Below are 115,343 nucleotides of genomic sequence, written 5' to 3'. Positions count from 1 at the left end.
GGGCCGCCGACCATCGCGGTGGCGAAGGTGGCGCCGAGGTAGCCGTTGTACCGGCCGCGCTCACGCGGCGAGATCATCGCGGCCAGGATGATCTGCGCCAGCGACGACAGACCGCCCATGCCGATGCCCTGCACCGCACGGAACGCGATGAGCATGCCGGAGTTCTGCGACAGACCGGCCAGCGCGGAGCCGGCCACGAAGATGACCAGGGCCAGCTGTATCAGCAGCTTCTTGGAGAAGAGGTCGGCCAGCTTGCCCCACAGCGGGGTGGACGCGGTCATCGCCAGCAGCGACGCGGTGACCACCCAGGTGTAGGCGCTCTGGCCGCCGCCGAGGTCCTTGATGATGTCGGGCAGGGCGTTGGAGACGATCGTCGACGACAGGATCGCGACGAACATGCCGAGCAGCAGCCCGGTCAGCGCTTCCATGATCTGCCGGTGCGACATGGGAGTGCCGTCCCCGGCTCCGCTCCCGTGCTTGGCGTGGGCCCGCACACCGGCTGGTGTGGTCGTTGCCATGAAGTTCCTTTTCCTACTGGGTGATCGCGGGTGTACGGCAGTCGTCGAAGCTGGCCCTCAGCCGGGCCATGAGCCGGGTGAGCGCCTCGACCTCGTCGTCGGTCCAGTCGCTCAGCCGCTCGGCGAGCAGTTGTGTGGTCCGCCGGGACATCTCCCGGACGCGGTCCTCGCCGGCCGGAGTGAGGCGGAGGATGCGGCTTCGCTTGTCCGCCGGATCGGGGGAGCGCTCGATCCAGCCGCGCTCGGCGACGTGGGTGACATGGCGGCTGGTGACCGACATGTCCACGGCGAGCAGCTCCGCGAGCTTGCTCATGCGCATCTCTCCGTGGCGGGCCAGCAACGTCAGTACGGCGGCGGAACCGGCTGGGCAGTCGGACGGCAACGTCCGTCCCATCTCCCGTTTCACGGCGCCGAAGGCGCTGAACTGGCGGACCAGCTCCTCGTACTGCGCCTGCTCGGCCATCACACCCCCCCCGCTCTTTGTTGCTTAGGGCAACCATAGAAGCATTTGGTTGCTACAGGCAAACAAAGGGATCGAGGGCGGCGCAAAAACTTGGCAAAGGCAAGTATTGCGACCGTAAATGTGCAGGTGGGGTGGGTCCTGTGCCCCCCTGTGCAGGCCCGGAGCCCCCACTTGGGCCGAACGGACGGATTCGCTAGGGTCTCTGGCCATGGCTAACACCCAGGGCCCCCAGGGCAACCACGACCCCGCAGGCAGCACCCAGATGTTCCGTGCGTTCGTCGACGAGGGCCCGCAGGGCGGTCGTCAGCAGGCGGCCGCATCCTCCGGTCCGCGCATCGGCCTGATCGTCGGCGTGATCGTCGCCGTGGCGATCGTGGCGGCGGTGGCCTGGCTGGCGCTCAAGTAGTCGTCGCCGGGTTCACTTCCACCGGACGGAGACGTCCCGCGTCTCGATGTGCATGCCGAGCGGCACCCGCCAGGCGTCCACGCACACCGTCCAGGTCTTCTCCTTGCGTGCCCCGGCTCCGATCGGCGCCGGGAGCTTCCGCGTCGACTCGATCGTCGCCCAGTCGATGCCGAGCGCGCCGATGATGTGGGTGCCGAAGGTCACGGTGCCCGAACGCACGGCCGTACCACCCGAGTTGTGGAGGCCGAGGGTCACCTTCTCGCACCAGCGCTCGTCCGTGGGCTCCCGTTCGGGGTCGCTCACGGTGAGCTTCGCGGGCGCGTGGGCGGGTGCGGAGGTCGAGGCCCCGGCTGAACTGGTGGGCGGGGTGGCCGAGTCGGAGGGTGTGGCCGCGGGGCTGTGGGTGTCGCTCGGGGAGCGGGCAGGACTCTCCGTCCCTTCGCGCCCCGTTCCCTGAGAGGACGCCGGCGCCCGACTCCCGCCCTGCCCGGGGGAATTGCCGGAGCCGCCGGCTTCACCGCCGCGACTTTCACCGCCGGCGCTGACGCCGCCGCTCTCCGGTCCGTCGAGCGGCACCAGCGTCACCTCGTCCGTCGGCGCGACAGCCGTCCCCGAGACGCGGGGCGGTCCGCCCGCCGCCCCCGTGGCGACGTAGCCGTCACGGTCCCCGCCGCCTCCGCACGCGGCGAGCATCCCGCCCAGGCAGACGACGGCCGCCGACGCGCCGATCAGGGCGCACCGACGGCCAGGTGTCGAGGTCGTCCATGTCCGGCGAAGCATCCGGCCATGGTGGCTGACGCTCCGTCAAATATGAAGGGGTCAGTCGGAGATGAGACCCTCGCGCAGCTGCGCCAGCGTCCGGGTCAGCAGCCGGGAGACATGCATCTGGGAGATGCCGACCTCCTCGCCGATCTGCGACTGGGTCATGTTGGCGAAGAAGCGCAGCATGATGATCCGCCGCTCGCGGGGCGGCAGTTTGGCCAGCAGGGGCTTGAGGGACTCGCGGTACTCGACCCCCTCCAGCGCCGTGTCCTCGTAGCCCAGCCGGTCGGCCAGGGAGCCCTCGCCGCCGTCGTCCTCCGGGGCCGGGGAGTCCAGCGAGGAGGCCGTGTAGGCGTTGCCGACCGCGAGGCCGTCGACGACGTCCTCCTCGGACACACCGAGCACGGCGGCGAGTTCGGTCACCGTCGGGGAGCGGTCCAGCTTCTGGGAGAGCTCGTCGCTGGCCTTGGTGAGGGCCAGGCGCAGCTCCTGCAGGCGGCGCGGGACGCGCACCGACCAGGACGTGTCCCGGAAGAAGCGCTTGATCTCGCCCACGACCGTCGGCATCGCGAACGTCGGGAACTCCACGCCCCGTTCGCAGTCGAAGCGGTCGATCGCCTTGATCAGGCCGATGGTGCCGACCTGGACGATGTCCTCCATCGGCTCGTTGCGGGAGCGGAATCGGGCGGCCGCGTAGCGCACGAGCGGGAGGTTGAGCTCGATCAGGGTGTCCCGGACGTAGGCACGCTCGGGGCTGTTCTCGTCCAGTGCGGCGAGCCGCAGGAACAGGGAGCGGGAGAGGGTGCGGGTGTCGAGATTCGCCGAGGCCGGCCAGGCCGGGACGTCGGCGGCCGGGAGGGCCGGAGCATCGGCGGCCTCCAGGGCCGGTACGTCGTCGAGCGCGGCGTCGGGCGCGGACTCGCTCTTCGTGAGCGTGAGCACCTTCGAGCTGCCCTGGTCTGCGGACATGCCACCCCCTTTGGGTCGCGGGACGGTCGTGGCGAACGCTCCGATCGAGGAACGCCAGCCTTCACCTGAATACCGGAGCCGAAGCCACGGCAAACGCGCTTCCCGAAGAATGTCACATGTCGGCAACACGCTGTAGTGACATGTCGACATGTGAGACTCGAATCCGCCCTGGATAAAGGGGGTCTGACGGTATTTCGGGCCTGAACTGTCGGGATCCGCCCTGGTGAGCGATTCGCTCGCGACGGTGACCGCTCGATCCTGTATGCGGTTACGCGTCGATCCGGTTCGCCGAACGCAGCCGCTGGAAGCTACGCGCGAGTAGCCTCGAAACGTGCATCTGGGATACCCCGAGTTCCGCACTGATTTGCGACTGGGTGAGGTTGCTGTAGTACCGCAACAGAAGGATTCTCTGCTCGCGTTCGGGGAGTTGCACCAGCAGATGCCGTACGAGGTCCCGGTGCTCCACGCCGTCCAGGGCCGGGTCCTCGTAGCCGAGCCGGTCCAGCAGTCCGGGCAGCCCGTCGCCCTCCTGGGCGGCCTCCAGCGAGGTGGCGTGGTACGACCGCCCGGCCTCGATGCAGGAGAGCACCTCGTCCTCGGTGATGCGCAGCCGCTCGGCGATCTCGGAGGTCGTCGGGGTCCGTCCGAAGGCGGTGGTCAGGTCCTCGCTCGCGCTGTTGACCTGGACCCACAGCTCGTGCAGCCGGCGCGGCACATGGACCGTGCGGACGTTGTCCCGGAAGTACCGCTTGATCTCGCCGACGACCGTCGGCATGGCGAACGTCGGGAACTGCACGCCCCGGTCCGGGTCGAAGCGGTCGATGGCGTTGATGAGCCCGATCGTGCCGACCTGGATCACGTCCTCCATCGGCTCGTTGCGGGAGCGGAACCGGGCGGCCGCGTAGCGCACGAGCGGGAGGTTCGCCTCGATGAGCGCTCCGCGCACGCGGTTGTGCTCCGGCGTGCCCGGCTCCAACTCCTTGAGCTCCCCGAAGAGCACCTGGGTGAGCGCCCGGGTGTCGGCACCGCGGCTGCGGGGCGGCGGGGACGCGGGAGGCTCCTCCTGGGTCGGGGCTTGAGGCGCAGTACTGGCCGGCACGGTCAACTCCACCTCGTGATCCATCAACTCATCCGTCAAAAGCGGTCATAGCATCACAAGACAGTTCATTGTGTTCAAGTACCGCATAATCCCGTGTTGGCGACCAAAGGCCGCGTAAGACACGCGAAAGCCCCCCGCCGTTCCGGCGGAGGGCTTCATGGGGGTCGGGGCACCGCCCGGCTCAGAATTCGTAGTCGGCGATCACCCAGGTGGCGAACTCCCGCCACAGCGCGACGCCCGCCTGGTGCTCGGGGTGCTCCGCGTACACGCGCAGGGCGGCCGCGTCGTCGAAGGCGGAGTTGATGGCGAAGTCGTAGGCGATGGGGCGGTCGCTGAGGTTCCAGCCGAGCTCCCAGTGCCGGATCTCGGGGATCTTGCCCTCCAGCGAGCGGAAGGCCTTCTCGCCCTCCACGACGCGCGGGTCGTCGCGCTCGACGCCCTCGCCGAGCTTGAAGAGGACCAGGTGGCGGATCATGGGTACTCCCTAGCTGTCGCCTCCGTTGGCGATCCACGTCATGAAGTCGCCGATGGCCTTGGCGGCGTCCGAAATGCCCTCGAACCCTACCTGGACGTAGTCCGCCGCCTTGGCCGGGTCCGTGATGATCACGTAGAGCGCGAAGACCGCGAGCACATAGACGGCGATCTTCTTGGAATTCACCGCCATCGCGGCCTCCCCTGTGGCTGCTGTGCTGTGACTGCCATGACTGCCGTGCCGAATGAGTCGAAAGAGCCGAAAGGGCCCCGTGTTACCGGCGGTGAGTGTAACCTTCGCGCCTCACGGGAGATCAACAGCACGAAGGGCCCCGTCCTCGGACGGGGCCCCTCTTCAGCGGTAGCGGAGGGATTTGAACCCTCGGTGACTTGCGCCACACTCGCTTTCGAGGCGAGCTCCTTCGGCCGCTCGGACACGCTACCGAGGGAGACCTTACAGCACGCCGGGCCATGCTCAGAAATCGGTATTCACGGAGCTCGTACGCCCGGCCCGGCTCACCGCGCCCGGAAGAACTCGGTGAGAATCCGGGCGCAGTCCTCGGCGAGGACGCCCTCGATCACCTCGGGCCGGTGGTTGAGCCGCCTGTCGCGTACGACGTCCCAGAGGGAGCCCGCAGCGCCGGCCTTCTCGTCCCGGGCGCCGTAGACGACCCGGTCCACCCGGGACTGCACGAGCGCACCGGCACACATGGTGCAGGGCTCCAGCGTGACGACGAGCGTGCAGCCGGACAGCCGCCACTCCCCGAGCTCGGCCGCGGCCCGCCGGATCGCCAGCACCTCGGCGTGCGCGGTCGGATCGCCGGTCGCCTCGCGCTCGTTGTGACCGGCGCCGAGCACGGTCGTGCCGTCGGCGGACAGCACGACCGCGCCGACCGGGACGTCCCCGCCCAGGACGGCCAGCCGGGCCTCGTCCAGGGCGAGCCGCATCGCGGCCCGCCAGCGGTCGCGTACGGGGTCGGGCGGCTCGGCCGCCGACCCCTGCCCGAACGAGGTCAGCGGACGGTCTCCAGCACCTCCGAGGCGCCCAGCGCCTCGGCGATCGTGCTGAGCGCGTCCTCCGCGTCCAGGGCCTTCAGCTCCTTCTCGCCGACGCCGAGGTCGTCGAGGATCTCGCTGTCGCCGACGGGGCTGTGCGGGACCGCGTCGGCGGAGCCGCCGTCCTCCTCGTCGTCGGAGTCGCCGTCGGGCTCCTCCGTGCCGTCGAGGTCGAGGGAGTCCAGGTCGGCGTCGTCTTCGCCGGGCTCCCTGCCGAGCAGTTCGTCGGTGAGCAGGATCTCGCCGTAGCTGCTGCGGGCGGCTGCGGCGGCGTCCGAGACGTAGATACGAGGGTCGTCCTCGCCGTCGATCCGGACGACGCCGAACCAGGCGTCCTCCTGCTCGATGAGCACCAGCACCGTGTCGTCCTCGGGCGAGGCTTCACGGGCCAGTTCGGCCAGATCCGACAGGGTCTCCACATCGTCGAGCTCTGTGTCGCTCGCTTCCCACCCGTCTTCGGTGCGCGCGAGCAGTGCGGCGAAGTACACCGTGACTCTCCCACTGGTCATAGGCGTGCCGGTTGGGGGTCCCCCCGGCGGAGGTTGGGGGCGGGGAGAGCTGTGCTCCGAGCCCACCCACTCGGAATCGTGGCAGAAACAAGGCGTTCAGGGGACGTCTTCGGCACCCTGTGTCCGGCAGTTTTGATCGCGTTGGCCCGAGGGGATCCGCGAGCACGTCCGTGAAGGACTCACCAGCACACTCGTTGCCGCCACGTGCGGATCGTACGCGGCTTTCCCGGCGTCCACGCACGCCCACCGCTCCAACGTCCCCGTTGGACGCGGATCTTCCCCGTCGCGTCGCCTCGCTCTACCAGCGGAACGTTCGCATACGCATGGCGTGGCGAAGACGGGCCGCCTTGGCGCGGCGCGGCTGGACGCGGTCCCGCAGTTCGCGGGCCTCGGTGAGCTCCCGCAGGAACTGGGCCCGGCGCCGCCGGCGCGCGGCGTCGGTCGGCTCCTGCGCGTCCTGCGCGGGATCCGTCGGCGACTCAGGATTCGGCATAGGTTCACCACCCCCTGTACGTCCCTCCCACTTTCCCTCCGATGGGCGGTTTGATGCCAGCGCACAGGTGAACGCGAGACCCTGGACTTGCCGCGCGTGGGGACGCCGGGCATACCCGGCCCGGCTAATGTTGTGGACATGCGTCTCCACGTCGTCGACCACCCTCTGGTCGCCCACAAACTCACCACGCTGCGCGACCGGCGCACCGACTCCGCGACCTTCCGCCGGCTCGCCGACGAACTGGTCACCCTGCTCGCCTACGAGGCCACGCGGGACGTGCGGACCGAAGCGGTCGACATCACGACCCCGGTCACCTCCACCACCGGCGTCAAGCTCTCCTACCCGCGTCCCCTCGTCGTGCCGATCCTGCGCGCCGGGCTCGGCATGCTGGACGGCATGGTCCGGCTGCTGCCGACCGCCGAGGTGGGCTTCATGGGCATGGTGCGCGACGAGGAGACCCTCCAGGCCTCCACGTACGCCACGCGCATGCCGGAGGATCTCTCCGGACGTCAGGTGTACGTGCTGGATCCCATGCTGGCCACGGGCGGCACGCTCGTTGCGGCGATCCAGGAGCTCATCAAGCGCGGCGCCGACGATGTGACCGCCGTGGTGCTGCTCGCCGCGCCCGAGGGCGTCGAGCTGATGGAGCGGGAGCTGGCGGGGACGCCGGTGACCGTGGTGACGGCCGCCGTCGATGACCATCTCAATGAGCACGGGTACATCGTGCCGGGGCTGGGGGATGCGGGGGATCGTCTCTACGGCGCGGCTGAGTAGGGTCGGTCGCGCCCACGCGGCGTAACCGCATATCGACGCGGCCCCGCGCCCCTGAAGGGGCGCTTCTCAGCAGCTCTTCTTGTCGGTTGGCGTCGGCTTGGGCTGCGCCAATGCCGCCAGCGCCCTGTCGGCGTCCGGCTTCTTCGCGAGGTCCTTGAAGGCGTTGCCGATGATCAGGTCCACGGTGGCGTTCTTGCGGGCGGCGTCGGTGCGGCGCTCGGCCGTCGTGAGCTGGGTGGCCAGGACCGGCAGTGAGGTGTTCAGGGACGCGGCGGGGCCGAGCAGTAGCCCGGTGCCCTTGACCTTCTTGTCGTAGGTCTTGGTCGCGTTGCCCACGTCGCCGATCTTGAAGCCGCGCTTCTTCAGCTCGTCCGCGGTTTTCTTGGCGAGCCCGCTGCGGGTCGTGGCGTTGAAGACGTTGACGGTGATGCCGCCCGGCTTGGGCAGCGGCGCGGTCGCGGTGGGCGAGGGGGTCGCCCCGATCCCGCAGCCGGACTTGGGGCCGGCCGCCGAAGCCTTGCCTCCGCCGCCCGTGAAGACGTCGATGAGCTGCAGCGTGCCCCAGCCGGCCATGCCGAGCGCGGCGGCGGAGGCGACGGCGATGACGGCGAGCCTGCCGTGCCGTCGACGCCGTCGCATCCGTGGGTATTTGTTCCCCTTGATGCGGTACTGGCCGCCCATGCCTTGGGGAGTCAGCATGCTCATGAGCGCAGCGTAGTGCGCCCGGGCGGCAATGCCTACTAGATGATCATTCAATGCCGCCGTTCGGACCAACCCGAAAGGGGCAACTGGTGACGTGCCCGGGCGCGTCGGCCCGGGGTCAGTCCAGTTCCAGGACTCTCGCGTGCAGCACCTGGCGCTGCTGCAGCGCCGCGCGCACCGCGCGGTGGAGGCCGTCCTCCAGATACAGGTCGCCCTGCCACTTCACGACGTGCGCGAAGAGGTCGCCGTAGAACGTCGAGTCCTCGGCGAGCAGGGTTTCCAGATCGAGCTGGCCCTTGGTCGTCACGAGCTGATCGAGGCGGACCGGGCGCGGCGCGACGTCCGCCCACTGCCGGGTGCTTTCCCGGCCGTGGTCGGGGTACGGCCGGCCGTTTCCGATGCGCTTGAAGATCACACGGAAAGCCTACCGGTCAAGACGTTCCGGGCGCAGCCATGGCGGCGGAGTGCGACGCTGGAAAAGACATGTCAAACCCGGATGAAACGGCAATCGTCGCGGGAATGACGGCCGGATCGGAAGCCGGAACGGACCCGACCGGAAGCCTGGTGGGCGGCGGGGTTCGAGTCGAACACGGTGCCGGATCGGAAAACGGTTCGGGTCCCTGCGCCGGCCGGGTGAGTCGCCACGGCCCGCGAACGCCGGAGCACGAGCGCGCGGAGGCCTGACATGAGCGACCGCAAGACCACGCCCGGGACCGGTCCGGGGACCGTGCCGCCGGCCAAGGCGCCCGAGGGGCGGGGCGGTGGCCCCGCGCTCGCGCAGGAGGCCCTGGAGATCGCCGCCGGATACGCCTTCACCGGGCCCGCCCTCGACCTGGGCGCCCTGCTCTGGGACGGGCGGTGCCTGCCCGACGCGCAGATCCGCGTGCCGCTGCCCATGCTCAACCGGCACGGCCTGGTCGCGGGCGCCACCGGCAGCGGCAAGACCAAGACGCTCCAGCTGATCGCCGAGCAGCTGTCGGCGCAGGGCGTGCCGGTGTTCCTGGCGGACGTCAAGGGCGACCTGTCCGGGGTCTCGGCGCCGGGGCAGTCGAACGACAAGGTGCGGTCCCGTACCGCCGAGGTCCATCAGCAGTGGGCGGCGAAGGGGTTTCCCGCGGAGTTCCACGCCCTCGGCGGCATCGGCCGCGGCATCCCCGTACGGGCCACGATCACCAGCTTCGGCCCGGTGCTGCTGTCCAAGGTCCTCGGGCTGAACCAGACCCAGGAGCAGTCCCTCGGCCTGATCTTCCACTACGCCGACACCAAGGGTCTGGAACTGGTCGACCTGAAGGACCTCAGGGCGGTCGTCGCCTTCCTGACCTCCGACGAGGGCAAGGCGGAGCTGCGGAACATCGGCGGGCTCTCGACCGCCACGGCCGGGGTGATCCTGCGCTCCCTCACCGCGTTCGAGGCACAGGGCATGTCCGGCTTCTTCGGCGAGCCGGAGTTCGACACGAGCGAGTTCCTGCGGACGGCGCCGGACGGGCGGGGCGTGGTCTCGGTGCTCGAACTGTCCGCCGTGCAGGACCGGCCGCAGCTGTTCTCGACGTTCCTGATGTGGCTGCTCGCCGACCTCTTCCACGATCTGCCGGAGGTCGGGGACGCCGAGCGGCCGAAGCTGGTGTTCTTCTTCGACGAGGCGCATCTGCTGTTCGACGACGCGTCCAAGGCGTTCCTGGACTCGATCACGCAGACCGTTCGGCTGATTCGCTCGAAAGGGGTCGGTGTCTTCTTCGTGACGCAGACGCCCAAGGACGTACCCGCCGCGGTGCTCGGCCAGCTCGGCAACCGGGTCCAGCACGCGTTGCGCGCCTTCACCCCGGACGATCAGAAGGCGCTCAAGGCCACGGTGAAGACGTTCCCCAATTCGGCGTACGACCTGGAGGAGCTGCTCACCGGTCTCGGCACCGGCGAGGCGGTGGTGACCGTCCTGAGCGAGAAGGGCGCGCCGACGCCGGTCGCCGCGACCCGGCTGCGGGCGCCCGAGTCGTTGATGGGGCCGGTCGAGGCGGGTGCGCTGGAGCGGGCGGTGACGGAGTCCGCGCTGTACGAGCGGTATGCACAGGCTGTGGACAGGGAGTCGGCGTACGAGCGGCTCCAGGCGTCGCGCGGGGCGAAGGGCCCGGACGAGATGCGCGAGGCGGCAGAAAAGCACAGGGCCGAGCAGAAGGAGCAGCCGTCCGTCGTCGAGCAGGTCGTCGGGAGCGGCATGTTCAAGTCCCTGGCCCGGTCGGTGGGTACGCGGATCGGGCGGGAGATCACCCGGTCGCTCTTCGGTACGGCGCGGCGGAGGCGGTGACCCGGAGAAGCCCGCCTCCGCCGCGGCCGCGTCAGCCGCGCTCCTGGTCCTTCGGGGGCTGCGGCTGGGCCTTCTTCGCCTGCGGTTTCGGCGTGTTGCGGGCGGCCTCCGCCCGCAGCAGGGCGCGCAGGACGGCGTAGTGGTCGGTGGGCATGACTGTGCTCCCTTGCGTCGTACTGACTGACCTCGTGGAGGGGCCTGTCAGCAGCGCAGGACCACGGTGCGCAGGGGGTGCGGGACGTACGGCGGCCGGTGCGGCGCGGTGAGCCGCGGGCCCGGCGAGGCGCAGGGCGCCGGCTTCGACGGCGGGGCCGGACGGGTGCGTAGGGCAGTGCGCCGGTCGGCACGGGCGGCGGGCCGCAGGGCCGTGTCGAGGGCGTCGTGCTCGGCGATCTCGGCGGAGGCGACGGCGACCGTGGGCAGGGCGTGCGCCTGGGCGTGCGCGCCGGGCACCAGCAGGGCGAGCAGCAGCACGAGGGCCCGCAGCCAGGCGTGGCTGCGCGAGCGGCATCGTGCGGTACTCACGGGAGGTCATCTCCCCGGGGGCCGCACGGCGTCCATCCCGTTCGGCGGGAATCCGCCCGCTCGGCGTAGGGGGCAGGGGTGGGTATCACTGTGCGTGTCACAGTTCGCGCGGGATCTGACGGGCCGTCCCCCGCAGCCGTAGCGAGGTGACGATCTCGATGAGGCCGACCGCCACCAGCCAGCACCCGCCGAGCACCATCAGCACGGTGACCGACTCGACCGGCGAGACGATCAGCACGATCCCGGCGAGGAAGGTGACGACGCCGAGGAGGATCTGCCAGCCGCGGGCCGGCACGGACTGGTCGGAGGCGGCGGCCAGACTCTGGGTGATGCCGCGGATGAGCCAGCCGATCCCGATCCACAGGGCGAGCAGCAGGGTCGACTGCATCGCGCCGCGGAAGCAGAAGAGGCCGAGCAGGATCGACAGGGCGCCGCTGACGAAGGCCAGCACGCGCAGCGAGGTCGTCCGGTGCGTACCGAAGGCGGCGATCAGCTGGAAGACGCCGCTGACCAGGAGGTAGAGGCCGAAGAGGATCCCGGCGACCCGCAGCGAGGCATCCGGCCAGACGAGGATCAGCACACCGAGGACCAGGGAGGCGACCCCGGTGACGAGCACGACCTGCCAGGCGGCACGGGAGAGGGCGTGCAGCGGGCCCTCGAAGGGAGGCTCGGGCTCATGCGACGCCACCGGCCCCGGCGGTCCGGGCGTATGACCGGAGTGGATCCGGCGGTCGTCGTAGTCCCGGCCCCAGGGGGAGCCGCTCGGCGCCTCGTTCATGCTCCATGCTGGGAACGAGGCGGTGGGGCCCGCCATTCGGGACCGGCCAGTCGGCTGACGGCCGCGCCCCCTGACGGCCCGTTCGCCCTCGGCCGGGCGTCGCCTACTTCCCCGCGGCCTTCGCGGCCTTCGCCGCCGCCTTCATCTCCTGCTTGTGGGCGCGCACCTTGGCCAGTGAGTCGGGACCCGTGATGTCGGCGACGGAGCGGAAGGACTTCGTCTCGCCGTAGGCGCCGGCGGCCTCCTGCCAGCCCTGCGGGTGTACGCCCAGTTGCTTGCCCAGCAGGGCGAGGAAGATCTGGGCCTTCTGCTTGCCGAAGCCGGGCAGGTCCTCCAGGCGGCGCAGCAGTTCGCGGCCGTCGTCGACGCCCTTCCAGACGAGCTCGGCGTCACCGTCGTAGCGCTCGACGAGGTACTGGCACAGTTGCTGGATCCGCTTGGCCATGGACCCCGGGTAGCGGTGCACGGCCGGCTTCTCCGACAGCAGGGCCACGAAGGCGTCCGGGTTCTGGGCGGCGATGTCGTGCGCGTCCAGGTCGTCCGCGCCGAGCCGGTCCGCGATCGTACGGGGCCCCTTGAACGCCCACTCCATCGGAACCTGCTGGTCCAGCAGCATGCCGACCAGCGCGGCGAGCGGGCTGCGGCCGAGGAGTTCGTCGGCCTCGGGGTCCTGGGCGAGATGCAGGGTGACGTCCATGCCCCCGATCATGCCGCGCCCACCGCCCGGACGCGCGCGGGGGCAGGGGCGTGCCAAGGGGAGCGCGCCCCTGCCCGGTTCAGGCGCGCCAGTACCCCAGCGCGTTCACCCGCTGCTTCGGCAGACCGAGCTCCTTGCGGACGTACGAGATGAGGGCCCGCGTCGTCGCCGTGTCGCAGGCGATCCAGACGTACGGGTCCGAGGCGCCCTTGAGGAGTTCGGGCAGGGTGTCCTTCACTTGGGCGACGAGGTGCGCCCCGGCGTCCCGCCTCGGCAGGGTCCTTACGTCGTGGCGGGACTCGGCGGTGCGGAAGGGCAGGCCGTCCCGCTCGCCCTCGAACCACACCGTGGCCGGGGCCGCGTCCAGGGCGGTGAGCAGCGAGTTGAGGGCGGGGAGCGAGGCGGTGTCGGCGATCGCGAAGACGTGGGAGGGAGCGGGGTCGGGGTGCTCGAAGCCCGTGCCGTGGATGGTCGCCTCGATCGTGTCGCCGGGCTTCGCCGTGCGCGCCCAGTCGCTGGCGACGCCCTCGTGCAGGGCGAACTCCAGGCTGAAGGTGCCGGCCGCCGGGTCCGGGTCGACCAGGGTGTAGGCGCGCTGATGGGGCTTGCCCGCGTTGTCGAACCACAGCCGGACCCACATGGTGGGGTGGACGCCGGTCGCCGCCAGCATGCCGCCGTCCGTGAGGTGGACCCGGCGGTAGTTCTCGGTGACGTCCTCGGCCCCGGTCACCGTGAACACGAAGTCCTTCGCGCGCAGCAGCTTCAGGACCGCGCCCTCCCAGCCGTGCCCCTGCCCCATGGTGTCTTCACCCTTCGCGTACGATTCCCGCACCAATAACTTAGGGAAGCCTAACCTAAAGCAAAGGAGGGGCACAGGTGACCGGCGAGATCTTCCGCGATGCCTGGGGCATTCCGCATCTCCGCGCCGTCGGGGCGAGAGAACTCGCCCGGATACAGGGCCGCGTCACCGCCCTCGACCGGGCCTGGCAACTGGAGGTCGAACGGCACCGGGCGCAGGGCACCTCCGCGTCCTTCCTCGGCGCCGAGGCCCTGCCCTGGGACCGGTTCGTCAGACGGGCCCGCCTCGACGACACGGCGAGACGCTGCTTCGCGCAGCTGGAGGAACGGGACGCGGAGACGGCGGGGTGGGTGCGGGCGTACGTCGACGGTGTCAACGACGGGCTGGCCGAAGGCGCCCGCCGCACCCCCGAGTTCGCGACGACCGGTCTGACTCCGGGCCGTTGGGAGCCGTGGACCCCGCTCGGCGTCTGGCTCGGCATCCACATCCTCTTCGCGGGCTTCCCCGCCAAGCTCTGGCGTGAGCAGGTGGTCCGGCATCTGGGCGCCGAGGCGGTCGGGCTGTTCGCCGCCGACGGACCGGGCACCTCGGGCAGCAACGGCTGGCTGGTGAGCGGGGAGCGGAGCGTCACCGGGCAGGCGATCATCGCCGGTGACCCGCATCGCTTCATCGAGGAACCCGGCGTCTACCAGCAGATCCACCTCTCCTGCCCGGAGTTCGACGTCGTCGGCCTCGCCGTCCCGGGCGTCCCCGGCATCGCCCACTTCGGCCACACCGGCACGGTCGCCTGGGCCATCACCAACGCCATGGCCGACTATCAGGATCTGTACCGGGAGCGGCTGCGGCGCACCGGGGCGGGCGTGGAGGCCCTGGACCCGGACGGCGTGTGGCGCCGGGCCGTCCGGCACACGGAGGTCGTGGAGGTCGCGGGGGAGGAGCCGGTCGAGGTCGAGGTGATCGAGACGGCGCGGGGGCCGGTGGTCATCGGGGGTCCGGAGGGGCTGCCGGACGGCTTGCAGGAAGGATTCTCCAGCGAGGTCTTCAGCGAGATCTCCGGTGAGTTCTCGAGTGAGTTCTCCGGTGAGCTCCCGGGCACCCCGCCCCTCGCCGTGACCCTCCGCTACCCGCCCCGCGTCACCGCCGACCTCGGCTTCAGCGCCCTGCTCCCCCTCCTGCGCGCCCGCCGCGTCGCCGACGTCGACCGTGCCGTCGACCTGTGGGCCGAGCCCGTCAACGTCGTCCAGGCCGCCGACACCGAGGGCGGGCTGCTGCACCGTGTCGCCGGAAAGGTGCCGGTGCGGTCCGCGGCCAACGGCATCCGGCTGGTGCCCGCGTGGGAACCCGGCCACGACTGGGAGGGCTGGCACGAGACGCCGCGCGGCGGGCTCAGCGACGGCGTCGCCGCCATGGCCAACCAGCGCGGCGTCGCCGCCCCGCTCGGCGTCGAGTTCGCCGCGCCCCATCGCGCCGACCGCATCACCGCCCTGCTGGCGGAGAAGACACGCTGGTCGGCCGCCGACATGCCGGCGATCCACATGGACACCCGACTGGCCTCCGCGGAACCCCTGCTGGACCTTCTGCGCACTCTCGACACCCTCACCCCCGAGGCCGCCCGCGTCCGGGAGACCCTCCTGAACTGGGACCGCCGCATGGACGCGGACAGCGCCGCTGCGGCCGTGTATGCGCAGGTGCGCGGTGCCGTCGTACGGCGCATCGCCGCGCACCCGGCCTTTGCCGCGCTGGCCGCTCCGCCGGCGTACCCGGAGGTCCTCCTCCCCTGGCTGGCCCTGCTCCCGCGGGTCGGGTTCGCGCTCGAACACCTGCTGCGCGCCGAGGAGTTGTACGGCATCGACCGTGCCGAGACGGTTCGCGCGGCGGTCGAGGAGGTGGCCGGGGGCGCGGCCGCACAGCCGCCCATCGAGGCTCGCCGGACCTGGGGCGACACCCACCGCCTGGCCCCTTGGCGTGCGCTCCCCGACCCGGCGTACCGGGAACCCGGTCTCTCCGGCGACCACGACTGCGTCCTGTGCACCTCATCCGTGCCCGGCCTCACCGACCTGAGCGCACGCGGCCCCTCCGCCCGCTACATCTGGGACCTGGCCGACCGCGAGGCCAGTAGCTGGGTGGTCCCGCTCGGTGCCTGTGGCATCCCCGGCTCACCCCACCACCGTGACCAACTCCCCCTGTGGCTCCAGGGGGACCTGGTCCCGGTCGTCACCGATTTCACCCAGTTCGAGAAGGAAACCGATGTCTGAGCTGCCCACGGCCGCCCGCGAGAAGCACCCCGTTCATCAACAGGCTGTGGACGGCTTCGGCACCGTCCAGATCCGCCCCCTGGACCCGCACGCCGACGCCGAGGCCGTGCACGGCTGGGTCAGCCAGGAACGGGCCTCCTTCTGGGGCATGAACGGCCTGACCAAGGACCAGGTGGCCGAGATCTACGCCCATATGGCGACCCTGGACACCCATCACGCCTTCCTGGTCGTGCGGGAGGGCATCCCGGTCGCGGTGCTTCAGACCTACGAGCCGGAGGCCGACCGCGTCAGTGAGTGCTACGACGTCCTTCCCGGCGACATCGGCGTCCATCTGCTGCTGGCACCCGCCGGTCCCGAAGGCGCGCGGCCCGGCTGGACGTCGGTGCTGCTGACCGTCGTCGCGGCGTACGTGTTCCGGACGCTGGAGCGCACACGGGTCGTCGTCGATCCGGACGTGCGCAACGAGAAGGCCGTCGCCCGTTTCCTCCGGCAGGGCTTCACGGCCGGCCCGGTGGTCGTGCTGCCGGAGGTCGACCTCCCCGATGTGTACATCCCGGAGAAGAAGGCCCAACTCGCCTTCCTGGACCGGGAGGTAGCCTTCCGGGCGTGACCCCGGAAGAACTCGTCGCGCACTACTCCCTGGAGCCCATCCCGCGCGAGGGCGGGCTGTTCCGGCAGACCTGGGCGGGGCCCGAGCTGTCGGACGGGCGGCCGCAGGGCACCGCGATCGTCGTCCTGCTCACCGCGGACGACTACTCGGCCCTGCACCGTCTGCCGTCGGACGAGGTCTGGCACTTCTACCTGGGCGACCCCCTGGAGATGCTGCTCCTCGCCCCCGACGGCACGTCCCGCACCGCCGTGCTCGGCCCCGGCATACAGCGCGGCCAGCACATCCAGCACACCGTCCCGGCCGGGACCTGGATGGGCGCGCGGGTCGCGGCGGGCGGGTCCTGGACCTTCTTCGGCTGCACGATGGCGCCCGGTTTCACCTACGAGGGCTATGAGCACGGCGACCTGGCGGAGCTGACGGCGCGCTATCCGGCGCAGGCCGCCCGGATAGCGGCACTGTGCCGCCCATGAGCGGACTCCTCGAAGGACAGGTCGCCCTGGTCACGGGCGCGGGCGGCGGCATCGGGCGGGGGATCGCGACGCGGTTCGCGCAGGAGGGGGCGGCGGTCGCGCTGCTCCCCCAGAGGGGGTACCCCCAGCCGTAACTCGGTGGAGGCGGCGGACGAAGCGGCGTCCCGGATCCGGGGGACGGGTGGCCGGGCCGTCGTGCTGCGGGCCGATCTGACCGACGAGGAGGCGTGCCGGCGGGTGGTCGGGGAGGCCGCCGAGTGGGGTAGGGGGCGGTTGACGGCACTGGTCAACAACGCGGGTGTGCAGCCCACGGGTGCGCTGCCGGGGATGTCGGTGGCGCAGTGGCGGGCGGTCGTGGACACCAACCTGTCGAACGTCTTCGCGTGCGCACAGGCTGCCGTCGAGATCATGCGGGGCCAGGTCGGGGGCGGCGGTTCGGTGACGCACATCGCCTCCATCGAGGCGAGCCGTCCGGCGCCGCTGCACGCTCATTACTCCGCGGCGAAGGCGGCGGTACGGATGCATGCCCGGTCGGCGGCGCTGGAGGAGGCGTGGCCGGACGGGGCACGGCGCTGGGAGCGGGCGGCGCCGGCCGGACGGCTGGGGCGGCCGGAGGACGTGGGGGACGCGTGTGTGTTCCTGGCGTCCGGGCTCGCGTCCTGGATCACGGGGCACGATCTGGTGGTGGACGGAGGGGTGTCGGCGCGGCCGACGTGGTGAGTGAGGGATTACGTGGCCGACTGGGAAGCACCGGTCCAGTCGCTTCAGCCCGTCCGGCGTTTGAGGACGAGGCCCGTTCAGGGCCGAAGCGGGGGTCTGGGGGCGGCAGCCCCCAGGCGGGCCGAGGCTGAAGGGCCGGCGTCCCTTTACGACCGCGCTGAGTCCGAAGGGCTCCGCGTCCGTACATACTCTGCGAGGCCTCAAGTCCGACGACGGAGATGTGACCCACGTGGGGTGCAATGACCGACGACAACCGCTCCGCCGACCCCGAGACCGGCGACGGCTTCAGCGGCTGGTGCTGCTGGGCACCCTGCTGGTCCTGTTCCTCCTCGGCGGCACGGGACCGGCGTCGGCCCACGCAGCCCTCCGCGCCACCGACCCCGAGGACGGAACCGTCCTCAAGTCGGCCCCCCGCGACATCACCCTGACCTTCACGGAGTCCGTCGGCCTGCTGGAGGACTCCTTCCGCGTCCTGGACCCCGACGGCCGCCGCCTGCGCACGGGCGAGCCGCAGCACGCCTCGGACGGCGCCGAAACCGCCGGCGTCACGCTGCCCGCGAAGCTGGCCGAGGGGACGTACACCGTGGCGTGGCGGGTGGTGTCGGCGGACAGCCACCCGGTGTCCGGGGCGTTCACCTTCTCCGTCGGCAAACCTTCCCTCACCAAGGCCGTCGTGGACACCGGCCCCACCGAGGACCCGGCGACCAAGGCCCTCTACAACATCGCCCGCTATCTGGCCTACCTCGCCGTCGCCCTGCTCATCGGCACCGCGACGTTCACAGCCGTCTGCCGCCCACCGGACGCCCCCGTCCTGCACCGGCTGCTCAGGACGAGCTGGTGGACGCTCTTCGCCGCCACCCTCGCCCTGCTGATGCTGCGGGCCCCCTACGAGACGGGCGAGGGTCCTCTGGGGGCCCTGAGCGTCGACTCCTTCACCCGCACCCTGACCAGCCGCCCGGGTGAGATCCTGCTCGCCCGGCTGGCCCTTCTGCTGGTGGCCGGCCTCTACGTCGTACGACTGTCCAGGACCCGCAAGCCCCCTGGCCGGCCGGGCGCCGTCCTCGCCGTAGGACTCGCCGCGACCTGGGCCGCCGGCGAGCACGCCTCCGCGGGCATCCAGGTGCCGGTGGCGATGACGTCCTCGGCCCTGCATCTGCTCGCCACGGCGGTCTGGCTGGGCGGCCTCACGGCCCTGCTCGTCACGCTGTACCGCGCCCGGCTGACCCCGGCGGCCGTCACCCGCTTCTCACGCCTCGCCTTCGCATCCGTGACGGTCCTCGTCGTCACCGGCGTCTACCAGTCCTGGCGCGGCCTCGGCTCCTGGGACGCGCTCACCGGCACGACGTACGGCAGGTTCCTGACCCTCAAGCTGGTCGCCGTGGTACTCCTCCTCGCGGCGGCGGCCGTCTCCCGCAGCTGGACGGCACGGCTGGCCACGGTCGACGCGACGGCGCAGACGGTCGTACGGGAGAAGGTGCCCGAGCCGGCCGGGGGCCCGCCGCTGCCCGAGCCGCCACGGACCGACGTGGAGCCTCCCCCGGACCCGCACCGCCAGGCCCTCCGCCGCTCGGTCCTCGCCGAAGTCGCCGTCGGCGCGGCGGTCCTGGCGATCACCACGCTGCTCACCAGCACCCTGCCCGGCCGCGCGGAGGCCGAGGCGGCGGCCGGGGCGCCCGCGGTCGTCGGCGCCTCCGTGACCAACGTGCCCTTCGACGTCGGCACCCCCGGCGGCCATGGCAAGGTGCAGATCACCCTCGACCCGGGCCGGGTCGGCGACAACTCCATCGAGGCCCTCGTCTTCGGCCCCGACGGCGGCGTGTCCGTCGTCCCCGAGCTGCGCGTCTCCTTCACGCTCCCGGCCAAGGACATCGGCCCCCTCGACGCCGAACTCACCGACAAGGGCGGCTACTGGGGCAACAGCTTCCTCAATCTGCCGATCGCCGGGAAGTGGGAGATGAAGGTGACCGTGCGGACGTCGGAGGTCGACCAGGTGAGCGAGACCAGCACCGTCATCGTGCGCTAGTCGTCCTGACGGGTTCGGCGGCGTCGTCGATCTCGCAGTCGTGAGGGACGCCGTCCAGGCCGGTGAACCTGAACATCGGCGTTCACGGTCGTCACGAACACGTCCCGGCGGACGCGGCGCGATGCCGCGACCCGGTAGAAGGTCGGGCTCGACCGCTCCGGCACGGTCAGCACCACCTCCAGGTACGCGAGTTCGATCACCTCGAAGTTGAACGAGGGTTCGAGATATCGGTCACGTTTCCGAAACGGCGATCGTCATCTCTTGACGCATGACCTGACATACGGCTGTTATTGCGCCACCGTGTTCGGTCAAGTTGATTTCTGATCGGTTACGACGGACTTCGACGCTCTCAACCCTCATGATCGAACCCTGCCCTCAGGAGCCGTAGATGCAGCACTTCTCCCCCTCCGGTCTCTCACTGCCCTCGCCCAGCCGTCGCACCCTGCTGCGCGGCATAGGCGGCGCCGCAGTTCTCGGCGCGGGCGTCCCGCTGCTGAGCGCCTGCGGCGGCAGCGGCACGGCGAGCGACCCGAAGACGGTCACCCTCGGCTCCAAGGCGTCCGACGCCGTGCCGAAGAAGGCGTTCGCGGACATCTACGCGGCCTACAAGAAGAAGTCCGGCATCACGGTCGACGTGAACACCAAGGACTCCAACACCTTCCAGGAGCAGATCAACTCCTACCTCCAGGGCACGCCGGACGACGTGTTCACCTGGTTCGCCGGCTACCGGATGCAGTTCTTCGCGGCCAAGGGCCTGGCCACCCCGATCGACGACGTGTGGAAGACCATCGGGGACAACTTCCCCGAGGCGATGCACAAGCTCAGCAAGGGCGAGGACGGCAAGTACTACTTCGTGCCGCTGTACACCTACCCCTGGGCGATCTTCTACCGGAAGAGCGTCTTCAAGGAGAACGGCTACGAAGTCCCCACCACCTGGGACGACTTCGTCGCGCTGTGCAAGCAGATGCAGAAGGACAAGCTGGTCCCGATCGCCTTCGGCGACAAGGACGCCTGGCCCGCGCTCGGCACCTTCGACCAGATCAACTTCCGCCAGAACGGCTACGACTTCCACGTCGACCTGATGGGCGGCAAGGCCTCCTGGACCGACGCCAAGGTGCGCAAGGTCTTCGACCTGTGGACCGAGATCCTCCCGTACCACCAGGAGGGCGCCGTCGGCCGCACCTGGCAGGACGCGGCCCAGACGCTCGCCTCGAAGAAGGCCGGCATGTACCTCCTCGGCACCTTCGTGGCCCAGCAGTTCACCGACAAGGCCGCCCTGGACGACCTCGACTTCTTCGCCTTCCCGGAGATCGACCCGACGTACGGCCAGGACACCGTCGAGGCGCCGACCGACGGCTTCATGATGAGCAAGAGCCCGAAGAACAAGGCCGAGGCCGTCAAGCTCCTGGAGTTCCTGGGCACTCCGGAGGCCGAGACCGTCTATCTCAAGTCCGACCCGAGCTCGGTCCACGCCTCCACCAAGGCCGACACCTCCTCGTACACCGCCCTGCAGAAGAAGGCGTACGACATGATCGCCGGCGCCAAGTCCCTGACCCAGTTCATGGACCGCGACTCCCGCCCCGACTTCACCTCCACGGTGATGCAGCCCGCGCTGCAGAAGTTCGTCCGTGACCCCAAGGGCGTCGACAGCCTGCTGTCCTCGATCGAGCGCCAGAAGAAGACGATCTTCGCGTCCGGCTGATCGACATGACAACAGAAACCACCAAGGAGATCCCGGAGGCGGCCGCCGTGCCGCCTCCGGGCGCTGCCCCCGCGAAGAAGGTGTCCCAGGGACACCGCCGCCTGCTGACCCGCCGTGACCGGATCACCCTCGGTCTGATGGCGGGTCTGCCGACCATCCTGCACATCGCCCTCGTGTGGGTGACGGCCCTCGCCTCCGTCGCGCTGGCCTTCACCACCTGGGACGGCATCGGCTTCGACTCGATCAAGTGGGTGGGCCTGGAGAACTTCAAGGAACTGTTCTCCAACAACCCGCAGTTCTGGCCCGCCGTCGAGCACAACGTCATCTGGTTCGTCGTCCTGATCGTGATCCCGACCCCGCTCGGCCTGTTCCTGGCCGTGCAGCTGGACAAGCGGATCCGGTTCAGCAGGGTGTACCAGACCGCGTTCTTCCTGCCCGTCGTGATGTCGATGGCCGTCATCGGCTTCGTCTGGCAGCTGATCTACAACCCCGACACCGGCCTGATCAACAGCGTCATCGGTGCCAACGAGCCCGGCAAGTACATCGACTGGATCGGCGACCCGGACCTCAACCTCTGGGCGGTCCTCGTCGCCGCGTCCTGGCGCCACACCGGCTACATGATGATCCTGTACCTGGCCGGCCTGAAGGGCGTCGACCCCTCGCTGCGGGAGGCCTCCGCGCTCGACGGGGCCAACGAGTGGCAGACGTTCAAGAACGTCATCTTCCCGACGCTGCGCCCGACCAACACCGTCGTCCTGGTCGTCACCATCATCGAGGCCCTGCGCGCCTTCGACCTGGTCTTCGTCTTCAACAAGGGCGCCGAGGGCACCGAACTGCTCTCGATCCTGGTCACCAACAACATCATCGGCGAGTCCAGTCGCATCGGATACGGCTCCGCGATCGCGGTCGTCCTGCTGCTGATCTCCCTCGTCGTGATCATCCCCTACCTGGTGGCCACCTTCCGGAAGGAGCGGCGCGCATGACCATCACCGCGATGACCAAGACCCGTACGCCGATCCGCCCCGCCCGGATCCTGCTGCACGTCTTCCTCGCCGGCGCGGCGCTGGCCTGGCTCGCGCCGCTGCTCTGGGCGATCTACGCGGCGCTGCGGCCGTACTCGGAGACGAGCGAGAAGGGATACGTGTCCTGGCCGGACACGCTGAACTTCGACAACTTCACGAACGCGTTCACCCAGTCGGACATGAGCCACTACTTCGTCAACACCATGATCATCGCCGTACCGGCGGTGCTGGTGACGTTGTTCCTGTCCTCGATGGTCGCCTTCTACGTGAGCCGCTTCGACTTCCGCATCAACCTGGCGCTGCTGCTGGTCTTCACGGCCGGCAACCTGCTCCCGCAGCAGGTCATCATCACCCCGCTGTACCGGCTGTACCTGCTGGTCGACCTGCCCGGCATCACGATGTCCGGCAAGCTCTACGACTCGGCGCTCGGCCTGGTGTTGATTCATGTCGCCTTCCAGTCGGGCTTCTGCGCCTTCGTGCTCAGCAACTACATGCGCACGCTGCCGCACGAGCTGACCGAGGCCGCGCTGGTCGACGGCGCCTCGGTGTGGCGGCAGTACTGGCAGATCGTGCTGCCGCTGTGCCGCCCGGCGATGGCGGCCCTGGCGACACTGCTGTCCATCTGGATCTACAACGACTTCTTCTGGGCCCTGGTCCTGATCTCGACCGGCGAGAACATGCCGATCACCTCGGCGCTGAACAACCTCTCCGGCGCTTACTTCACGGACCCGAACCTGGTCGCCGCAGGCGCGTTGCTGACCGCGATCCCGACGCTGATCGTCTACTTCGTGCTCCAGCGGCAGTTCGTGAGCGGTCTGACGCTGGGCGCCAACAAGGGCTGACGGCCCCTTTCTTGAAAGAGACACCCGTGCACCACCTCTTCACCCCCGTCGCCTCCGTGCCCGTGGACATGCGCACCGCCCTTGTCCACGAGGAGGGCTGGCAGTCCTGGAGCCCGAGCGGCGCCTACGCGCTCGGCGACAGCCCCCACCGCCCGACCAACGACAACTGGGCGACGGTCTGTTACCGACCCGGCGTGACCGTCCCCGACGGCACGTTCCAGGGCGAGGGCCTGCTGGCACTCGACCCCGGCGACGGCTCGCCGGTCCGTCTGTGGGCGGCGTCGGATCCGTTCGGCGAGGTCCCGTCCATCCGGCTGGTCGTGACGGACGACGCCGTCGCGGAGGTCACCGCCGACGGCCCGGTGAAGGAGTGGACGGGCACCGACATCCAGTCGGTGCTCGGCGACTGGGCCGACGGCCTCCAGCTGCCCGCCCCCCGCCCGGCCCCGACGGTCTGGTGCTCCTGGTACGAGTACTTCACCGCCGTCACCGAGGACGACATCGACGAGAACCTCCGCGCGATGGACACCCTCGACCTGCCCGTCGACGTCGTCCAGATCGACGACGGCTACCAGAAGGCCCTCGGCGACTGGCTCACCCTCTCCGGCCGCTTCCGCTCCCGCGCGGGCATCGCCGACGCCATCCGCGCCCGCGGCCGCCGCGCCGGCATCTGGACGGCACCCTTCCTGGTCGACCCGGCGAGCGACCTGGCCGCCGAGCACCCCGAGTGGCTGGTGCGCACCACCGACGGCGACTTCACCCACGCCGGCCGCAACTGGGGCCACGACCTGCGCGTCCTGGACACCACCCACCCCGAGGCGGCGGCCTACCTGACGGACGTCTTCCGGACGCTGCGCGCGGAGGGCTACGACTACTTCAAGGTCGACTTCCTCTACGCGGGCGCCCTGGACGGCGTACGGCACCAGCCGGTGGACGCGGTGACGGCGTACCGCACGGGCATCGAGCTGATCCGGGAGGCGATCGGCGCGGACGCCTACCTGCTGGGCTGCGGTGCGCCGACGTTGCCGTCCCTCGGACTGTTCGACGCGATGCGGGTCAGTCCCGACACGGCCCCGCACCGGCGCCCCGAGGCCGACGACTACAGCCAACCCGGCCAGGACCCGGCCGAGTTCACCGGCGCCGGCCGCCAGTGGCAGCACGGCCGCCTCTGGATCAACGACCCCGACTGCCTGATGGCCCGCCCGGCCGTCGAGACCCGGGAGCAGTGGGCCGCGCACGTCGAGGCGACCGGCGGCCTCGTGGCCTCCAGCGACCGTCTGCTGTCCCTCGACGAGTGGGGCGTGGCGACGACCCGCCGTCTCCTCGGTGGAGGTGCCCGATGAAGCGCGAACTGTCCGTCCCCGGCATCGCCTACGGCGGCGACTACAACCCCGAGCAGTGGCCCGAGGAGGTCTGGGCCGAGGACATGCGCCTGATGCGCGAGGCCGGGGTGACCATGGTCAGCGTCGGCATCTTCTCCTGGGCGCTGCTGGAGCCGAAGGAGGGCGTGTACGACTTCTCCCTCCTGGACCGCGTCCTCGATCTGCTGCACACCCACGGCATCGCGGCCGACCTCGCGACCCCGACGGCGGCGCCCCCGGCCTGGTTCTTCCGCGCCCACCCCGAGGCCCTGCCCGTCGACAAGGACGGCAGGGGACTGTCGTACGGCAGCCGTCAGACGTTCTGCCCGTCCAGCCCGGCCTACCGGGAGGCGGCCCTGCGCATGGCCGGCGAGCTCGCCCGGCGGTTCGCGGATCATCCGGCGCTCGCGATGTGGCACGTCCACAACGAGTACGGCTGCCACAACGCCGAGTGCCACTGCGACGAGAGCGCGGCCGCGTTCCGGCGCTGGCTGCGGAAGCGGTACGCGGACGACCTGGACGCCCTCAACGAGGCCTGGGGCACCCGTTTCTGGAGCCAGTGGTACTACGACTGGGACGAGATCCTCCCGCCCCGCCCCACCGGCGCCGTCCCGAACCCCACCCACCAGCTGGACTGGCGCCGCTTCTGCAGTGACGAGCTGCTCTCGCTGTACGAGGCGGAGCGCGAGGTGCTGCTGGAGGCGGCTCCGGAGATCCCCGCCACCACCAATTTCATGGTGATGTACAACTTCGACGCGCTGGACTACTGGCGCTGGGCCCCGAAGCTGGACGTCGTCTCCAACGACCACTATCTCCAGTCGGCCGACCCCGAGTCCGAGATCGACATCGCGATCAGCGGCGACCTGGTCCGCTCCCTCGCGGGCGGCCCGTGGCTGCTGATGGAGCACTCGACGGGCGCGGTCAACTGGCAGCCGGTGAACCGGGCGAAGGGCCCCGGCGAGCTGCGGCGCAATGCGCTGGCCCATGTCGCCCGGGGTGCGGACGGCATCGCCTACTTCCAGTGGCGCGCGGCCAAGGCGGGCGCCGAGCAGTGGCACTCGGCGATGCTCCCGCACGCCGGCACCGACAGCCAGATCTGGCGTGACGTCGTCCGGCTCGGCGCGGACCTGAAGGCGCTCGCGGAGGTGCGCGGCAGCGTCGGCACGGCCGAGGTGGCGATCGTCTGGGACTGGAACGCCCGCTGGGCCATGGAACTCCCCTCCCAACCGAGCTCCGAACCGCGCTTCCTGGACCTGGTCCGCGCCTGGTACGAGCCGCTGTGGCGGGCGGGCGTGGCGGTGGACTTCGTACGGCCCGACGCCGACCTGTCGGCCTACCGGGTGGTGCTGGCCCCCTCGCTGTATCTGGTGGACGACGAGGGCGCGAGGAATCTGACGGCCTTCGCCTCGGGCGGCGGAACTCTGGCGGTGGGCTTCCACAGCGGCGCGGTCGACGAGAACTGCCATGTCCGGCTGGGCGGTTACCCGGGCGCGTTCCGCGAGGCGCTCGGGGTGCGCACCGACGAGCTGTTCCCGCTGCTGCCCGGCGAGTCGGTGGGCCTGAGCGGCGGCGGCACGGGGGCCCTGTGGTCGGAGCGGGTACGCCTGTCGGGCGCGTCGTCGGTCGAGTCGTACACGAGCGGTCCGCTGACCGGGATCCCGGCTGTGACCCGCAACAGCCTCGGCGAGGGCGCTGCCTGGTACCTCGCCACCCTGCCCGACGAGTCGACCCTGACCGGGCTCCTGGACCGCATCCGCGCGGAGGCCGGCGTGCGGCCCGTGCGCGAGACCGCGCCCGGGGTGGAGGCGGTCCTGCGACGCGGTCCGGACGCCGACTACCTCTTCCTCATCAACCACACCGACGCGCCCGCCGAGGTCACGGTGTCATCGGATGCGACGGAACTGCTGACCGGCGATCCGGCGCCGGGTTCGGTCAGTGTTCCGGCGGGGGAGACGGCGGTGGTGCGCGAGCCGCGGTGAGGGCACGTCATGCCCTCTGTCACTCTCACGCGAACACCCTTTCGCACCGGGTCCGATGTGACAGGGTGGCGTGAAAGCGGCGGGGGATTTGGCGAGGGGTGGGCGACATGCCGGAGCTGAGCAAGGGCGGGAACATCGCGGTGGGCTCCGGGCCAGTCGTCGCCGAACTGCGGACCGTGGGCGGCGCGGTCGACCTCAGCGCCCTGCTGGTGGCGGCGGACGGCAAAGTCAGGTCCGACGACGACCTGGTCTTCTACAACCAGCCGACCGCCGAGTCCGGCGCGGTACGGCACATCGCCGCCGATGCCGAGGGCGCCGAGCGCGTCGAGATGGACCCGGCCGCCATTCCGGCGGAGGTGGACCGCGTCGTCCTGGTGGGCAGTTGCGATCCCGACGACGCGAGCCGCACCTTCCACGAGGTCAAGGACGTACTGATCCGCGCCTCCCAGCAGGGCGCCGACCCGGTCCACTTCCGGCCGCCGGCCCTCACCGACGGCGAACGCGCCGTGCTGCTGATGGAGCTCTACCGCAGGGGCGAGGGCTGGAAGCTGCGCGCCATCGGCCAGGGGTACGCGGACGGCCTGGCGGGCCTCGCGACGGACTTCGGCATAGACGTGGCGGAGCCCGCCGAGGAGTTCGCCGAGGAACCCGAGCAGGTAGAGGAGGCGCCGACGGTGGCCGCCCCGCCCCCGATCAGCCTGCGCAAGCCCCCGCTCGGCACGATCAGCCTGGACAAGGGCAGCCAGGTCTCGATGAGCCTGGACAAGGCGGACCGCGCTCTGGTGGTCACGGCGACCCTGGAGTGGGACGGCGGCAGCGACCAGCGCCGCCGGCGGGGCGCCGACCTCGACCTCTACGCCCTGTTCGTGCCGGCCTCGAAGGCGGTGCACGGCGAGCAGCCGCCCGGCACCCTCATCACCAAGAAGAAGCGCTCGGCCCCCGCGCCGGACACGGACACGGCGAAGAAGGGCAAGGGCGCCGATGTCGTCTACTACAAGCGCCTCGGCTCCCGGAAGAACCACCCGTTCATCCGCCTCGACGGCGACTCCCGGACACCCGGCCGCGAGACCCTCCGTATCGTCCGCCCCGACCAGCAGGGCTACGTCCTGCTGTGCGCCTACTCCGCGCTCAGCAACGGCTTCGGCTCCTTCCGCAGCTTCGGCGCGAAGGTCGTGGTCACCGACGGCCGCGGTTCGACCGTCACGGTCCCGCTCTTCGAGAACACCAAGACCCGTTACTGGGTGGCCATCGCCCTCGTCGACTTCACCGACTCCGACGGAGCGGCGATCCACCACATCGAGGCCTACAGCGCCCGAATGACCGAGCGCCGCCCGGTCCTCCACCCCGACGGGACGATCGAGATGAACGCGGGGCCGGTGGAGTTCAAGCGCCGGTGAGGGCGGGCGCGGGCGTGGGCGCGGGGGTGGGCCGCCGGCCCAGGAATTCGCTTCCTGCCGCAGTCGCGAGCGCCCTACGGTGACGCGAAGGCGACGCGATGGCCACGCGACTGATCATCCTCAACGGCGGTTCCAGCGCGGGAAAGTCCGGGATCGTACGGTGCCTGCATGCCGTGCTGCCGGATCCGTGGCCGGCGTTCGGGGCCGACTCGTTCGCGGAGGCGCTGCCCGCGAGGAAGCGGGCGGCGGAGGAGGGGATCGTCTTCGAGCCGGACGGCGGGGTGAGCGTCGGGCCGGCCTTCACGGCCCTGGACGCCGCGTGGACACAGGGCATCGCGGCGATGGCCCGTGCGGGCGCCAGGATCGTCGTGGACGACGTCTTCCCGGGCGGAGCGGCGTCCCAGCGCCGTTGGCGCAAGGCCCTCGGCGAGCTCCCGGCCCTGTGGGTCGGCGTCAGATGCGAGAGCGCGGTCGCGGCGGGCCGTGAGCCCGCCGGGGGAGACCGGGTGCCGGGGATGGCCGCGCTGCAGGCGGACGTGGTGCACGAGGAGGTGCGCCGAGTCCCTGGAGTGGGCACGAACGATCGCGGCGCGGGTCGCCTGACCGCCGATCCGGTACGGCCGGGGGAGGGCCGCACTCTGCGGGGTGCGGCCACCTCCACCCCCGACCGGGTGGCCCACGCCATGGCTCCACCGCACCGGCGGAGGGATGGTTGAACCCAGCGGATCCCAAAGGTCTGGAGTCCCCGTCCGGAAGGAAACCGGCCATGAAGTCGCTGCCCCGAACCCCCGCACCGCCATGGACGACCTGACCGAGACACCCCACGAGAGCGACCTCGCCCCGCTCCTCACCGCCTGGGACCTGGCCCACCCGACGGCCGACCCGGACTGGCGCCACCTCCTGGACGAGATGGCGAACCCCGACACCACCCAGGCCTTCCACCGCCTGGCCCGGACCGCGGCCTGACGCCTCGGCCCGGTTCCGAGGAAGCCGCGTCAGTGATGCCGGCCGTGTCGGGCCGAGCGTCTCCACCGGGGTCGCGCCCGACGAGGCCGCGTCATTGGTGGTGGCCGTGTCGGCCGAGCGTCTCCACCGGGGTCGCGCCGGGGCGGGTCCACTGCGGGACGGGGCGGCTGGTCGGGCCCCAGGTGGCGTTGCCGTCCGCGTCCGAGCGCCAGGACCAGCACGCGTCGAGCCCTCCGGGCCGGCCCTCGGGGTTGTCCTCCCACGCCTCGCCGCGGCCGTAGGGCGTCATGTCGAGGAGACCGAGGGACGCGTTGACCCGCTCGTTGCCCCGGCCCGTCGTGGAGTAGGTGAGGAACACGCGGTCGCCGTCGCGCAGATAGCTGGTGAGGTACCCCATGTCACCGCCGGCCGGCCCGTCCACGTCGCGTACCGAGTACCAGGGCTGGGTGTAGCCCATGAAGGCGACGTAGGAGGCCACCTCGTCCCAAGGACCCGTGGTCAGCACGGCGAACGAGACGCCGCGGGCGTTGAGGTACACGGCGTCCTGCACGTGCCAGGCCGTGGTGGTGCAGCCCTCGCACTGCCCCTGGTGCGGCGCGCCGTCGTACCACATGTGCTTGTAGACCACGAGCTCGTCACGGCCCTGGAACAGGTCCAGGAACGGGACCGGGCCATCGGACCCGACGACCTCGACCGTCCCGTCGAACTCAACCATCGGCAGCCGCCGGCGGGCCGCGGCGATGGCGTCACCCTCGCGGGTATGGGCCTTCTCACGGACCAGCAGCTCGTCACGAGCCGCCTGCCAGGTGGCCAGATCGACCACGGGCGGACGGCCGGGCAGGGCGGTGGTCGGATCGTCCGGAGCGGGCGTCATGGTGTCCTCCGCGGTGTCTGGTGCCGAGCGGCGTCGTACGACGCCCTACGACGTTCACCAGAACAGACTCCCGACCCGGCCGGAATTCATCGCACCACGCACAGCCCTCCTCGCGCTCCGAGAACGGACGAACGCCCTCTGGGCTGGCGGAGGCTACGAGATTCGAACTCAGCGGTGAGGGAGTGCACCTGGGCACAGGGGCGGCATGGCGTCACGCGGTGGCTGCTTCTTTGTCGGCCCCGGCCACGAACTGGTCAATCGGCTCGGGGCCTACTCGGCATCGCAAGTCGTGGCCTCGGTTCCAGTCCGGTCGGTAGACCTCGGGCCAGTACTCTCGCCCTTCTTGCCCCCTCGATGGGGGCGTGGCGCCGCCGTTGAAGCTCATCGCGTTCAACGTCCGGGATCGTCATCGACTCGGCAAGCACGGCGGCGAGCGCGTCCACTTGAGTGTTGTCGATGTCAGCGTGGAAGAGCCACCGGATGTTCTCGTCGCGCGTGATGAGGTCGATCGCCAAGCGCGCGCTTCTGTCCTGTGTGGTCGTTGCTCGGACGTATCGCACTCGGTCGATCGGGATGTCTTGACCGATCTCGCCTTGCTCAAGGAATGCGTTCGTCTTGGCCGTGATGATGCGGCGATCCGTGACAGCGACCAGTGCCCTTACCGCGACCTTGTCCCTCGCTGCCGCCAACTTCTCCTTCGCTCCGCCGAGGATCGCAGAAATGGGACCGAGGGCATCGAGCTGGTCGGGGAAGCCGAGGACACGGAGGGTCTCACCGCCGTCGAGGGACCATCGCAGGATGCGAAGGTACGGCTCGAGATCCAGCGATTCGGGTGCGCAGACGACGCCCGGAGCCTCGAGCGCAGGGGCCGGCGGATGGAGAGCGTCGGCTAGGGGCTCGATCGCCTCCAGAAGACGGGCGGAGGTTTCGCGGGCTGCCTTCACGTCCTTCCGCTTCCCCGGCAGCGGCCACGCGTCGGGTCCAGGCAGTTCGGCGTTGATCCGCAGCTCCCGCGTCAGCGCGTTGACCAGGCTCGTCGTCTCGGCGAGAGCGGAGTCGAACTCCGCGCGGGTGTCGCGCGCGATGACCTCGGCGTACTGCGCCTCTGCGGCGTCTTCGCGCCCAGCGGCTCTCGCCCTCGCGGCGCGGAGAGCGTGATACGCGGTCCATGCCTTGACGGAGGACAGAAGGGCGTAGGCGTCGAAGACGATCGCTTCGGCGTTCGTCAGCAGATACTCACGGTGGCTGCGTGCGTCGGGCCGACCGATCTGCCTGACGTGGTCGCGGACGTTCCCTCGGTAGAGCTCAAGCTGCTTCTGCAGCAGCGCTCCACTACCCGCGACGTCATCCCACAAGGATGTCGGGACCGATTCGATCTCTCGCGCCTGGTCGACCGCGCGATCGATGGCGGCGACGAGCCCCGTCAGTTCGGCCCACTGATCCTTGCGGATCGTGGTGAGGATCTGACTCGTCACAGCGAGGTTGGTCCTGACGAGACCCGAGACCTCACTCAGCATCATCTGAAGGGCGACCATGGCCAGCGCCGGCCCGATCGAGGCCGCGGTCTGCGCCTTGCTCACCGCATTCGCGGAGTAGAAGCGGGCCTGATGCAGGATGCGGCCAGGAACCATCACCGCTCCGAGGTTCCCGCCGTCTTTGACGGCGAGCGTCGCGCCGCTCCTCAGCAGGGCCTGCGCCGTGTCGCCGATCCTGTAGAGCCCCTGCACGCTGGCGGACGCGTTTCCGAGATTGCCGGCCACGGTCGCCGCGTTCCCGATCGAGGCGAGGATCGCTGAGATCTGCTTGCGGTCGGCAGCCGGCACGATCCCGAAGTCGATCAAATCGGGCTTCAGCTCCGGCGGGACGTCACCGGCGACGAGAGCCACCCCTGGGAGCACCTCCACCAGGACCGTCGACGCCGTCGTCGAGTCGATGTCCGAGTGGGACGTCGGATCGTCCCCAACAGGTGAGTCGGCCGTACCGCTCCGGCCGTTCTCCTCAGGTTCGGCGATCTCCATCGAGTCCGAAGGATCCTGCATGTGATCTCCTCCCCGCGAGCGCGCGCAACGCCGACGTTGTCGGCGTCAACTGCCGAAGTCTACGGTTCAACGCCCTGCGGACAGCCCGAATCCACCGGGCTCATTCCGGACTGGCCGGTGCCAGGGCATGGGTGCACCCGGCGGCGGAGAACCGCTCCCCGCGGCGCTTGTCGGCCACTCCAAGCAGGGTGCAGCGAGGGTGTCGCCGGAAGGGCCGAGCTGGAGGCGCACGGTCACGCCGGTCGCCTCCAGCGTGTGCTGAGGCCGCCTGCGGCTCCGCCACCAGCACGGCTGCGCCGACGAGTGCGGCCGCAGACCCGGCTACTGCCCACAGAAGATCAACACCCGGCGCGATGAGACCGCGGACTATGTGTGGAGAGGGCTACTCCACCGCTGTGGCTGCCTCGGGAACCGCGGAGGAACTTCGGGGCGGCATTCAGCACGGGGACGCGTCAGAGCCACCGGCGGATGCAGGCCGTCCGCCCAGGTCCGCGCCGATCCGAGCATGGCAACCGAGACCAAAACTGAGACCACGCACGTCGAAGGGCCCCACCGCAAGCGGTGGGGCCCTTCGACATCGTGCCCGGTGAGGCACTGGCGGAGGATACGAGATTCGAACTCGTGAGGGGTTGCCCCCAACACGCTTTCCAACTGTGGTGGTGGGATGGTGGGCTGAGTGTCTGGACGTTCACCTGCGTTCATGGGCGTTCGGCCGTGGGAGCCGCTACCAGAGATAGTCCTGTCTGAACGGCCGTGAACGACGCTGAATGAGACGGTGAACCGACGGAGGCTGATTCACTCCTCACCAGGTGGGATGAGGCGATCGGCGCTCTCAGCGTCGTCCACATGCCCATGGGCGTCGACGGTAATGGGGGTGGCTTCGCCCTTGAACGTGACCAGCCATGCGAGCACCTGCTCGGTCAACGGGCCGTCGTCGGGCCCTTCATCCTTCCAGTACGCGCGCCAGCCGCCTCCTGGGATGGCTGCCACCACCTGGCCGGCCTGCTCGAGGTGGGAGAAGTCCGGGTAGTCCGTCACCGGACGGCGAGTACCGCGTTTGGGATCGACTACAAGGGCAACGCCGGTCGCCTCCTCCCAGCGTCCACGTGCACTGTCCGACCGATCATCGTCTCCGTGCCGGTGAAGATCGCGAGCCAGCCTGTCCCGTTGAAGTAGCGCATGCGGTCATCGTCCATGACGGGCGCCGACCTTGAGGTAGGAGTGACCAACTTCTGTGCCCTGGCTGAACCTCAGCTTGGGAAGCTGCGGCACTCTGGGGGCCGTTGGCACGCCGACCTGGGCGAACGGCGACACGGGGGCCTCGTCGAGCAGGGCCGCTATCACCGTGATTCCCCGCTGTACCCCGCTGGATCTGATGCGCTTGTGGTGCGCGCCATGATGCGCCAGGCCGTGGAATCTCCATTGAAGGCATTCCCCCAGCGGGTGCTCATCAGCGCACCTGAACGGTGAACTGAAGCCTCCACATGGCTCATCCGTTCGAGTCGAACCCCTCGAACGAGGTACACGCAGTCAATTCTGCGATGCGTGATCAAGAACCTCAGGCGAGTCGCGCTTGCGGCCGCACTCCTTCTCGCACCCCTCGCGACACTCACCCCGGCTCATGCCCATCAGCGCTCCGCCGAGACCTACACACTCCCTATGGCGGCCGCGGTCCACCTCCTCCCGCTCGCCGCTGAGGTGAGGGACGGCTACCAGCGCACGAGCTTCAAGCACTGGAACGCCGGACAGATCCCCACCGACGGCTGCAACACCCGAGCAGAGGTCCTGCTCGCCGAAGCGGTCGAGCGGCCTCAGGTCCTCCCCGGCTGCAAACTCTCCGGCGGGCGCTGGTGGTCGTACTACGACGCGAGATGGCTCACCTCGGCGTCCGCCCTGGACGTCGACCACATGGTGCCGCTCGCTGAAGCCTGGGACTCCGGAGCCTCGCAATGGACGGCTGAGCGGCGTGAGGCATACGCCAACGACCTGGCCGTCGACCCCTCCCTCGTCGCCGTCTCCGCCGCCTCGAACCGCAGCAAGGCCGACCAGGACCCGGCCCAATGGCTCCCGCCGGCCGTCGAGGTCACGTGCCGGTACACCGCGGAGTGGATCGCGACCAAGCTGCGCTGGGGACTGACCGCCGACGCCGCCGAGCTCGAAGCACTCACCCAACAAGCGGAAGCGTGCCCCGGCACCACCGTGACCTACGAACCCGCGCCATAGAACTGTGGCCCCTCCCCGTCAAGAGGGACGGGGCCGCCAACTCGACTCCATGCAAAGCACCTTGGGCTCTGAGCTTGGGAAGCTGATGCATTTCGGGGGCAGTTGGCGCGCTGAGCTGGGCGAACCCTTGGTCCATCACCTCATTGGGCTGAGCCACTTTCCCCGTGATTCCCCGCTGTTCCCCGCTCTATCTGGTGCGGCTGTGGTGCACGGCGCTGTCAGTTGCTGTCCGCACGCTGCTGCCACGGCAAGGAGAGCGCGCGACCAAGGGGAGTGGCTCTGGTTGCTGCGCTGTGCTGCTGCACGACCGTGGCTCGAGCCGGACGCTGACCGACCGGGATCGCCGAAGCAGGCCGCAAAGTGTTGAGAACGATCAATGACGCGGTCAACTCCTGCGCTTGGGGGCGGTCCCCTCCCAGGATGCAGACGAGCACCGTAATCACGGTGACCGAATGGAGCTCAACGTGGCCGCTACATGGCATGTGGCCGTCGCCAGCATCCCGTGGCGGCATCGCCCGAAAGTCACCATCGCTGAGAGACCGTTGTGCTGATCACCACTTACGCATAACTTTGGAGTGTTTCACCCCGTCGGGGGGTGAGCTGGCCGTCCGATCGGAGGACAACATGGCCCTGAGCAAGCTTGCTCAACAGTTCGCTGACGAGATCAGGCTGCAAGACTGGTCCGACGCTCACATCCGGCTCGATCGTGCAGGTCATGATCGCGCGAGTGACACCAAGAGCCACCCCAACGACCCTGTTCTGAGTGCCGAACAAGCACAGAGGGTCAAGATCAACGTCATGTGGGTCACCGCTCAGGTACTCGGCTACAACGACCCGAACTTTGATGTCTTCGAGTTCGGTGAGGCATGCGGCATCAACGTCCTGACCAGCCGCGGAGCCAGGAACGGCATGATCGATGCGGGACTTCGTAGCTGGCGCGGCCAGTATCAGCGGCCTGGTACATGGAAGTTCGACCCGCTGACCGAGGTCGTGACCACGAACACCAGCGACGCCTACCACGCCAGCACTAGCTGCTCACTGTTCCGCCGCGGCTACCAGAACACGTCCATCCGGAAGTTCTCTCCCGACGCCGTGCCCAGCAAATGGAAGCCGTGCGAGTGTGTCACCGGCCTACAGGACTGACTCTCAGCGCCCCGCCCTCACCTGATGGCGGGGCTTGGTCCTACTCGGCCTCGTGGCGGTACCCGCCCTTCAGTATGTGCGTCAAAAGGCCTTGGACTACCAGCGGTCCAGGGCCTTTCTAGCTGCCTCTGGCAGGGCTTGAGCCTTAGACACCCACGGGTCTGGTGCACGATCGGGTGCCATGTGAACTGGCCTGCCCTCTGGGGCGGGTGGCTCGCGGCTTCGCCGGCCGAGCTAGCTGGCACGGATGCATCTGCTAGCCACCCTTGTTGACCCCTGCTTCTGGCACAGCCGTGGCACGGCACGGTGACCTCTTCGTCCCGAAGCAACTTGAGTGAGCCGTCGACCTGGGGCCGGGGCGCCTCTCACCTGTTGTGATGGTCCGCAGACGTACATGTGTGTCCGCTGCCGTCCGTCGGCGTTGTCACGCAGTTAGACACTCACAGAGTTGGCGTCTGGGTAGCTCCCGTGGCCTGACCTCTAGGGACCGAGGAGGCCCAGCGCGCCAAGTGTCAGGCAGGCCGTACCGAAGAGGAAGAAGCTACCCGTGGCAATCAGGGCCGTGCCGAGCCTGGCGACGCCGGCACTCCTGCCCTCCTCAGCGACGAGTGAGCCCGGCGCCTTTTGCCTAAGGTCGAGGTACGCCGGTAGCCGTCCCGTCCGCCGCAGTACCCGGCCGAGGCTGACAAGCGCAATGCCAAAGATCAGCGCCAACAGGCTTGTCTGGAGCTGGTAGGTGGGGTCGTGCCCGTCCGAAACCGCGATGATCAATGAAGCCCCCCAGGACGTGCCAGACAGCGCCCCTGTCCGGCGGAAAGAAACACCCCATCTTGCCCGACCGCTACCCCTGCGGGGAAACACGTATGACTGGGCGGCTCTGACCTGGGGTTTCCCTGTTGGCGGCTCTGGCTCGGCTCTCAACGTCGGTCGCAGTCGGTCGGCCTCGGGCGCCCTCGCACGGCCCAGGGACGGCCCAGGATCGGAGGTGCTCACTCAAGAGGCTGGGCCGCCACGCGCAGCTGCTCGCAGTGGAGCCAGGTGAAGGTGGGGTCGGGTTCGAAGTGGGCGTCTCCCCAGTGGATGACGTGGATGCCGTTCTCTGCGTCGGTCGTGAACTTGAGTGCGGCGACAGCCTGAGGGTGACACCTTGAGGGCGCCTGTCGATTCTCACCCACTCGTTGTCTGAACTGCTCTGAAGTGCACACCCACAGCCACTCGGCGAAGTTTGACACACATTCGACTGTGTCTCGGAGGAGAACTCCTGGACACTGAGCCCTGCGGAAGCAAGCGAAGGGGGGCGTCAAGTTGGAACTTAGTTCGCAGATCTTGGCGCTGGCGGGAGTAGCCGTTGGCGCAATTATCTCATTCGTTACAACGTCGCTCAATGAACGCTCTCGATTTACAAGGGAGCAGGCAAGTTGGTGGCAGCAAAGAAAATTAGATGCCTACATCGAGTACTTTGAGGCAGTCGACAGGGAAATGAATGTCGCACGAAGAATCGCGGCGGCAGGCAGTGTAGGGGCTACCGGGCGACCTCTAACCGGGGAAGACTCGCTCGAACTCTTGGCGCAGTGTGAAACCGACCGCGCTAAGAGCGCCAATCGGTTGGCACTCTTAGCAGGGGCGGAGACGCTACAGGCCATTCGAGAACTATCAAAAGAAGTATGGCGAATAGAGTGGATTGCGCGGGGCCTTCTGCACCCTACTGAAGATCAGTGGCAGAGCTGCCTCATTTCCTACACCCAAGCCCTTAATCTAGCGCAATCACATATAAGACGAGAGCTTCGAGTCCCGGGCGAATTTTTACCACGTGGCACATTTACATCACCTTACGTGCCTGAATTACCATCGCGCGGTGAGGGCTAACCCAAGCAATCTGAGCACATCATCTCGTTTACTCACGCCGAAGCAACTGAGCGAGCGTTCGACATTTGGGCATTCCGCCTCTGACCTTCGGCGATGGCTCGCGGGTGCCACACCTGGCCGCCGTCGTTGCCGTCACTGCGAGCGAGAGGGCCGGGAGGTCACCCGCTGCTCTGGCGCGCGAGCGGTACTTGCAGTGAACGCTGTTCAGGTGGTGTGCGCTCCCTTTGCGCGCTGGTTGCCACCTTGTGTGACTCGCCTGGGCGCAGCACGGTCTAGGTGGACGCTGCTCGGTGCCTGCAAGACCCTCGGGGAAGGGCGGTAAGTCGTGGGTTCAGCCAGTCAGTGGGCACGTGAGACCTTCGGGGACGTCGCCAGCGAACTGGCCGATATCATCCCGGCTTGCCTAGTCCGGGCTCATGATCGGGCTCGCACCGGTCAGGAGGGCGTCCATACCCAGACGCTCGAAGCCTACGGACACGGCCTCTACGCGGTGCAATATGAGGAACTGGCCGCCGGCATCTCCGAACTCGGGGAACCGGTGCGCCTTCAAGGACGCACGATGATGCTCGTCCGCGGCCACCTTATCTACCCTCTCCGCTACGCGAAGAAGGACGTGCCCGTCACGGCTGCGCGTCTCCGTCGGGCCACAGGCTTCCGCGCAGACTTGATCCGCCGCCACGGCCCGCCTCCCCTGCAGCAGTCATTCGACCTGGACTGGGGAGAACTTGACGAGTCCGAGGTGCATCCAGACCTGGAGCTGCTCCCCGAAGACGTGCGGCTCGTCCTCGTCGCTTACGCCTGCTCAATGGAGAAGGGCGTCATGCGCATTGAGTGGGGCTCCGCGGAGCTGCGCCGCGAGGACCGGTACCTGATTTGGCACCGTCACGAGCCGCTGCCAACCAGAGACTGACGGAGCCGTGAGTAGATGCATCCAAGCGGCAACGCCAGTTTTCCGGGTGCAGGCATAACCCTTCCAGTGTGGCAGATCAACTCTGGGGGCCCAGGCCAGAGCGGGGTGGGGGTGGTCACCTGTGGGTGCCGACTGTCAGCGTTGGTCGGCTTCGCACGGCCCAGGGACGGCCCAGACGGCTGAGCGGTCGCCCACGAGATCCCGCTGCCTTACCAGCCCTGAGCTCTGAGCTTCGGAATCACTGGAACATGCCCGGCGCCACGGGCGCCGGCTACGAGGATTGCCCTTGCTGCCCGTCGCCCGCCGGGTCACGAAGGTCGCGTTATCCTTATCAGGTCGATCACGGGACACCTAGAAGGTCGACAAACTCGTCTCCGGCCTCGGCTTGCCGTCTGGCGGTGTCCGCCGCCGTCCAACCTTGTTGGTGTCAGGTACTGGTGTCAGCGAAGAGGGGCGCTCTTGACAAACCAACACGGCGTACTACGCCCCGCCGGACTCAACTCCCCGTGGTGACTTCGGAGTTCAACACCGGGCTGGCAAGCTCAGATGTTTCTCAAATAGTTCCTGATTCCCTTGTGGCGGATACGGCGCGAGGCGAAGATCGTGAGCGACCGAAAAAGACGGCCCTGACCAGGCCCGAATAAGGGGGATTTCCTTGCCTCTCGGAATCAGGAAGCTCGCTGTCGTCGGCGCCGCCGCCCTCGGCGTGATCGCGCTCAGCGCGCCCAGCGCCTCGGCGACGTCTCAGCAGTCGGACTGGGTGAAGATGGCGATAAACCCGAACTGCCACATCAAGTTGTACGTGGACGACCACCAGTACGCTGGCAAGATCCGCGCCCAGGCGCACTTCACCTGCGACAAGGGCGGGAACCTCTTCACGCCGTACATCAGCATCGACCGTGACAACCAGCACGGCTTGGGAAGGAAGACCGCGGGCCCCAAGTGGATCGACAAGGACACGGGCTTCGGCGGCTTTGAGACCACCACCGCGAACAAGTCCGGCCGGCAGTGCTACAAGGCCGTACTGCAAATCGTGTACCCCGAGCCCGGTGAAGGGGGTAACACGACGCAGTTCGTCAAGACTCCGTGTCTCAACACGTGAGGTGAAGTGAAATCCCCTGACTGCCCTTTCCTCGCAGTCAGGGGATTTCCCCTACGCTTTTTCTCTTCTGGGGAGGAATTCTCTCAGTACGACTTCGGCAGCCCCAAAGACTGGTGTGAGACGAAGTTCAGGACCATTCCCCGGCTGACCGACGCGAGACAAGCGTGCGCTCCAGGGACCGGGAACTTCGTGACCCCTCACCTGCCCATCAGCGTACGGAGCGCCACGACAACCGCGCCTAGCTGCCGACTTCCTCAACCACCCCCCAGCTCCCATCCTGTCCGCCGTCGACCCACCGTGGGGCGGGCGTGGTTCATGGCGTCCAGGTGGAGCGCGCCACTGTACGAACGACCTGGACGCCATGGGCCGCGGCTGCTCGGCTCTGCCTGGGGCGATGGCGGACGGGATGGGAGCTCCCAGCGCACGCCACTACGGCCCGCAGTCGGGAACGGCGCCCCCTCCATCCCGGTGCCGGCCGATCCCCCGCCGGAGGCATCGTTCTGACCGTAGCTTGCCGTCCAGGTCTCGACTCAGGGCCGTAACTCGCTTGCGGCCCCAGGGGCCAGCCCGCGCTTGCGCGGGCCCTTGACAAGCTGGAGCCCGAGCACCTGGAGCGCTTCTACCGGAAGATGCAGGAAGCCGGGAGCTCTGCCGGCACCGCCCACCACGTTCATCGGACGATCCGGGTCGCCCTTGGTGAGGCCAAGCGGCGTGGCCACGTCGCCACCAACGTGGCCGAGATCGCCAAGGCTCCGCGGCTCGAAGAAGAGGACATCGAGCCGTTCACGATCGAGGAGGTTCAAAGCCTGCTCGTCGAGGCCGCCAAGCTCCGCAACAGCGCTCGCTGGGTCGTCGCCCTGGCGCTCGGTCTCCGCCAGGGGGAGGCGCTCGGGCTGCACTGGGAAGACGTCGACCTGGACGCGGGATATGTACGCATCCGCAAGAACCGACTGCGGCCCAAGTACGCCCACGGTTGTGGAGACAACCCGTGCGGCCGGAAAGCCGGCTACTGCCCCCAGAAGCAGCAGACCCGCCGAGAGCACAAGTCCACCAAGTCTCGCGCCGGGCACCGCACGATTGGGCTGCCCGACCCGCTGATCAAGCTCCTCCGCCGACACCAGGAGCAGCAGGAGAAGGACCGAATCGAGGCCGGCACCGACTGGGAGGACAAGGGATACGTCTTCGCCTCCCCGACCGGCGACCCCCTCAGCCCGAACACCGACTTCCACGTCTGGAAACGACTCCTGCGGGACGCGGGCGTACGAGACGGCCGTCTCCATGACGCTCGCCACACCGCCGCGACCGTCCTCCTGATCCTCGGCGTCCCGGACGTCGTGGTCGACGCGATCATGGGTTGGGAGCCTGGGGGAGCGGCCCGCATGCGCGCCCGCTACATGCACGTCACTGGAACGCTGCTGCGGAAAGTTGCCCAGCAAGTCGGCGACGTTCTCTGGGAGCCGCCGGAGACGAACTGAGACGGAAAGTGAGACGGACAACGTCGAAGGGCCCCACCGCAAGCGGTGGGGCCCTTCGACATCGTGCCCGGTGAGGCACTGGCGGAGGATACGAGATTCGAACTCGTGAGGGGTTGCCCCCAACACGCTTTCCAAGCGTGCGCCCTAGGCCTCTAGGCGAATCCTCCGCCGGAAACATTACATGACCGAGAGGAGTGCTCGCGAACTCGTTCCTACCCGCTGACGTCGGGTACTCTTTGCGGAGCCCCTCACGCGGCGCTATCTGACTGAACTCCCCCAGGGCCGGAAGGCAGCAAGGGTAGGTTGGCTCTGGCGGGTGCGTGGGGGGCGCTTGCGTTCCCGGGTGGGGCGCGGTCGGGGCACAGCCAGGCCCGAGCCCCGGCCCGAGCCGCGGCCCGAGCCGCGGCCGAGCCCGGACGGGAGGCCTTGGGCGGGATCCCGTTGTCAGTGGCCGCCTATAACCTCGTATGCGTGTCGTCTCTCGCGCTGTACCGCCGCTATCGCCCGGAGTCGTTCGCCGAGGTCATCGGGCAGGAGCATGTCACCGACCCGTTGCAGCAGGCGCTGCGGAACAACCGGGTCAATCACGCGTACCTGTTCAGCGGTCCGCGCGGCTGCGGCAAGACGACCAGCGCGCGGATCCTCGCGCGGTGTCTGAACTGCGAGCAGGGACCTACGCCGACCCCGTGCGGGGAGTGCCAGTCCTGCCAGGACCTGGCGCGGAACGGGCCGGGTTCCATCGACGTCATCGAGATCGACGCGGCCTCTCACGGTGGTGTGGACGACGCCCGTGAGCTGCGCGAAAAGGCCTTCTTCGGACCCGCGAGCAGTCGCTACAAGATCTACATCATCGACGAGGCCCACATGGTCACGTCGGCCGGCTTCAACGCGCTGCTGAAGGTCGTCGAGGAGCCGCCCGAGCATCTGAAGTTCATCTTCGCCACGACCGAGCCCGAGAAGGTCATCGGGACCATTCGGTCGCGGACCCACCACTACCCCTTCCGGCTGGTGCCGCCGGGGACGCTGCGGGACTACCTCGCCGACGTCTGCGGCCGCGAGAACATCCCGGTCGAGGAGGGCGTGCTGCCCCTCGTCGTGCGCTCGGGCGCCGGGTCCGTGCGTGACTCCATGTCCGTCATGGACCAGCTGCTCGCCGGAGCGCGGGAGGAGGGTGTGACGTATGCCATGGCCACCTCTCTCCTCGGGTACACCGACGGGTCGCTCCTCGACTCCGTCGTAGAGGCCTTCGCCACCGGTGACGGGGCCGCCGCCTTCGAGGTCGTGGACCGGATCATCGAGGGGGGCAACGATCCCCGGCGCTTCGTCGCCGACCTGCTGGAGCGGCTGCGGGACCTCGTGATCCTCGCCGCCGTGCCGGACGCCGCCGAAAAGGGCCTCTTCGACGCCCCTGCGGACGTCCTGGAGCGTATGCAGGCGCAGGCCGGCACCTTCGGCGCCGCCGAGCTGAGTCGCGCCGCCGACCTGGTCAACGAGGGGCTGACCGAGATGCGGGGCGCCAACTCTCCCCGCCTGCAGCTCGAGCTGATCTGCGCGCGCGTGCTGCTGCCGGCCGCGTACGGGGACGAGCGCTCGGTCATGGCCCGGCTCGACCGGCTGGAGCGGGGCGTCAACTTCTCCGGGGGCGGTGGCATGCCCGCGATGGGGTACGCGCCGGGTCCCGACGCGCATGGCGGAGCGCCGGCCGCGCCGGTTCCGTCGGGCGGTGGACCTGCCGCGGCCCGGGCCGCCGTACGGCCTTCCGGCCCGCCTCCGACCGGTCCAGGTGCGGGTGCAGGTCCAGGTGCGGGTGCGGCTCCGGCGGGGCAGCCTCCGACCCCCGCCGCGCCACCACAGAGCGAGCAGCCGCCGCAGTCACCGCAGGCTCCACCCGCCCCGGCACCCACCCCCACCCCCACCCCCACGCCCACACCCGCCCCGGCCGCCGCGCCCCCGCAGGCACCCCCCGCCTCCGCCCCCGGCGCCTGGCCCACTGCCGCGCCCGCGGGCGGTGGCCGACGCCCCGGCGGCTGGCCCACGGCTACCCCGGCGGGCGGTGGCGGCCCCCAGCCCCAGCCCGGACCCAGCAGCACCCCGGCCCCCGCACCGCAGCCCGCGGCTCCCGCGCCCACCCCCACACCTGCCCCCACAGCGGGAGCCGCACCGCCGAGCGGCGGTATCGACCCGCGCATGCTCTGGCCGAACATCCTGGAGGCGGTCAAGAACCGCCGCCGCTTCACCTGGATCCTGCTCAGCCAGAACGCCCACGTGGCAGGCTTCGACGGCACCACCCTCCAACTCGGCTTCGTCAACGCCGGAGCACGCGACAACTTCGCGAGCAGCGGCAGTGAGGACGTCCTGCGACAGGCGCTGACCGAACAGTTCGGCGTCCAGTGGAAGATCGAGGCGGTCATCGACCCGTCGGGCGGCGGTTCGGCTCCCCTGCCGAGCGGCGGCTCAGGCGGTTCCTCCGGCTTCGGCGGCGGAGGCGGCGGCGGAGGCGGTGGCTACGGAGGTGGCAGCGGCGGCACCAGCGGCTACGGCGGTGGCGGTACGCCCGCCCAGCACCCGCCCGCTCCCGAGCCGACGACGCCCACGGCACCCACCCGGCCTCCGGCGAGCCCGACGGCATCCACCGCCGCGCCCGCCCCGGCCTCCCGGCCGTCCACGAACTCCTCCCCGGAGCCTCCGCACCCGGTCGCCCCCGAGGACGACATCCCCGAGGACGACGACCCCGATCTCAACGAGTCCGCGCTGTCCGGCCACGACCTGATCGTGCGGGAGCTGGGGGCGACGGTGGTGGAGGAGTTCACGAACGAGTAGGGGACACCGGGCGCCGACTTGGAGGAACGTACAGGTCATCAACCCCCGGCCCCTCGGCACCCCGCACAAAAACCCCGTTAGGCTGACCCCCGTGAAGGTCCTCGTCATCGGCAGCGGCGCCCGCGAACACGCCCTGTGCCACTCCCTGTCCCTCGACCCCGACGTCACCGCGCTGCACTGCGCCCCCGGCAATGCCGGTATCGCCGAGGTCGCCGAGCTGCACCAGGTCGACGCCCTGGACGGCGCGGCCGTGACCGCGCTGGCCGAACGGCTCGGCGCCGGCCTCGTGGTCGTCGGCCCGGAGGCACCCCTCGTCGCCGGGGTCGCCGACGCCGTGCGCGAGGCGGGCATCCCGGTCTTCGGTCCCTCCGGGGAGGCCGCGCAGATCGAAGGGTCCAAGGCCTTCGCGAAGGACGTGATGGCGGCGGCCGGCGTCCCCACGGCCCGCTCCTACGTCTGCACGACCCCCGACGAGGTCGAAGAGGCCCTGGACGCCTTCGGCGCCCCCTATGTCGTCAAGGACGACGGCCTCGCCGCAGGCAAGGGCGTCGTCGTGACCGCCGACCTCGAGGCCGCCAGGACGCACGCCAACTCCTGCGAGCGCGTCGTCATCGAGGAGTTCCTCGACGGCCCCGAGGTCTCCCTCTTCGCCATCACCGACGGCGAGAGCGTGCTCCCGCTCCAGCCCGCCCAGGACTTCAAGCGGGCGCTCGACGGGGACGAGGGCCCGAACACCGGCGGCATGGGCGCGTACTCCCCGCTCCCGTGGGCCGACCCGAAGCTGGTCGAAGAAGTCCTTCAGACGGTGCTGCAGCCGACCGTCGACGAGATGCGCCGCCGCGGCACCCCGTTCTCCGGACTGCTCTACGCCGGCCTCGCGATCACTTCGCGGGGCGTGCGGGTGATCGAGTTCAACGCCCGCTTCGGCGACCCGGAGACCCAGGTCGTCCTGGCCCGTCTGAAGACCCCGCTGGCCGGGGTACTGCTGGCCGCGGCCAAGGGTGGCCTCGCCGACCTGGAGCGCCTGCGCTGGAGCGACGACGCCGCGGTCACCGTGGTCGTCGCCTCGCACAACTACCCCGGCACCCCGCGCACCGGCGACCCGATCACCGGCCTCGACGAGGTGGCCGCCGAGGACGCCCCGCACGCCTACGTCCTGCACGCCGGCACCAAGCAGGACGGCGACGCGGTCGTCAGCGCCGGTGGCCGCGTCCTGTCCGTCACGGCGACCGGCAAGGACCTCACCCAGGCCCGCGACCGCGCGTACCAGGCAGTCGCCCGCATCAAGCTCGACGGCTCCCAGCACCGCACGGACATCGCGGCGAAGGTGGCCGGCGCCTAGCCACGGCTACGGTGGCGCCGCTCGCGCCACCCGAGCTCCGGGCGCTCCTTGCTCGGGGTGCTCCTTGCTCCAGGCGCTCCTTCGAAATCCCGCGTTCGATAAACCCGGCAGGCCCCGAGTCCGTCTCAGGATTCGGGGCCTGATCCTTGCATTCCGTCATCCACCTCTCCCCAGAGCCATTCCATCGAGTGACCGATGCCCCATCCGGCTGACGTGGGCCGGAGCCCCAACTAGGGTGCGGCGCAAGCGTTCCGGCACTTGGCCCACCGGCATTGCGATGTCAGTCGTGGGTGCCACAGTGGGGGAATGAGCAAAGCCAGGACAGTTCGGACAGCCAGGGCACCACGGAGGGGGTGAGGTCCGGCCGTGACCGGTATGGGTGTGGAGGCGGGCGCGCAGGTAGCGCGTGCCCGGGCCCTCGTGGTGCTGCGCATCCGCAGCCGAGCGCTGGCCGTCGCCCTGTTGCCCGCGGCGGTCGCCGTGGTGCTGCTCGCCGGCATCTCCACCGGCCATTTCGTGGGCCCGGGTTGGGACGCCGCCCGCTGGGTCGTCACCCCCGTCGCCGTCCTCGTCCTGCTCGCCGCGGCGGGCATCGCCCTGGTCGTCGCCCGCGCTCGCCCCGCCGTCAGCCCGACGGTCCCGATCGCCGAGGAGCAGGCCCCGGACCTGTACCGGATGGTGCGCGACCTCGCCGACCGCCTCGACGTCCCCGCCCCGTCCGCGATAGCGCTCACCCCGGACTGCGACAGCTGGCTGGAGGACCGCACCCACCGGGCCCACGGCCCGCCCCCGGCCGAGAGCGACGACGACGGGCTCAACGGCCTGCACGGCGGAAGCACCCGCGCCGCCCACCACCGTACGGCCGCCGCGCCCGTCCTCGTGATCGGCTCCCCGTTCCTGTGGTGGATGCGGGTGGGCGAGCTGCGCGCGGTCCTCGCCCCGGTCGTCGCCGGTACGGGACCTTCGGCGCATCCCGACATAGCCCAGGCCCGGCGCTTCGTCCGGGGCCTGGACGCCACCGTGGCCGTCGCCTCGACGCGCGGGCGCTGTCCGGGGTCGCGCGCGGTGTGCGCGGGCCTCGGCTGGGTCGCGCGGCTGCTGTTGCACAGCTGCGGGGAGCACGCCACCGAGATGGAGCGGGGTGTGGCCGCCGCGGCCGCCGAGCGTGCACAGGCTGTGGATTACGGACTGCGGATCGTCGCCCAGGAACAGGTGGGGCTGGCGTATGCGGGCTGGGACCGGCTGCTCACTAGGGTCGCGCTGCCCGCCTGGCGGATGGGCCGCTGGCCGTCCCGGCTGGACGCGGGCGTCGTGGCCGCGCTCACCGAGCTGTCCCGGCGGGACCGGCTGGCCGAGGGCTTCGCCTCCCGGCTGGGCGAGCGCCCCGCCTGTGACCTGCTCGAAGAGCCCGGCACGGTCGACGAGGCCGCCTCGCTCCTCGCCGCCCGCCTGTTCCACGGCGGCCCCGCCGAGCGCGGCCCGGACTGGTCCCCGGTGGAGTGGCAGGAGTATCCGGAGGAGGTCGTCGACCGGAAGTGGCGCACCGACGCGGCCCGTCTGCACCGCGTCCTCGACGCCCTGGGCGTCCGCCGCACCACCGACGACACCTCGCCGGAGACCGACGGCCCCACCCTGGCCCGAGTCCTGGACCACCTGTCGACCCCGCCGGCCGACCCTCCGCTCCAGCCCTCCGAGCCCTCGGGCGGCCCCGCGCAGGGCCTCTCCGACATCGGCACCGGCACCGACATCGACACCGGCGCCCCAACGCCGCCCGACGCCACCCCCAACACCCCGAGCCCCTCCGCCCCCTCCCATCCCCCCAACCTCCCCAGGCCCCCCAAACCCCCCTACGCCGCCATGGCCGAGGACCACCCCACCGACGACCCCGAAACCGAGCGAAGCTCCGCCCTGGCCGCCGGTCTGACCGCCGAGCTGGCCCGCGAAGAGGCCGCGGCCCCCGCGGAGCGGACGGTGTCCCCCGACCCCGGCAGCACGCTTCTGGACATCGGTGCGCTCCCGCTCTTCCCGCTCCAGCCGCCGCGCACATCACGTGAGTTGCTCACCGACCATGTGACGGCGATGGTCTGCTGTGCCGCGATGGACACCGCGGGCGCGGCCCCCGGCCTGGACTGGCTCGACGGCCCCACGCTCCTCATCAACGGCGAACGGGCCGCCGACCTGACCCCCCGAGTCCTCAGCCTCATCGAGGACGGCGACCCGGCGCCCCTGCGCGCCTGGCTCGTGGAGTCTGGAATACGCCCGGAGAAACCGGTGCGCCTGGTGTGACTGATGCTGGTGCGACATCCGCGCTGACCTGGTCCGGCATCCGCGCTCACCCCGTCCGATGTCCGCGCACCCCGCCGGTCGGCCGCCGCACACCCCGGCACCGACAGCCGTGCGTGCCATTCGCAGCCGGAGCCCCTGGTTCCACTTTCGGCCAATTCGCAACGAATAGTGACAGGATGCGTGCGTAATGTGATGTGCTGGGACCGATAGCGCATATGGCAAGGGCTTACGTCATACGACAGCCATACCAAAGCCCGAGCCACACACCACACCACACAACACTCGCTGCACCACCACGGGGGAACGAGGGAGGGGTATGGCCATGGGGTCGGAGCAGATCCGCCGCTGGGAGTCGGGGGCACTCGCGCACGCCGTGACGGACCCCTTCGGTCAGGGCCCGGTCCCCTGGCTGCGCGGAAACGTCACGTACTTCGACGACACCGGCCAGGTCGTCCCCTGGTACGTCGACGGCCAGGCCCACCCCCCGACCGCGGACACCCCCAGGGTCCCCGCCCCGCGCAGCGCCGGCCCGCGCTCCGCAGACGACGTTCACCGTCAGATCAAGGGCTTCATCTCCACCGGCGCGGTGGCTCCCGGAGAGGCGGTCGACTTTCACATCACCGTCGACCCCCCCCAGGAGTTCAGCGTCGACATCTACCGGATCGGCCACTACGGCGGCGACGGCGCGGCCAAGATCACCACCAGCCCCCGTCTCTCCGGCATCGTCCAGCCCCGACCGCTCACCGCCGACCGCACGGTCTCCTGCCACCACTGGTGGCTGTCCTGGCGCCTGCAGATCCCCTCGTACTGGAGCATCGGGGCGTACGTCGCCGTCCTCACCACCGTCGACGGCTACCGCTCCCACATCCCCTTCACCGTCCGCGACAACCACCCCGCGGACCTGCTCCTGCTCCTCCCCGACGTCACCTGGCAGGCCTACAACCTCTACCCCGAGGACGGCAGCACCGGCGCCAGCCTCTACCACGCCTGGGACGGGGACGGCCGTCTGCTCGGCGAGGCCGACGCCGCCACGACCGTGTCCTTCGACCGGCCGTACGCTGGCGCGGGCCTGCCCCTGCATGTGGGCCACGCCTACGACTTCATCCGCTGGGCCGAGCGCTACGGCTACGACATCGCCTATGCCGACGCCCGCGACCTGCACGGCGGCCATGTCGACCCCACGCGCTACCGCGGCCTGGTCTTCCCCGGCCACGACGAGTACTGGTCGTCGAACATGCGCCGCACCGTGGAGCTCGCCCGCGAGAACGGCACCTCCCTCGTCTTCCTCTCCGCCAACTCCATGTACTGGCAGGTGGAATTGGGCCCCTCCCCGTCCGGCGTCCCCGACCGCCTGCTCACCTGCCGCAAGCGCAAGGGCCCCGGCCGCCCGGTCCTCTGGCGGGAGATCGACCGCCCGGAGCAGGAAGTGATCGGGATCCAGTACGCGGGCCAGGTCCCCGAGCCGCACCCCCTGATCGTCCGCAACGCCGACCACTGGCTGTGGGAGGCGACCGGCGCCCACGAGGGCGACGGGATCGAGGGCCTGGTCGCCGGCGAGGCCGACCGCTACTTTCCGCGCGCCCCGTTGCCCGACCACGAGGAGCGCATCCTGCTCGCGCACTCCCCGTACACAGACAAGGAAGGCGCCCTCCGCCACCAGGAGACGTCCCTGTACCGATCCCCCTCCGGCGCCCTGGTCTTCGCGTCCGGAACATTCGCCTGGTCCCCTGCGCTGGACCGCCCGGGCCACGTCGACGCCCGCGTCCAGCGCGCCACCGCGAACCTCCTGGACCGCATCTGCAAACGTGACTGAGCCCACCCAGCACACCCCCAGTCCCGCACCCAGCACACCCCCAGTCCAAGGTCAGCGGCCCATACGGGACAATCGACCCGTTGGACAGAACCACGGGGAGGAACCGTGTCCGGATTCGTAGAAAAGCCCGAGCCGATTCAGGTTCCGGGCTTGGTGCATCTGCACACCGGCAAGGTGCGCGAGCTGTACCAGAACGAGGCGGGCGACCTCGTGATGGTCGCCAGTGACCGTATGTCCGCCTTCGACTGGGTGCTGCCGACGGAGATCCCCGACAAGGGCCGCATCCTCACCCAGCTGTCCCTGTGGTGGTTCGACCAGTTCGCCGACCTGGTCCCCCACCATGTGATCAGCACCGACGTGCCCGCGGGCGCCCCCGCCGACTGGGCGGGACGCACCATGGTCTGCAAGTCGCTCCAGATGGTCCCGGTCGAGTGTGTGGCCCGCGGCTACCTCACCGGCTCCGGTCTGGTCGAGTACAACGACTCCCGCACCGTCTGCGGCCTCGCCCTCCCCGAGGGCCTGGTCGACGGCAGCGAGCTGCCCGCCCCGATCTTCACCCCGGCCACCAAGGCCGCGGTCGGCGAGCACGACGAGAACGTCTCCTACGAGGAGGTCGCCCGTCAGGTCGGCGCCGACATCGCCGCCCGGCTGCGCCAGGCGACCCTCGCGGTGTACTCCCGCGGCCGGGACATCGCCCGTGACCGGGGCATCATCCTCGCGGACACCAAGTTCGAGTTCGGCTTCGACGGGGAGACCCTGGTCATCGCCGACGAGGTGCTCACCCCGGACTCCTCCCGCTTCTGGCCGGCCGACCAGTGGGAGCCGGGCCACGCGCAGCCGTCGTACGACAAGCAGTTCGTCCGTGACTGGCTCACCTCGCCTGCCTCCGGCTGGGACCGCAAGAGCGAGCAGCCCCCGCCGCCGCTGCCGCAGGAGGTCGTGGACGCGACCCGGGCGAAGTACGTGGAGGCGTACGAGCGCCTGACGGGCATGAGCTGGTCGTAACGCGAAAGGCCCCCGGAGAACCGGGGGCCTTTCGAATGAAGAGCGAACGACGAGGTTCGAACTCGCGACCTCAACCTTGGCAAGGTTGCGCTCTACCAACTGAGCTACGTTCGCATGCGCCGTGGCGCGAGAACCACTATACCCAACCTCGCTCACGCGCGAGCCGCACCGCCGCGTGCCGGTTTTCCGCCCCCAGCTTCGAGACGGCCGACGACAGATAGTTCCGCACGGTCCCCTGCGACAGTGCCGCCCGCTCCGCGATCTCCGCGACGGGAGCCCCGTCGGCGGCGAGTTCCAGCACCTCGGCCTCCCGCGCGGTCAGCGGCGAGTCCCCGGCGGCGATGGCGTCGGCGGCCAACTCGGGGTCGACGTAACGGTTTCCGGCGTGCACGGTACGGATGATCTCGGCGAGCCGCTGAGCGCTGACGGTCTTCGGGACGAACCCGCGCACACCCGCCGCAAGGGCCCGCTTCAGATGCCCGGGCCGCCCATGACTGGTCACGATCAACACCCGACAGCCCGGCAGTTCGGCGCGCAGGGATGTGGCGACCCTCACACCATCCGCTCCGGGCATCTGCAGATCCAGTACGGCGACATCGGGCTCGTGGGCACGGGCCATCGCCAGCGCCTCGGGCCCGGTGGCCGCCTCGGCGACGATCACCAGGTCGTCCTCCAGGGAGAGCAGCGTGGCGAGCGCGCCCCGGATCAGATGCTCGTCGTCGGCGAGCAGCAGCCGTACGGGCCCTGCCGGGCGGCCGGCCCTGCGGTCGCTCCGGAGGTCGGTCATACGACGACCTCCCGCACACCCGCCCCCGTCAACGGCACCTCCGCCACCAGCCGGAACACCGCCTCGCCGACGCGACCGGCGTCCAGCGTCCCGTCCACCGCGGCCAGCCGCTCCCGCAGCCCGGCGAGCCCGGAGCCCCCACCCCCGTCACAGGCTCCGGCGGCCCCGTCGTTCTCCACCGTCAACACCACACGCCCCTCACTCACCAGTACCCCCACCGAGCACCGCCCGGCATTTCCGTGCCGCAGCACATTGGTGGTCGCCTCGCGCACCACCCAGGCCAGCGCCGACTGCACCTCGACGGGCAGCCCGGTGGCCCGGCCGGTCACCCGGCACTCGATCCCGGCCGCCGTCAGCACCCCCTGCGCACCGGCGAGTTCGACCTCCAGGTCGGCCGCCCGATAGCCGCGCACGACGTCCCGCACCTCGCGCTGCGACTCGCCCGCGATCCGCTGCACCTCGATCATCTGCTCCACGGCCTCGGGCCGTCCGCGCCGCGCGAGCTGCACGGCGAGTTCGCTCTTGAGAGCGATGACCGACAGATTCCGCCCCATGACGTCGTGCAGATCCCGCCCGAACCGCAGCCGCTCCTCGGCGACCGCGAGCCGGGCCCGGGTCTCGCGGGCCTCGTCGAGTTCGTAGACCGCTTTGAGGAGCCAGACGGAGAAGACGGCGATGAAGGCGAAGAAACCGCTGCCCAGCAGCGCGATCAGGGCGATGACCAGCGCGGCGAAAGCGGACCTGCTGATCAGGAGCACGAAGAGGCCGGACCCCGCCGCGAAGCCCGCGATGAGGGCGTACACGCGCCTGCGGCTGTGCATCCCCAGCGCGATGATGCCCACCCCGAAGAACAGGACGGCGCCGAAGACGCTGCCCGCCGCGGAGTCGACGCCCTCACCCTTCGGGCCGTACTGGACCACGGCGAGACCTGTGGCGGAGACCACCGCCGTGACGGCACCGAGTGTCCACAGCAGTCGTACGGGCTGCTCACGCCGATCGCACACCCAGTCCAGCGCCCGCGACACGACCAGGGCGCTGACCGCCCCGTGCGCGCACACCATGAGCAGCAGCCAGCCGCCCAGCCCGGACGGCATCTCGCCGATGACCGGCAGGGCGACCGACACGACCTCCATCACCGCGAAGAAGTGGAACGAACACCTCGTGTAGGTCTCCACCTTCGCCGGTGTGCTCTTGCCCCGCCACCACGTGCCCGGCCCGCGCATACGCCGTCCCCCCTGCCTCAGTGCCGTGGCTCCCACCGGAACCACCGTCGCACAGCCAACACGCCCAGGACCGTCCAGGCCAGCCCGGTCAGCAAGGGACCGATCGCCTCGTACGCCGACAGCTCGCCTGTCCAGCCACCCCGCAGCAGGGTGATCACCGGGGTCAGCGGCAGGAACTCGCACACCGACGCCATCCGGTCCGGCAGCACCTCCAGGGGGACGAACATGCCGGAGAAGATCATGGAGAGGAACACCACGGGCAGGGTTGTGACCTGCGCACTCTCGACGGTGCGGGTGAACGACGCGGTCACGGCGCCCAGCGACGCGCACAGGACGATCCCCAACAGCAGGCCCAGCACGGCGAGGTGGGGAGCGTCGGGCGCGCCCACGTCGAGCAGGACGGCGCAGCCGACCGCCAGCACCAGGCTCTGCGCGATCCCCGTGACCACGGCCGGCAGCGCCGCCCCGGCCAGGATCTCCGCGTCCTTGAGCTCGCCGGTGCGCAGCCGTTTGAGGACGAGCTCCTCGCGCCGGGCGGTGTAGACGGAGACGAGCGTCGCGTACACCGCGTAGAGCAGTGAGAAGCCGATCGATGCGGGCAGGACGACCGTGCCGAGGGAGAGACCGGCCTCCGCCAGGTCCATCCCCTTCGCCGCCTCCCGCACGCTGAAGGGCAGCAGCAGCGGCACGAACAGCGCCGCGAACAGCGTGCCCCTGCTGCGTCCGAGCAGCGTCACCTCGGCGCGGGCCAGCGCCGTCATGCGTCCCACCGGGGTGGTCATCGCCGTGCTCATGCCGTGTACTCCTTCTTCTTCTCGGCGGCGCCGGCCGCCTCCCGCGCGATCCCCAGGAACGCCTCCTCCAGCGACGCCGGCCGCACGTCCAGCCGGCGCAGCTCCACCCCTGCCGTGTCGGCCCACACCAGGAGCCGGGTCGCGGTCCGCTGCAACTCATGGGTCCGCAGCCGTACGACGCGCCCGTCGATCTCGTGGTCACGCACGCCCATGTCGTCGAGGGGTGGCAGATCTCCCACGAAGTAGCCCTGGGGCAGCTCGAAGGTGATCCGCGCGGGCTGGGCCGCCGTCACCTCGGTCGGTGTCCCGGCGGCCGCGATACGTCCCTCGTGCAGGATCGCGAGCCGGTCGGCGAGGTTCTCGGCCTCCTCGAGGTAGTGCGTGGTCAGCAGCACGGTCGTGCCGGCGTCGCGAAGCTCCCGCACCAACTCCCAGGTGTCCTGGCGCCCTTCGGCGTCGAGGCCGGTCGTGGGCTCGTCCAGGAACAGCACCTCGGGCCTGCCGAGCAGCGCGAGTGCCAGGTCCAGGCGCCGTCGTTCACCGCCGGACAGCTGCTTCACCCGCACCCCGGTCCGCCGGCCGAGCCCGACCAGCTCCAGGGCCTCGGCCTCGGGCATGGCCCCGCTGACGCACCCCGCCCACATCCGCGCGGTCTCGGCGACGGTCAGATCGGACGGAAAACCGCCCTCCTGCAACATCACCCCGGTCCGCGGCCGTACGACGTCCCGCTCGGCGTGGGGATCGTGCCCGAGCACCCGCACCCGCCCCGCGGCCGGCCGGGCGAGCCCTTCCAGCAGCTCGACGGTGGACGTCTTGCCCGCGCCATTGGTGCCGAGCAGCGCGAAGACCTCGCCGCGGTCCACGGAGAACGAGATTCCGCGTACCGCTTCGAACCCGCCCCCGTACACACGACGCAGGTCGGCGACCTCAATCACGTGTTCGTGTTCGTTGATGTTCATGACACCAGCGTCCCGGCGATCCGATGCCGGAAGCAGTGCGCGGTGTCACCACTCCGCATGACAAATGTCAGGCGGAGGCCGGCCGAGGCATGAAAAAGACCCCGATCCTGATGGATCGGGGTCTCATTTCCCGAGCGGACGACGAGGCTCGAACTCGCGACCTCAACCTTGGCAAGGTTGCGCTCTACCAACTGAGCTACGTCCGCATTGCCCCCGACCGGCTCTCACCGATCGGTGCGAGCACCAGCCTACCTGATCCACATCAGTGGTCCGTACGGCGGTGCAGAGCGGGTGACAGGAATTGCACACTGCGCCTTCCCCCTGGAAGGGGGATGTTCTGCTACTGAACTACACCCGCATGCTCGGCGAGCTGGGCTTTCTCTGCCCCGCCCGGCGGCGTGCTCCAGACATTAGCTGATCAGCAGGGGGGTAGCGCAAGTCGGTTGTCGCACCGGCTCAAGTCGGCCGCCCTCAGGGCCCGCTGACGGACCCTGAGGACAGGGCCCTGAGGACGGGCCCGCGAGCCCCTCACTGCGCCGAGGCGAATGCCTCGTAGACCTTCTTGGGGATGCGGCCGCGGGCCGGCACCTCCATCTTGTTGGCCTGCGCCCAGGCCCGGACGGCCGCCGGATCCGGGGCGACCTCGGTCTGCTTGTACGCCTTGCCTGACTTCGACCGCTTGCGGCCGGCGTCCACGTAGGGCGCGAGCGCCTTACGCAGTTTCTTGGCATTGGCTTCATTCAGGTCGATCTCGTACGACTTGCCGTCGAGTCCGAAGGCGATCGTTTCCGCCGCTTCCGAGCCGTCGATGTCGTCAAAGAGAGTGACCACGACCTTCTGCGCCACGAATATCGGTCCCTTCGTACGGCACGTAGACAATTCATTTGTACAGTGCCGAGCAATGTAATGTGAAGCTCGACTAAATCCTCCCGCGTGTCCGATGCGCAATAGGTATCAGGTGTCGATCCGGGATCTTTTCCGGAACTTTTCATCGACAGACACGCTCCCGTCGGCCCGTGACAGTCATCACGTAGATTCCTACAAGTCGACGCGCGTAGAAATTTTGTGCAGGTAGTCTGAAACCACTGCAGGAACCTGCTCAGCACCACACCACCGGGAGTGCACGTGGCACGCGTCGTAGTCGACGTCATGCTCAAGCCGGAGATCCTCGACCCCCAGGGCCAGGCGGTGCAGCGCGCACTGCCGCGGCTGGGATTCGAAGGCATCTCCGACGTCCGTCAGGGAAAGCGTTTCGAACTGGAAGTTGACGGGCCGGTCGACGACGCCGCGCTCGCCCGCATCCACGATCTTGCGGAATCCTTCCTCGCCAACACCGTGATCGAGGACTTCACCGTCAAGGTTGAGGAAGTCGCGGAGGCCGCGAAGTGACCGCTCGTATTGGCGTCGTCACTTTCCCGGGGAGTCTTGACGACCGGGACACCCAGCGCGCGATCCGCCTCGCGGGTGCCGAACCGGTTGCCCTCTGGCACAAGGACAAGAACCTCCATCAGGTCGACGCGGTCGTCCTCCCCGGCGGTTTCTCCTACGGCGACTATCTGCGGGCCGGCGCGATCTCCCGCTTCTCGCCGGTGATGGAGACGGTCATCGAGCAGGCGAAGGCGGGCCTTCCGGTCCTCGGCATCTGCAATGGCTTCCAGGTCCTCACCGAGGCCCACCTCCTCCCGGGCGGGATGCTCGGCAATGACCACCTGCACTTCATCTGCCGCGACCAGAAGCTGCGGGTGGAGAACGCGGAGACCGCCTGGACGAGCGACTACAGCGCCGGCCAGGAGATCCACATCCCGCTGAAGAACATGGACGGCCGCTATGTGGCCGACCAGTACACGCTGGACAAGCTGGAGGCCGAGGGCCGGGTGGCGTTCCGTTACCTGGTCCGCGGCGAAGCCGCTGATGGATACGGCAACCCCAACGGTTCGCTCAACGACATCGCCGGGATCAGCAACGAGGCCGGCAACGTCGTAGGCCTGATGCCGCACCCGGAGCACGCCGTGGAGCCGCTCATCGGCAGCGGCCGCACCGATGGTCTCCCCTTCTTCACCTCGATCCTCAAGAAGCTGGTCAACGCATGAGCCGGACGCCTCTGGACACGGTCGAGCACGCGGCCGCGACCCCCGACGTCGAGCTGCCCTGGGCCGAACTCGGCCTGAAGAAGGACGAGTACGAGCGCGTCGTGGAGATCCTCGGCCGCCGCCCGACCGGTGCCGAGCTCGCCATGTACTCGGTCATGTGGTCCGAGCACTGCTCGTACAAGTCGTCGAAGGTCCATCTGCGCCAGTTCGGCGAGAAGGCCCCCGAGAACGACGCCCTGCTCGTCGGCATCGGTGAGAACGCCGGTGTCGTGGACGTCGGCCAGGGCTACGCCGTGACCTTCAAGGTCGAGTCGCACAACCACCCGTCGTACGTGGAGCCCTACCAGGGCGCGGCCACGGGCGTCGGCGGCATCGTGCGCGACATCATCGCGATGGGCGCCCGACCGGTCGCGGTCGTCGACCCGCTGCGCTTCGGCGCCGCCGACCACCCCGACACCAAGCGCGTGCTGCCCGGCGTCGTCGCCGGCATCGGCGGTTACGGCAACTGCCTGGGACTGCCGAACATCGGCGGCGAGGTCGTCTTCGACGCCTGTTACCAGGGCAACCCGCTGGTCAACGCCGGTGCCATCGGTGTGATGCGGCACGAGGACATCCACCTCGCGAAGGCGTCCGGCGCCGGCAACAAGGTCGTCCTGTACGGGGCCCGTACGGGTGGTGACGGCATCGGTGGTGCCTCGATCCTCGCGTCCGAGACCTTCGACGACGCCAAGCCCTCCAAGCGTCCCGCCGTTCAGGTCGGCGACCCCTTCCAGGAGAAGCTCCTCATCGAGTGCACCCTGGAGGCCTTCCAGGAGAAGCTGGTCGTCGGCATCCAGGACCTGGGTGCGGCCGGTCTTTCCTGTGCCACCTCGGAGCTCGCCTCCAACGGCTCGGGCGGCATGCGCGTCACGCTGGACGACGTACCGCTGCGCGACTCGACGCTCTCGCCCGAGGAAATCCTCATGAGCGAGTCGCAGGAACGCATGTGCGCGGTCGTCGAGCCGGAGAAGGTCGACCGGTTCCTGGAGATCTGCGAGAAGTGGGACGTCATCGCCACCGTCATCGGTGAGGTGACGGACGGCGACCGCCTGGAGATCTACTGGCACGGCGGCAAGATCGTCGACGTCGACCCGCGGACCGTGGCGCACGAGGGCCCGGTCTACGAGCGCCCGTACGCCCGCCCCTCCTGGCAGGACGAGCTGCAGGCCGACGACGCCGGCAAGCTGGCGCGGCCCGGGACCTCGCAGGAGCTGAAGGACCAGGTCCTGAAGCTGGTCGGCTCGCCGAACCAGGCCTCCAAGAAGTGGATCACCTCGCAGTACGACCACTTCGTGCAGGGCAACACCGTCCTCGCCCAGCCCGAGGACTCCGGCATGATCCGCATCGACGAGAAGACCGGCCTCGGCGTCGCCATCGCCACGGACGGCAACGGCCGGTTCGCCAAGCTGGACCCGTACGCGGGCGCCCAGCTGGCCCTGGCCGAGGCGTACCGCAACGTCGCCACCACCGGCGCCAAGCCGCTCGCCGTCTCGGACTGCCTGAACTTCGGCTCGCCCGAGGACCCGGCGGTGATGTGGCAGTTCGCGGAGGCCGTGCGCGGTCTGGCGGACGCCTGTCAGCAGCTCGGCACCCCGGTGACCGGCGGCAACGTGTCGTTGTACAACCAGACGGGCGAGGTGGCGATCCACCCGACCCCGGTCGTGGCCGTGCTGGGCGTCATCGACGACGTCGCGCGCCGCACGCCGGTCGCCTTCCAGGAGGACGGCCAGCTGCTGTACCTCCTCGGCGACACGCGCGAGGAGTTCAGCGGCTCGGCCTGGTCGCAGGTGGTCCACGACCACCTCGGCGGGCTGCCCCCGAAGGTCGACCTGGAGCGCGAGCGGCTGCTCGCCGAGATCCTGATCTCCGCCTCCCGCGACGGCATGATCGACTCCGCGCACGACCTGTCCGACGGCGGTCTGATCCAGGCGGTCGTGGAGTCGGCGCTGCTCGGCGGCAAGGGTGCGCGGCTGATCGTCCCGGACGGTCTGGACGCGTTCACCTACCTCTTCTCCGAGTCGGCCGGCCGCGCGGTCGTGGCCGTCCCGCGCTCCGAGGAGGTCCGCTTCAACGACATGTGCGGCGCGCGGGGCCTCCCGGTCACCCGCGTCGGCGTCGTCGACGGTGACTCCGTGGAGCTGCAGGGCGAGTTCGCGCTCTCCCTGGAGGAGCTGCGCGAGATCCATGAGGCGACGATTCCGGCGCTGCTCAAGTAGTCGGCAGTACGACAGGAAGGTCCCGTCCGGTCAACGGACGGGACCTTCTCGGCTCACCGCACGTAGTTCTTGAGGATCTCCGTGTCGAGCTCGATGCCGATCGGGTCTGGGACGACCACTTTTTCGCCGAATTTCGCGACGTGAACTTCGCGATAGCCCCCGACTTGCCGGTCAGGGGAGCTGTGCACCGTGACCGTGCAGCTGTCCCGGTCGATCAGGAGGTACAGCGGGATGCCGGACTGGCCGTAGGCGGCCGGCTTCTCGTGCCGGTCCCGGCGGTCCGTGTCCGAGTCGTACGAGGTGACCTCGACGACCATGAGAGCCCCGTCGGGGTCGGCCCACTCGCCATGCCCCGCAAAGTGGGCCTCGGGTGCGAGCACCGCGTCCGGCTTCGCCCTGCCCTCCCGGTACACCTCGACCCGGAGTCCTTGGCCCTGATACAGGTCCAGGTCGGCCCTGGTCTGCATACAGCGCCGGGCCAGCCAGGACACGATGGTGCTGTGGTCCCCGTCCGTCACCGCTTTGACCCCGATCCGTCCGTTGATGAACTCCAACGTGACGGTCTCGGGAGCGGCGGCGGCGATCGTTTCGAACTCCTCCACCGACATCTGAGACGTGCGCTCGGCCATAACCGTCATGTTGCACCTCCTCCCAGGCGGAGACCAGTGTGGTCCGGATCAGGCGGCGCGGATTGTTTCCAAAGCCGATCAACCGGACAGGTGACCGACCCTCGATCCGAACCGTGAAGGGGGTGCGGCGCACCCGGGCGCCCGGACGGCCCGCCGGCCCGTCGAGGTCGAACCACCCGCGACCGGCATCGCGACCACCTCAGCCGCACCTCGCTGGACCATCTCCTGCCCTGACCTACCATGAACCCGTCAAGACACTGGCCACCCGCGGTAACCCACCGCACACCAGGTGGCGTTGACGCTGTATGGAATGCAGCACACGGGGGAGGGCGCGATGAGCGCTGTGGGGGCCGGGAGCGGCTACCAGGTGCAGGCCGGCGAGTTGGATTCGGAGGCCGACAAGCTGGACGCCGCCGGGGACGACACCGACGGGATACGCAAGGCGATCACCGCCACTCAGTGCTACACGCCCGAGGCGCTCGGCGGGTCCGACATGGGCCCCGCCTTCACCGGCTACGCCGAGGCCTGGGAGGCCGAGGCGAAGGTCCTGGCCGAGGCACTGCACGAACTCGCGGACCGGGTGCGTATCTCCAACCGTGCCTACAGCGGGGCCGAGGGGGACGCCGTCGCCGGGCTGAGCGCCGCGTCCTCCGGCAGCACTGTCGTCGCCCCCGTCGCCCCCGTCGCCCACGGTGACCGGTCGCCGGCCCTCGGGGGCGTCAGCACACAGCCCGCTCAGGCCGCCCCGCTGTCCGACTTCGGCTGAGCCCCGCCTTCCGACGCCCTTCCCGCACCATCCAGGGACCGCTGTGACCGAATCCACCACCGACCGCCGTCAACGCCTCGCACAACTGCGTTCCGCCATCGCGGGCGCCGAGAGCAAGAACGATCTCATCGAGGCCATCGACGCCGCTCTGGCCGTTCCCGCTCCGTCCGGTGACCCGGCCACGCTCACGACCCTCGCGAAGCGTTACCGCTCGCAGGCCGAGGAGGCCGACGATGTGCGCGACCGCGTCGACAAGGTCGCCCGGCAGGGGTTGCCGAACGCCTGGGTCGGCACCACCGGCGCCCGCGCCGGCGAAGTCGTAGCCGCCGCGTCGCGCTCGGCGGACCAGATGGCCTGTGCCTTCCGGGGCGGGGCCCAGGCCCTCCTGACCCTGGCCGACGCTCTCGACGATGCCCGGCGGCGGGACCGGACCGGGCACGAGCAGCTGCGTGACGCCCGCGGGCAGCTCGGCGGGGAGGACGGCTGGTTCGACGACATGCACGAGGACGACGGTGAGGAGCAGGCCCGGGTGCGGGCCCGGGCGATCGGCACGGCCGGAGCCGACGACCGGCTCGCCGCCGCGGCGGCCGCCGATGACGCGGCCCGCGCCGCCGCCCGCGACCTGAACAAGTACGCCGCCGAAGCACGCGCGGGACAGATGCGCACCGACAACCTCTCCGCCGCCGACCGCCTCGTGCTGGCCGACACCTCCAACGTCGACGGCGACCGCGAGCTGAACGAGATCCTCACCGCCAACGACCTCGAACGCGCCGGCAACCGCATGGAGAAGCTCTCCGTCGCCGACCAGGACCGGATGGAACGTCTGCTGGCGGACGCGAGGACTCCGCAGGAGCGCGCCTACCTCATGAAGTCGCTCGCCGCCGGCTACGACGTCGACGAGGTCGAGGATTTCGCCGGGAAGATCCACGGCAGGGATCCGCGGTGGCTGCAGGAGCACCTCGCCCCCGTCACCACCAACGGCTGGGGACAGGAGCAGCAGACGTACGGCCGGGCGAACTGGTCGCAGGACGGCGCCACCTGTGTCCCGTCCTCCACCGTCACCGCGCGCGCCATGGTGGACCCGGTGTACGCGCTGGAGCTCACCGGCGGCCCGGACGGCACCGACGACTCGCCCGACGCGTTCCGCGAGCGGCTCACCGACGAGCAGATGCGGCTGCACGAGGAGGGCGACGGCGCCAACTCCGGCTGGCTGTGGGACCGGCAGCCCGCCGGCATGGACGCCGAGGGGCAGGAGGAGATCTCCGACTCGCAGCTGTCACCGCACACCGGCGATCGCTACGACGTGCAGGAGATGGGTTCCGACGACGACCGGCGCGATGTCCTGACCGACATCGAGAAGTCCGTCGCCGAGGGCAAGCCCGTGCCCATCAACGTCGAGGGGCACGAGGAGAACGGCGACTGGGTGGGGCACGGCATGGTGATCGTCGGCCAGGAGGGCGGCATGCTGCAGATCTACAACCCGTGGGGCACGACCACCTGGGTCAGCGAGGAGGACTTCGTCAAGGGAGACCTCAGCGCGGCCAGCGACGACCGGTTCGACAACGTCAACAACGTCTACATCGGGCAGGGCTGAGGACCGTGCGCATACGTACCGCCCTCGTGGCGCTCCCCCTTGTCGCTCTCGCCGGCTGCGGGTGGACCGGACCCACCGCGTACGGCACCGATGAGCGCACGGTGACCGCCGAGGTCGGCGAGGAGTTCACCCTGGAGGTGCCGGCCAGCCCCGCACTCGGCGAGAACTGGTACCTGGCCCAGCCCCGCCCGGACTCGGCCGTGCTGAGCTATGACGGCAGTGGTGAGGACACCGAGGGCGGCGACGAAGGCGTCACCGGCAGCGGCGGCGGCACCCAGCACTTCGACTTCACCGCGGTGGCATCGGGCAGGACCACGGTGAAGCTGCTGTACTGCCCGCACGGGCTGTGCCACAGCGCCGCCGAGGCCGCCGCGAGTCCGTCCCCCGGGGGCACCGCATCGCCGGTACCGGTCACGACGGCGGCCGCGACGGCCACCCCGGACGACACGGACAACCCCACCTATTACCTCTACACGATCACCGTCCGCTGATCGCCACACAGACGAGGACCCCCGCCGTGCCACCCACCCCCGCCACCGGGACCGACGACGAGCTGATCGCCGCCACCGACATCGGCAGGCTGCTGCTCTTCGGGCTGACCCGGGACACCTTCCGCACGGCTCTTTTCGGGGACGGGGCCGTCGCGGCCGCCGTCACGCTGGACCGGCTCGGGGTGCTGCCGCGCTCGGTGGCGTTCCTCGCCGACACGGTGCGGGCCGGGGGCGTGCGGTACGTGGCCGAGCTGCCCGAACCCCTGCCCTCGGCCGAGGCGTCGGAGGTGCTGCGCGGCTGGCTTCGGAGTGCCGCGGACGTGGCGGCCACCCCGGACGCCGAGGAACGTGCCGCCCGCTGGCTGGACACCGTCGCCGAACTCCTCGGAGCGCGCCGTGATGCCCGCGCGCGCCGCCGGTAGAGGCGGACGGGCTCTGACGAGGGCATCCCGCCCCGCATAGGCTGCCGTTCATGCCCCCGGCCAAGAAGCGTGCCCGCACATACGACCCCGCCAAGATCCGCACCGCGGTGCTCACGCAGTTCGGGCACGTACGGCGGGCCGTCAGCGGGCTCACCGGTGAGCAGCTGGCCCTGCCCACCCGGCTGGGGAGCTGGACCGTCCGGGATCTGGCCGCGCACGTGGTCCTGGTCGTGGGGGTGACGAGCCGTGCTCTGGAGCGGGACGAGCCGGCGAAGGCGGAGCTCAGGCTGTTGGAGTGGCCCGCCGCCATCGCCGCCCGGGCCGGTGACATCGACGACGCGACCCGGGAGCTCGCGGGGGCCCACCCCGATCTCGGCGCTCTCTACGCCGACACCGAGGAACGCCTCACCCGGCACCTGGCGGACGCACCCGGCGACCGCCTCCTCGCCGTCCGCACCGGGACGATGAGCCTCGCCGACTTCCTGGTCACCCGCACCGTCGAACTCGTCGCCCACTCCGACGACCTCAACGCCGCCGTCCCCGGCCTCGGCATCCCCTACGACCGTCAGACCCTCGCCGCCTGCACCCGGCTGCTCGCCGACGCCCTCGCCGCGAAGGCGCCCGGCGGTTCGACCGAGGTGCGGATCCCGCCCTACGCCGTCGTGCAGTGCGTCGAGGGGCCCCGGCACACCCGGGGCACCCCGCCGAACGTCGTCGAGACCGACCCGCTGACCTGGATCCGGCTGGCGACCGGGCGCGTGGCCTGGCAGGACGCCGTCGCGGAGGCCAAGGTGAGCGCGAGCGGGGAGCGGGCCGATCTGGGCGGACTGCTGCCGGTCATGGCGTGACCCGCGACCTCGTGGGGTGACACCCGACAAGCGGAACCGAGCGGAACCGGTCCCGTGTCCCTTCCGTCCCACCGGCATGGACACACTCGGCATGGACACAAAGCGACTGGCCGCCCTCGCCGCGCTCACCCTCCTCCCGCTCGCCGCCGCCTGCGGCAGCGAGGACGCGGGCAGCGAATCGGTCGGTGCCGGGGCCGCGGCCTCCGTCACCGGCGTCCACTGGGCCGTCGACGGCGTCACCGTCGACGGGAAGAAGAGCGACGCCCCGGGCAGCGCCTGGCTGAAGATCGCCGACGGCGGTGAGGTCAAGGGCAACCTCGGCTGCAACAACTTCGGCGCCGACGCCGCCTTCACCGACAGTCAGGTCACCTTCGATCAGGTGCAGGCGACCGAGATGGCCTGCGACGGCGTCCCCGTGAACTTCGAGCAGACCCTCGCCCGCACCCTCGCCGACGGTGGCCTCAGCACCGAGGTGGAGGGCGACAAGCTCACCCTCACCACCGCGGACGGCGACCGCGTCGCCCTCAGCAAGCAGGAGGCGGCGCCGCTCAAGGGCACGAAGTGGACCGTCACCAGCCCCGACGCCGACGGCAAGGCCCACCTCACCATCGACCCGAAGACCGGACAGGTCAGCGGAAGCCTCGGTTGCAACAAGGTGAAGGCCGAGGCAACGGTCCGCGACGGCAGTATCACGCTCGGCACGGCGTCCACCACACGAATGATGTGCGACACCTCACTCATGAAGACGGAGAAGACCCTCCTGGGCCTCTTCGGCGGGACCGTCGATTACCGGATCGATCACCGGAACCTCACTCTGACCAGCGAAAACGGCGAACGCGTGAATGCGGCCGCCGCTGAGTGATCCTTTGCAACAGCGCTGATCAGGCATTCCCCAATTCGGACCAGTGGTCGATCTCGCCTACACTCGGTGCCGTGCCACGTGGTGACGGTCGACTCAATCACGATCTGCTTCCCGGCGAGAAAGGCCCCCAGGACGCTTGCGGCGTCTTCGGTGTCTGGGCCCCGGGCGAAGAGGTCGCAAAGCTCACGTACTTCGGGCTCTACGCCCTCCAGCATCGGGGCCAGGAATCCGCGGGAATCGCGGTCAGCAACGGCTCCCAGATCCTCGTCTTCAAGGACATGGGCCTGGTTTCCCAGGTCTTCGACGAGACTTCTCTCGGATCGCTCCAGGGTCACATCGCAGTGGGCCACGCCCGCTACTCGACCACCGGCGCCTCCGTCTGGGAGAACGCCCAGCCGACGTTCCGTGCCACCGGTCACGGCTCCATCGCGCTCGGCCACAACGGCAACCTGGTCAACACGGCCCAGCTCGCCGAGATGGTCGCCGACCTGCCCAAGCAGGAGGGCGGCCGCACCCCGCGCGTCGCGGCCACCAACGACACCGACCTGCTGACCGCGCTGCTCGCGGCCCAGGTCGACGAGGACGGCAAGCCGCTGACCATCGAGGAGGCGGCCCACCAGATCCTCCCGCAGGTCAAGGGCGCTTTCTCGCTCGTCTTCATGGACGAGAACACCCTCTACGCCGCCCGCGACCCGCAGGGCATCCGCCCGCTGGTCCTCGGCCGCCTGGAGCGCGGCTGGGTCGTCGCCTCCGAGTCCGCGGCCCTCGACATCTGCGGCGCCAGCTACGTCCGTGAGGTCGAGCCGGGCGAGTTCATCGCCATCGACGAGAACGGCCTGCGCACCTCGCGATTCGCGGAAGCGAAGCCCAAGGGCTGTGTCTTCGAGTACGTGTACCTGGCCCGCCCGGACACCGACATCGCCGGCCGGAACGTCTACCTCTCCCGCGTGGAGATGGGCCGCAAGCTCGCGAAGGAAGCCCCGGTCGACGCCGACCTGGTCATAGCGACCCCGGAGTCCGGCACCCCCGCCGCGATCGGCTACGCGGAGGCCAGCGGCATCCCGTTCGGTGCCGGTCTGGTGAAGAACGCGTACGTCGGCCGTACGTTCATCCAGCCCTCGCAGACCATCCGCCAGCTCGGCATCCGTCTGAAGCTGAACCCGCTGAAGGAAGTCATCAAGGGCAAGCGCCTGGTCGTCGTCGACGACTCGATCGTGCGCGGCAACACCCAGCGCGCCCTGGTCCGCATGCTCCGCGAGGCGGGCGCGGCGGAGGTCCACATCCGGATCTCCTCCCCGCCGGTGAAGTGGCCCTGCTTCTTCGGCATCGACTTCGCCACCCGCGCCGAGCTCATCGCCAACGGCATGAGCATCGAGGAGATCGGCACCTCGCTGGGCGCCGACTCCCTGTCGTACATCTCCATCGACGGCATGATCGAGGCGACCACCATCGCCAAGCCGAACCTCTGCCGCGCCTGCTTCGACGGCGAGTACCCGATGGAGCTGCCCGATCCCGAGCTGCTGGGCAAGCAGCTCCTGGAGACCGAGCTCGCGGCCGGTACGGCCGCCACGGCTGCCGCCGACGCGATCCGTCGCCCGTAAGCCCCGTAACCAACCCGAAAGATCCCAGGCAATGTCTGAGACTGTTGTGCCCGGTGGGGCTTCCTACGCGGCGGCCGGCGTCGACATCGAGGCGGGCGACCGCGCGGTCGAGCTGATGAAGGAGTGGGTGAAGAAGACCCAGCGCCCCGAGGTCCTCGGCGGCCTCGGCGGTTTCGCCGGCCTCTTCGACGCCTCCGCCCTCAAGCGCTACGAGCGCCCGCTGCTCGCCTCCGCCACCGACGGCGTCGGCACCAAGGTCGACGTCGCCCGCCAGATGGGCGTCTACGACACGATCGGCCACGACCTGGTCGCGATGGTCATGGACGACATCGTGGTGTGCGGTGCCGAGCCGCTGTTCATGACCGACTACATCTGTGTCGGCAAGGTCCACCCCGAGCGGGTCGCCGCCATCGTGAAGGGCATCGCCGAGGGCTGTGTGCTCGCCGGCTGCGCCCTGGTGGGCGGCGAGACGGCCGAGCACCCGGGTCTGCTGGGCGAGGACGACTTCGACGTCGCCGGCGCAGGTACGGGCGTCGTTGAGGCCGACCGGCTGCTGGGCGCCGATCGCATCCGTACGGGTGACGCGGTGATCGCCATGGCGGCGTCCGGGCTTCACTCGAACGGGTACTCGCTGGTCCGGCACGTCCTGCTGAACCAGGCCGGCCTCGCCCTGGACGCGCGGATCGAGGAGTTCGGCCGCACCCTCGGCGAGGAGCTGCTGGAGCCCACGAAGATCTACTCGCTGGACTGCCTGGCGCTGACCAGGACCACGGATGTGCACGCCTTCTCGCACATCACCGGCGGCGGCCTCGCGGCCAACCTGGCCCGGGTGATCCCGGACGGCCTGCACGCGATCGTCGACCGCTCCACCTGGACCCCGGCCCCGATCTTCGACCTCGTCGGCAAGACCGGCTCCGTCGAGCGCCTGGAGCTGGAGAAGACCCTGAACATGGGCGTCGGCATGATCGCGATCCTCCCGGAGGAGTCCGCGGACGTGGCCCTGGCGACGCTGGCCGACCGAGGCGTGGACGCCTGGGTCGCAGGCGAGATCACGGACCGGGGCGACCACGAGACCGGTGCCGCCCTGGTGGGTGACTACTCGGGCTGACGCCCGGAGGCGCAGCGCAAAACCCGGTCCGGCGGGAAACCGCTCAGGACCGGGTCAGGCACTGCTGGATAGTCAAGCGCCGCGGCGTTGTTGCGACGTGGGACCGGACTCGTCGTCCTCGTCGTCCTCATCGTCGTTGTAATAGTCCGCGTACTGGGCGTACGGGTCGTCTTCTTCGTCGTCGTCCTCGAACGGCTCGCCGTTCGGCGGCTGATTCGAAGTCGAAGCGCCCAGCTCGTTGGCCAGACGCGACAGGTCAGTCCCGCCGCTGTTGTACTTCAGCTGGCGGGCGACCTTCGTCTGCTTGGCCTTGGCCCGGCCGCGCCCCATGGCTCGACCCCCTCGGTGACGGGGCTCGACGGCCCCAGAGTCTTGACACGCGTTCATGATCTGGAACGGGCTCTCCTCGGAGAGACCGGTCCGTAGGGCTTCCACGGTACCTGAGCCCGCGCCCATACGGTACGTCGCCCGCAGCACGCGCGTGTGCCCAGAACCCTCGAGGTGCCCTGTCCTCGCTGGTCAACCGCGATTTTAACCACTTCTTGGCAGCCGACCCGCCGACGAACGTGAGAGTTCTCTCCAAGTGTGCGCCGACGGGTCCCTGCCAAACCCCGGTCAGGGGTTCGATACGGCGGATCAGTGCGCGCCGCGTGCCTCCGCCATCCGCTGCTCGGCGATCCGGTCGGCCGCGGCGGCCGGCGGAATCCCATCCGTCTTCGCACGTGCGAATATGGCGAGCGTGGTGTCGTAGATCTTCGCGGCCTTCGCCTTGCACCGGTCGAAGTCGAAGCCGTGCAGCTCGTCGGCGACCTGGATGACACCGCCGGCGTTCACCACGTAGTCGGGCGCGTAGAGGATCCCGCGGTCCGCGATGTCCTTCTCGACGCCCGGGTGGGCGAGCTGGTTGTTGGCGGCGCCGCACACCACCTTGGCGGTCAGTGCCGGCACGGTGTCGTCGTTCAGGGCGCCGCCGAGCGCGCAGGGGGCGTAGATGTCGAGGTCCTCGACGCGGATCAGGGTGGCGGTGTCGGCGACCGCGGTCACACCGTCGGGGTGTGCGGCGAGGATGCGGCCGACGGCCTCCTCGCGCACGTCCGTGATGACGACCTCGGCGCCCTCGGCGCGCAGGTGCTCCACCAGGTGGTGGCCGACCTTGCCGACACCGGCGATGCCGACCTTGCGGCCGCGCAGCGACGGGTCGCCCCACAGGTGCTGTGCGGAGGCCCGCATGCCCTGGTAGACGCCGAAGGCGGTGAGCACGGAGGAGTCGCCGGCGCCGCCGTTCTCCGGGGAGCGGCCGGTCGTCCAGCGGCACTCGCGGGCCACGACGTCCATGTCGGCGACGTACGTACCGACGTCGCACGCGGTGACGTACCGGCCGCCCAGCGAGGCCACGAACCGGCCGTAGGCCAGCAGCAGCTCCTCGGACTTGATGATCTCCGGGTCGCCGATGATCACGGCCTTGCCACCGCCGTGGTCGAGACCGGCCATGGCGTTCTTGTACGACATCCCGCGCGCGAGGTTCAGCGCGTCGGCGACGGCCTCTTCCTCGGTCGCGTACGGGTAGAAGCGCGTACCGCCGAGGGCGGGGCCCAGGGCGGTGGAATGGAGGGCGATGACGGCCTTGAGGCCGCTGGCGCGGTCCTGGCAGAGCACGACTTGCTCATGACCCCCCTGGTCCGAGTGGAACAGGGTGTGCAGGACGCCGTGTGTTACGTCGGTCACTGTGGTGACTCCTGAGTACGGTGCGGCGGTTGGAGCGAGCTCCCGTACAGGTGGCGGGGGCTGTTGAGCATGAGATTAAACCCGCGAGCGCCCGTCCAACCCGCAGTGCTCAGGATCACCTACTCCCGGAGTACGTCCGTGCGACGATTTGCATAGTTTTCCCGCACGTTTGTAAGCGGGTTTCGCAGGTTTCCCTGGCAGACGGCGGGGGAGGGAGCAGGCGTGCCCAAGGTGTCCTCGGTGATCGTCCCGTACGCGACCTATCTGCGGGTGTACGAGCCGCTAGCGGCCTTCCCGGAACCGGAGCGCGGCCACTGGTCCCGTTACGCCCGCAACGCCGACCGGCCGTCGTACCAGGACGAACTGCGCCGTTCCCTGGCGGACTTGCTGCCCACCCCGCCGGTCGCCGTGCCGGTGCACGAGAGCGGTGACGCCTTCGTCCTCGAGATCGACGGGGTGCTGTGCGTATGCCCGTGGCGGACCCGGCTGCGCGGCTGGCAGGCGCTCGGGGAGCTGGCCGACGAGCTGCCCAAGCCGGTGCTGGACGCGGTGCTCCCGGAGGTCGTACGGCGCCAGGCGGCCCAGGACTACGAGCGCTGGCTGGCCCGCAACCCGGACGCCCGGCCGTGGATCCGCACCTCGACCTGGCAGGTGCCGCTGCACTGGTTCGTGCTGGTGTCGGACGAGGAGCGGCGCTTCGAGAAGGGCTCGGGCGAGATCCCGCCGATGCTGCGCTACCAGACCCCGATGGTCCAGGCGCGCCGTCGGGTGGCGCGGGCGCTGCGGACGCTGAAGGACACCGTGGACGAAGGGCCCCTCATCGACGGCCTGGTGGACGTCGGGCGCTGGCTGGAGGAGTTCCACCCGCGCTCGCTGGTCGAGCTGGACTACGGCGGCCTGGTGCACACCCTGCCGACCGGCGAGTTGGAGGACGATCACTCGGCGGCGGACGTGGCCGACGGCATCGAGGCGCTGCGGCAGGGGGACGGGGCGGGCGCCGGGGAGGCCTACGGGCGGCTCGTGGAGCGGTGGCGCTCGGTGCGGGACCGGCGGTCGGCGAACTGACGTCGGTGTGATGCAGCGCACTGTGTGATGTAACGAACTGGCGTTTGACGACACGCCCGTTTTGGGGTTTCGTGCTCGTTCTGAGGTTCTTGATGCCTCGTCAACAAGGGACGTAGAACCCGATCCGGACGTATGCATCAAGGATGCGTCAACACGCGTAAGCGTGACGGACCGCACGTACGCGGCCCTTGCGCCTCGAACCCCCCCTCGTGCCAAAATAGGACAAGGAGTCCGGGGAGGACTCCATCTCGACATTGCACTATTTGGGGGGTCTTGAGACTCCTGCGCGCCACTGTGACTGATCGTCACAGCGGCGTGACTGTCCGCTATGGCATGGTCCATCGGCTTCCGTCGCTGATGAACACCTGGAGGGGCAATTCCATCGGTTTGGCCGACGCGGCTGGACAGATGGTGTAGTTGTAGTGCCGAGGACAAGCCGTTCGTCCTATAACCGACTCGACTCGCGTCCGCCATTTCGGGCAACGCGGGTCAAGGTGCAGAATTTAGAGGAAAGAACCGAGAAGGTTCGGTTCTCCCGAGGAGGCCGCTCATGACCGCTCGCACCCCTGATGCCGAGCCGCTGCTGACCCCGGCTGAGGTCGCCACGATGTTCCGCGTCGACCCCAAGACGGTCACGCGGTGGGCGAAGGCCGGGAAGCTTACTTCCATCCGTACGCTCGGCGGACACCGCCGTTACCGCGAGGCTGAGGTCCGCGCTCTGCTCGCGGGTATCCCGCAGCAGCGCAGCGAGGCCTGAACAGCTGCATAACCGGGCAAACCGGCGGTTCCCCCAACTCGCCGCGACGCCCGAACACCAGCTCCAAGCGACGCGGGTTCCGCCCCAACGGAGCCCACGCCCAAGCCGTCAGAGCACTTCAGGCACGCAACAAGGGTGCGTCGTAGATCGCGCTGGACTCCGCCGAGTCCAGCGCGATCTTTTTGTGCGCGGAGTGTGTGCCGGCGGTGGTCCTGTGAGTGGGCTTGTCGGAGTCTGGGGAGGGCTGTCGGATCTCCTGTGGACTCACTCTGAGTGGTCGCCGAGGGCGGGCCGGACGGTGGCCGGGCAGGGCCGGGGCGAGCCCCGGAAGCTGGTGCAATTGCACATATTAAATTGACCTGTTGTAGGCGAGGTGTAAGTCCTACTCGCGCGGAAACTTATGCGGTGACACCCGTCACACGCCATGGTGCTTGTTGCCTCTGGCTTATGTGCGCTATGAGCTCGTGGTGATCCATTGGCCCATGGTGGGGCGGGAGTTGGCGTCGGCGACGCCGAGTCGGGTCACGCGGTGGACGGGGCCTCGTCCTCGATGGCCTCATCGGGGGCCGGGTCGTAGGAGCGGGTACCTGGGTCCATCGCCAGGCGCAGCAGGCGGTGGCAGATCGGGCAGTGGCGGGTGAGATGCCGGTAGGGCGAGGCGGCCGACAGATGTGCGCGGAGCAGTGCCCGCGTCTCGTGCCTTACCGATGCCGCCATACGCCACCTCCGGGAGCCGGGCGGGGAAGGGCCCTGATTTCTGGGTACCGAGCGAATGTGACGCCGTCAAGGTGGCGTGGAGGGCCGGGTCGCCCGGGGCGGGGGCGTACGCAGGCCGGACGGGCCGGATGTGTCCGCCGAATCGGTCCGAACCCGCCCGAGACAACGAGCGAGGCCCGCTTCCCTCTCGGGATGCGGGCCTCGCTTCTACTGCGGTCCTGACGGGATTTGAACCCGCGGCCTCCACCTTGACAGGGTGGCGAGCACTCCAAACTGCTCCACAGGACCTGGTTTCGCGGCGCCATTTGTGCGTTGCGCTGCGAGAAGAGACTGTACAGGAGGGTGCGCCCCCTGGTCGAACTCACTCAGCGTACACAGCCCGTTACGGCGCCAGCGTGTCGATCGCCTTCACGATCCGCTTGTCCGAGATGGGGTACGCCGTGCCGAGCGCGTGGGCGAAATAGCTGACGCGGAGCTCCTCCAGCATCCAGCGGACGTCCAGGACCTGCGTGGGCACCGGCCGCCCCTGGGGCATCTGCTCCAGGAGCCAGGCGTACTCGTCCTGCATCTCGTGGACCTTCTCCATGCGCGTCGTGTCCCGCTGGACGTTCGTCGGCATCTGCTGGAGCCGGCGGTCCACCGCGATCAGATAGCGCATCAGGTCGGGCAGGCGCCGCAACCCCGCCTCCGTCACGAAGCCGGGCTTCACCAGGGCGTCCAGCTGCTTGCGGACGTCCGTCAGGTTCGCCAGCAGCGTGGGGCTGCGTACGGTCTTCAGGCGGCGCTCAGCGGCCTGCCAGGCGGCGAGCACCTGCTGCACCTGGCCCACCGTACGGACCGTCGTGTCGACGATCTCGGCGCGCACCTTCTCGTACAGCTTCCGGTACGACTCCTCGTCCCACGCCGGTCCCCCGAAGTCACCGATCAGCTTGTCGGCCGCCGCCATCGCGCAGTCGTCGAAGAGGCCCTGGATCGAGCCGTGCGGGTTCGCCGACAGCGCCAGTTTCTGCGCGTTCGTCAGGTGATCGCTCGCGAATTTCGCCGGGTTGACCGGGATGTTGCGGAGGATCAGGCGGCGGGTGCCCTTCCACATCGCCTGCTGCTGCTCCGCCTCCGTGTCGAACAGGCGCACCGACACCGTGTCGCCGTCGTCGACCAGCGCCGGGTACGCCTTCACCGGCTGCCCGGCCCGGCGGGTCTCGAAGACGCGGGTGAGCGTGCCGATGGTCCAGTCGGTCAGGCCCTTGCGCTCCAGGGACTCGCCGCCCTGGCGGGAGGCGGTGGCCGCGGCGGCCTGCGACAGGGCTTGGCGCGCCTTGGGCTTCAGGCGGAGCTGCAGGGCCTCCAGATCCTTGTCCTCGGCGAGCTTGCGACGGCGCTCGTCGATGATCCGGAAGGTGATGCGCAGGTGCTCGGGGACCCTCGACCAGTCGAAGTCGTCGGCGGTGAAGGGCACTCCGACCATGCGCTTCAGTTCGCGGGCCATCGTCACCGTCAGCGGCTCCTGCAGCGGGACGGCCGTGTCGAGGAAGCGCTTCGCGAAGTTCGGCGCCGGTACGTAGTGACGGCGGATCGGCTTGGGGAGGGAACGGATCAGCTCCGTCACCAGCTCCTCCCTGAGGCCCGGGATCTGCCAGTCGAAGCCCTCGTCCGTGACCTGGTTGAGGACCTGGAGCGGCAGGTGGAGCGTCACACCGTCCGCGTCCGCGCCCGGCTCGAACTGGTAGGTGACCCGGAACTTCAGCTGCCCCTGCCGCCACGAGTCCGGATAGTCGGCCTTGGTGACCGCCTCCGCCGACTCCCGGATGAGCATCTCGCGCTCGAAGTCCAGGAACTCCGGCTCCTCGTGCCGCTTGCGCTTCCACCAGGAGTCGAAGTGGGCACCCGACACGGCGTGCTCGGGGACCCTCTGGTCATAGAAGTCGAACAGCGTCTCGTCGTCGACGACGATGTCCCGGCGCCGCGCCCGGTGTTCCAACTCCTCGACCTCGCTGAGGAGTTTGCGGTTGTCGGCGAAGAACTTGTGGTGCGTGCGCCAGTCGCCCTCGACGAGGGCGTTGCGGATGAACAGCTCCCGGCTGACCTCCGGGTCGATACGGCCGTAGTTGACCTTGCGCTGGGCGATGATCGGGACGCCGTACAGCGTCACCTTCTCGTACGCCATCACCGCTGCCTGGTCCTTCTCCCAGTGCGGTTCGGAGTACGTACGCTTCAGGAGGTGCTCGGCGAGCGGTTCGACCCACTCGGGCTCGATCTTGGCGTTGACGCGGGCCCAGAGGCGGGAGGTCTCCACCAGCTCCGCCGACATCACGAAGCGCGGGGGCTTCTTGAAGAGGGCCGAGCCCGGGAAGACCGCGAACTTGGCGCTGCGGGCGCCCAGATACTCGTTCTTCGCTCCGTCCTTCACGTCCTTCATCCCGATGTGGGACAGCAGGCCGGCGAGGAGGGAGACATGCACGCGGTCGGCGGGGGCGTCGTCCTCGTTGAGGTGGATGCCCATCTGCTTGGCAACCGTGCGCAGCTGGGTGTAGATGTCCTGCCATTCGCGGATGCGCAGGAAGTTCAGGTACTCCTGCTTGCACATCCGGCGGAAGGACGACGAGCCGCGCTCGCGCTGCTGCTCGCGGACATAGCGCCAGAGGTTGAGATAGGCGAGGAAGTCGCTCGTCTCGTCCTTGAAGCGGGCGTGCTGCTGGTCGGCCTGGGCCTGCTTGTCGGCCGGGCGCTCGCGCGGGTCCTGGATGGAGAGCGCGGCCGCTATGACCATGACCTCGCGGACACAGCCGTTCTTGTCGGCCTCCAGGACCATCCGGGCCAGCCGCGGGTCGACGGGGAGCTGCGCGAGCTTGCGGCCGGTCTGCGTGAGCCGCTTGCGGGCGTCCTTCTCGGCCGGGTCGATCGCGCCGAGCTCCTGCAGGAGCTGGACGCCGTCGCGGATGTTGCGGTGGTCCGGCGGGTCGATGAACGGGAACTTCTCGATGTCGCCCAGGCCGGCCGCGGTCATCTGCAGGATGACGGAGGCGAGGTTCGTACGGAGGATCTCCGCGTCCGTGAACTCCGGGCGGGCGACGAAGTCGTCCTCGGAGTACAGCCGGATACAGATTCCGTCGCTGGTCCGGCCGCAGCGGCCCTTGCGCTGGTTGGCGCTGGCCTGGGAGACCGGCTCGATGGGGAGCCGCTGCACCTTGGTGCGATGGCTGTACCGGCTGATCCGGGCGAAACCGGGGTCGATGACGTACTTGATGCCCGGAACGGTGAGGGAGGTCTCGGCGACGTTGGTCGCCAGAACGATCCTGCGCCCGGTGTGGGACTGGAAGACGCGGTGCTGCTCTGCGTGCGAGAGCCGGGCATAGAGGGGGAGCACCTCGGTGAAGCGGTAGTTCTTCTTCACCAGTGCGTCGGCGGTGTCCCTGATCTCCCGCTCTCCGGAGAGGAAGACGAGGATGTCGCCCTTGCCCTCGCTCTGGAGTTCCTCGACGGCATCGCAGATCGCCGTGATCTGGTCGCGGTCGGAGTCCTCCGAGTCCTCCTCCAGCAGCGGCCGATAGCGCACCTCCACCGGATACGTCCGTCCGCTGACCTCGACGATCGGGGCGTCGCCGAAGTGCCGGGAGAAGCGCTCGGGATCGATGGTCGCGGAGGTGATGACGACCTTCAGATCCGGCCGCTTGGGCAGCAGCTGGGCCAGATACCCGAGCAGGAAGTCGATGTTGAGCGACCGCTCGTGCGCCTCGTCGATGATGATCGTGTCGTAGGCGCGCAGCTCACGGTCGGTCTGGATCTCGGCGAGCAGGATGCCGTCGGTCATCAGCTTGATGAAGGTGCCGTCCGGGTTCACCTGATCGGTGAACCGCACCTTCCAGCCGACGGTTTCACCGAGCGGGGTGTCCAGCTCCTCCGCCACCCGCTCCGCGACCGTACGGGCCGCGATCCGGCGGGGCTGGGTGTGGCCGATCATGCCCCTGACGCCACGCCCGAGCTCCACACAGATCTTCGGGATCTGGGTCGTCTTCCCGGAACCGGTCTCACCGGCGACGATCACGACCTGGTGATCGCGGATCGCGGCCGCGATCTCGTCCTTCTTCTGGCTGACCGGCAGCTGCTCGGGATACGTGACGGCGGGGACGCGGGCTCGGCGAGCGGCGATACGCTCCTCACCCTTGGCGATCTCCGCCTCGATCTCGGCGAGTACGGCGGTTCGCGCCTCCGGCTTGCGGATCTTGCGGGCACCTTCGAGCCGCCGGCCGAGCCGCTGTGCATCGCGCAGCGAGAGCTCGGTCAGACGGGGGGCCAGGGAGCCGAGGGCGGGGGCAGGGTGCGTAGACATACGGGGTCCAGGATCTCATCCCGCCGAAATCCGTGGCGAACGCTTTTGTCGCGCCGCGCCCGTCCGGCGTTGACGCGCCGGTCATACACACAACCAAGGCCCCGATCCGAAGATCGGGGCCTTGGTTCTGACGTGGCTGGGGCCGGGGTCGAACCGGCGACCTATCGCTTTTCAGGCGATCGCTCGTACCAACTGAGCTACCCAGCCGTCAAGGCTTCTCTCGAAGCCTTTGCGGTCCTGACGGGATTTGAACCCGCGGCCTCCACCTTGACAGGGTGGCGAGCACTCCAAACTGCTCCACAGGACCTTGCGATGCGTACGACAGTGTCGCACACGTACTGCGTGCCCCCAACGGGATTCGAACCCGTGCTACCGCCTTGAAAGGGCGGCGTCCTAGGCCGCTAGACGATGAGGGCTATCGGCCCGCCTGGGCGCTTCTCAGCGCGTCGGGGACGTGAGAAGCATATGGGATGGCGGGAGGTATCGCCAAAACGGTTTACGGGGAGGGGCTGGCGGTGGGAGTCGGGGAGTCGGTCGCGCCCGGTTGGTTCTCCTCCACCAGGTGGCGCCGCACCTCCGCGGTGGTCAGGCCCAGGCCGCCCAGTTCGATCTCGTCCCAGGCCTGGAGGCGGTGGGTGGCACGGTCGAAGTAGAGGACCGAGGTCTGGATGGGGTCGGGGTGTTCGCCCTCGACCGCGCGGAGGCCGCTGCCGCCGGTGGAGCCTTCGAGGCGGAGGCGGGTGCCGTAGGGCAGGACCTCCATCTCCTGGTGGTGGAGGTGGCCGGCCAGGGCCAGCGGGACCTCGCCGTCCGTCTGGCGGGCGGCGACGGGTTCGTGGGCGATGGCGACGTCCACGGGGGTGCCGGCGGACCGCTGGTCGCGCAGGGACGTGGCCAGGCGTGCGCCCGCCAGTTCGTTCGCCGCGTCGCCGCCGGCGGCCTGGGAGCGGTCGGGGGTGAACTGGGGGTCGCCGATGCCCGCGAAGCGCAGGCCGGCGATGGTCCGCGCCTTGCCGTCGTCCAGGACGTGGACGTTCTTCAGGTCTTCCAGATAGCGCTGGGTCAGGCGGGAGTCGTGGTTGCCGCGCACCCAGACGTAGGGGGCGCCGAGGTCCTCGATGGGGTCGAGGAAGCCGTTCTCGGCGGCCGTGCCGTGGTCCATCGTGTCGCCGGAGTCGACGATCACATTGATCTTGTACTGGTCGACGAGCGAGGCGATGATCTTCCAGCTCGCCGGGTTGAGGTGGATGTCGGAGACGTGCAGGACGCGGATGGTGCTCGGGTCGGGTGCGTAGGCGGGGAGCGTGGAGGTGGCGTCGTAGAGCTTGGTCACATTGGTGACCAGGCGGGCCAACTCCTTCTGGTAGACGTCGAATTCGGTCACGATGCTGCGTGCGTTGCCGACCAGGGACGGGGCGGAGGAGAGCAGGCCCGAGAACTTCGGTTCCAGGACCGACTCCGGGTTCCAGGTGGCGTACGCGGTGCCGCCCGACGCGGCCAGCAGGGTCAGGGCGAGGCCGCCGGCGGCCAGGGCCCGGCGGGGGCGGCGGTAGATCGCCAGACCGAGGGCGGCGGCGCCGGTGACAACGGCCACGCAGCTGCGTACGGCCAGGTCGCGGGTGCCGTGGGCGACGTCCTGGGTGACCTCGTCCTGGAGGCCGGAGAGGCGTTCGGGGTGGTCGACCAGGGCCTGGGCGCGGGCGGGGTCGAGCTGGTCGACGTTGACGTCCAGGCGGACGGGGGCGATATGGCTGTCCAGCTGGAGGGCGCCGAGCGGGGAGACGTTGATCTTCGTGCCGCCCGTGATGGACGGACGCAGGGTCATCGTCGTGTTCATGGGGCCGACCGGGACGCGTACGTTGCCGACGATCAGCAGGCCCAGCCAGGCGCCGAGGAGGACCACGGCGACCAGGCCAAGGGCGCGGGTCCAGGGGTGGGGCTGGGTGACCAGTTCCAGTGTGGGGAGCGGGCGTCGGGTGGCGTAGCGGCGGGCGAGGGCGCGTGGCGCCCTGGGCAGGTGACCTAGAACCTTCGATACGGCGGCGGGGACGCGGGCCATTGATCCCGTATGCCCAAGTGCGGCGGTGGATATGCGGGGCCGTTCGCGGCTCCTTCGCGGGGGTGTCGTACCCGACAATGGGCCTGTGCTGGAGATGACACGCGAGGAGTTCGAGGAACTGGTCGCCGCGGCGCTGGACCGGATTCCGCCGGAGTTGACGCGGCTGATGGACAACGTCGCGGTGTTCGTCGAGGACGAACCGCCCGCGGACGATCCCGAGCTGCTCGGGTTGTACGAGGGGACTCCGCTGACGGACCGCGGTGAGTGGTACGCCGGAGTGCTGCCGGACCGGATCACGATCTACCGGGGGCCGACGCTGCGGATGTGCGCATCTCGGGAGGAGGTCGTCGAGGAGACCGAGGTGACGGTGGTGCATGAGATCGCGCATCACTTCGGGATCGACGACGAGCGGTTGCACGCGCTCGGTTACGGGTGAGCGAGCACTGTTACGAAGGTGCGGCCGGGCTGTGTCGCGGGGCGCGTGTCCTCTTGTGGGCGGCGGGAGTTGGGCAGGTTGACTTCTTCGCCCGCCACTGGAGGTGGCCGCCGTGCGCCCCTTGTACGTACCTGTCCGTCTGGCCGCCACGGTCATCGCCGTCGCGGCTGCCGCCGGCTGTATGAGCGTGGGTGACGACGAGGGAGGCGGAAGCGCCAAGCCGTCGCACTCCGCCGGGCAGCGAGGCGGTGAGGCGCCCGACGGGGGGTCGGCCGTGTCGGGCGGTGGGTCCGGGTACGGGGCGCACGCGGAGGACGGCAAGCGGGGGAAGACGAAGGGCAAGGGGAAGAAGGGCGAGAAGGGGGCCGAGAAGTCGGCGCCGCCCTCGGCCTCGCCGTCCGCGGGGGTGAGCGCGTCCGCCCCCGCGGGGGGCGGCAAGCCGGACCGGCCGGGGCAGACCGAGAAGCCGGGTCCCACGCGTACGGCCGAGCCGACGCCCACCCGGACGGTGGAACCGGAGCCGACGCCGACCCAGGAGCCGACCACCGTCGCGCCCACGCCCACGGAGGCCGAGCCGTCCTCGTCCGCGCACGAGGAGACGGGGCCGCAGCTGGGCGAGCGGGAGCCGGCGCCGGCCGCGGGGGCGCCGGCGTGACGTCCGGTGAGTGACGTTGCCTACACCGGGCTTCGGTCGATTTGCCTTGGGGGGTTGGGGGTGCGTATGGTGGTAGATCGTTTGATCCCATTTGCCCGGCGCCAACGCAGAGCGCGCCGTGTGGCGCGTTCTCTCCCTTGCCGTGGCTGACCGCATAGAGGCGGTCGTATTGCGAAATCACGGAGTTGACGGGCGCGTGCCGACGAGACTCCGGAAGGTTTCGCTTAAGCATGTCCATTTCCAGTACTGATCACGTCGTCGTGCCCGAGAACGAGGGCACCGAGGGCGCGGCGGACGCTCCCGAGGTCACCTTCGCGGACCTCGGTCTCCCCGAGGGCGTCGTGCGCAAGCTCGCGCAGAACGGCGTGACCACCCCCTTCCCGATCCAGGCCGCGACCATCCCGGACGCCCTGGCCGGCAAGGACATCCTCGGCCGTGGCCGCACCGGCTCCGGCAAGACCCTCTCCTTCGGCCTGCCGACCCTGGCCACGCTGGCCGGCGGCCGCACCGAGAAGCACAAGCCGCGCGCCGTCATCCTCACGCCGACCCGTGAGCTGGCCATGCAGGTCGCCGACGCGCTCCAGCCCTACGGCGACGTCCTCGGCCTGAAGATGAAGGTCGTGTGCGGCGGCACGTCCATGGGCAACCAGATCTACGCCCTCGAGCGCGGCGTCGACATCCTCGTCGCCACGCCCGGCCGTCTGCGCGACATCATCAACCGTGGCGCGTGCTCGCTGGAGAACGTGCAGATCGCCGTTCTCGACGAGGCCGACCAGATGTCCGACCTGGGCTTCCTGCCCGAGGTCACCGAGCTCCTCGACCAGGTTCCGGCGGGCGGCCAGCGCATGCTGTTCTCCGCCACGATGGAGAACGAGATCTCCACGCTGGTCAAGCGCTACCTGACCGACCCGGTCACGCACGAGGTCGACAGCGCCCAGGGCAACGTCACGACCATGTCGCACCACATCCTGATCGTGAAGCCCAAGGACAAGGCGCCGGTCACGGCCGCGATCGCCTCCCGCAAGGGCCGCACCATCATCTTCGTCCGCACCCAGCTGGGCGCCGACCGTATCGCCGAGCAGCTGCGCGACGCGGGCGTGAAGGCCGACGCGCTGCACGGCGGTATGACGCAGGGCGCGCGGACCCGGACGCTGGCCGACTTCAAGGACGGTTACGTCAACGCGCTCGTCGCGACCGACGTCGCCGCCCGCGGTATCCACGTCGACGGCATCGACCTGGTGCTGAACGTGGACCCGGCCGGTGACCACAAGGACTACCTGCACCGCGCCGGCCGTACCGCTCGTGCCGGCCGCACGGGCACGGTCGTCTCGCTGTCGCTTCCGCACCAGCGCCGCCAGATCTTCCGGCTGATGGAGGACGCGGGCGTCGACGCCGGCCGTCACATCATCAACTCCGGTACGGCCTTCGAGCCGGAGGTCGCCGACATCACCGGCGCCCGTTCGATGACCGAGGTCCAGTCCGAGTCCGCGGGCAACGCGGCCCAGCAGGCCGAGCGCGAGGTCGCCCACCTCACCAAGCAGCTGGAGCGGGCGCAGCGGCGCGCGAGCGAGCTGCGCGAGGAGGCCGACCGTCTGGTCGCCCGCGCCGCCCGTGAGCGCGGCGAGGACCCGGAGGCCGCGGTGGCCGAGGCGCAGGCGGCGGTGGCCGAGGCGACCGAGGTGTCCGTGCCCGAGCAGCAGGTTGCGCAGCACGCCGACCAGGCCGACAAGACGGAGGCTCCGGCGTACGAGCGCCGTGAGCGTCGGGACAACGACCGTGGCGGGTTCCGTCGGGACGACCGTCGTGACGACCGCGGTGGCCGTTCCTTCGAGCGTCGGGACGGCGGCGATCGCGGTGGGTTCAACCGTGACCGTGGCGACCGTGGCTTCGAGCGCCGTGACAACGACCGTGGCGGCTTCCGTCGCGACGACCGCCGTGACGACCGTGGTGGCCGTTCCTTCGAGCGTCGCGACAACGACCGTGGTGGCCGTTCCTTCGAGCGCCGTGACAACGACCGTGGCGGCTTCCGTCGCGACGACCGTCCGGCCGGCCGCCCCTTCGAGCGCCGTGACGAGCGCGGCGGTCACCGTGGCAGCGACCGTCCGTTCAACCGCGACCGCCGCGACGACCGTCCGGGCTTCCGCTCCGGCGGACACGACCGCCCGTACGGCCGTCGTGACGACCACCGTGGCACCGGCGGCTCGTCCTTCGGCCGCCGCGACGACAAGCCGCGCTGGAAGCGCAACGGCTGACGCCGCGTGAGGTGACTTCGCGCCGGGGTCCCACCGTCTTTTCGGTGGGACCCCGGCGTTTTTTCGGTCGGAGTGCGGCCGGAATTCCCTTTCCCGAAAGTCTGTGCGGTGGCTGTAAGATCAGCCGACTTGTGAGACGGATGTGAAGGCCGGGGGGCCTAGGGTGCCGTGAGTGCGCCGGGTCCGTCTCCTGCTTCCCGGGGAGGGACCCACTTGCCACGCCATGGCTTCGTACGCCTGCGTCTCGTCGCGGCCACCGCCGTACTGGCCGCCGGCCTCAGCCCGTCGCTTCCGGCGGCCGCCGCCCCGGACGTGCCGCAGGAGACGGTGGTGCCGGCGACGCTGCGCAGCACGTACACCTCCGGTGCGCTCTACGGCGGGTCGAACTACGCAGGGAACAACGGTGCCGGCGCACAGGGGGTGTTCCACACCCTGGAGGGCTCCGGGCTGGTGTGGACGCGGTACGCGGACGGCAGGTCGACGAAGGTGGTCCATCCGGCCGGGTACGCCGGCTACGGCACGGCCGGCGGCGACGTGCTCGCGTACCGCTACGCCGACGGCCGGGTCGACCTGTGGAACGCCGCCGACGGCATGACTCGTACGGTGCGGGTGCCGGAGGGACTGACCTATCTCACCGCCTATGAGGACCTGGCGGTCGCCTACCGGAACCGGACCGACGAGGCCGGGGCGAGCGTGAAGGACGTGCACCTGCTGCTCCCGGAGGCCGACGGCGGCACGCGCGACGTGCAGGTCACCGGGCTGCCGGAGGGGTACGCCCTCGGGCTGCCCAGGGCCGCGGACGCCGACGGGCTGTTGTTCATGGCGGGGCGTCCGGGTACCTGGGGGCCCTACGTCTGGGTCGTGGTCGACAAGCGGACGGGACAGGTCCAGAGCGTGACCCCGCCCGTCTCCGAGGCCTACGGCAAGGCACAGGTCACCGGCGACCATGTGGTCCTGTTCAATTTCAACGACCCCGTCGTCAAGGTCTTCTCCCGCTCCGACCTGTCCGTCGCGCCGGTCGAGGTCAGACTGGACGGCGGGGGCGTCAACCCCGCGCAGGACCTCGCGGTCGTCGGTGACTGGCTGGTCCACCGGCCCAGTGGGGGGTATTCGGTGCGCGCGAAGCCCATCGCGGGCGGGCCCACGGTGACCCTGCTGCCCAGTTCGAGCCAGCGGGTGGCCGGCGTCCCCGACGGCACCGCGGTGGCGATCGGCCTCACGGACACCGCCGCCGGCGACTGGGGCGTCCAGCGCATCCAGCCGGGCCCGGACGGACGCCCGGTCGTCACGCGGATCAAGGCCATGCCGAAGCCGCCCGCCGCGATCCAGGGCATCTCCCTCGAACAGGGTCGCCTGGTCGTGGCGGACGCGAGCAGAGCTGAGCGGCGCAACGACTACGTGCGGACGGTCGCCGTCACCGGAACGCCCGAGTTCGGTGAGCGCTCCGACTTCACCCCCGGGTCGGCCCCGGAGATCGCCGCCTGCTCCGTGAAGGAGGTGGCCTGCTCGCAGATCTTCGGCACCGCCGACGGCCGGATCGCCTGGATGGACTTCGGCGGCGTCGACTCCTACGCGCTCCATGTCAACGGCCCGCAGGACGGCAGCCTTTGGGAGCGGGGCGTCCCCTTCGACGGGCGCATCCTCGATGTGTCGGGGCGGTACGTCCTGTACACGGACCCGGGCATGCGGTTCGTCTACAGGATGGGCGAGCACGGTGCCCCGGTCGCTCAGGCGACGGGCGCGGGCGCACTCGACGGCGACGTGCTGTGGACGGCCGGGGCGACCCCGGGCACCGTCACGGCGCTGAACCTGTCGACCAAGAAGTCGACCACGGTCACCACCGACGCCGGCTGCAAGCCCGTCCAGCTTCAGGCGCTCGGCCGCTACCTGTACTGGACCTGCGACGGCCGGGCCGGTGTCTACGACCGCACGGTGAAGAAGTCCGTGCCCGTCCCGGCGGACGAGGCGAAACTCGGCGACGGGTACGTCGTCACCCACGACAAGAAGGCCGGGAAGCTCACGCTCACCACGGTCGCGGGCGGCACGCCGGCCAGCCGGGTCATCGGCGACCTGCCCGACACCGGCGACTCGCAGCGCGAGGTGCGCTGGACGGTGGACAGGGCCGGCGCCAACGCCGCCTACGTCGACGAACAGCAGCGCGTCCACCTCGTACCGTCCGGAGTGCCCCAGCAGCCGCTGCGGCTGCTCGGGCCCGCGCAGAGTGCCACGTTCGTCGAGGCGCGCGGGATCGACACCCCGTCGGACACCCTGACCACCGTGCTGCTGTCCAAGCCCTCGGCGGGCTGGAAGCTGACGGTGCGGAACAAGGCGGGCCAGGTTGTCCACACGAGCGATGGCGGTGCGGCGCGCGGTGAGCTGAGCGTCGGGTGGGACGGGGACGACCCGGCGCGGAGCGGTGACGCGTTCCTGCCGAGCGGCTCGTACGACTGGACGCTCGCGGTCACGCCCGCCGACGGCGTGGGCGCGCCGCTGGAAGTGGGTGGCACGGTCCGGTTGCTGCACGGCGACCCGGTCCGGCACGACCACGCCGGTTCCGAGGGGCTGCCGGACGGCGTGGGCGACCTGCTGACCCTCAACTCCTCGGGCACGCTGACCTTCCAGCAGGGCACGGGCAAGGGCACCTTCTCCGGGAAGGTCTCGGGGAGCGGCTGGTCGACCAAGGCGGTCGCGGTGCCGTTCGGGGATCTGAACCACGACCGGTGCAACGACGTGCTGGTGCGGATGAGCGACGGTTCGCTGCGCGGCTACAAGGTCAAGTGCGGTCTGGCACCGGCGACTTCGATGCCGTACACGAAGCTCGGCACCGGCTGGAACGCCTACGACGTGCTCACCTCGCCCGGCGATCTGACCGGTGACAAGCGTCCCGATCTGCTGGCGCGCAAGACCTCGACCGGGGACGTCTACGTCTTCGCGGCCAAGAGTGACGGGACGCTCGCGGCCGGGAAGAAGATCCGTTCGGCGTGGACCGGTTACACGAAGATCGTGGGCGCCGGGGACCTGAACGGCGATGGTCACGGGGACGTCCTCGCCCGTGACAGGGCCGGGACGCTGTGGCGCTACAACGGCCTCGGCAACGGGCTGCTGAAGGACCGGGTGAAGGTCTTCGCGAACTGGGGCACGGGCTACACCGTGATCGTCGGCCCCGGGGACATCACCGGGGACGGCAAGGCCGACCTCGTCTCGCGGGACGGCGGCGGGAATGTCTGGCGCAACAACGGTGACGGCAAGGGGTCGTTCGGGGCGCGGGTGAAGATCGCGAGCGGGTGGCAGGGCTACAAGGGCATTTTCTAGCCATGTTGTGATGCATGTCATGTCCCCAGCGAGGGAATCGCTGGGGACATGACAGATGACGCCATAGCGAGTGGGCGGTCTTCCGGGGGGATCTCGGACGAAGAGCGGCTGGCCCAGCTCGGTTACACGCAGGTTCTCGCCCGCCGCATGTCGGCGTTCTCCAACTACGCGGTCTCGTTCACGATCATCTCGGTCCTGTCGGGCTGTCTGACGCTGTATCTGTTCGGCATGAACACGGGCGGCCCGGCGGTGATCATGTGGGGCTGGGTGGCCGTCGGCCTGATGACGCTCTTCGTGGGGCTGTCGATGGCCGAGATCTGCTCGGCCTATCCGACCTCGGCCGGCCTGTACTTCTGGGCGCACCGACTGGCGCCGAAGCGGACCGCCGCGGCCTGGGCGTGGTTCACGGGCTGGTTCAACGTGCTGGGCCAGGTCGCGGTGACGGCGGGCATCGACTTCGGGGCCGCGTCCTTCCTGGGCGCGTATCTGAACCTGCAGTTCGACTTCGAGGTGACGCCCGGCAGGACGATCCTGCTCTTCGCGGGCATCCTCGTCCTGCACGGCCTCCTCAACACCTTCGGCGTACGCATCGTCGCCCTGCTCAACGGCATCAGCGTGTGGTGGCATGTGCTGGGCGTCGCGGTGATCGTCGGCGCGCTGGCCTTCGTGCCGGACCGGCACCAGTCGGCGTCCTTCGTCTTCGGCGAGTTCGTGAACAACACGGGCTGGGGCAGCGGGGTGTACGTGGTCCTGGTGGGCCTGCTGATGGCCCAGTACACCTTCACCGGCTACGACGCCTCGGCCCATATGACGGAGGAGACGCACGACGCGTCGACGGCGGGCCCGAAGGGCATCGTGCGGTCGATCTGGACGTCGTGGATAGCCGGGTTCGTGCTGCTGCTCGGCTTCACCTTCGCGATCCAGTCGTACGAGGGTGCGCTCACGTCCCCGACGGGCGCGCCGCCCGCGCAGATCCTGCTGGACGCCCTGGGTGCCACGGCGGGCAAGCTGCTTCTGCTCGTCGTCATCGGGGCGCAGCTCTTCTGCGGGATGGCGTCGGTGACGGCCAACAGCCGCATGATCTACGCCTTCTCGCGCGACGGCGCCCTGCCGTTCTCGCACATCTGGCACACGGTCAGCCCGCGCACGAGGACGCCGGTGGCGGCCGTGTGGCTGGCGGCGGGCGGGGCGCTGGTCCTCGGGCTGCCCTATCTGATCAACGTCACCGCGTACGCGGCGGTGACCTCGATCGCGGTCATCGGCCTCTACATCGCGTACGTCATCCCGACGTTGCTGCGGGTGCGCAAGGGGGACGCGTTCGAGCGCGGGCCCTGGCATCTGGGCCGCTGGTCGGAGGTCGTGGGCGTGGTGGCGGTGGTCTGGGTCGGCGTGATCACGGTGCTGTTCATGCTGCCGCAGGTGTCGCCGGTGACCTGGGAGACCTTCAACTACGCCCCCGTCGCCGTCCTGGTCGTCCTCGGCTTCGCCTGGATCTGGTGGCTGGCCTCGGCCCGGCACTGGTTCCTCAACCCCGGCCACGAGCGCACACTCGCCCGCGAGGCGGCTCGGGCGGGGGCGCCCAAACAGGTGGATCCGTAGCACTTCGCCGGCACTTCGCCGCGCGCGCCCCACCGCGAGGGCTCACTCCACCGCCCTGCGCCCCCGCCGACGTGGCCGTGACCCCGATACCCGATCGGAGACACGGCCACCTCCGGCTATGCTCGGGGAGGCAACATCGCCTGGGCCCTTAGCTCAATTGGCAGAGCAGTGGACTTTTAATCCATTGGTTGTGGGTTCGAGTCCCACAGGGCCTACGGGTGGTAGGCGGGGGATATGGCCTCTGACCTGCTACGCAGCGCCCGAGTCGACTTCCGTCGGCTCGGGCGCTGCTGCGTTTTGCGGGCTGTGTGCGGGCGGATGCGCCCCTGACCCGGCGTCACTGCGAAGGGCGACGGCCTCCACGGTTCGGCCGACTTCTGGTTCTCACGTTTTGGGTTGCGTCTATCCGTGAGGCGCAGCTAACCTCGCCTCACGGATAGATTCCCTCTCAACCGTGAGGTCTGGCGATGGCCGACACCCGCACACCAAGTCAGCAGGTCCCCGTCCCGGTTCGTGTCCTCGGTGGCCCGACCGCCCTCGTCGAGTACGGCGGTCTGCGGTTCCTCACCGACCCCACCTTCGACGGGCCCGGCGACTACCCCCTGGGCGGTGGACGTGCGCTGACCAAGACCGCTCCGGCCGCCGTCCGGCCCGCCGAGCTCGGGCGGATCGATGTCGTGCTGCTCTCGCACGACGAGCACCCCGACAACCTCGACGTCTCCGGGCGGGCGCTGCTCGCCGAGGTGCCGCTCACGCTCACCACGCCGAGTGGGGCGAAGCGGCTCGGCGGTGCCGCGAGGGGGCTGGCCGACTGGGAGTCCGTGGAGGTGGAGCGGCCCGGTGGGGGTCTGGTGACCGTGACCGGGGTGCCCGCGCTGCACGGGCCGGGGGAGCGGGCGGAGCTCGAAGCGGTCGTCGGGCAGGTCGTCGGGTTCGTGCTGACCGGGGACGGGCTGCCCACCGTCTACGTCAGCGGTGACAACGCCCAGCTCGGGCCGGTCAAGGAGGTCGCCGAGCGGTTCGGGCCGGTGGACCTGGCCGTGCTCTTCGCCGGGGCCGCCCGTACCGCCGTGCTCGACCGGCAGTTGCTCACGCTCGACAGTGCGCGGGCCGTGGAGGCGGCGCGGATTCTCGGGGCGCGCCGGATCGTTCCCGTCCATTTCGACAGCTGGGCGCACTTCACCGAGGGACGCGAGGCGTTGACGGCTGCCTTCACCGAGGCGGGGCTGATCGGCCGGGTGCAGTTCGGGTGACCCGGAGGGGGCTGACGCCGTGGGCGTCCCGCACTCCGCGGGAATGTCATAGAAATCGGTCCCTTGAGGCCCAGCCTCTCTAGCGGTCGTACATACGACAGTGGGGCGGGCGCCCGATGCCGGGCGCCCGCCCCTTCGTCATGCGGCGCGCGCTCAGCCGGCGCTGAGCTTCGCGAGGTCTCCCAGCGGGAGCGTGTGCTGGGTCTGGAGGACCTTCGCGCGCAGGTAGCGGACGTTGTCCGGGGTGGCGAAGACGCCGGTGGGGACGCGGTCCTTGACCTCGATGCCGAGGTCGCGCAACTGGTCGGCCTTGTCGGGGTTGTTGGACAGCAGGTCCAGTTCGCCGATGCCGAGGGCGGTGAGCATCTGGGCGGCGGCCGTGTAGTCGCGGTCGTCCTCGGGCAGGCCCAGCGCGGCGTTCGCGGCGTAGGTGTCGAGGCCCTGGTCCTGGAGGGCGTACGCGTCGAGCTTGTTGTAGAGGCCGATGCCGCGGCCCTCCTGACGCAGGTACAGCAGCACGCCGCCGCGCTCGGCGATGCGCTCTACGGCCTCGCGCAGCTGGGGGCCGCAGTCGCAGCGGGCCGAGCCGAAGACATCGCCGGTCAGGCACTCGGAGTGCAGACGGACCAGCGGGGTGGTGCCGGGGGCCGGGTCGCCGAGGACGACGGCCACGTGCTCCAGGCCGTCGGCCAGGCCGTGGAAGGTGACGAGTTCGGCGTCGACGCGGTAGCCGTCCTGGAAGCGCAGCGGGACCCGGACGCGGGCGCGCTGGGTGGCGGCGGCGGGGAAGTCGGGCATGCGGGTTCTCCGGGTTCCGTACGTGGCTATCTGCTTCAGATTTGAATCAGCAGCTCGGCCAGGACCCTACCCCATGCTTTAAATTTGAATCAACAGGTTTGTCGGGCGGATCACGAACAGGGCTTGTTGGAGCGCCGCCGCCAGGGCACGTCGTCCGGCGCGGCGTGCGCGCCCTCCCCCTGGAACCCCTCGCCGACCGCCGTGAAGATCTCCTCCAGCTGGCCGACCTGCTCGGGGGTCAGCCGGTCGAAGAGCAGCGACCGTACGGTCTCGACATGGCCGGGGGCCGCCTCTTGAAGGACCCGCATCCCCTGGTCGGTGAGGGCCGCGATGCTGCCCCGTTTGTCCCAGCGGCAGTCCTCGCGCCGTACCAGACCGTCCTTCTCCAGGCGGGTGACGGCGTAGGTCAGTCGGCTGCGGGTGATCTTCAGACCCTCCGCGAGGTCGGTCATGCGCAGTCGGCGCTCCGGGGTTTCGGAGAGAGTGGCGAGGATGGAGTAATACAGGTGGGGCATGCCGGCCTCCTGCTGGAGCTGCCGGTCCAGCGCATCCTCCACGAGCGCGGCGGCGGCGATGTACGCGCGCCAGGCGCGCTGCTCCTCCGGGGTGAGCCAGCGAGTCGTCATACCTCCAGTGTAGGTTTGTTTCAAAGTTGAACCAAGACCCAGACCGTCGAGTCGGAGAAGGCGCCCATGCCGTCGTACCCCTACGTCCTGCTGTCCGCCGCCGTCTCCCTGGACGGCTACCTCGACGACACGACTCCCGACCGCCTGCTGCTGTCCGGCCCGGCCGACTTCGACCGGGTCGACGAGGTCCGGGCCTCGGTGGACGCGATTCTGATCGGCGCCGGCACGATCCGGGCGGACAACCCGCGGCTGCTGGTGAACTCGGCCGAGCGGCGGGCCGCGCGGGTGGCGGCGGGGAAGCCGGAGTATCCGTTGAAGGTCACGGTCAGCGCGTCGGGCGAGCTGGACCCGGCGGCGAACTTCTGGCACACGGGCGGCGACAAGATCGTCTATACGACGGACAAGGGCGCGGAGCGGCTGCGGCGGGCGCCGGTCGAGGCGGACGTCGTCGCGCTGGGCGAGGAGCTGGACTGGCGGGGGCTGCTGGCGCATCTGCGTGCGGTGCGCGGCGTCGAGCGGCTGATGGTCGAGGGCGGCGGCACGATCCACACCCAGCTGATCCGGCAGGGGCTGGCGGACGAGCTGCAGCTGGTGCTGGCGCCGCTGTTCGTGGGGGATGCGCGGGCCCCGCGGCTCTTCGGGCCGGGCGGGTATCAGGGTGGACGGCTGCGACTGGTGGAGACGCGGCGGATCGAGGACGTGGTGCTGATGCGTTACGAACCGACGGCGCCCGGTGCCGGTGCCCTTCCCTGCGCTGCGGATCGGCACTGGCTGGGCCTGGCGTGCGAGCTGGCGGCGCAGTGCCCGCCCTCGGAGACGGCGTTCAGCGTCGGGGCGGTGGTGGTGGCGGACGACGGGACGGAGTTGGCGCGCGGGTACTCCAGGGAGGGCGGCGATCCCGTGGTGCATGCGGAGGAGGCGGCGCTGGCGAAGATCCCGGCGGGGGATCTGAGGCTGGCGTCGGCGACGGTGTACAGCAGCCTGGAGCCCTGCACGCGGCGTTCGTCACGGCCTGTGCCGTGTGCGCGGCTGATTCTTGAGGCGGGGGTGCGCAGGGTGGTGACGGCTTGGCGGGAGCCGGACACGTTTGTCGTGGGGGCCGACGGGAGCGGGGTGCTGGCGGCGGAGGGCGTGGACGTGGTGGTGCTGGCGGAGTACGAGGAGCGGGCGACGGCGCCGAATGCGCACCTGCTGGGGTGAGGCCGGGTTTCGGTCCTTGAAGGGTCGTTGAAGGGGTCCTTGCAGGGGTTCTTGAAGGGCCTTTTCCTCAGGTGCCGCACGGGCTGGGAGTGCCTGGACCAGCTCTGAAGGGAAAGGTGTGTGCTTTGGGTCCCGCGGATGGCGTACTATTGAGTCAACGACGCGGGGTGGAGCAGCTCGGTAGCTCGCTGGGCTCATAACCCAGAGGTCGCAGGTTCAAATCCTGTCCCCGCTACTGAAGGCTCAGGGCCGGAACTGATTCAGTTCCGGCCCTGAGTGTTTTCCCCGGTCGGCTCCCAGCGCTCGCTCCCCGCCCCCGCTTCGGCAACCCTGGTGAGGTGGAGCAGCGGCGGATCTCATACGCACGCCGGTTCGTCCGGCTGCTCCCCGGCCTGCTGATCGCGGCCGGTGCCGTGTACGACTACATCACCCCCTCCGACTTCACCGGCGCCCCCTTCTTCACCGCCGCGCCCCTGGTCGCCGCCCCGCTCTACTCGCAGCGCGGCACGGTGGTCACCGGCGTCGTGGCCATCACCGTGCTGCTGGTGCTCCGCGTCCTGCGCGGCGGCCTGCCCAAGGCGGAGGTGATCACCGAGCTGGTCACCACCGTGGTCGTCTGTGTGCTCGCCGTCCTCATCAACCTCCTCGTCCGCCGCAGCGACGAGCGCCTCGCCTCCGTCCGCGAGATCGCCGAGGCCGCCCAGCGCGCCGTACTGCCCGAACCCGCCGAGCGGATCGGCGGGTTCGAGATCGCGGCGCGCTACGAGGCGGCGCAGCAGGGCGCCTCCATCGGCGGTGATCTGTACGCCGTCCAGGACAGTCCGCACGGTCTGCGGGTCGTCGTGGGGGACGTGCGCGGCAAGGGGATGGGGGCGGTCGGGGCCGTAGCCGTGGTGATCGGGGCCTTCCGGGAGGCCGCCGAGCAGGAGGTCACGCTGGAGGCGGTCGCGCAGCGACTGGAGCGGGCGCTGGCGCGTGAGCGCACCCGGCGCGACAGGGTCGAGACCCGCGAGGGGTTCACCACCGCCGTACTCGCCGAGCTGCCGCACGGCAACGGGATCGTGCGGCTGGTCAACCGCGGGCATCCGTCACCTCTGCTGCTGTACGCCGACGGCACGGTGCGCCCCCTGCCCGCCACCGAACCCGCGTTGCCGCTGGGCATGGCCGAGCTCGGGGCCTGGCCCGACCGGGCCGACGAGGCCGACTTCCCGGGCGGGGCCACCCTGCTGCTGTACACCGACGGCCTGTCCGAGGCGCGGGACGCGAGCGGACGGTTCTACGACCCCGAGACAGGGCTCGCGGGGCGCGCCAACGCCCAGCGCGAGCCGGCCGCGCTGCTCGGCGTGCTCGCGGCGGAGGCCCGCCGGCACTCCGGGGGCGGGATGGCGGACGACCTGGCCCTCATGGCCGTACGCCGGCCTTGATCGTTGTCACCAGGGGTGATCGGATGACCGCCCTCCGCATAACAACTGACATACCGTCAATACCTGTGTGGCCCCTGAGCCTTGGCCAACTCGCCCGATTTGGACCGCTCATGACCTGTAAGTCCAGGCGAGAATCGTTAATGATCAAGTGGAACAGCTTGGAATCCGCACCCCGCGTCTATTAACGTTCGATAACGCAGCGCGGTCGTCCCAGCCGTCACAAGAGTCGGCTCCGTGCGCACGCGCCGAGTCCCGCAAGGGAGCCGGGGAACCACCACCCTGGGGTGAATCGCACGGATTCCGCCGTGGAAGCACGGTTGGTATACGCGCGTAGGAGACCTTCCTGCTCCGAACCCGTCAGCTAACCCGGTAGGCGAGAAGGAAGGAAAGGAGTACGCCCACGTGGCGTCAAACCGGCCTGCTCCGCAAGCCCCGTTCGTGCCGAGCCAGCGCACCACCGAGACTTTCGGCTACGACAGCTACCGCACCGACGAGGGCCCGTTCGAGGAGTGGAACCCCACCGCGGAGTCCATTCGTCCCGTTCGTGGCAGGCATCGCGTCTCCAAGCAGCGCGGCGGGGGACTCGCCCGCAGCTCCACGGTTCTCGGCGTCGGCGTCATAGCCGCCGTCGGCGCGGGCGGCATGGCCAGCGCCAACAGCGGCAAGCCGCCGGTCGCCATCACGATGCCGGACCTGCCCCTCATCTCCGACGACTCCTCCGAGCCCGCCGAGGACACGGCCACCGCGCTCAGCACCATGGGCGAGGCCACCGAGGAGACCGCGCAGGACGGCTCCGACGCCGGCGAGGCGCTGCGCAGCCGGATCATCGCGCAGGCCGAGCTCCAGCAGGACCAGATCGACAGCAAGGCCGCCGCCGCTGCCGTCGCCGCCGCCCAGAAGGAGGCCGCCGCGGCGGCCGCCAAGGCGGAGAAGGAGGCCAAGGCCAAGGCCGCCGCCGCGAAGGCCGCAGCCGAGGAGGAGGCCCGCAAGAAGGCGGAGGCCGAGCGTCTCGCCGAGCTGGCCAAGCAGTACACGCTGCCGACCTCCTCGTACACCATCACCTCGACCTTCGGACAGGCCGGCGCCTACTGGTCCTCCGGTTACCACACCGGTCTCGACTTCGCCGCCCCCACCGGCACGCTGATCAAGGCGATCCACTCCGGCACGGTCACCTTCGCCGGCTGGGACGGCTCGTACGGCTACAAGACGGAGATCACCCTCGACGACGGCACCGAGCTCTGGTTCGCGCACCAGTCCTCGATCAGCGTCAGCGTGGGCCAGAAGGTCAACACGGGCGACGTCATCGGCCGCGTGGGCGCCACGGGCAATGTGACCGGCGCCCATCTGCACCTCGAGGTGCACCCCGGCGGAAGCTCGAGCGGCATCGACCCGATGGCGTGGCTGCAGGGCAAGGGCCTGACGCCCTGAGACACCCTTCAGCGGGTATCCATTTCTGATCCCCGGCGGTCCTGACGGCGTCCCCCCGACGTCAGGGCTGCCGGTTTTCAGTGTGCCCGCAGGTTTTCCGGGACTTTGTCGCCGTCCTGGAATGAGCTGCTCCGGCACGGCAGTTGACGTTGAGCATGACTTCTCTTCGCAAGCTCGGCTCCTCCGACCTCGAGGTCCACCCGCTCTGCCTCGGCGGCAACGTCTTCGGCTGGACCGCCGACCAGACCCAGTCCTTCGCCGTCCTCGACGCGTACACGGCGGCGGGTGGCAACTTCATCGACACAGCCGACGTCTACTCGGCGTGGGCCGAGGGAAACGCGGGCGGCGAGTCCGAGACGGTCATCGGCAACTGGCTGACGGCACGCGGCAACCGGGACGATCTCGTGATCGCCACCAAGGTCAGCCAGCACCCCGATTTCCGGGGTCTGACGGCGGCCAACATCAAGGCGGCCGCCGACGCCTCCCTGCGCCGCCTGGGCACCGATCACATCGACCTCTACTACACCCACTACGACAAGCCGGAAGTGCCGGTCGAGGAGATCATCGGCGCCCTGGACGAGCTGGTGAAGGCGGGCAAGGTACGGCACATCGCCGCGTCCAACATCTCCGCCGAGCGCCTGGCCGCCTCCCTCGCCTTCTCCGACCGCGAGGGCCTCGCCCGGTATGTCGCCCTCCAGCCGCACTACAACCTGGTCTCCCGCGACACCTACGAGGGCGCCCTGCAGAACCTCGCCGAGCGGGAGGGTCTGGCGGCGGTCCCGTACTACGCCCTCGCGTCCGGTTTCCTCACGGGCAAATACCGCGCCGGTACGACGGTGGACAGCGCCCGCGCCCAGGGTGCCGGCCGGCACGCGGAGACGGAGCGGGGCCGACGGGTGCTGGCCGCCCTGGACGAGGTGGCCCTGTCCCACGAGGTGCCGGTGGCGACGGTGGCCCTGGCCTGGCTCGCGAACCGGCCGACGGTCGCGACGCCCCTCGCGTCGGCCCGGACGGTGGAGCAGCTTCCGGCGCTGCTGGGGGTGGCGGAGCTGAGGCTGACGGAGGAGGAGCTGGAGAGGCTGACGGAGGCGTCGGCCTGAGTCCGCCGCTCTTCCTCGGTCTCTACGACCGGTACGGGTTGTAGAGGGGGTACGGCACCGTCGGCCCGTACTCGGGCCCGTTCTCAGGTGCGTACCCGGGCCCGTTCACCTGGCCGTACGGCTGCCGGTGGACGGGCCCGGGACCGGCGTATCCGTACCCGTACCCGTGCCCGTGCCCCGTCCATGTCTGCGCGGCGACCGCGTGCTCCAGCGCCGGCCGTGCGAACTCCCGCCGCGCCCAGAGCTCGTGCAGCAACTCCTGTTCCCGTACGACGTAGTCCGCGCCGGCCCGGCCGCGGCGGCCTCGGTGCCGGAGGAACGCCAGCGAGGTGGCGTAGGCCTCGTACTGCGCCACGGCCCGCGCTGCCGGGCGCCCCCCTCGGTGGCGCGCGTACTGCCGGGCCACCCGACGGTCCCGCATCGAGCCCAGGGCGAACGGCTCGCTCGGGGACAGCCACCCGGCGACGACATACGCGGGCAGTTCCTCGCGCACGGTCCTCAACTCGCGCTGCCGGGTCCAGATCACCAGCCAGGTCAGCAGCCCGAACGCGGGCACCATCAGCGTCGCGTACACGGCGAAGAAGCCGTACTCGCCGAAGGTCGAGGAACCGTTCCACATGGCGTGCATGCCCATGGCCAGCAGCAGGCCGAAGAGCGGCAGAAGCACGCGCCGCACGTGCTGCCGTTCGCCGGCCAGCGCGGCGATGCCGAAGCCGATGCCGGTCAGGACGGTGAAGAGCGGGTGCGCGAAGGGCGACATGATGACGCGGACGAAGAAGGTCGCCGCCGTGACGGAGGCGATGCCGCGGTCGCCGGTGAGCTGGTCGGTACCGAAGGCGGTACCGAGGTAGAGGATGTTCTCGGTGAAGGCGAAGCCGGTGGCGGTGACCCCGGCTATCACCACGCCGTCGACGATGCCGGTGAAGTCGCGTCGGCGGAAGAGGAACACGAGCAGGATGGCCGCGGCCTTCGCCAACTCCTCCACGACGGGCGCTATGACGGTCGCGCCCAGGGTGTCCGCGTGCGACGGATCGGCCGTCGCGGTCGCTATCCATCTGGTCGCGAAACTGTTGGCGACGATCGCTATCAGCGCCGCCGCGCAGGCACCCCAGGCGAACGAGAACAGCAGATTGCGCCAGGGGCCCGGCTCGACCCGGTCCAGCCAGCGGAACGACGCCACGAGCAGCGGCACGGGCAGGACGGCGAGCCCCAGCCCGACCAGGAACCCCTCGGTGCCGGTCTGCTCGCGCACCAGGGCGAGGATGACCAGCCCGGAGAGCGCGAGCAGGGTGCTGAGCGCGCCGTAACGCACCCAGCGCTTGTGCCACCAGTGCGCGTGCCGCAGTGCGCCGCCGGTGGGACCGGTGGGGTGCGTCGGGTACGGGGGACAGGTGGCCACGGCATTGACCCTAACGAGGCAGGGGCGCCGCCCGCAGCAGCGCGAGTGGGGCTCGGGCGCCGGAGGGGGTTGCTGTCGGTGCTGTTCTTCCCGCTGCTCCTACCGCTGTACGCGGCGGAAGAGCAGGTCGTTCACGACATGACCCTTGTCCAGTCCTTGGCCCTCGAAACGGGTCAGCGGCCGGAACTCGGGACGGGGCGCGAAACCGCCGTCGGTCTGGGTGTTCTCGAAGTCGGGGTGCGCGGTCAGCACGTCGAGCATCTGTTCGGCGTACGGCTCCCAGTCGGTGGCGCAGTGCACCAGAGCGCCGGGCTTCAGCCGGGTCGCGGCGAGGCTGAGGAACTCGGGCTGGATGAGCCGCCGCTTGTGGTGGCGCTTCTTGGGCCAGGGGTCGGGGAAGTAGACGCGCAGCCCGTCGAGCGAGTCGGGGGTGAGCATCTCGCGCAGCAGGATGATGGCGTCGCCGTTGCCCACGCGGATGTTGCCGAGCCCGTGGTGGTCGGCGAGGTTGAGGAGGTTTCCCTGCCCCGGCGTGTGCACGTCGACGGCGAGGATGTCGGTGCCGGGGTCGCCGGCGGCCATCTGCGCGGTCGCCTCCCCCATGCCGAACCCGATCTCCAGGACGACCGGGTTCTCGTTGCCGAACAGCTCACCGAGATCGACGACGCACTGCCCGTCGATGTCCAGCCCCCACTTGGGCCACAGCCGCTGCAAAGCGTCCGCCTGTCCCGCGGTCACCCTGCTCCGCCGTGGCTGAAAACTCCGAATCCGCCGCTCGAAGTGCGACCCGGCCGGATCGGCCTTGGGCCCGTCCGGGAACCGGGGCTCCCCCTTGGATCGGGTATGCCGGACGGACACACCGGGCATGTGGTGCGCGAGCGCGCCTCCGGCCTCGGACGGACCGGGGACGGCGGGCTGGGGGGCTTCGGGGGCGTTGAGGGAGTCAGACACAGTGGGGTCGATTTTACGGGGAGCGCGAAGAGGCGGACCCACGCCCACTTCTCAACGCCGGTCCAGGCAGTCCGAGGCCGTCCGGGGTACTGGCACCGTCCCCCCTCACACCCCCTCCAACACCGCCAACGCTCTCCGGGCCACCTCCCGCCCGATCGGCAGCGAAGCAGTGGCCGCGGGACTCGGCGCGTTCAGCACATGCACTGCCCGAGCCCCTTCCCGGATCAGAAAGTCATCCACCAGTCCCCCGTCCCGCAGAACGGCCTGCGCCCGCACCCCCGCGGCCGCCGGCACCAGATCATCGGACGTCACCGCAGGCAACAATCTCCGCACCGCCCCCGCGAACGCCCTCTTGGACACCGACCGCCGCAGCTCCCCCGCCCCGTACCGCCAATGCCGCCGCGCCATCCGCCACGTCCCCGGCCAGGAAACCGTCGCCCCGACCTCTCGCGGCCGTACGACCCCCCATCCGTACCCCTCCCGGGCCAGCGCCGGCACCGCGTTCGGCCCGATGTGCACACTCCCGTCGATCCCGCGGGTGAGATGCACGCCGAGGAACGGAAACGCCGGATCCGGTACCGGATACACCAGTCCCCGCACCAGCTCGGGCCGCGCCAGCGAGTAGTACTCCCCCCGGAACGGCACGATCCGCACCTCCGGCTCGTCGCCGGTCAGCCGGGCCACCTCGTCGCAGTACAGCCCGGCACAGTTCACCAGCACCCGCCCTCGCACGACGTCTCCGCCCGTCGTCCGCACGGCGACCCCCAGCTCCGCCCGCCGGTCGACCCGCTCGACCCGCGCGCCGTACCGGATCTCCGCCCCCGAAGCCTCGGCCAGCTGCCGGGCGACCCCGACGAAGTCGCACACGCCCGTCGTCCCGACGTGTATCGCGGCGAGCCCGCGCACCTCGGGCTCGTACTCCGCGATCTGCGCGGCACGCAGCTCCCGGACCGGAATGCCGTTCTCCCGTCCGCGCTGCACCAGCGCGTGCAGCCGCGGCAGCTCCTCGCGCTCGGTCGCGACGATCAGCTTGCCGGTGACGGCGTGCGCGATGCCGTACTCCGCGCAGAACTTGACCATCTCCGCGGCACCCCGCACCGCGTACCGCGCCTTCAGGGAGCCCGGTCGGTAGTAGATCCCGCTGTGGATGACCCCGCTGTTGCGCCCCGTCTGGTGCCGGGCTGGGCCCGGCTCCTTCTCCAGCACGGTCACCCGCGTGCCCGGCGCGGCACGCGTGATCGCATACGCCGTGGCCAGCCCGACGATCCCACCGCCGATGACCAGCACGTCACAGTCGTAAGCGAGCGTCCGCACCTGCTCCACCTCCCGGTTTCGATAATGCACTGCGCCACTGACAACGCACTCAAACCCTCCGCACCGCCGCGTCCTGAAGGGAGTGCGGGAGCCGTGCATCCCGGCGTGGCGATCTGGAGGGGGAACCTTTGGCAAGGGCGGGAAGTCCGGCCACCCGTCCGCCGTGATCCGGCCACGGCGAGTTCACGCGCCGCTTCGACGATGCGGCAGATCATCCCGGTCTGCCGCATCGGTGCGATGCAGCGGCACTGAACAGAAACGGCACATCCATGAGACGCCTCACCCCGGCGTTGGCCCTCGGCCTCGCCGCACTCCTGGCCGCCGCCCCCGCCGGCGCCAGTACGAACAGCAGCACCCGCAACGGCTACGGCACCAAGGCGACGTACGCACCCGGCCAGAACCCCCGCTCCTATCAGCGGCCCCCCGCCGGCTTCACTCCCGTCTTCACCGAGAACGTCTCCCGGCACGGCTCCCGCGCCGCGACCGACAGCGAGGACGGCGACCTGGTCCTGGCGCTGTGGAAGAAGGCCGAGGCCGCGGGCCGGCTCACCGTGAGGGGCAGGGAGTTCGGGCCCAGGGTGCAGGCGTTGCAGAACGCCATGAGCACCGTGGGCTACGGCGACCTGAGCGGGCGCGGCAAGCGGGAGATCCAGGACACGGCCGTGCGGATGGAGCAGCGGCTGCCGGGGCTGTTCAAGAAGATCGCCGGCGACCAGGAGAAGATCGACGTCGTCAGCTCGGGACAGGGCCGAGCCGTCGACAGCGCGAACCTGTACGCGGGCGCGCTCGCCGGTACCGACGCCGCCCTGAAGCCGCTGATCGGTCCGACCCGCACGGACGTCGACCTGCTCTACTTCCACAAGGCGGCCGGCGGCGCGGCCTACCGGGACTACATCGCAGGCGACCAGCGGCTCGCGAGCACCCTGAAGTCGATCACCGACCGGCCCACGACCCATCGCGCCGCCCGCGACGTACTGACGAAGCTCTTCAAGGGCGCCTTCGTCGACCAGCTCTCCGACGACGACCGCGTGGCCGCCGCCACGGCCGTCTACAACCTGTACGCCATCGCGCCCGCCATGAGCGACGAGAGCCCCGGCGGCCGGGGCTGGGGCATGGAGCGCTTCATCTCCGAGCGGAACGCGGCCTGGTTCGGGTACCTGAGCGACGTCGAGGACTTCTACGAGAAGGGCCCCGGCTTCGCGGGCAGCGACATCACCTACGAGATGGCGGACGTCCTGCTCGACGATCTCTTCCAGCAGGTCGAGGCCAAGCGGGACGGCACCAGCGACCTGGGCGCCGAGCTGCGTTTCACGCACGCCGAGGAGATCATCCCGCTGGCCGCGCTGATGGGTCTGCCCGGCAGCACGAAGGGCGCCACGGCCGAGCGGCCGTACACCTATGCCGACAACCCGTGGCGGGGCGCGTCCGTGGCGCCGCTCGGTTCGAACATCCAGTGGGACGTCTTCCGCAAGGGCGACACCTACCTGGTGCGGATGCTCTACAACGAGAAGGAGACCGCCTTCAAGGCCGGTTGCCGTCCGATCGCCCGGAACAGTTCCTTCTACGACCTCGACGAGCTGGAGCGCTGCTTCGGGCGCACGGACGGCGCGTCGTAGCAGCCCCGTTCGGGCAGGACGCGGACGGCGGCGGCTCGGGTCCGCCGAGCCGCCGCACACCGCGCGCGCGGGGGAGGGCACGCTCAGGCCGGTGCCATGAGCAGCGGCCGCGCCCTCTCCCGCAGTTCGACCACCCGGGGCTCGTCGCCGTACGGCTCCAGGCGGTGCAGCAGGTCCTTCACGTACTCCGTGGTGCGCGCGGACGATATCCGCCCCGCGACCTCCACCGCTCGCACGCCCTGCTCGCATGCGGCGTCGAGGTTGCCCGACTCCAGTTCGGCGACCGCCGAGACGACGAGCCGCAGCCCGTGCGAGCGCACGAACTCCTCCGTCGGCTTCGACAGGGCCTGCTCCGTGAACCGCCGTACCTGGCGCGGCGCCTTGAGATCCCGGTAGCACTCCGCGGCGTCGGCGGCGAAGCGATCGTAGGAGTAGAAGCCGAGCCAGGACGGGTCGTTGTCGCCCTCCCTGGACCGCTCCAGCCAGCCCTCCGACGCCTTCAGGGCCGCGCCGGCGGCCTGCGCGTCACTGGCGCGCGCGTGTGCGCGTGCCTCGACCAGGCGGAAGAAGCTCATGGTGCGGGCCGTGGCGAGGCCACGGTTGCGTTCCAGCGCGGCCTGCGCGAGGTCGACGCCCTCGTCGCCGAAGCCCCGGTAGGTCGCCTGGAGCGACATCGACGCCAGGACGTATCCGCCCAGCGGTACGTCGGCCGCCGCGCGCGCGAGCCGCAGCGCCTGGATGTAGTACCGCTGCGCGGCCTCCTGCTGCCCGGTGTCGAAGGCCATCCACCCGGCGAGCCGGGTGAGTTCGGCGCTCGCCCCGAACAGCGCCCGGCCCACCTCGTCGGAGTACGAGCCGAGCAGCAGCGGTGCCGCCTCCACTCGTAAGCACTCGGGCACCATGGACGAACGCCAGTCACCGCCTCCGTACTTGGAGTCCCAGCGCCTGGCGTCCTCGGCGGCCTCCCGCAGCTTCTGCACATCGCTGTGGCCGACTTTGAGCGGTGCGCCGGAGTCCTCCGCGGAGTTCACCTCGCGCGCCACCGAACTGTCGGCCGGGGTTATCAGCCACCGTGAGGCAGGCGTTGCGTATGCGCTTACTGCGAACGAACCGGCCAGCGACTGCCAGATGCCGCCGGAGCCGGCGCGGCGTCCGGCGAGGTCGAGGCGGTACAACTCGGTCGCCGACCTCACCGCTTGTCCGACGTCCCGGGGGAAGGCGAGGCCCACTTCGGGTGCGGGGTCCGCGTCCGCCAGGCCGATCTCGTGGAGCGGCACCGGGCGGCCCAGCTTCTGGCCGATCGCGGCGGCGATGAGGTGCGGTGCGGCACCCTGCGGCACCATGCCCTTCGACACCCAGCGCGCCACCGATGTCTTGTCGTAGCGAAGAGTCAGGCCCCGCTGAGCGCCAAGGTCGTTGACGCGTCGAGCGAGTCCTGCGTTGCTGATTCCCGCGAGGGCGAGAACGGCGCCGAGTTTTTCGTTCGGCCCGCGTTGCTCCCTGGACATGCGCCACCCCTCGACACAGACGGCTGCCGCGCTGGCATAACCACGCGGCATTCGTAAACCCAGCGTAGTTCGCCGCATCCCAAGCGTTAAGGGGCATTGTTCCGGATGGCGGGATTGTGGTCCGTACTCAAGTGCGCACCCCCTACGCACAGTTGTGATGTGCTCCCGCTGTGTGGCTGTGCGCCCGTCCGTGCGCTCTTCTCCGGCCACCGGGGGAGCGGTTCCATGGCTTCTGCGTGGGTCGGCCCGCTGTACTGGATCCAGTGGGCTGGGGGATTCCGCCGCCTACATCCCCGCGGGCGGCGGAACGGTCCGGGGGGCGCACTCCGTTCCCCGGACTGCGCACGCGGCGAGCACGGCGAGTAGTGCGGAGGGCTTGTACGGAGCGTGCGTGAGCCTGTCCATGCGACGCCGATTTGGCCGAAAATCGATCCCGTGCGTCGCGGGTGATTGCCGCTCCTACCATGGGACTTGAGGGCGCGAACGGCGTTTTTGGGGAGCGTTTCGGGGGCGCATTCGCGCCGCACATGCCCTGTCGTCGCCCTGACCTGGGTGCCCGGATCTTTTCGCTCCGCGCGGTGGATCTCCTTGCCCCGTCCGGGTGTTCGGTGCGCGTCCGCCGCGGCGTGCGGGCGCCCGCACGGGCGTGATTGCCCGAGCTCGAGCGGCTCCGCCGCCGCTCCGGTGCGCCTCCTTCATGGCAGCATGGTGAACCGGTTCGTACGGTGCACTGGTTGTCCACAGCCTGTGGAGGCGTCCATGCGGTGGTTGGTGGGATGGAGCAGCACCACCGCGGTTGCCGCCCAAATCGGCTCCGCGGGGGCCACCGGAAGCGACGGCGAAACCGTGCACCCGGTGGGATCCCAACTCCTGTGGGGCGACCCCGATCCGCTGTGGGCGGTCGGCGACTGGCGCCCCGACGAGGTGCGCGTGGTGAAGGCCGACGCGCAGAACCGGATCGCGGTCCTGGGCACCTGCGGGGCGAGCGACGAACAGCTGCGTCTCGGTCTGTTCGCCGCGCGCGGAGGGGCACTTCGGCATCTGACGGCCTGGTCCGGCAGCTACACGGCCGTCGTCCAGGTAGGCCGCAGGGTCACCGTGTGCGGCGATCTGGCCGGCGCACGGCCGGTGTTCTACACCCCTTGGGCGGGCGGTACGGCGTATGCGACCGCCGCGCTTCCCCTCGCCGACCTCATCGAGGCCAACCTCGACTTCGGGCACCTCGCCGCGCTGCTGGCCGCCCCCGACGTACCGGCGGCCCTGCACGACTCCACCCCGTACGACGGCGTACGACGCATTCCGCCGGGGCATGCGCTGATCCTGCGCGCCGGGGCGCGTGAGATCGCCGGGTACGAGCCGGTCGCCTCGCTGGCGGTGGCGGCGCCGACCGCCGATCCGGACAGCGCGGTGGACGCGGTGCGCGACGCCCTGGTGGAGGCGGTGCGCGCGCGTCTGTCCGCGCCCCGCCACGTTCCCGACATCGACCCCGGCCCGGTGCCGGGGATGGGACCGGCCGAGCGGCGTGCCGCGCGCGGGATGCCGGTTCCGGGCATCGGCGCGGATCTGTCCGGGGGGCCCGCGTCGGCCACCCTGGCCCTCCTCGCCGCGGGCCTGCCCGGCATGCCGGGCACGGTGCTGGGGCACGGCACCGGCGCGGGGGAACGCCTCCTGGCGGTCACCTTCAACGACCTGGCGGTAGGCGGCCGCGAGGCCGAGCTGGAACGCGCCGGCGCCCTGGCGGCCAACCCGCGCCTCCACCACGTGGTGGTGGCAGGCGGTGAGGAGACACTGCCGTACGCCGACTTGGACGGCCCCCTGACGGACGAGCCGGCCCCGAGCCTGGTGACGGCGGCGAGGCACCGCGCGCGTCTGGCATCCGGCAGCGCGGACCACTTCACGGGCTACGGCGCCCGGCAGGTCCTGGATGCCCACCCGGCCCGCCTCGCGGACCTCCTGATGGACCGCAAACGGCGCCATCTGGTCCGCCCGGTCGCGGCCCTGGCGAAGGCGGACGGCTCGGTGCTGGTCCCCGCGCGCGTGTACGGCGCGGCACGCAAGCTGGCCCGCACCCCGTACCGCACCGGCCTGGAGTCCCTGGCCGCCCGCCTGATGGACCGTCGCTTCGACGAACCCGGAGGTGCCGTGGGGGCGTCGCTCGCGGCGCTCACCTGGGCCAGACCGGGCCCGGCGGCACGATGGCTGACGGGGGAGGCGCTGGCTGAAGTATCGGTTCGCCTTCAGACGGCGACGAACCGCAACGGAGTGGGACCGGGCCAACGCCCCGGCGACTACCGCGCGCGTGCGGCCCTCGCCCGCCACGCAGCGGACATCCGCATCCTGGAGCAAGCCGCCGAGATCCGCTCCCAACGCCTGCACACCCCCTTCCTCGACAACCAGGTCGTCCGCGCCTGCCGAGCCCTCCCGGAGGCCCTGCGCGTCCAGCCCGGCGCCCGCGCCGCGATCCTCCGTACGGTCCTGGAGGGCGCCGGAGTGGCCGACCTCCCGCCCGGCTGGGGCGCCCCTTCCCACGCGTCGGCCGCGGTCGCCGCACGAACGGGCATGAGGGTGGCCACGGACTCCCTGATGGCCCTGTTCGGCACCCCCCTCCTCGCCCAGGCGGGCCTGGTCGAGGCCCGAGTGGTCCGCAAGGCCCTCCGCGCGGCCTCGGAGGGCGAGCCGCTCCCCCTGGACGGCCTGGCAGACCTGGTCTCCCTGGAACTCTGGCTGGTCCGCCTCCTGGCCCGCCGAGGCACTTGCTGGACGGGAACGCCCGCGCGGCAGCGAGCGGTACCGGCGGGGATCAAGCCGCAGCGGGGGGCGTTGGGAGCGGGGGCGGGGGTGCCGCGTCCCTAGCCGTCGGCCTCTGTCAGCCCGTCCGGCGTTTGAGGACGAGGACCTTTCGGGGCCGACGGGGGTCCAGGCGGCGGAGCCCCTTGGCGGGGTGGAAGGGGCGGAGCCCCTTCAGGATGGGACGGGTAGGGGCGGCGGGGGCGAGAACCTTCAGGCGCGCACCCAGCGACCACCGCACCCACACCGCCCCACGCCGACAAAACCCGCGCCCCCACCACGCACCCCCGCGACAATGACCCGGTGCGGTACAGAATCCTGGGCGTCACCCAGGCAGAGGACGACCAGGGCACCGTCATACCCGTCGGCGGCCCCCGCCTACGCGCCCTGCTCACCGCCCTCGCCCTACGCCCCGGCCACCTCACCACCCCCCACACCCTGATCGACGAGGTCTGGGCCGACGACCCGCCCCAGGACGCCCCCGCCGCCCTCCAGGCCCTGATCGCCCGCCTGCGCCGCACCCTCGGCAAGGACACCGTCACCTCCGCCCCCGGCGGCTACCGGCTCACGGCGACAAGGGACGACGTGGACCTCTTCGTCTTCGAACGCCTCGTCCACGAGGGCACCTCAGCCCTCGACCGCGACGACCCGTCCGTCGCCGCCCGGACCCTCACCACCGCCCTCGCCCTGTGGCGCGGCCCGGCCCTGACCGACCTCCCCGACCGCACCGCCCCCGCCACCCGCCCGGAGGCCCTGCGCCTGGAGGCAACCCGAGCCCGCATCGAGGCGTACCTACGGCTCGGCCGCGCCCAGCACGCCGTACCCGAACTCAAGGAACTATCCGCAGCGCACCCGTACGACGAACCGCTGCACGCCCTCCTCATCCGAGCCCTGCGTGACACGGCCCGACCCGCCGACGCCCTGGCCGCGTACGAGACGGCCCGCCGTGCCCTGGCCGACGGTCTGGGCACCGACCCGGGCCCGGAACTCCGTGCCCTGCACACGGAACTGCTGAAACCGGCGACATCCGAGCACAACACGGAGAACGCCCCGGGCAGGACGAGGCGGCCCACCTCCGACGCGCATCCGCAGCCCGAGCCCAGCCCGCCGCCCCCGTATCCCGAACGCACCGGCAACCTCCGTCCCCGCCTTACCTCTTTCGTGGGCCGGGAACTCGAACTCGACGCCATCCGTTCCGAATTGCACAGGGCCCGACTGGTCACACTCACCGGACCGGGCGGCTCTGGAAAGACCCGCCTCGCCGAGGAAGCCGCCGCCGGCCTCCCCCAGGCATGGCTCGTCGAGCTCGCCCCGCTCGACCGGCCGGAGGCGGTGCCAGGCGCGGTGGTCAGCGCGCTCGGTCTGCGCGAGACCGTGCTCATGACCAACGAGCTGACGACCCCGCAGGACGACCCGCTCGCCCTGCTGATCGAGTACTGCGCCCGGCGCAGCCAACTCCTGATCCTTGACAACTGCGAACATGTCATCGGCGCCACCGCCACCCTCGCCGAGACCCTCCTCACCCACTGCCCGGGCCTCACGATCCTCGCCACCAGCCGTGAACCCCTGGGCGTCCCCGGTGAGTCGGTTCGCCCGGTCGAGCCCCTGGTCCCCGACCAGGCGCACCGCCTCTTCACGGACCGCGCGGCGGCCGTCCGCCCCGACGCCGCCGCCGTACTGCGCGACGGCCGCGACCAGGAGGCCGTCGAGGAGATCTGCCGCCGTCTCGACGGACTGCCGCTGGCCATCGAGCTGGCGGCGGCCCGGCTGCGCCTGCTCACCCCCCGGCAGATCGCCGACCGCCTCGACGACCGCTTCCGCCTCCTCACCTCCGGAAGCCGTACGGTCCTGCCCCGCCAGCAGACCCTGCGCGCCGTCGTCGACTGGTCCTGGGAGCTGCTCGACGAGCGGGAGCGGACGGTGCTGTGCGAGGTGTCCGTCTTCGCCGGCGGCTGGGACCTCACGGCGGCGGAGGCCGTGTGCACCGGTCCGATCGCCGACATCCTCGGCGCGCTCGTCGACAAGTCCCTGATCGTGGCCACCCCGTACGACCGGGACGGCACCGCGGGCACCGACGGCATGCGCTACCGGATGCTGGAGACCATCCACGAGTACGCCGTGGAGCGCGCCGCCGAGGTCCCCGAGCGGCGGCTCACGGCCGAGCGCCGGCACCGCGCATGGGTGCGCGCTCTCGTGGAGGAGGCCGACCCGCTGCTGCGTTCCGCCGGTCAACTCCCGTGGATCTCCCGCCTGGAGACCGAGCTGGACAACATCCGCACGGGCCTCGACCGCGCCCTGACCGAGGGCGACGAAGCGGAGGCCACGGCCATCTCCCTGGCCATGGGCTGGTTCTGGTGGCTGCGCAACTACCGGGTCGAGGGCGCGGCCTGGATCGAGCGCGTGCTGCGCCTGTGCGCCGCCCTGGATGCCACCGGCCCCGGTGCCCCGCCCGCCGCCGACCCGGTGGACGCCTTCCTCGCCGCCCCGGAGGAGCAGGCCCGGCACCCGCGGCACGCGGTCCGGATGGGCCTTCGTATGCAGCACCTCTTCCTCGCCATCGAATTCGAACCGGTGGAGCACTGGCAGGACGAGCGATGGGGGCGGTACATCGACCGGGTGCGGGCCCACTTCGCGCACGGCGGCCCCGAAGCGGCCCGCATGCCCGGCCTGGTCTGGCCGCTGACCGACTACATCCTCGGTGACACTGCGGACACCGCGACCGTCATGGACGCCGTGCTGACCAACTGCCGTGCGTACGGAGGCGACTGGGAGGTCGGCTGCATCCTGATGTTCCGCACGCACATGCTCGTCGACGCACCGGGCGACCTGACGGGCGTGGACGACGACCTCGCGGAGCTGCGGATCCTCAGCCGCCGGGTCGGCGACCGCTGGATGCGGGCCCAGGTGTGCAGCGCGGCCGGCGAGGCGGCCATGTCGCGGGGGCGCTATGAGGAGGCCGAGGGGGAGTACGAGGAGGCGCTGCGCCTCGCCCACGAGGTGGGCGCGTACGCCGAGACACCCTTCCTCGTCGCCCGCCTCGCCGAGATCGCCTACCGCTCGGGCGACCGCGAAGCCGCCCTGACCGCGCTGGACGAGGCGGGTGCCGCGGCCGACCGGTACGGCGTGGCGGACTCACGGGCGTTCGTGCTGCTGATGCGGGCGCAGCTGGCGCTGGACGACAAGGACACCGCACGCGCGCGTGAGCTGTGTGAAGCGGTCCGCGCGGAGATCGAGCGGGCCACGGTGCCGCCCCAGTTCATCGTGATGCTGCACACGGTGGAGGCCCTGGTCGTGACGGTCGAGTCGAGCCCGGAGCATGGACTGCCCCTCCTGGCCGACACCTTGCGCATGGCCGTGGAGAACCGGTGCGCCGAAGTGATCACGGCGACCCTCACGGACGCCGCGGCGGATCTGCTGACCCGGCTCGGCGACCATGCGCGCGCGGCCCGTCTGCTCGCCGCCTCGGAGCACTGGCGCCGTGGCCATCCGCGCCGGTTGCCGGAGCGCGCCCACGCCGAGCGGGCCGAGTCCGAAGCCCGTACGGCCCTGGGTGCCGAGCGGTTCACGGCCGCGTACACCGGCGGCAGCGCCCTCACCCACGAGGACGTGGTGCGCGACCTCGCCGAGGCCGTCCGCGGCCTTCCAGGAGACGGGCCGAACGGCCCTACCGGCAGCTGAACTTCGACTCCGCCCAGTCCGCCAGCAGCAGGTTGTCGAGGGTGCCACGCGGCTCGACCACCAGCCTGACGGTCTCGCGCCCGGTGAGATTCACCTGGACGGGCACCGCCGCGTCCCCGGCCTTGACGACGGCGGACCGCCACAGCCGGACGCCGTCGGCATAGACCGAGAAGGAGAAGCGGCCGAGACCCAGGTTCGAGTCGTCGACGCCGACCAGCGCGCGATAGGCGGAGCACTCGCGGTTGAGGTCGATGGTGACGGAGGACCGGCCGTGCACGGTGACGCCGTGTGCGTACTGCCGGCCGGCGATCGCCACATCGTCGCGCTGCCACACCCAGCTGCTCTGATACAGCCGCATCTCGGGCTCGGCGCCGTCGCCGTTGAGGTCGTACGACAGTTCGCTCCACTGGTAGTCGGCCGGGGCGGGCGGCGGGGGCGGCGTGGGTGTGGGTGTCGGTGTCGGGGCGGGAGTCGGCTTCGGTGAAGGCGTGGGGGTGGGGGTGGGGGTGGGCTTCGGGCTGGGCGTGCGCGTGGGGGTGGGGGTGGGCGTAGGGGTCGGAGTCAGGGGCGACTCGGGCTCCACGGCCGGGACGGGCGCCGTTGGCTGCTGCGTCGGCTCCTTCTCCGGCGGCCGCGGTGTCGGTGTCTCCTCGACGATGGGGGAGGGCACGGGGGGCTGCTTGGCGTCCGTCCTCGGGGCAGCCGGCTGGTCGTTGCCGGCCAGCGCGAGCACGATCGCCGCCGCGACGCCCACGGCGACCACACCGGCCGCGACACCGGCCTTCAGAGGCGCACCCAGCCCCTCGGAGGCCGCCGCCCCGCCTCCGGCGCCCGCCCCGCCGGACGAACTACCGCCCGCCGCCGCGGCCCCACCTGCGGTACCACCCGACGAACCTCCGCCCGCCGCCACGGCCGCCCCGGCGGCACCGGCCGCACCCGCCCCGGCACCGCCGGCGATGAGCCCGGCCGCCTTGGCGTACCCGGCGGCACCGAACCAGCCGATGACCGCGACCGGCACGACGCCGGGGATACCGCCGGCGACTTCCTTGATCTGGCCCGCGGCCAGCCGGCACTTGGCGCACTCGTCCAGGTGCTTGCGCAGGCCCCGTTCGGCGCGGGTGCGCAGGCTGCCGCGGGCGTAGGCGCCGAGCCGGTCGGCGTAGCGGGCGCACGCCTCGTCGCTGGCCAGGCTGGCGCTGACATGGGCCTGGAGGTAGGCCTGCTTGAGGCCCTCGCGGGCGCGGCTGGCGAGCACGCGCGTGCCGTTGGCGTCCAGCCCGAAGAGCGTGGCGACCTCGCTCGGCGACTCGTCCTCGACCTCGGTGTGCCACAGCACGGCCTGCCAGCGCTCCGGCAGTGACCGGAAGGCCTGCATGGCCATGGACTGCTCGGCCTCGTGCATCGCCCGCACATCCGCGCCGAGGTCGAGAGTGTCGTCGTCGGACACCTCGGACACCCGCGTGGACTGCGCGGCGAACACCGCGAAGTCGTCGACCAGTTGCTCCCGCCGCGCCGACTTCGTCCAGTCCGCGGCGGCCCGCCGGATCGAGGTGAGCAGATAGGCGCGTACGGCGTGCTCGGGACCGGAACCGCCGCGTACGGCCTGGAGCATGCGGGCGAAGACCTCGGCGGTGAGGTCGTCCGCGGTGTGGGCGTCACGGCAGCAGGTGCGCGCGTACCGGCGCACCGCCTGCGCGTGGCGCCGGTACAGCTCCTCGTAGGCGCTGTCGTCGCCGGAGCGCATCCGGCTGATCAGGTCGATGTCGGACGGCGGCAGCTCGCGCGGGGGCGGCAGTACGCCGTCTTCGCGCCGGTCGCGCTGTGCCGGGACGCTGCCCTCGGCGCCGCCCGGAGCGCGGCCCTGAGGTCGGGTCTCCAACGGGTCGGCGCCCGGTGGCAGGTCGGCGCGTCCGCCCTGACTCGGTACCTGCGGAGTCGCCGCGTCACCGTCACCGCGTGACTCGTCCCACCCGTCAACGCTCATCGCGGAAAGCCCCCGCCGCCGGCTCCACCAGTCCTGGACACCGGGTCAGGGTGCCACATTGGCTTTTGGTCAGGACCCACGCGTAAGGACATCCACTCGTCCGTGGGGACTTCCCGCGACTCAGTACTGGCCCCCGCCCGCGCGGGAAGGCTCAATCAGCCCCCGCGGGGCGGGAGTTCGGTGCCAGGCCCGGAATGCCGGGCATGTTCCGCGACGGTGTTCGAGGCGAGGGCGGCGCAGCACCCCGCCTCCCGGTCACCCGTACGTCACCACGCTGGCGTCACCGTCGACTCACGCCTGAGGCCGCGACCGCAGCCCCTCCAGCAGGATGTCCAGCAACCGTGCCGAGGCCGCCGCCTGCTGCGCCGCGTCCGGCAGCGAGGGCGCCGCCGTCGCGATCACCAGCAGTACGTCCGACACCGAGACGTCGGCCCGCAGCTCACCCGCCGCGCGCGCCCGCTCCACGAGCTGACCCACCACGTCGAGCAGCGCCGCCGCCGCTTCGTCCACCGGGTCGGCCGCGGCCACCGGCGCGTGCTCGGGCACCAACCGCAGTTCACCCACGCCCGGCTGCATCCGCTGCTGCGGCACCCGCGCCTCGTCGAGCCCGGCGCCGTCCTCGGCGACCCCGACCCGCAGCACCTGCGGCGGCAGCAGCCGGCCCGCGCCCGAGGCCACCGATGTGCGCAGGAAGCGCGACAGCGCCGACCACGGCTCGTCCTCCTGGCCGAGCGCGGCACGCGCCTGGTCGGTCAGCCGGGACGTCTCCTCCTCGGCTATCCGCCGCACCAGGACGTCCTTGCTCGGGAAGCGCCGGTACACCGTGCCGACGCCGACCCGCGCACGCCGCGCCACGTCCTCCATCGGCGCGCCGTACCCCAGCTCGCCGAAGACCTCGCGCGCCGCGCGCAGTACGTGCTCCAGATTGCGCTGTGCGTCCACGCGCAGCGGCGTCGCACGCGAGCTGTCCCCGCGTCCGTTGCTCGCAGCCGCGCTCATCGTGCCGCCCACCGTGCCGCCGCCCGGTGCGATGGCGGACGCGGAAGACCATCGAGAATCCTGAACATGCATAAGCGATCCCCCGGTAATGACGTCTCCCCCCGGAGACTCCCCGTCATTGCAAAGCCGGAGCGTCGCGGAACATGCCCGGACCACGAGCCCGTTCTGTGCGACTCGCGGACCCGAAGAGCGCATCCCCCTACACCCCGTCGACACACGAACATAGTTGAGCGAGGGTCAATTCAGAAGGGGCAGGTTCCGCACGGAGCGCCCCTCGATCGGAGTACGGGTCGTTTACGTCCGGATTGCGCCACCCGTCAGCCGCCGGCGCACACCCTTTGACCTGCGAAGTTTCCGCGCACTCCGGCAATTCGGCCAAATCGCGGCGTCGTCGGCTTCCGGTCACACAAATTGTCGAGCCTGTGGACAAACGCAAGCGTCGGGTGCGTCATGGGATGGTGAAGGAACGTGCGCGCATTCTCGTTGTCGGCGGCGGCTACGTCGGGATGTACACGGCCCTGCGTCTGCAGCGGAGGCTGAAACCGGAACTCGAACGGGGCGAGGCCGAGATCACCGTCGTCACTCCCGACCCGTACATGACGTATCAGCCGTTCCTCCCCGAAGCGGCGGCCGGCTCCATCTCCCCGCGCCATGTGGTCGTCCCGCTGCGCCGCGTCCTGCCCCGCTGCCGGGTCATCATCGGCGAGGCCACCGCCATCGACCACGCCGGGCGCACCGCGACGCTGGCCACCCTCGCCACGGAGGAGGAGGGCACCGGCACCGAGAAGCTGTCGTACGACGAACTCGTCCTCGCCCCCGGCTCCATCTCGCGCACCCTCCCCGTCCCCGGCCTGGCCGAGCACGGCATCGGCTTCAAGACCGTCGAGGAGGCCATCGGCCTGCGCAACCACGTCATCGAGCAGATGGACATCGCCTCCTCCACCCGTGACCCCGCGATCCGCGACGCGGCCCTCACCTTCGTCTTCGTGGGAGGCGGGTACGCGGGCGTGGAGGCGCTCGGCGAGCTCGAGGACATGGCCCGGTACGCCACGCGCTACTACCACAACGTCCGGCCCGAGGACATGAAGTGGATCCTGGTCGAGGCCTCCGACCGCATCCTGCCCGAGGTCGGCGAGGACATGGGCCGCTACACCGTCACCGAACTGCGCCGCCGCAACATCGACGTACGTCTGCACACCCGCCTGGAGTCCTGCGCGGACCGCGTCGCCGTCCTCGACGACGGCGCCCGCTTCCCGACCCGCACGGTCGTCTGGACGGCCGGCGTCAAGCCTCACCCCATCCTCGCCGCCACCGACCTGCCTCTTAATGCGCGCGGCAGGCTGAAGTGCACCCCTGAGCTGACGATCGACGGCGCCACGCACGCGTGGGCCGCGGGAGACGCCGCCGCCGTCCCCGACGTCACCGCGGGCGCATCCGGCGCGGAGTGCGCCCCCAACGCCCAGCACGCCCTCCGTCAGGCGAAGGTGCTCGGCGACAACATCGCCCACGCGCTGCGCGGCGAGCCCCTGGAGACGTACGCCCACAAGTACGCGGGCTCGGTCGCCTCCCTCGGCTTCCACAAGGGCGTCGCCCAGGTCTACGGCCGCAAGCTGAAGGGCTACCCTGCCTGGTTCATGCACCGCGTGTACCACCTCAGCAGGGTGCCGACCTTCAACCGCAAGGCCCGTGTCCTGGCCGAATGGACACTGTCGGGGCTGTTCAAGAGGGAGGTCGTCTCCCTCGGCTCACTCGAACATCCCCGAGCGGAGTTCGAACTCGCGGCCGGTGGAAAGCATCACTCCAACCCGGGAGACGACACGAAGGGGTCGTCCTGACCGGACCCAGGAACTCCATCGACAGGGCAGGCGTCTGACGGGTGTCGGCCAGGACGGCCGCACTGCCAGACTGATCCCGAACCGATCCCGACCCTGGACGACCCTTGGACGAACCTGGACGGGCACCCGCCCGCCCTTCCACCCCACGAGGCTCTCCCCACACTTCCGCAACCCCGGGGTGCCGCCGCCCCTCAGATCTCCGGCCGGGTCCGGAGCTGGCCGAAGACGACGACACGAGGCAAGGATTCGTGAACTTCACGCGCTGGAGCGCCCGGCTCCCCGGAACGCAGCGCCGCGCCGCAGCGCGGACCGAAACCGCGGCGGCGGCCGCCCAGGACCGCCGGGGAGAGAGCACGAGCCCCGTCCCCGCGGCCCGCGTCGAACAACTCACCGACGAAGCGGCACCGATCCCCGCCGTGGACGAGTTGCCGGTCCGCGAGGTCCTCGACCGGGTCCCGGCGCTGGTCGCCCTCGTCCACGGCACCGACCACCGCCTCGCCTACGTCAACGACGCCTACGCGACCGCCTTCGGCGCACGCCCCCCGGGCGAACCCGCCCGCGAGGCCCTCCCCGAACTGGCCGAACTGGGCCTGCTCCCCCTCCTGGACCAGGTCCTGCGCAGCGGCAAGCCCCGCACCCTCAAGTCCCGCAAGGCCCCCGACGGCCGCTCCTACACCTTCACCTGCACCCCCGTGACCGAGGGCGACGGCGGCGTCCTCGTCTTCGCCACCGACGTCACCGACCACGCGGAAGCGGCCGAACGCCTGCGCGCCAGCGAACGCCGCCAACGCGAAACGGCCGTCACCCTCCAGCGCTCCCTCCTCCCCCAGGAGCTCGAGGAACCGGACGACCTGCGCATCGCCGCCACCTACCACCCCGGCGGCACCGAGGCCGCGGTCGGCGGCGACTGGTACGACGTGATCACCCTGGGCGGCGGCCGCACGGCACTGGTGATCGGCGACGTGATGGGCAGAGGCGTACGAGCAGCCGCGGTCATGGGCCAACTCCGTACGGCCGTGAGGGCGTACGCCCGCCTGGACCTCCCCCCGCACGAGGTCCTCCAACTCCTGGACGGCCTGGCGACCGAGATCGACGCCAACCAGATCGCGACCTGTGTCTACGCCGTCCACGACCCGAACGAGGGGCGCCTGGTTTACGCCTCCGCCGGGCACCTCCCGATCCTGGTCCGGGACGAGAACGGGGACGTGCAACGCGCCGACGAACCCACCGGGCCGCCCCTCGGCACCGGCGGCTGGATGCACGCGTCCGGCTCGATCGCCCTGAGCCCGGGCTCCACGGCGGTCCTGTACACCGACGGCCTGGTGGAACGCCGGGACGAGGACCTCGACGAGGGAATCGCCTCCCTCGAACGCGCCCTGGCCGGCGCGACCGGCACCCCCCAGGTCGTCTGCGACCGCCTGGTCCGCAGCGCGGGAGTCACCGCGGACCATGACGACGACGTGGCGGTCCTCGTCCTCCAGCACCCGGCCCGCACCGGCCACGACAGCGACCTCTTCCGCAACGCGGCCCTGGAACTCCTGGGCGGCGTGGAAGCAGCCCCCCGCGCGCGTGCCTTCGCCTCCGGCGTCCTGACCAGCTGGCGCTTCCCCACAGAGCTCCACGACCTGGGCGTCCTGGCCACCAGCGAGCTGGTCGCCAACTCCCTCCAGCACGGCACCCCGCCCATGCGCCTACGCCTGCGCCGCACCGACCGCCGCCTGATCGTCGAGGTCACCGACGGCGACGACCACCTCCCACGCCGCCGCCGAGCCGAACCGGCCGACGAATCCGGCCGAGGCATCGCCATCGTCGCCACGATCGCCTCCGCCTGGGGCTCCCGCAGAACCCCGGGCGGCGGAAAGGCGGTGTGGTGCGAGTTCGCCCTACCAAAGCCACCGAGCCGCTGAACCCCCGCCCACTTCTCAGCGCCGGCCGGCACCATCCAGCCCGTCTGCCCGTGGGAGGGCGAGGCCCCCGCCCGCCGGCCACCTCTCAGTGCCGGTCGGCACTCTCAGCCTGTCCGGCGTTTGAGGACGAGGCCCTGTCAGGGCCGATGGGGGTCCAGGGGGCGGAGCCCCCTGGTGGGGTCGAAGGGGCGAAGCCCCTGGGGATGGGACGGGTAGGGGCGGCGGGGGCGAAAACTCAGGCGTGCGCCTGAGGCTGTCCCACAGTCGAGACCGCCCCCTGCGCCACCACCCGACTCTTCCCCAACCACGGCCGATCCTGCACCGCACTGAGCTGCCGCCCCAACCGCAGCGCGAGATACGTGATCCCCAGCGAGAACAGCAGAAACGTCACGACATACGGCCCATGCAGCGACGCCCCCATGGGCCCACCCACAGCCGGCCCGACCGCCAACGCCAACTGCTTCACCAGGGCGAAAGCGGAGTTGTACTGCCCGGCCATCCCACTGGGCGCCAGATCCGCCACCAATGGAGCAACGGTCGGCGACAACATCGCCTCACCCAGCCCGAACAGCGCATAGGTGGAGATGAAGGCCGCCGTGGCCATCTCCTGGCTCCCGTTCCCCAGCCCGGCATACCCCGCCGCAACCCAGGCCACGGCCCAGATCAACCCGACGGCAGCGATCACCCGAGACCGCCTCCGCCGCTCCACGAACTTCAGCACGGCGAACTGCGCCACCACGATCATCGCGGTGTTGGCGGCCAACGCGGTCCCGAGCCCCGACGTGGAAACCCCGGCCGCCTCGACCCCGTACGCGCTGAGCCCCGACTCGAACTGCCCGTAGCAGGCGAAGAACAGCACGAAGCCCAGCACACACAGCTGCACCATCGCCCGGTTCCCGAGCAGCTGCTTCCAGCTCCCCTTCGCCGACCGCTCTCCCGGCACCCCGTCCACCCGCGGCGCATGCGGCACCCGCACCGTCGACATCACCACGACGAGCAGCAGGAACATCGCCGCCTCGATCGCGAACAGCAGGGTGAACGACGAGACACTCGACGTGTCGACGAGATGCCCGCCGATCAGCCCGCCGACCCCGAGCCCCAGGTTCTGCAGAAAGAACTGCGTCGCGAACGCCCGCGACCGCGTCTCCGTGGTCGAGCAGTCCACGATCATCGTGGCGAGCGCCGGCTGCATCACGGCCTGCCCCGCCCCGAGCGCCGCCGCCGACAGCAGTACGGCCGCCGCACTCCCCGCGAGCCCGAGGCTCAGCGCCCCGAGCGCGGCGGTGACCAGGGCGGCTAGCAGCACCGGCAGCGGGCCCCGCCGGACGATGGCTCGTCCGGCGAACGGCAGCACGACCAGCGCGGCCACGGCGAAGACGGCGAGGACTAGCCCCGCCGTCATGGCACCCAGTCCCCGCACCTGCGCCACATAGACGTACAGGTAGGGGACGGTGAAACCGAGCCCGAACGCGCTGAGTGCGTTACCCACGTGGATCCGGCGCATCGCTACGCCCATCGCCCTGGTCACGTTCACCTCTCCTCATATGCAGACTTGAAGACTTCAAAGCTAAACTTCGAAGCTAAAGAGTACACATAGAAGGACTTCAACGCCAAGCGAGCCCGTGCCATACTCGGCCCATGGGTGACACCGGCATCAGCGAACCGACGCTCGAGGAACAGATCGCCGCCTACCAGCGCGAGTTCCAGGGCCTCGACCCCCAGGTCGAGAAGATCGTCTCGGCGCTGTCCCGCCTGAACCGACGTATGAACGTCGCCTACGGCCGTCAGACCGGCGCCCTCGGCATCAGCAACGCCGAGTGGGAGGTCCTCAAGGCCCTCGTCCTCTCCGGTGCCCCGTACCGTCTGGGCCCCAGCGACCTGGCCAAGCGCCTCGGCCTCACCCCGGCCGCGATGACCCACCGCATCGACCGGATGGTCACCGAGGGTCTGGTGACCCGGGAGCGCGACGAGTCCAACCGCGTGCGCGTGATCGTGGAGCTGACCGCGGAGGGCCGCGAGAAGTGGCTCGAGGCGATGCGCCTCGCCTCGGTCTTCGAGGAAGACCTGCTGCAGGACCTCTCGCCGGCGGAGCGCGCCACCCTCGGCGATGTCCTCACACGCCTCCTCCGTAGGGTGGAACACGCCCAGCCGGACGCCGGCGGACGCCTGAGCGATCTGGACTGACGCGAGGTCAGACGCCTCGGGAAAAGATCTTGACAGGGAGCGCTTGACAGCCCCCTCCCGGATCCGTAATGTTCTCCGGGTTGCCGCCGAGCCGTAACGGTTCTGCGACAGCAACTCCCGCCGCGAGAGCGGCAAACCAAACCACCAGCACGATCTCCCGACCGGGTCGATTTCGGCATGCCCGAATTCAATTCGAATTGGGACTCGGCGGCCCGATTGGGAATCGCCGAGAGGATCCGCTAAGGTTTGAGACGTCGGAACGGCCCAACGGCCGGGAGGACAAGCCCCGCTGACTGGGGGTCAGGCCCGAAAGGATCTGATAAAGTCGGAACCGCCGGAAAGGGAAACGCGAGAGCGGAAACCTGGAAAGCACCGAGGAAATCGGATCGGGAAACGGTCTGATAGAGTCGGAAACGCAAGACCGAAGGGAAGCGCCCGGAGGAAAGCCCGAGAG

The 115,343-nt window shown here is 70.3% G+C and carries 95 protein-coding genes, 11 tRNA genes, 1 other RNA gene, 1 pseudogene and 1 riboswitch (1 of these 109 running past the window's edge); of the genes and pseudogenes, 58 read left to right on the top strand and 50 right to left on the bottom strand.

All coding sequences use genetic code 11. The annotated features are described in order from the left end of the window. Positions 1-518, bottom strand: the 5' portion of a protein-coding gene (locus ACFQ6S_RS20770; protein ID WP_383411590.1) for an MFS transporter. 1,993 nt of this gene lie to the left of the window's left edge; 518 of the gene's 2,511 nt are visible here — the first part of the coding sequence; the start codon lies at positions 516-518; its stop codon lies off the left edge, out of view. Positions 519-531: 13 nt separating this feature from the next. Further along, a complete protein-coding gene (locus ACFQ6S_RS20765) occupies positions 532-981 on the bottom strand; it encodes a MarR family winged helix-turn-helix transcriptional regulator (RefSeq protein ID WP_383411587.1) in 450 nt (149 codons plus the stop codon). Between the two features lie 208 nt (positions 982-1,189). On the opposite strand from ACFQ6S_RS20765, the gene ACFQ6S_RS20760 reads away from it, so the two are divergent. Continuing rightward, the gene (locus tag ACFQ6S_RS20760) at positions 1,190-1,387 is read left to right on the top strand and encodes a hypothetical protein (RefSeq protein WP_383411584.1); all 198 of its coding nucleotides are present in this window, start codon (positions 1,190-1,192) and stop codon (positions 1,385-1,387) included. 12 nt (positions 1,388-1,399) lie between these two features. On the opposite strand, the gene ACFQ6S_RS20755 is transcribed toward ACFQ6S_RS20760, so the two are convergent. From ACFQ6S_RS20755 to ACFQ6S_RS20715, 9 genes are all read right to left on the bottom strand, one after another. Beyond that, the gene (locus ACFQ6S_RS20755; RefSeq protein WP_383411581.1) at positions 1,400-2,167 is read right to left on the bottom strand and encodes a hypothetical protein; all 768 of its coding nucleotides are present in this window, start codon (positions 2,165-2,167) and stop codon (positions 1,400-1,402) included. A 39-nt stretch (positions 2,168-2,206) separates the two neighbouring features. Then, positions 2,207-3,118 carry an RNA polymerase sigma factor SigF gene (locus ACFQ6S_RS20750; RefSeq protein ID WP_383411579.1) on the bottom strand — a complete coding sequence of 304 codons (912 nt, stop codon included), beginning with the start codon at positions 3,116-3,118 and terminating at the stop codon, positions 2,207-2,209. 268 nt (positions 3,119-3,386) lie between these two features. After that, positions 3,387-4,241, bottom strand: coding sequence for an RNA polymerase sigma factor SigF (locus ACFQ6S_RS20745; protein ID WP_383411577.1), 855 nt, complete (start codon positions 4,239-4,241; stop codon positions 3,387-3,389). A 157-nt stretch (positions 4,242-4,398) separates the two neighbouring features. Continuing rightward, positions 4,399-4,692: a Dabb family protein gene (locus ACFQ6S_RS20740; protein WP_383411574.1), complete on the bottom strand. Its 294-nt coding sequence runs from the start codon at positions 4,690-4,692 to the stop codon at positions 4,399-4,401. A 9-nt stretch (positions 4,693-4,701) separates the two neighbouring features. Beyond that, complete coding sequence (locus tag ACFQ6S_RS20735; RefSeq protein WP_030952809.1) at positions 4,702-4,881, bottom strand: hypothetical protein; 180 nt, start codon at positions 4,879-4,881, stop codon at positions 4,702-4,704. A gap of 166 nt (positions 4,882-5,047) precedes the next feature. Beyond that, positions 5,048-5,132, bottom strand: a tRNA-Ser gene (locus tag ACFQ6S_RS20730). A gap of 72 nt (positions 5,133-5,204) precedes the next feature. Beyond that, complete coding sequence (gene tadA / locus ACFQ6S_RS20725; protein ID WP_383411570.1) at positions 5,205-5,636, bottom strand: tRNA adenosine(34) deaminase TadA; 432 nt, start codon at positions 5,634-5,636, stop codon at positions 5,205-5,207. 65 nt (positions 5,637-5,701) lie between these two features. After that, on the bottom strand, positions 5,702-6,232 hold the full coding sequence (locus tag ACFQ6S_RS20720) for a hypothetical protein (RefSeq protein WP_383412950.1): 531 nt from the start codon (positions 6,230-6,232) through the stop codon (positions 5,702-5,704). A gap of 319 nt (positions 6,233-6,551) precedes the next feature. Next, positions 6,552-6,746, bottom strand: coding sequence for a hypothetical protein (locus ACFQ6S_RS20715; protein ID WP_383411567.1), 195 nt, complete (start codon positions 6,744-6,746; stop codon positions 6,552-6,554). A gap of 138 nt (positions 6,747-6,884) precedes the next feature. Between ACFQ6S_RS20715 and upp the strand changes: the two genes are divergently transcribed. After that, positions 6,885-7,520, top strand: a complete 636-nt coding sequence (gene upp / locus ACFQ6S_RS20710; RefSeq protein WP_383411565.1) for a uracil phosphoribosyltransferase — start codon at positions 6,885-6,887, stop codon at positions 7,518-7,520. Positions 7,521-7,586: 66 nt separating this feature from the next. Here upp and ACFQ6S_RS20705 read toward each other — a convergent pair whose 3' ends face one another. Both ACFQ6S_RS20705 and ACFQ6S_RS20700 read right to left on the bottom strand, forming a co-directional pair. Continuing rightward, entirely contained in the window at positions 7,587-8,201 is a 615-nt protein-coding gene (locus ACFQ6S_RS20705; protein ID WP_383412947.1) for a LytR C-terminal domain-containing protein, read from the bottom strand. A gap of 139 nt (positions 8,202-8,340) precedes the next feature. Continuing rightward, on the bottom strand, positions 8,341-8,637 hold the full coding sequence (locus ACFQ6S_RS20700) for a type II toxin-antitoxin system VapB family antitoxin (protein WP_003999914.1): 297 nt from the start codon (positions 8,635-8,637) through the stop codon (positions 8,341-8,343). A 270-nt stretch (positions 8,638-8,907) separates the two neighbouring features. Here ACFQ6S_RS20700 and ACFQ6S_RS20695 point away from each other — a divergent pair, with 270 nt between their 5' ends. Next, a complete protein-coding gene (locus tag ACFQ6S_RS20695; protein ID WP_383411563.1) occupies positions 8,908-10,521 on the top strand; it encodes a helicase HerA-like domain-containing protein in 1,614 nt (537 codons plus the stop codon). 31 nt (positions 10,522-10,552) lie between these two features. On the opposite strand, the gene ACFQ6S_RS20690 is transcribed toward ACFQ6S_RS20695, so the two are convergent. From ACFQ6S_RS20690 to ACFQ6S_RS20670, 5 genes are all read right to left on the bottom strand, one after another. After that, positions 10,553-10,675 (bottom strand): hypothetical protein, encoded by a 123-nt coding sequence (locus tag ACFQ6S_RS20690; protein ID WP_383411560.1) that lies wholly within the window; start codon positions 10,673-10,675, stop codon positions 10,553-10,555. Positions 10,676-10,722: 47 nt separating this feature from the next. Next, positions 10,723-11,046, bottom strand: a complete 324-nt coding sequence (locus ACFQ6S_RS20685) for a hypothetical protein (protein ID WP_383411557.1) — start codon at positions 11,044-11,046, stop codon at positions 10,723-10,725. 97 nt (positions 11,047-11,143) lie between these two features. After that, complete coding sequence (locus ACFQ6S_RS20680) at positions 11,144-11,824, bottom strand: HdeD family acid-resistance protein (RefSeq protein ID WP_383411554.1); 681 nt, start codon at positions 11,822-11,824, stop codon at positions 11,144-11,146. A 103-nt stretch (positions 11,825-11,927) separates the two neighbouring features. Then, positions 11,928-12,521 (bottom strand): HhH-GPD-type base excision DNA repair protein, encoded by a 594-nt coding sequence (locus ACFQ6S_RS20675; protein WP_383411551.1) that lies wholly within the window; start codon positions 12,519-12,521, stop codon positions 11,928-11,930. A gap of 79 nt (positions 12,522-12,600) precedes the next feature. Continuing rightward, complete coding sequence (locus ACFQ6S_RS20670; RefSeq protein WP_383411548.1) at positions 12,601-13,320, bottom strand: siderophore-interacting protein; 720 nt, start codon at positions 13,318-13,320, stop codon at positions 12,601-12,603. A 77-nt stretch (positions 13,321-13,397) separates the two neighbouring features. On the opposite strand from ACFQ6S_RS20670, the gene ACFQ6S_RS20665 reads away from it, so the two are divergent. From ACFQ6S_RS20665 to ACFQ6S_RS20605, 13 genes and pseudogenes are all read left to right on the top strand, one after another. Then, positions 13,398-15,575 carry a penicillin acylase family protein gene (locus ACFQ6S_RS20665; protein ID WP_383411545.1) on the top strand — a complete coding sequence of 726 codons (2,178 nt, stop codon included), beginning with the start codon at positions 13,398-13,400 and terminating at the stop codon, positions 15,573-15,575. Then, entirely contained in the window at positions 15,568-16,185 is a 618-nt protein-coding gene (locus tag ACFQ6S_RS20660; protein WP_383411543.1) for a GNAT family N-acetyltransferase, read from the top strand. Before ACFQ6S_RS20665 ends, ACFQ6S_RS20660 begins: the two co-directional genes overlap by 8 nt. Further along, on the top strand, positions 16,182-16,655 hold the full coding sequence (locus ACFQ6S_RS20655; RefSeq protein WP_383411540.1) for a cupin domain-containing protein: 474 nt from the start codon (positions 16,182-16,184) through the stop codon (positions 16,653-16,655). Before ACFQ6S_RS20660 ends, ACFQ6S_RS20655 begins: the two co-directional genes overlap by 4 nt. After that, positions 16,652-17,375: pseudogene (locus tag ACFQ6S_RS20650) on the top strand (SDR family NAD(P)-dependent oxidoreductase). The gene ACFQ6S_RS20655 and the pseudogene ACFQ6S_RS20650 overlap by 4 nt, the downstream one beginning before the upstream one ends. Before the next feature lie 295 nt (positions 17,376-17,670). Beyond that, the gene (locus tag ACFQ6S_RS20645; protein ID WP_383411538.1) at positions 17,671-19,398 is read left to right on the top strand and encodes a copper resistance CopC/CopD family protein; all 1,728 of its coding nucleotides are present in this window, start codon (positions 17,671-17,673) and stop codon (positions 19,396-19,398) included. Between the two features lie 388 nt (positions 19,399-19,786). After that, the gene (locus ACFQ6S_RS20640; protein ID WP_383411535.1) at positions 19,787-21,100 is read left to right on the top strand and encodes an ABC transporter substrate-binding protein; all 1,314 of its coding nucleotides are present in this window, start codon (positions 19,787-19,789) and stop codon (positions 21,098-21,100) included. Positions 21,101-21,105: 5 nt separating this feature from the next. Next, positions 21,106-22,083: a carbohydrate ABC transporter permease gene (locus tag ACFQ6S_RS20635; RefSeq protein WP_383411532.1), complete on the top strand. Its 978-nt coding sequence runs from the start codon at positions 21,106-21,108 to the stop codon at positions 22,081-22,083. Further along, a complete protein-coding gene (locus ACFQ6S_RS20630) occupies positions 22,080-22,964 on the top strand; it encodes a carbohydrate ABC transporter permease (protein WP_383411529.1) in 885 nt (294 codons plus the stop codon). Before ACFQ6S_RS20635 ends, ACFQ6S_RS20630 begins: the two co-directional genes overlap by 4 nt. 26 nt (positions 22,965-22,990) lie before the next feature. Continuing rightward, positions 22,991-24,307, top strand: coding sequence for a glycoside hydrolase family 36 protein (locus tag ACFQ6S_RS20625; RefSeq protein ID WP_383411526.1), 1,317 nt, complete (start codon positions 22,991-22,993; stop codon positions 24,305-24,307). Further along, a complete protein-coding gene (locus tag ACFQ6S_RS20620) occupies positions 24,304-26,304 on the top strand; it encodes a beta-galactosidase (protein WP_383411523.1) in 2,001 nt (666 codons plus the stop codon). The genes ACFQ6S_RS20625 and ACFQ6S_RS20620 overlap by 4 nt, the downstream gene beginning before the upstream one ends. 107 nt (positions 26,305-26,411) lie before the next feature. Continuing rightward, positions 26,412-27,701: a TerD family protein gene (locus ACFQ6S_RS20615; protein WP_383411520.1), complete on the top strand. Its 1,290-nt coding sequence runs from the start codon at positions 26,412-26,414 to the stop codon at positions 27,699-27,701. Positions 27,702-27,799: 98 nt separating this feature from the next. Continuing rightward, positions 27,800-28,417 carry a chloramphenicol phosphotransferase gene (locus ACFQ6S_RS20610; protein WP_383411517.1) on the top strand — a complete coding sequence of 206 codons (618 nt, stop codon included), beginning with the start codon at positions 27,800-27,802 and terminating at the stop codon, positions 28,415-28,417. Between the two features lie 82 nt (positions 28,418-28,499). Further along, positions 28,500-28,667 (top strand): hypothetical protein, encoded by a 168-nt coding sequence (locus tag ACFQ6S_RS20605; protein WP_383411514.1) that lies wholly within the window; start codon positions 28,500-28,502, stop codon positions 28,665-28,667. A gap of 91 nt (positions 28,668-28,758) precedes the next feature. Here the strand turns inward: ACFQ6S_RS20605 and ACFQ6S_RS20600 are convergent, their stop codons facing one another. The 3 genes from ACFQ6S_RS20600 to ACFQ6S_RS20590 all read right to left on the bottom strand — a co-directional run bounded on the left by ACFQ6S_RS20600 (position 28,759) and on the right by ACFQ6S_RS20590 (position 32,618). Beyond that, positions 28,759-29,541: a DUF899 domain-containing protein gene (locus ACFQ6S_RS20600; RefSeq protein ID WP_383411508.1), complete on the bottom strand. Its 783-nt coding sequence runs from the start codon at positions 29,539-29,541 to the stop codon at positions 28,759-28,761. Positions 29,542-29,795: 254 nt separating this feature from the next. After that, the gene (locus ACFQ6S_RS20595; protein WP_383411506.1) at positions 29,796-31,580 is read right to left on the bottom strand and encodes a hypothetical protein; all 1,785 of its coding nucleotides are present in this window, start codon (positions 31,578-31,580) and stop codon (positions 29,796-29,798) included. Positions 31,581-32,375: 795 nt separating this feature from the next. Further along, complete coding sequence (locus ACFQ6S_RS20590; RefSeq protein ID WP_383411503.1) at positions 32,376-32,618, bottom strand: hypothetical protein; 243 nt, start codon at positions 32,616-32,618, stop codon at positions 32,376-32,378. A 507-nt stretch (positions 32,619-33,125) separates the two neighbouring features. On the opposite strand from ACFQ6S_RS20590, the gene ACFQ6S_RS20585 reads away from it, so the two are divergent. Then, on the top strand, positions 33,126-33,803 hold the full coding sequence (locus tag ACFQ6S_RS20585) for an HNH endonuclease family protein (RefSeq protein WP_383411501.1): 678 nt from the start codon (positions 33,126-33,128) through the stop codon (positions 33,801-33,803). A 624-nt stretch (positions 33,804-34,427) separates the two neighbouring features. Further along, positions 34,428-34,946: a hypothetical protein gene (locus ACFQ6S_RS20580; protein WP_383411498.1), complete on the top strand. Its 519-nt coding sequence runs from the start codon at positions 34,428-34,430 to the stop codon at positions 34,944-34,946. 480 nt (positions 34,947-35,426) lie between these two features. Here ACFQ6S_RS20580 and ACFQ6S_RS20575 read toward each other — a convergent pair whose 3' ends face one another. Further along, positions 35,427-35,717, bottom strand: coding sequence for a hypothetical protein (locus tag ACFQ6S_RS20575; protein WP_383411496.1), 291 nt, complete (start codon positions 35,715-35,717; stop codon positions 35,427-35,429). 1,420 nt (positions 35,718-37,137) lie between these two features. Between ACFQ6S_RS20575 and ACFQ6S_RS20570 the strand changes: the two genes are divergently transcribed. From ACFQ6S_RS20570 to ACFQ6S_RS20560, 3 genes are all read left to right on the top strand, one after another. Further along, positions 37,138-37,722, top strand: a complete 585-nt coding sequence (locus ACFQ6S_RS20570; protein WP_383411493.1) for a hypothetical protein — start codon at positions 37,138-37,140, stop codon at positions 37,720-37,722. Positions 37,723-38,377: 655 nt separating this feature from the next. Continuing rightward, complete coding sequence (locus ACFQ6S_RS20565) at positions 38,378-38,824, top strand: hypothetical protein (protein WP_383411490.1); 447 nt, start codon at positions 38,378-38,380, stop codon at positions 38,822-38,824. A 629-nt stretch (positions 38,825-39,453) separates the two neighbouring features. Beyond that, the gene (locus ACFQ6S_RS20560; protein WP_383411487.1) at positions 39,454-40,299 is read left to right on the top strand and encodes a tyrosine-type recombinase/integrase; all 846 of its coding nucleotides are present in this window, start codon (positions 39,454-39,456) and stop codon (positions 40,297-40,299) included. Positions 40,300-40,378: 79 nt separating this feature from the next. Here the strand turns inward: ACFQ6S_RS20560 and ACFQ6S_RS20555 are convergent. Next, positions 40,379-40,466: transfer RNA gene (locus tag ACFQ6S_RS20555), tRNA-Ser, on the bottom strand. A gap of 72 nt (positions 40,467-40,538) precedes the next feature. Between ACFQ6S_RS20555 and ffs the strand changes: the two genes are divergently transcribed. The 6 genes from ffs to ACFQ6S_RS20525 all read left to right on the top strand — a co-directional run bounded on the left by ffs (position 40,539) and on the right by ACFQ6S_RS20525 (position 49,565). After that, an RNA gene (gene ffs, locus ACFQ6S_RS20550) (signal recognition particle sRNA small type) lies at positions 40,539-40,637 on the top strand. 133 nt (positions 40,638-40,770) lie between these two features. Continuing rightward, positions 40,771-43,119 carry a DNA polymerase III subunit gamma and tau gene (locus tag ACFQ6S_RS20545; RefSeq protein ID WP_383411484.1) on the top strand — a complete coding sequence of 783 codons (2,349 nt, stop codon included), beginning with the start codon at positions 40,771-40,773 and terminating at the stop codon, positions 43,117-43,119. Positions 43,120-43,210: 91 nt separating this feature from the next. Continuing rightward, positions 43,211-44,461 carry a phosphoribosylamine--glycine ligase gene (gene purD / locus ACFQ6S_RS20540; RefSeq protein ID WP_383411481.1) on the top strand — a complete coding sequence of 417 codons (1,251 nt, stop codon included), beginning with the start codon at positions 43,211-43,213 and terminating at the stop codon, positions 44,459-44,461. A gap of 366 nt (positions 44,462-44,827) precedes the next feature. Further along, positions 44,828-46,747 (top strand): hypothetical protein, encoded by a 1,920-nt coding sequence (locus tag ACFQ6S_RS20535; protein ID WP_383411478.1) that lies wholly within the window; start codon positions 44,828-44,830, stop codon positions 46,745-46,747. Positions 46,748-47,069: 322 nt separating this feature from the next. After that, the gene (locus ACFQ6S_RS20530) at positions 47,070-48,560 is read left to right on the top strand and encodes a N,N-dimethylformamidase beta subunit family domain-containing protein (protein ID WP_383411476.1); all 1,491 of its coding nucleotides are present in this window, start codon (positions 47,070-47,072) and stop codon (positions 48,558-48,560) included. A 105-nt stretch (positions 48,561-48,665) separates the two neighbouring features. Continuing rightward, a complete protein-coding gene (locus ACFQ6S_RS20525; protein ID WP_383411474.1) occupies positions 48,666-49,565 on the top strand; it encodes a phosphoribosylaminoimidazolesuccinocarboxamide synthase in 900 nt (299 codons plus the stop codon). A 41-nt stretch (positions 49,566-49,606) separates the two neighbouring features. Here the strand turns inward: ACFQ6S_RS20525 and ACFQ6S_RS20520 are convergent. The 8 genes from ACFQ6S_RS20520 to ACFQ6S_RS20485 form a co-directional block, all read right to left on the bottom strand. Beyond that, positions 49,607-49,679: transfer RNA gene (locus ACFQ6S_RS20520), tRNA-Gly, on the bottom strand. A 22-nt stretch (positions 49,680-49,701) separates the two neighbouring features. After that, positions 49,702-50,352, bottom strand: a complete 651-nt coding sequence (locus ACFQ6S_RS20515) for a response regulator (protein WP_383411471.1) — start codon at positions 50,350-50,352, stop codon at positions 49,702-49,704. After that, entirely contained in the window at positions 50,349-51,575 is a 1,227-nt protein-coding gene (locus ACFQ6S_RS20510; RefSeq protein WP_383411468.1) for a sensor histidine kinase, read from the bottom strand. Before ACFQ6S_RS20510 ends, ACFQ6S_RS20515 begins: the two co-directional genes overlap by 4 nt. A 17-nt stretch (positions 51,576-51,592) precedes the next feature. Then, a complete protein-coding gene (locus ACFQ6S_RS20505; protein WP_383411464.1) occupies positions 51,593-52,369 on the bottom strand; it encodes an ABC transporter permease in 777 nt (258 codons plus the stop codon). Then, positions 52,366-53,328 (bottom strand): ABC transporter ATP-binding protein, encoded by a 963-nt coding sequence (locus tag ACFQ6S_RS20500; protein ID WP_383411461.1) that lies wholly within the window; start codon positions 53,326-53,328, stop codon positions 52,366-52,368. Before ACFQ6S_RS20500 ends, ACFQ6S_RS20505 begins: the two co-directional genes overlap by 4 nt. A gap of 133 nt (positions 53,329-53,461) precedes the next feature. Continuing rightward, positions 53,462-53,534, bottom strand: a tRNA-Gly gene (locus ACFQ6S_RS20495). An 80-nt stretch (positions 53,535-53,614) separates the two neighbouring features. Next, positions 53,615-53,686: transfer RNA gene (locus ACFQ6S_RS20490), tRNA-Gly, on the bottom strand. A 170-nt stretch (positions 53,687-53,856) separates the two neighbouring features. Next, positions 53,857-54,174, bottom strand: coding sequence for an Lsr2 family protein (locus tag ACFQ6S_RS20485; RefSeq protein ID WP_148000186.1), 318 nt, complete (start codon positions 54,172-54,174; stop codon positions 53,857-53,859). A 279-nt stretch (positions 54,175-54,453) separates the two neighbouring features. Between ACFQ6S_RS20485 and purS the strand changes: the two genes are divergently transcribed. From purS to purL, 3 genes are read left to right on the top strand one after another with little or no spacing between them, the layout of a single operon-like run. Next, positions 54,454-54,717, top strand: a complete 264-nt coding sequence (gene purS, locus ACFQ6S_RS20480) for a phosphoribosylformylglycinamidine synthase subunit PurS (protein WP_019982969.1) — start codon at positions 54,454-54,456, stop codon at positions 54,715-54,717. Further along, positions 54,714-55,418 carry a phosphoribosylformylglycinamidine synthase subunit PurQ gene (gene purQ, locus ACFQ6S_RS20475; protein ID WP_383411457.1) on the top strand — a complete coding sequence of 235 codons (705 nt, stop codon included), beginning with the start codon at positions 54,714-54,716 and terminating at the stop codon, positions 55,416-55,418. The genes purS and purQ overlap by 4 nt, the downstream gene beginning before the upstream one ends. Then, the gene (gene purL / locus ACFQ6S_RS20470) at positions 55,415-57,673 is read left to right on the top strand and encodes a phosphoribosylformylglycinamidine synthase subunit PurL (RefSeq protein WP_383411454.1); all 2,259 of its coding nucleotides are present in this window, start codon (positions 55,415-55,417) and stop codon (positions 57,671-57,673) included. The genes purQ and purL overlap by 4 nt, the downstream gene beginning before the upstream one ends. Positions 57,674-57,726: 53 nt before the next feature. On the opposite strand, the gene ACFQ6S_RS20465 is transcribed toward purL, so the two are convergent. Next, a complete protein-coding gene (locus ACFQ6S_RS20465; RefSeq protein WP_383411451.1) occupies positions 57,727-58,311 on the bottom strand; it encodes a Uma2 family endonuclease in 585 nt (194 codons plus the stop codon). 325 nt (positions 58,312-58,636) lie between these two features. On the opposite strand from ACFQ6S_RS20465, the gene ACFQ6S_RS20460 reads away from it, so the two are divergent. The 8 genes from ACFQ6S_RS20460 to purM all read left to right on the top strand — a co-directional run bounded on the left by ACFQ6S_RS20460 (position 58,637) and on the right by purM (position 65,994). Continuing rightward, positions 58,637-59,068, top strand: coding sequence for a hypothetical protein (locus tag ACFQ6S_RS20460; RefSeq protein ID WP_383411447.1), 432 nt, complete (start codon positions 58,637-58,639; stop codon positions 59,066-59,068). Positions 59,069-59,111: 43 nt separating this feature from the next. Beyond that, complete coding sequence (locus ACFQ6S_RS20455; RefSeq protein WP_383411444.1) at positions 59,112-60,662, top strand: peptidoglycan-binding protein; 1,551 nt, start codon at positions 59,112-59,114, stop codon at positions 60,660-60,662. Between the two features lie 5 nt (positions 60,663-60,667). Beyond that, on the top strand, positions 60,668-61,153 hold the full coding sequence (locus tag ACFQ6S_RS20450) for a protease inhibitor I42 family protein (protein ID WP_383411441.1): 486 nt from the start codon (positions 60,668-60,670) through the stop codon (positions 61,151-61,153). A gap of 26 nt (positions 61,154-61,179) precedes the next feature. Next, complete coding sequence (locus tag ACFQ6S_RS20445; protein WP_383411437.1) at positions 61,180-61,575, top strand: hypothetical protein; 396 nt, start codon at positions 61,180-61,182, stop codon at positions 61,573-61,575. Positions 61,576-61,625: 50 nt separating this feature from the next. Beyond that, on the top strand, positions 61,626-62,423 hold the full coding sequence (locus tag ACFQ6S_RS20440; RefSeq protein ID WP_383411434.1) for a sterol carrier family protein: 798 nt from the start codon (positions 61,626-61,628) through the stop codon (positions 62,421-62,423). Between the two features lie 91 nt (positions 62,424-62,514). After that, positions 62,515-63,285 (top strand): META domain-containing protein, encoded by a 771-nt coding sequence (locus ACFQ6S_RS20435; protein ID WP_383411431.1) that lies wholly within the window; start codon positions 62,515-62,517, stop codon positions 63,283-63,285. Positions 63,286-63,356: 71 nt separating this feature from the next. Continuing rightward, the gene (gene purF, locus ACFQ6S_RS20430; RefSeq protein WP_383411428.1) at positions 63,357-64,886 is read left to right on the top strand and encodes an amidophosphoribosyltransferase; all 1,530 of its coding nucleotides are present in this window, start codon (positions 63,357-63,359) and stop codon (positions 64,884-64,886) included. 31 nt (positions 64,887-64,917) lie between these two features. After that, entirely contained in the window at positions 64,918-65,994 is a 1,077-nt protein-coding gene (gene purM, locus ACFQ6S_RS20425) for a phosphoribosylformylglycinamidine cyclo-ligase (protein ID WP_383411424.1), read from the top strand. 72 nt (positions 65,995-66,066) lie between these two features. Here purM and ACFQ6S_RS20420 read toward each other — a convergent pair whose 3' ends face one another. Together ACFQ6S_RS20420 and ACFQ6S_RS20415 are read right to left on the bottom strand one after the other, a co-directional pair. Further along, on the bottom strand, positions 66,067-66,324 hold the full coding sequence (locus ACFQ6S_RS20420; protein ID WP_383411421.1) for a DUF3073 domain-containing protein: 258 nt from the start codon (positions 66,322-66,324) through the stop codon (positions 66,067-66,069). Positions 66,325-66,630: 306 nt separating this feature from the next. Continuing rightward, the gene (locus ACFQ6S_RS20415; RefSeq protein ID WP_383411418.1) at positions 66,631-67,719 is read right to left on the bottom strand and encodes a Leu/Phe/Val dehydrogenase; all 1,089 of its coding nucleotides are present in this window, start codon (positions 67,717-67,719) and stop codon (positions 66,631-66,633) included. 222 nt (positions 67,720-67,941) lie between these two features. On the opposite strand from ACFQ6S_RS20415, the gene ACFQ6S_RS20410 reads away from it, so the two are divergent. Then, positions 67,942-68,784, top strand: a complete 843-nt coding sequence (locus ACFQ6S_RS20410; protein ID WP_383411415.1) for a hypothetical protein — start codon at positions 67,942-67,944, stop codon at positions 68,782-68,784. Between the two features lie 550 nt (positions 68,785-69,334). Then, a complete protein-coding gene (gene bldC / locus ACFQ6S_RS20405; RefSeq protein ID WP_003949541.1) occupies positions 69,335-69,541 on the top strand; it encodes a developmental transcriptional regulator BldC in 207 nt (68 codons plus the stop codon). Positions 69,542-70,063: 522 nt separating this feature from the next. On the opposite strand, the gene ACFQ6S_RS20400 is transcribed toward bldC, so the two are convergent. The 7 genes from ACFQ6S_RS20400 to ACFQ6S_RS20370 form a co-directional block, all read right to left on the bottom strand. Then, positions 70,064-70,258, bottom strand: coding sequence for a DUF6274 family protein (locus ACFQ6S_RS20400; RefSeq protein ID WP_383411412.1), 195 nt, complete (start codon positions 70,256-70,258; stop codon positions 70,064-70,066). Positions 70,259-70,471: 213 nt separating this feature from the next. Then, positions 70,472-70,546 (bottom strand) — tRNA-Asp (locus ACFQ6S_RS20395). Between the two features lie 94 nt (positions 70,547-70,640). Continuing rightward, the gene (gene hrpA / locus ACFQ6S_RS20390; RefSeq protein ID WP_383411409.1) at positions 70,641-74,585 is read right to left on the bottom strand and encodes an ATP-dependent RNA helicase HrpA; all 3,945 of its coding nucleotides are present in this window, start codon (positions 74,583-74,585) and stop codon (positions 70,641-70,643) included. Positions 74,586-74,718: 133 nt separating this feature from the next. Then, positions 74,719-74,792 (bottom strand) — tRNA-Phe (locus tag ACFQ6S_RS20385). A 25-nt stretch (positions 74,793-74,817) separates the two neighbouring features. Further along, a tRNA-Asp gene (locus tag ACFQ6S_RS20380) sits at positions 74,818-74,892 on the bottom strand. 36 nt (positions 74,893-74,928) lie between these two features. Next, positions 74,929-75,001 (bottom strand) — tRNA-Glu (locus ACFQ6S_RS20375). A gap of 80 nt (positions 75,002-75,081) precedes the next feature. After that, on the bottom strand, positions 75,082-76,644 hold the full coding sequence (locus ACFQ6S_RS20370) for a metallophosphoesterase (RefSeq protein WP_383411406.1): 1,563 nt from the start codon (positions 76,642-76,644) through the stop codon (positions 75,082-75,084). Positions 76,645-76,729: 85 nt separating this feature from the next. Here ACFQ6S_RS20370 and ACFQ6S_RS20365 point away from each other — a divergent pair, with 85 nt between their 5' ends. The 7 genes from ACFQ6S_RS20365 (at position 76,730) to ACFQ6S_RS20335 (ending at position 86,151) form a co-directional block, all read left to right on the top strand. Further along, positions 76,730-77,080 (top strand): metallopeptidase family protein, encoded by a 351-nt coding sequence (locus tag ACFQ6S_RS20365; RefSeq protein WP_383411403.1) that lies wholly within the window; start codon positions 76,730-76,732, stop codon positions 77,078-77,080. Between the two features lie 112 nt (positions 77,081-77,192). Beyond that, entirely contained in the window at positions 77,193-77,735 is a 543-nt protein-coding gene (locus ACFQ6S_RS20360; RefSeq protein ID WP_383411400.1) for a hypothetical protein, read from the top strand. A 230-nt stretch (positions 77,736-77,965) separates the two neighbouring features. Next, on the top strand, positions 77,966-79,987 hold the full coding sequence (locus ACFQ6S_RS20355; protein WP_383411397.1) for a DEAD/DEAH box helicase: 2,022 nt from the start codon (positions 77,966-77,968) through the stop codon (positions 79,985-79,987). Between the two features lie 213 nt (positions 79,988-80,200). Next, positions 80,201-83,299, top strand: a complete 3,099-nt coding sequence (locus ACFQ6S_RS20350) for an FG-GAP-like repeat-containing protein (protein WP_383411394.1) — start codon at positions 80,201-80,203, stop codon at positions 83,297-83,299. A gap of 48 nt (positions 83,300-83,347) precedes the next feature. Next, a complete protein-coding gene (locus ACFQ6S_RS20345; protein ID WP_383411391.1) occupies positions 83,348-84,898 on the top strand; it encodes an amino acid permease in 1,551 nt (516 codons plus the stop codon). 142 nt (positions 84,899-85,040) lie between these two features. Beyond that, a tRNA-Lys gene (locus tag ACFQ6S_RS20340) sits at positions 85,041-85,113 on the top strand. 252 nt (positions 85,114-85,365) lie between these two features. After that, complete coding sequence (locus tag ACFQ6S_RS20335; protein ID WP_383411388.1) at positions 85,366-86,151, top strand: MBL fold metallo-hydrolase; 786 nt, start codon at positions 85,366-85,368, stop codon at positions 86,149-86,151. Positions 86,152-86,304: 153 nt separating this feature from the next. Here the strand turns inward: ACFQ6S_RS20335 and ribA are convergent, their stop codons facing one another. Together ribA and ACFQ6S_RS20325 are read right to left on the bottom strand one after the other, a co-directional pair. Continuing rightward, positions 86,305-86,949, bottom strand: coding sequence for a GTP cyclohydrolase II (ribA, locus tag ACFQ6S_RS20330; RefSeq protein WP_383411385.1), 645 nt, complete (start codon positions 86,947-86,949; stop codon positions 86,305-86,307). Between the two features lie 110 nt (positions 86,950-87,059). Next, complete coding sequence (locus ACFQ6S_RS20325) at positions 87,060-87,575, bottom strand: MarR family winged helix-turn-helix transcriptional regulator (RefSeq protein WP_383411382.1); 516 nt, start codon at positions 87,573-87,575, stop codon at positions 87,060-87,062. A 66-nt stretch (positions 87,576-87,641) separates the two neighbouring features. On the opposite strand from ACFQ6S_RS20325, the gene ACFQ6S_RS20320 reads away from it, so the two are divergent. The 5 genes from ACFQ6S_RS20320 (at position 87,642) to ACFQ6S_RS20300 (ending at position 92,727) form a co-directional block, all read left to right on the top strand. Then, positions 87,642-88,775 (top strand): dihydrofolate reductase family protein, encoded by a 1,134-nt coding sequence (locus tag ACFQ6S_RS20320; RefSeq protein ID WP_383411378.1) that lies wholly within the window; start codon positions 87,642-87,644, stop codon positions 88,773-88,775. A 161-nt stretch (positions 88,776-88,936) separates the two neighbouring features. Further along, a tRNA-Met gene (locus ACFQ6S_RS20315) sits at positions 88,937-89,010 on the top strand. A gap of 103 nt (positions 89,011-89,113) precedes the next feature. After that, complete coding sequence (locus ACFQ6S_RS20310) at positions 89,114-90,199, top strand: PP2C family protein-serine/threonine phosphatase (RefSeq protein ID WP_383411375.1); 1,086 nt, start codon at positions 89,114-89,116, stop codon at positions 90,197-90,199. A gap of 233 nt (positions 90,200-90,432) precedes the next feature. After that, positions 90,433-90,590, top strand: a riboswitch (cyclic di-AMP (ydaO/yuaA leader). An 11-nt stretch (positions 90,591-90,601) separates the two neighbouring features. Beyond that, positions 90,602-91,627 carry a M23 family metallopeptidase gene (locus ACFQ6S_RS20305; protein WP_383411372.1) on the top strand — a complete coding sequence of 342 codons (1,026 nt, stop codon included), beginning with the start codon at positions 90,602-90,604 and terminating at the stop codon, positions 91,625-91,627. A gap of 155 nt (positions 91,628-91,782) precedes the next feature. Further along, positions 91,783-92,727: an aldo/keto reductase gene (locus tag ACFQ6S_RS20300; RefSeq protein WP_383411369.1), complete on the top strand. Its 945-nt coding sequence runs from the start codon at positions 91,783-91,785 to the stop codon at positions 92,725-92,727. A gap of 22 nt (positions 92,728-92,749) precedes the next feature. Here ACFQ6S_RS20300 and ACFQ6S_RS20295 read toward each other — a convergent pair whose 3' ends face one another. The 3 genes from ACFQ6S_RS20295 to lhgO form a co-directional block, all read right to left on the bottom strand. Continuing rightward, the gene (locus ACFQ6S_RS20295; RefSeq protein ID WP_383411366.1) at positions 92,750-94,126 is read right to left on the bottom strand and encodes a PrsW family intramembrane metalloprotease; all 1,377 of its coding nucleotides are present in this window, start codon (positions 94,124-94,126) and stop codon (positions 92,750-92,752) included. Positions 94,127-94,225: 99 nt separating this feature from the next. Continuing rightward, on the bottom strand, positions 94,226-95,077 hold the full coding sequence (trmB, locus tag ACFQ6S_RS20290) for a tRNA (guanosine(46)-N7)-methyltransferase TrmB (protein WP_383411363.1): 852 nt from the start codon (positions 95,075-95,077) through the stop codon (positions 94,226-94,228). Between the two features lie 105 nt (positions 95,078-95,182). Beyond that, positions 95,183-96,391, bottom strand: a complete 1,209-nt coding sequence (gene lhgO / locus ACFQ6S_RS20285) for an L-2-hydroxyglutarate oxidase (protein ID WP_383411360.1) — start codon at positions 96,389-96,391, stop codon at positions 95,183-95,185. 269 nt (positions 96,392-96,660) lie between these two features. On the opposite strand from lhgO, the gene ACFQ6S_RS20280 reads away from it, so the two are divergent. Then, positions 96,661-98,007, top strand: coding sequence for a histidine-type phosphatase (locus tag ACFQ6S_RS20280; RefSeq protein ID WP_383411357.1), 1,347 nt, complete (start codon positions 96,661-96,663; stop codon positions 98,005-98,007). A gap of 83 nt (positions 98,008-98,090) precedes the next feature. On the opposite strand, the gene ACFQ6S_RS20275 is transcribed toward ACFQ6S_RS20280, so the two are convergent. Further along, on the bottom strand, positions 98,091-99,515 hold the full coding sequence (locus tag ACFQ6S_RS20275; RefSeq protein ID WP_383411354.1) for an MFS transporter: 1,425 nt from the start codon (positions 99,513-99,515) through the stop codon (positions 98,091-98,093). Positions 99,516-100,274: 759 nt separating this feature from the next. Here ACFQ6S_RS20275 and ACFQ6S_RS20270 point away from each other — a divergent pair. Together ACFQ6S_RS20270 and ACFQ6S_RS20265 are read left to right on the top strand one after the other, a co-directional pair. Further along, the gene (locus ACFQ6S_RS20270; RefSeq protein ID WP_383411351.1) at positions 100,275-102,368 is read left to right on the top strand and encodes an asparagine synthase-related protein; all 2,094 of its coding nucleotides are present in this window, start codon (positions 100,275-100,277) and stop codon (positions 102,366-102,368) included. Between the two features lie 237 nt (positions 102,369-102,605). Further along, entirely contained in the window at positions 102,606-105,980 is a 3,375-nt protein-coding gene (locus tag ACFQ6S_RS20265; protein ID WP_383411348.1) for a BTAD domain-containing putative transcriptional regulator, read from the top strand. Here ACFQ6S_RS20265 and ACFQ6S_RS20260 read toward each other — a convergent pair. Both ACFQ6S_RS20260 and ACFQ6S_RS20255 read right to left on the bottom strand, forming a co-directional pair. Further along, a complete protein-coding gene (locus ACFQ6S_RS20260; RefSeq protein ID WP_383411345.1) occupies positions 105,967-107,964 on the bottom strand; it encodes a sigma-70 family RNA polymerase sigma factor in 1,998 nt (665 codons plus the stop codon). The two genes, ACFQ6S_RS20265 and ACFQ6S_RS20260, sit on opposite strands and share 14 nt — an antisense overlap. 291 nt (positions 107,965-108,255) lie before the next feature. Further along, positions 108,256-109,035 (bottom strand): TetR family transcriptional regulator, encoded by a 780-nt coding sequence (locus ACFQ6S_RS20255; protein WP_383411342.1) that lies wholly within the window; start codon positions 109,033-109,035, stop codon positions 108,256-108,258. 383 nt (positions 109,036-109,418) lie between these two features. On the opposite strand from ACFQ6S_RS20255, the gene ACFQ6S_RS20250 reads away from it, so the two are divergent. Beyond that, positions 109,419-110,798, top strand: coding sequence for an NAD(P)/FAD-dependent oxidoreductase (locus ACFQ6S_RS20250; RefSeq protein ID WP_383411340.1), 1,380 nt, complete (start codon positions 109,419-109,421; stop codon positions 110,796-110,798). Between the two features lie 248 nt (positions 110,799-111,046). Next, positions 111,047-112,705, top strand: coding sequence for a SpoIIE family protein phosphatase (locus ACFQ6S_RS20245; protein ID WP_383411337.1), 1,659 nt, complete (start codon positions 111,047-111,049; stop codon positions 112,703-112,705). Positions 112,706-112,940: 235 nt separating this feature from the next. On the opposite strand, the gene ACFQ6S_RS20240 is transcribed toward ACFQ6S_RS20245, so the two are convergent. After that, positions 112,941-114,209, bottom strand: coding sequence for an MFS transporter (locus ACFQ6S_RS20240; protein ID WP_383412944.1), 1,269 nt, complete (start codon positions 114,207-114,209; stop codon positions 112,941-112,943). Between the two features lie 134 nt (positions 114,210-114,343). On the opposite strand from ACFQ6S_RS20240, the gene ACFQ6S_RS20235 reads away from it, so the two are divergent. Beyond that, positions 114,344-114,889, top strand: a complete 546-nt coding sequence (locus tag ACFQ6S_RS20235; protein WP_383411334.1) for a MarR family winged helix-turn-helix transcriptional regulator — start codon at positions 114,344-114,346, stop codon at positions 114,887-114,889. Positions 114,890-115,343 lie beyond the last annotated feature (454 nt).

Origin of the sequence: Streptomyces sp. NPDC056479 (genome assembly GCF_042795335.1) — a bacterium.
In the GTDB taxonomy this organism is placed as follows: domain Bacteria; phylum Actinomycetota; class Actinomycetes; order Streptomycetales; family Streptomycetaceae; genus Streptomyces.
The sequence above is the reverse complement of the archived record's forward strand: the minus strand, read 5'-3'. Positions and strand labels throughout refer to the sequence as shown.

Coding starts and splice junctions, on each gene's coding strand:
- ACFQ6S_RS20765 (WP_383411587.1), bottom strand. CDS start 981: ATGGCCGAGCAGGCGCAGTACGAGGAGCTGGTCCGCCAGTTCAGCGCC.
- ACFQ6S_RS20760 (WP_383411584.1), top strand. CDS start 1,190: ATGGCTAACACCCAGGGCCCCCAGGGCAACCACGACCCCGCAGGCAGC.
- ACFQ6S_RS20755 (WP_383411581.1), bottom strand. CDS start 2,167: ATGCTTCGCCGGACATGGACGACCTCGACACCTGGCCGTCGGTGCGCC.
- ACFQ6S_RS20750 (WP_383411579.1), bottom strand. CDS start 3,118: ATGTCCGCAGACCAGGGCAGCTCGAAGGTGCTCACGCTCACGAAGAGC.
- ACFQ6S_RS20745 (WP_383411577.1), bottom strand. CDS start 4,241: ATGGATCACGAGGTGGAGTTGACCGTGCCGGCCAGTACTGCGCCTCAA.
- ACFQ6S_RS20740 (WP_383411574.1), bottom strand. CDS start 4,692: ATGATCCGCCACCTGGTCCTCTTCAAGCTCGGCGAGGGCGTCGAGCGC.
- ACFQ6S_RS20735 (WP_030952809.1), bottom strand. CDS start 4,881: ATGGCGGTGAATTCCAAGAAGATCGCCGTCTATGTGCTCGCGGTCTTC.
- tadA (WP_383411570.1), bottom strand. CDS start 5,636: ATGCGGCTCGCCCTGGACGAGGCCCGGCTGGCCGTCCTGGGCGGGGAC.
- ACFQ6S_RS20715 (WP_383411567.1), bottom strand. CDS start 6,746: ATGCCGAATCCTGAGTCGCCGACGGATCCCGCGCAGGACGCGCAGGAG.
- upp (WP_383411565.1), top strand. CDS start 6,885: ATGCGTCTCCACGTCGTCGACCACCCTCTGGTCGCCCACAAACTCACC.
- ACFQ6S_RS20705 (WP_383412947.1), bottom strand. CDS start 8,201: ATGGGCGGCCAGTACCGCATCAAGGGGAACAAATACCCACGGATGCGA.
- ACFQ6S_RS20695 (WP_383411563.1), top strand. CDS start 8,908: ATGAGCGACCGCAAGACCACGCCCGGGACCGGTCCGGGGACCGTGCCG.
- ACFQ6S_RS20690 (WP_383411560.1), bottom strand. CDS start 10,675: ATGCCCACCGACCACTACGCCGTCCTGCGCGCCCTGCTGCGGGCGGAG.
- ACFQ6S_RS20680 (WP_383411554.1), bottom strand. CDS start 11,824: ATGAACGAGGCGCCGAGCGGCTCCCCCTGGGGCCGGGACTACGACGAC.
- ACFQ6S_RS20675 (WP_383411551.1), bottom strand. CDS start 12,521: ATGGACGTCACCCTGCATCTCGCCCAGGACCCCGAGGCCGACGAACTC.
- ACFQ6S_RS20670 (WP_383411548.1), bottom strand. CDS start 13,320: ATGGGGCAGGGGCACGGCTGGGAGGGCGCGGTCCTGAAGCTGCTGCGC.
- ACFQ6S_RS20660 (WP_383411543.1), top strand. CDS start 15,568: ATGTCTGAGCTGCCCACGGCCGCCCGCGAGAAGCACCCCGTTCATCAA.
- ACFQ6S_RS20640 (WP_383411535.1), top strand. CDS start 19,787: ATGCAGCACTTCTCCCCCTCCGGTCTCTCACTGCCCTCGCCCAGCCGT.
- ACFQ6S_RS20635 (WP_383411532.1), top strand. CDS start 21,106: ATGACAACAGAAACCACCAAGGAGATCCCGGAGGCGGCCGCCGTGCCG.
- ACFQ6S_RS20630 (WP_383411529.1), top strand. CDS start 22,080: ATGACCATCACCGCGATGACCAAGACCCGTACGCCGATCCGCCCCGCC.
- ACFQ6S_RS20620 (WP_383411523.1), top strand. CDS start 24,304: ATGAAGCGCGAACTGTCCGTCCCCGGCATCGCCTACGGCGGCGACTAC.
- ACFQ6S_RS20615 (WP_383411520.1), top strand. CDS start 26,412: ATGCCGGAGCTGAGCAAGGGCGGGAACATCGCGGTGGGCTCCGGGCCA.
- ACFQ6S_RS20610 (WP_383411517.1), top strand. CDS start 27,800: ATGGCCACGCGACTGATCATCCTCAACGGCGGTTCCAGCGCGGGAAAG.
- ACFQ6S_RS20605 (WP_383411514.1), top strand. CDS start 28,500: ATGGACGACCTGACCGAGACACCCCACGAGAGCGACCTCGCCCCGCTC.
- ACFQ6S_RS20600 (WP_383411508.1), bottom strand. CDS start 29,541: ATGACGCCCGCTCCGGACGATCCGACCACCGCCCTGCCCGGCCGTCCG.
- ACFQ6S_RS20595 (WP_383411506.1), bottom strand. CDS start 31,580: ATGCAGGATCCTTCGGACTCGATGGAGATCGCCGAACCTGAGGAGAAC.
- ACFQ6S_RS20580 (WP_383411498.1), top strand. CDS start 34,428: ATGGCCCTGAGCAAGCTTGCTCAACAGTTCGCTGACGAGATCAGGCTG.
- ACFQ6S_RS20560 (WP_383411487.1), top strand. CDS start 39,454: ATGCAGGAAGCCGGGAGCTCTGCCGGCACCGCCCACCACGTTCATCGG.
- ACFQ6S_RS20530 (WP_383411476.1), top strand. CDS start 47,070: ATGGGGTCGGAGCAGATCCGCCGCTGGGAGTCGGGGGCACTCGCGCAC.
- ACFQ6S_RS20515 (WP_383411471.1), bottom strand. CDS start 50,352: ATGACCGACCTCCGGAGCGACCGCAGGGCCGGCCGCCCGGCAGGGCCC.
- ACFQ6S_RS20510 (WP_383411468.1), bottom strand. CDS start 51,575: ATGCGCGGGCCGGGCACGTGGTGGCGGGGCAAGAGCACACCGGCGAAG.
- ACFQ6S_RS20505 (WP_383411464.1), bottom strand. CDS start 52,369: ATGAGCACGGCGATGACCACCCCGGTGGGACGCATGACGGCGCTGGCC.
- ACFQ6S_RS20500 (WP_383411461.1), bottom strand. CDS start 53,328: ATGAACATCAACGAACACGAACACGTGATTGAGGTCGCCGACCTGCGT.
- purL (WP_383411454.1), top strand. CDS start 55,415: ATGAGCCGGACGCCTCTGGACACGGTCGAGCACGCGGCCGCGACCCCC.
- ACFQ6S_RS20465 (WP_383411451.1), bottom strand. CDS start 58,311: ATGACGGTTATGGCCGAGCGCACGTCTCAGATGTCGGTGGAGGAGTTC.
- ACFQ6S_RS20460 (WP_383411447.1), top strand. CDS start 58,637: ATGAGCGCTGTGGGGGCCGGGAGCGGCTACCAGGTGCAGGCCGGCGAG.
- ACFQ6S_RS20440 (WP_383411434.1), top strand. CDS start 61,626: ATGCCCCCGGCCAAGAAGCGTGCCCGCACATACGACCCCGCCAAGATC.
- ACFQ6S_RS20435 (WP_383411431.1), top strand. CDS start 62,515: ATGGACACAAAGCGACTGGCCGCCCTCGCCGCGCTCACCCTCCTCCCG.
- purM (WP_383411424.1), top strand. CDS start 64,918: ATGTCTGAGACTGTTGTGCCCGGTGGGGCTTCCTACGCGGCGGCCGGC.
- ACFQ6S_RS20420 (WP_383411421.1), bottom strand. CDS start 66,324: ATGGGGCGCGGCCGGGCCAAGGCCAAGCAGACGAAGGTCGCCCGCCAG.
- bldC (WP_003949541.1), top strand. CDS start 69,335: ATGACCGCTCGCACCCCTGATGCCGAGCCGCTGCTGACCCCGGCTGAG.
- ACFQ6S_RS20400 (WP_383411412.1), bottom strand. CDS start 70,258: ATGGCGGCATCGGTAAGGCACGAGACGCGGGCACTGCTCCGCGCACAT.
- hrpA (WP_383411409.1), bottom strand. CDS start 74,585: ATGTCTACGCACCCTGCCCCCGCCCTCGGCTCCCTGGCCCCCCGTCTG.
- ACFQ6S_RS20370 (WP_383411406.1), bottom strand. CDS start 76,644: ATGGCCCGCGTCCCCGCCGCCGTATCGAAGGTTCTAGGTCACCTGCCC.
- ACFQ6S_RS20355 (WP_383411397.1), top strand. CDS start 77,966: ATGTCCATTTCCAGTACTGATCACGTCGTCGTGCCCGAGAACGAGGGC.
- ACFQ6S_RS20345 (WP_383411391.1), top strand. CDS start 83,348: ATGACAGATGACGCCATAGCGAGTGGGCGGTCTTCCGGGGGGATCTCG.
- ACFQ6S_RS20335 (WP_383411388.1), top strand. CDS start 85,366: ATGGCCGACACCCGCACACCAAGTCAGCAGGTCCCCGTCCCGGTTCGT.
- ribA (WP_383411385.1), bottom strand. CDS start 86,949: ATGCCCGACTTCCCCGCCGCCGCCACCCAGCGCGCCCGCGTCCGGGTC.
- ACFQ6S_RS20325 (WP_383411382.1), bottom strand. CDS start 87,575: ATGACGACTCGCTGGCTCACCCCGGAGGAGCAGCGCGCCTGGCGCGCG.
- ACFQ6S_RS20320 (WP_383411378.1), top strand. CDS start 87,642: ATGCCGTCGTACCCCTACGTCCTGCTGTCCGCCGCCGTCTCCCTGGAC.
- ACFQ6S_RS20300 (WP_383411369.1), top strand. CDS start 91,783: ATGACTTCTCTTCGCAAGCTCGGCTCCTCCGACCTCGAGGTCCACCCG.
- ACFQ6S_RS20280 (WP_383411357.1), top strand. CDS start 96,661: ATGAGACGCCTCACCCCGGCGTTGGCCCTCGGCCTCGCCGCACTCCTG.
- ACFQ6S_RS20275 (WP_383411354.1), bottom strand. CDS start 99,515: ATGTCCAGGGAGCAACGCGGGCCGAACGAAAAACTCGGCGCCGTTCTC.
- ACFQ6S_RS20270 (WP_383411351.1), top strand. CDS start 100,275: ATGCGGTGGTTGGTGGGATGGAGCAGCACCACCGCGGTTGCCGCCCAA.
- ACFQ6S_RS20260 (WP_383411345.1), bottom strand. CDS start 107,964: ATGAGCGTTGACGGGTGGGACGAGTCACGCGGTGACGGTGACGCGGCG.
- ACFQ6S_RS20255 (WP_383411342.1), bottom strand. CDS start 109,035: ATGCATGTTCAGGATTCTCGATGGTCTTCCGCGTCCGCCATCGCACCG.
- ACFQ6S_RS20250 (WP_383411340.1), top strand. CDS start 109,419: ATGGTGAAGGAACGTGCGCGCATTCTCGTTGTCGGCGGCGGCTACGTC.
- ACFQ6S_RS20240 (WP_383412944.1), bottom strand. CDS start 114,209: ATGCGCCGGATCCACGTGGGTAACGCACTCAGCGCGTTCGGGCTCGGT.
- ACFQ6S_RS20235 (WP_383411334.1), top strand. CDS start 114,344: ATGGGTGACACCGGCATCAGCGAACCGACGCTCGAGGAACAGATCGCC.